Genomic DNA, 111,008 nt, shown 5'->3' on the forward strand with positions numbered 1-111,008 from the left:
ACCTCCGCCCGGTAGATGTTCCCCGGCCCCGCCACCACCGACTGATCCATCAACAGCACCGCGATCGGCGTCCGCGCACGACTCACACGCCGCCACGCCCCCCCCGGCGCGGCGGCCCCCCCGCGGGTTGGCCGCCGCGTCCGCATGCCCCGCCACACCCCCCGCGAACACCCGGCCCCATGGCTCCACCCCGCGCACCCCGATAGGCTCGACGATATGAGTGTTCGGCGGGTGATGGGCATCGAGACCGAGTACGGCATCTCCGTACCCGGGCAGCCAGGGGCCAACGCGATGGTGACCTCCTCCCAGGTCGTCAACGCCTACCTCGCGGCCTCCGCGGCACGAGCCCGCAGAGCCCGCTGGGACTTCGAAGAGGAGAACCCACTCCGCGACGCCCGCGGATTCGACCTCGCCCGCGAAGTCGCCGACCCCACCCAGCTCACCGACGAAGACCTCGGCCTCGCCAACGTCATCCTCACCAACGGCGCACGCCTCTACGTCGACCACGCCCACCCCGAATACTCCGCACCCGAATGCACCAACCCCCGCGACGCCGTCATCTGGGACAAGGCCGGAGAACGCGTCATGGCCGACGCCGCACAACGCGCCGCCATGGTCCCCGGCACCCACCCCATCCAGCTCTACAAGAACAACACCGACAACAAGGGCGCCTCCTACGGCTGCCATGAGAACTACCTCATGCGCCGCGAGACGCCCTTCGCCGACATCGTCCGCCACCTCACCCCGTTCTTCGTCTCCCGCCAGGTCGTCTGCGGCGCCGGCCGCGTCGGCATCGGCGTCGACGGCCGCGGCGACGGCTTCCAGATCAGCCAGCGCGCCGACTTCTTCGAAGTCGAAGTAGGCCTCGAAACCACCCTCAAACGCCCCATCATCAACACCCGCGACGAACCCCACGCCGACCCCGAGAAATACCGCCGCCTCCACGTCATCATCGGCGACGCCAACATGGCCGAGCTGTCCACCTACCTCAAGCTCGGCACCACCTCACTCGTCCTCGCCATGATCGAGGACGGCTTCCTCACCGTCGACCTGTCCGTCGACATGCCCGTCGCCGCGCTCCGCGCCGTCTCCCACGACCCGTCCTGCAAGCACCTGCTCACCCTCCGCGACGGCCGCAAGATGACCGCCGTCCAGCTCCAGATGGAGTACCTCGAGCAGTCCCGCAAGTACGTCGAGGACCGCTTCGGCTCCGACGTCGACGAGATGACCACCGACGTCCTCGACCGCTGGGAATCGGTCCTCCACCGCCTCGGCGACGACCCCATGCAGCTGTCCCGCGAACTCGACTGGGTCGCCAAGCTCGCCCTCCTCGAGGGCTACCGCACCCGCGACAACCTCGACTGGTCCCACTCCCGCCTGCAACTCGTCGACCTGCAGTACAGCGACGTCAGGCCCGACAAGGGCCTTTACAACCGGCTCGTGGACCGCGGCCGCATCGACCGCGTCATCACCGAGGCCCAGGTCGAAGCCGCCGTGGAGGACCCGCCCGAGGACACCCGAGCCTACTTCCGCGGCCGCTGCCTGCGCCAGTACGCCGAATCCGTCGCGGCCGCCTCCTGGGACTCGGTCATCTTCGACGTGCCGGGCCGTGAGTCCCTCCAGCGCGTCCCCACCCTGGAGCCCCTCCGCGGCACCAAGCAGCACGTAGGCCCCCTCCTGGACCGCTGCCGGACCGCGGCCGACCTCGTGGCCACCCTGACCGGCCAGAGCTGACACGCCCTTCTGAGCCCGGACGACGCATGAGCGCCGTCCGGGCTCATTCGCGCCCATTGGATAGTGTGGCTATCGAGCCCTATCGCCCCGCTGACCTGCACTGACAGGTGACGTCTCGGTTTCGTGACCGGTATGCCCGTTTCAGTGGCCGGTGGACGGGCGATAACCCGAGCAAGTCCCCGGCCCCCGGGTGCGGAGGCGGCGAAACGGGTTTCAAGATCCGCTAACCGCCGAAGATCGGGGATAGGGTCGGTAGGACCGGCAGAGCGGAGGTACGAGATGGCCACGAAGGACACCGGCGGTCAGAAGCAGACCCCCCGGCGCACGGAAGAGGTCGAAGAGACCGAGGCCACGACCACCGAGGACGTGCAGGAGCGCCAGGAGAAGCTCACCGACGACGTGGACACAATTCTCGACGAAATAGACGAAGTTCTCGAAGAGAACGCAGAGGATTTCATCCGTTCATACGTCCAAAAAGGCGGACAGTAATACCCAAATCGGACATATCGAGAAATCTGATGTTCGCGTTTCCCTCCGGGGTCACACGGAAATCTGAATAGCCTGCAAGGCATGGGCGAGGCCATTAAGGTCTCGCCCATGACTTCGAAAAGGTGTCCTGACTGTCATCAGGTCAAACCGGTCAAAGACTTCTCGAAGCGCAGGGCGTCTCCCGACGGCTTGGCGCCGTACTGCAGAGAGTGCTACGGCCTGCGTAATGCCGCCTCATATCGGAAAAGACAGGCAAGGCAGGGCAAAGAGGCGAGAGAGTACCGCAGGCATTCGGCCGTCCCGGACGGGATGAAATACTGCCCTCGCTGTCAGGAGATCAAGCCGTTCGATGAGTTCGGAAAGAACCGCTCCAACAAGTCCGGACTCACCGCCTATTGCCGCCCCTGCCACACGGCCACTGCTCTGGAGAACCGCCGTCGCAACCATGGGAGCGAGCGGAACTACCTCCTGAAGCTGCGCTATGGCCTCACCGAGGAGCAGGTGGAGCAGATGATCGCCGAGCAGGGCGGCATCTGCGTCATCTGTCTCCGCGCCGAAGCGAAGCACGTGGACCACGACCACATGACGGGGCTCGTCCGCCGTGTCCTGTGCTTCAAGTGCAACGGAGCGCTCGGCCAGTTCGAGGACGATCCGGAGCGCCTGCGGCTCGCGGCGGAATACCTGGAGCTGGAGGGCTCGCAAGCGCGGTGGCTGGAGCGCGAGACGGGTGCCCGGGTCTTCGGCGGTCCGGATCGGGTGCGTTCGGACCCGGGCTGGTGGACGAGGTCGGACTCGCTGGGATCGCCGAGGCACTACCACCTGCGCCAGAAGTACGGGATCAACGATGAGGACGCCGACTGGCTGCTGAAGATGCAGGTCGGCCTCTGCGCCGTCTGCTTCGATTTCCCGGCGAAGCACGTCGACCATGACCACAGGACAGGCGCGGTGCGCGGTATCGCGTGCCATGGCTGCAACACGGGCATGGGTCAGCTCCGCGATGACCCGATTGCCCTTCGCCGCGCGGCGGACTATCTGATGGGCGGTCTGGTCAGGACGGTTCCGGCCTCCACGGGCGGGACACGTCTGTCGTTCACCGTCCCCGACGCGGATCCCGTGAAGGTGCCGCCTGGCGGCTGGACGGCGCGTTGGGAGGCGGACGGGCGGCATCGTAAGGTGAACCCGGAGCTCGGGATCCTGCGCGTGGGGCCTGTCTGGGTGGAGTGACGGCGGGGATTGTGGTCAGGGTTCGCCGTGGGCGGACTCGGCGGGGGATCATGCGGCATGCGCGTGGGCGACCTTGAACAGTAGGGTCGTAGTCGTCCGCGCCGGTGGGGTTGTGAGGAGCCGGTGCCATGGTGGAGGGAAGGGAGTCGCGTGGCGTCCCACGAATCGCACACCGGGCGTCTGCCGGGGTTGTTCGCGAGCCCGGACATGTCGTCGTTCACGGAGTTCCTGGGGGCGTACTCGCCGGAGTCGCTGCCCGGCAGGCGGACGCCGCCGGCGTCGCGGGTGGGGGATGAGATCCCGCACGGGACGACGATCGTCGTGGTGAGTTTCCCCGGCGGGGTGGTGATGGCGGGGGACCGGCGGGCGACGGCGGGGAACGTGATCGCGCAGCGGGACATCGAGAAGGTGTTCCGGGCGGACGAGTTCTCGGCGATCGCGATCGCGGGGACGGCGGGCATCGGCATCGAGATGGTGCGGTTGTTCCAGGTGGAGCTGGAGCATTACGAGAAGCGTGAGGGCCGGACGCTGTCGGTGGAGGGCAAGGCGAATCGGCTGGCGACGATGGTGCGGCAGAACCTGGCGATGGCGATGCAGGGGCTGGCGGTGGTGCCGTTGTTCGCGGGTTATGACGAGGAGCGGGATGAGGGGCGGATCTTCTCGTACGACCCGGCGGGGGGCCGGTACGAGGAGCGGGATTTCCACTCGGTCGGCTCGGGGTCGGTGTTCGCGCGTGGGGCGCTGAAGAAGTTGTACCGGCCGGAGTTGTCGGCGGAGGACGCGGCGCTGGTGTGCGTGCAGGCGCTGTACGACGCGGCCGATGACGATTCGGCGACCGGTGGGCCCGATCTGACGCGCCGGATCTTCCCGGTGGTGGCGTCGGTGACGTCGGAGGGGTATCGCCGGCTGGGCGAGGACGAGGTGGGCGCGTTGGCGCAGGCCGTCGTCGATGGACGTTACGACTCGCCGGGCGGGCCGACCGCCCCGCTGCGATAGAAGGGATCCATACCGGTGTCCATGCCGTTCTACGTTTCGCCCGAACAGCAGATGAAGGACAAGGCGGACTATGCGCGTAAAGGGATCGCGCGTGGCCGCAGTGTCGTGGTGCTGCAGTATGACGACGGCATCTTGTTCGTGGCGGACAATCCGTCGCGGGCGCTGCACAAGATCAGTGAGATCTATGACCGGATCGCGTTCGCGGCGGTGGGGAAGTACAACGAGTTCGAGAATCTGCGGCTGGGCGGTGTGCGGTACGCCGACATCAACGGATATCAGTACGACCGCCGGGACGTGACGGCGCGGGGTCTGGCGAACGTGTACGCGCAGTCGCTGGGGACGATCTTCACGGAGACGAACAAGCCGTACGAGGTGGAGCTGGTCGTCGCGGAGGTGGGCGATGACGCGGAGACGGACCAGATCTACCGGCTGACGTTCGACGGGTCGGTGGCGGACGAGCACGGCTATGTGGCGATGGGCGGGCAGGCGGACGCGGTGGCGGAGTCGTTGAAGGACGGCTACCGGGAGGGTTCGTCGCTGGCGGGGGCGTTGCGGACGGCGGTGCGGGCGCTGGAGGCGCAGGACACGGACCGGCATCTGGAGGCGACGTCGCTGGAGGTCGCGGTGCTGGACCGCAATCGGGAGCATCGGCTGTTCAAGCGGCTGGCGGCGGCGCGGATCGGTGATCTGCTGTCGGCGGCGGATGAGGGGCCGTCGGGGGCGTCTTCGGGCGGGGAGGACGCAGGCGCGGACACCGGGTCGGGTGCGGACACGGGGTCGGGTTCGGCGGCGAAGCCGGCGAAGCGGGAGAAGGGCGCCGGGGGGGACGAGGACTGATTCGCAGGTCGGGGCGCCGCCGGGTGGCGGGGTTCCCGGCCGGGTGCGGGCCCGTCGTGGCGGGGTGGTGGTGGCCGCCCTTGCCGTGGCGGGCCTGTCGCGTGTGCGGCGGGGGTCGGTCCGGGGGAAACGGTGGGCTGGAGAGACTGCCAAGTGGGGGCTTGGCCGCATAGGGTCGTGGTGTGGACAGGCGCATCTTCGGGCTTGAGAACGAGTACGGCGTCACCTGTACCTTCCGGGGGCAGCGGCGGTTGTCACCGGACGAGGTGGCGCGCTATCTGTTCCGGAGGGTGGTGTCGTGGGGTCGTAGCAGCAACGTGTTCCTGCGTAATGGGGCGCGGCTCTACCTGGACGTGGGGAGTCACCCGGAGTATGCGACGCCGGAGTGCGACAGCGTCGTGGATCTGGTGACGCACGACAAGGCCGGTGAGCGGATTCTGGAGGGTTTGCTGGTCGATGCGGAGCGGCGGTTGCGCGAGGAGGGCATCGCCGGTGACATCTACCTTTTCAAGAACAACACGGATTCGGCGGGGAACTCGTACGGCTGCCATGAGAATTATCTGGTGGGGCGGCACGGGGAGTTCGGCCGGCTGGCGGATGTGCTGATTCCGTATCTGGTGACGAGGCAGATCATCTGTGGTGCGGGGAAGGTGCTGCAGACGCCGCGTGGGGCGGTGTACTGCGTGTCGCAGCGGGCGGAGCACATCTGGGAGGGCGTGTCGTCGGCGACGACGCGGTCGCGTCCGATCATCAATACGCGGGATGAGCCGCATGCGGACGCGGAGCGGTTCCGGCGCCTGCATGTGATCGTCGGGGACTCGAACATGAGTGAGACGACGATGCTGCTGAAGGTGGGCGCGACGGATCTGGTGCTGCGGATGATCGAGGCGGGCGTGGTGATGCGCGACCTGACGCTGGAGAATCCGATCCGGGCGATCCGTGAGGTCAGTCATGACATGACGGGGCGGCGGAAGGTGCGGCTGGCGAACGGCCGGGAGGCGAGTTCGCTGGAGATCCAGAAGGAGTATTACGGGAAGGCGCGCGATTTCGTGGACGCGCGTGGCGGGGACGCGACGGCGAAGCGGGTGCTGGAGCTGTGGGAGCGGACGCTGCGTGCGGTGGAGACGGGCGAGCTGGATCTGGTGGCGCGGGAGATCGACTGGGTGGCGAAGTATCAGCTGATCGAGCGGTATCGGCGGAAGTACGATCTGCCGTTGTCGTCGCCGCGTGTGGCGCAGCTGGATTTGACGTATCACGATGTGCATCGTGAGCGGGGGCTGTATTACCTGCTGGAGAAGCGGGGGGCGGTGGATCGGGTGACGCGGGATCTGGACATTTTCGAGGCGAAGTCGGTTCCGCCGCAGACGACGCGGGCGCGGCTGCGGGGTGAGTTCATCCGGAAGGCGCAGGAGAAGCGGCGTGATTTCACGGTGGACTGGGTGCATCTGAAGCTGAATGATCAGGCGCAGCGGACGGTGCTGTGCAAGGACCCGTTCCGGTCGGTGGATGAGCGGGTGGACAAGCTGATCGCCGGTATGTAGGGGTGGGTGCGACACGTGTGCGCCGGGGGCTACCGGCTGGTCACTTGGGCGGTAGGGTGAGCGCGCAGTAGCGCTCACCGCCCCTCGAAGGACCCCCGTATGCGTCGTCGTGTCCGGTTGTTGCCCGTGGTCGCCGTTCTTGTCGCGCCGTTGGTGCTGTCCGCGTGTTCGGGTGGCGGCTTGGACGTCACGGTGCGCGGGGATTTCGGGAAGCTGCCGGAGGTGGAGTTCCCGAAGGGCGAGCCGGGTGGGTCTCTGGCGGTGGAGACCCTCAAGGAGGGGGACGGCGCGGCGGCGCGCAAGGGTGATCTGGTGGTGGCCGACTATGTGGGCTACCGGTGGAGTGAGTCGGAGCGGAAGCTGCTGGCGAGCAGCTATTCGAAGGGGCGGCCGGGTGCGTTCCCGACGGGGCAGCTGGTGCCGGGGTTGACGAAGGCGTTGGAGGGGGCGCGTCCGGGTTCGCGTGTGGTGGCGCGGATTCCGCCGGAGGACGGCTTCGGTGAGAAGGGCGACCCGAAGCATCAGGTGGGCGGGGACGACACGCTGGTGTACGTGCTGGACGTGCGGGCGGTGTATCCGCGGACGGCGGGGCCGCGCGGGAAGGCGCAGGCGCCGCTGGACGATCCGGGGCTGCCGAGGGTGGGGGATGCGGCGGCGGGGCGTGCGCCGGCGGTGTCGATGCCGCGGGGTGCGGCGCCGAGGAAGCTGCAGGTGCGGACGCTGGTGCGGGGGGACGGCCCGGCGGTGCGGAAGGGGCAGCTGCTGGCGTTGCAGTACGCGGGGTATTTCTGGCGTGACGGGAAGGTGTTCAACTCGTCGTGGTCGGAGGGGCATCCGGCGGCGGTGACGATCGGGACCGGTCAGGTGATGAAGGGCTGGGACGAGGGTCTGGTCGGGCAGCGGGTGGGGAGCCGGGTGCTGTTGGTGGTGCCTCCGTCGCTGGGGTACGGGGAGAAGGGCCTGGCGCAGTTCGGGATCAAGGGGAGCGACACGCTGGTGTTCGTGGTGGATCTGCTGGGTGTGCATTGACGGTGGTGGTCGCTCCGTTCTAAGCGGAGTCCTCGTTGTTCTTAGAATGGCGGGGTGGAGGACATCGACGCGATCGCGTTGCTTCAGGATCCGGTGCGGCGGCGGCTGTACGAGTTCGTGGCGGTGCAGGGCCGTGAGGTGGGGCGGAACGAGGCGGCCGAGGCGGCGGGTGTGGCGCGGACGCTGGCGGCGTTCCATTTGGACAAGCTGGTGGACGCGGGGTTGCTGGAGGCGGGGAGCAGGCGGCTGACGGGGCGTTCGGGGCCGGGTGCGGGGCGTCCGGCGAAGGTGTACCGGCGGTCGGCGGGGGAGCGGGGCGTGTCGGTGCCGGCGCGTGATTACCGGACGGCGGCGGGTTTGCTGGCGGAGGCGGCGGAGGCGGCCGGGCTGGACGTCGAGGTGCGGGACGCGGCGCGGCGGCGTGGGCTGGCGTTGCGGGGGCCGGGCGGGCCGTGCGGGGGTTTGGGGGAGTTGGCGGAGGTTCTGTCGGCCCGTGGCTATGACCCGGTTGCGGATGAGGGCGGCGCGGTCCTGCGGATGCGCAATTGCCCGTTTCATGTGGTGGCGGAGGCGTTTCCGCCGTTGGTGTGCGGGATGAATCTGGCGTTGCTGGAGGGGCTTGTCGAGGGGTCTTCGCGGGTGCGTGTGCGGATGGATCCGCGTCCGGGCTGGTGTTGTGCGGTTGCCGAGACCCCTTCTAAAAACAATGAGCATTGACATAGAAGCGGGCACCGTGGTGGGGTGAGGCCCATGACCGAACACGCCCCCGCCCGCGCGCACCATCTCGCCCAGTTCAACGTCGCCGCGCTCCGCTTCCCCCTGGACGATCCGCGGATGGGGGACTTCGTCGCGATGCTCGAACCCGTCAACGCGCTCGCCGACGCGGCCCCCGGGTTCGTGTGGCGGCTGACGGAGGACGGCGAGCCCGACGCCACCGGGATGCGCCCCGCCGGCGACGACGTGATCGTCAATTTCTCGGTGTGGGAGTCGGCCGAGGCGCTGTGGGACTTCGTCTACCGCAGCGCGCACCTGGAGACGATGCGGCGCCGCCGGGAGTGGTTCCGGCGGCACGTGGACGCGCACGCCGTCCTGTGGTGGATACCCGCCGGCCGCGTCCCGACCGTCGAGGAGGCGCTGGAGCGCCTGGCCCTGCTCCGCGAGCGGGGCCCGTCCCCGGGCGCCTTCACCTTCGCCTCCGCCTACACCGCCGGGGAGGCCGCGGGCGCCGGGGAGGCGGCGGCCGTCTGAGGCGTCAGCCGAGGAGGGCGGCGGTGTGGCGGCCCGCGGCGGCGGCGGTGAGGAAGTAGGGCAGGTCCTCGTCGAGGCGGCGGCCCATGGTCGACAGCCGGACGCCCCAGTCCTTCTCGGCGGCGCTCAGGGTCTCGTGGAGGCCGTCGACGGGGACGGGGACGAGGCGGTGGCGGTCGCCGAGCGGCGCGGCGCCGGCGGCGACGCGGGCGCCGAAGGGGCCGCCGAGTTCGGGGACGGGGATGTCGGCGGCGGCGAGGGCGACGCGGCCGTACGCGGTGAGGGAGTGGTGGGAGACGCCGATGTGGCGTTCGCGCTTGTCGCCTTCGCTGACGCGCAGGGATCCGACGGGCCGGCCGCCGAGGACGGACGCGGCGTTGACGGCCTCGCCGGCCGTGACGCCCGAGAAGCCCCACCGGGTGCCCGTCCCCAGGTTCCCGGGGCCCTGCGCGAGGACGGCGGCGTCGGCGCCGAGGATGAGGCGGGCGGCGAGGAGGCCGGTGTGGACGGTGACGGCTTCGAGGTCGCCGCCGAAGGCCTGCCCGGCGGTGACGGTGGCGGCGAGGACGCCGGCGTCCTTGAGGCGGGCGATGGACATGGAGAACCAGGCCGGCAGCGCCCCGCCGTCCGGCATGACGTACACGACCCGTGCGGCGGGCCGGTCGGCGAGGAGCGCGGCGAGGATCGGCGGGAGCGCGGAGTGCAGGTCGGCGACGATGACGGGCATGCCGTCGAGCGAGTCGGCGTCGCGGAGGACGTCGTGGTGGGGGGAGTCCTGCTCGTCGGCGCCGAGGACGGTCGCCTGGAGGGGCGTGTAGCGGGCCTTGACGAGGTGGCCGGGGCCGGTCGGGTCGGGCGGGAGGCGGTCGGGGATCGCGACGACCATGGCGTAGCCGCCGGTGCCGAGGCCCATCGCCAAGGCCGTAGTGTTGAGCAGGACGGTGTCGCCGGGTTCGGGCCGGCCCACGAGGGCGGGATAGGCCAGGGCGCGGTGTGCGCCGTCGCCCCCGATCGAGACGTTCAGTTCGACCGCCCCGGGCCATTCGCGGCGGATGTCCTCAACTGTGCCTTTACGCCATCGGATCACACCGGGAAACGGTAGCGTCCTGAACGGCGGGACGCGGCCGTGGACGGCCGGACCCGCCGAGCGCGGCTCAGGGGTCGATGGAGCGAAGAGGTGGTGACGAAGTGTCGCGGCGCAAGACCGAGCGCCTGCTCAATCTGGTGGTCTGCCTGCTCGCCACCCGGCGCTATCTGACGGCCGAGCAGATCCGCCGTGCGGTGCCCGGGTATCCGGAATCGGGCGAGGCGTTCAAGCGGATGTTCGAGCGGGACAAGGAGGAGCTGCGTGAGCTCGGCGTCCCGCTGGAGGTGGGCAGCGACCGGCAGGGCGGCGGCGGTGAGGAGATCGGGTACCGGATCCCGCCGCAGGCCTACGAGCTCCCCGAGATCCATCTGACGCCGGACGAGGCGGCGGTGCTGGGGCTGGCGGCGCGGGTGTGGCAGCGGGCCAGCATGGCGGAGGCGGCGTCGGGGGCGCTTTTGAAGCTGCGCGCGGCCGGGGTGGAGACCGACGCGCCCGCGGCGGTGGGCATCGAGCCGCGGGTCGACACGCAGGACCCGGCGTTCCCGGCCCTGTGGGAGGCGGTGCGGGACGGGCGGCCGGTCGCGTTCGACTATCAGGGGATCGGGCGGACGTCGGTGGCGCGGCGGCATCTGGAGCCGTGGGGCGTGGTGAGCCGGCGGGGCCGCTGGTACGCGGTCGGGTTCGACCGGGACCGCGACGAGCAGCGGGTGTTCCGGCTGAGCCGCATCGTCGGGGACGTGGCGGCGGACGGGCCGGCCGGTTCGGTGACCGTCCCGGACGGGGTGGACGTGCGGCGCATCGCGTTCGACTGGGGCGATCCGGTGAGCGAGCCGCGCCCGGCGGCGGTGCTGCTGCGGGCGGGTGCGGCGCAGGGGCCGCGGCGGTGGGCCAGGGACGTGCGGCCCGCGAAGGACGGGCCCGGCGACGGGGAGTGGGACGAGGCGACCCTGTCGTTCCGCGACGCGGACCGGTTCGCGCCGTATCTGGCGCGGTTCGCGGGCGACGTGGTGGTGCTGGATCCGCCGGACCTGCGGGAGGCGGTGATCCAGCATCTGAAGTCGGTGCTGGCGGGGCAGCAGGGGGCGGCCGAGGCGGACGGGACGGTGAACGGCCGGTGACCGCGAAGGCGACCGGTAAGAGCACCCCGAAGGGGCCGGCGACGACGTCGACGGACCGGCTGGGGCGGCTGCTGGCGCTCGTCCCGTACGTGGTGAACCGCGACTCGGTGGCGCTCGGGGAGGCGGCCGCCGCGTTCGGGGTGACGGAGAAGCAGCTGATCGACGACCTGAACCTGCTGTGGTGCGTGGAGCTGCGGGCGCCCGATCCGTACTGCCCGATCGACCTGTCCTACGAGGGCGGGGAGATCACGGTGGCGGAGGCGGAGTCGATCGCGCGGCCGCTGCGGCTGAAGGTGGACGAGGCGTCGGCGCTGCTGGTGGCGCTGCGGATGCTGGCGGGCATCCCGGGCCTGGACGACCGGGACGCGCTCAGCCGGGTGATCGCCAAGCTGGAGAGCGCGGCGGGCGCGGCGGCGGCGGTGTCCAGCCAGGTCGCGGTGGAGGTGGACGCGTACGGCGGGTCCGCCGACCCCGCCCGCAGCGGCCTGGGCACGCTGCGGGACGCGATCGCGCGGGGACGCCGCGTGCACCTGACGTACTACGTCCCGGCGCGGGACGAGAACACCGAACGCGACGTGGACCCGATGCGGCTGCTGGTCGTGGAGGGCAACACGTACCTGGAGGGGTGGTGCCGGCGGGCGGAGGCGGTGCGGCTGTTCAAGCTGGACCGGATCGCCGACCTGGCGGTGCTGGACGTGCCGGCGAGCGTCCCGGACGACGCCGAGCCGATCGACGTGGACGCGGGGCTGTTCCGCCCGTCGCCGCAGGACGAGGCGGTGACGCTGGAGTTGACGCCGCGGGGCCGGTGGGTGGCCGACTACTACCCGTGCGAGAGCGTCGAGGAGCTGGGGGAGGGGCGGCTTCGGGTGGTGCTGCGCACCCCCGACACCCGGTGGGTGCGGGGCCTGGCGCTGCGGCTCGGCGACCAGGGCCGTGTCGTGTCGCCCGCGGGGCTGGCGTCGGGGATCCGCGAGGACGCGGTCCGGGCGCTGGCCCGCTACGGCATGGCGTGAGCGGATCGGCTACCGTGGCGGCGTGGCGTGGGTTGCGGTGTCGGTGTCGATGGGTTTCGTCGGCCTGGCCGTGCTCGCCTGGTGCGCGTTCAAGGTGTGGCTGGGCGTGCGGCGTTTCGGGCGTGAACTGGAGCGGACCAGGCGGCGGCTGGAGCCGAAACAGTCGGCGCTGCGCGATGAAGTCTCCCGGATGGAGGAAACGCGTGCGTCACAACCGCCCGAAGACGGCGTACGATCGTCCTGAGCACCCCTGCTGAAGAGGAACATCATGGCTGGACTTGGCACGACCGAGATTCTGATCATCCTGGCAGTCGTACTGCTGCTGTTCGGGTCGGCGAAGCTCCCGACGCTCGCGCGGTCGCTGGGCAAGTCGGCGCGGATCCTGAAGGCCGAGACAAAGGGCCTGCACGACGACGATGACGGCGACGATGACGGCAAGCCCGCGAAGGCCGCCGCGTCCGGGCAGTCCGGGCAGGAGGGGCAGGCTCCGAAGGACGAGGCGGCCGGTGACGGCCAGCGTCCCCGCGGCGCGCTCGGCGCCGGTGAGCCGATCCAGGGCGTGCCGGTTTCGGACCCAGGCCAGGTCCGCAGGGGCAGCTGACCTCCCTCCCGCGACCGCCGCCCGCCCCCGAGCCTGAATGCCGACGATGAAGCTGAGCAGGAGCGACACCGCCGCCCCCGACGGTCGCATGCCTCTCTTGGAGCATCTCCGTGAGCTGCGCAACCGGCTGATCAAGGCGATCCTGGGCCTCGTGCTCGGCGCGATCGTCGGGTGGATCCTTTTCGAGCCGATCTGGGACTTCCTCAAGCAGCCGTACACGCGGATCCCCGCCGAGCACTGCCTGGAAGGCAAGTGCGACCTGGTCGTCCACGGGATCTTCGACGGGTTCTTCGTCCGCCTGAAGGTCTCGCTGATGGTCGGGGCGGTGCTGTCGTCGCCGGTGTGGCTGTACCAGATCTGGGCGTTCGTCGCGCCGGGCCTGTACAACAAGGAGCGCCGCTGGACGTACACGTTCCTGGCGGCGGCGGTGCCGCTGTTCTGCCTCGGCGCCGCGCTGGCGTACCTGACGATGGACAAGGGCCTGCAGATCTTCATCGGGCTCGCGCCGGGCGACACGACCGTGCTGGTCGGCGTGCAGGACTATCTCGGCTACGCCCAGGCGATGCTGTTCATCTTCGGGCTGACGTTCGAGCTGCCGCTGTTCGTCGTGATGCTGAACCTCGTCGGCGTCCTCACCCACGCGCGGATCCGCAAGTCGCGGCGGCTGCTGATCTTCGGGGTGTTCGTGTTCGCCGCGATCGCCACCCCCAGCCAGGACCCGTTCACGATGCTGGCGCTGGCGCTGCCGACGATCGTGCTGTTCGAGGTCGCCGAGCTGATCGCGTTCCTGCACGACCGCCGCAAGGCCCGCGAACCCGACCCGTACGAGGGCCTGGCCGACGACGAGGTGTCCCCCCTGGACCTGGAGAAGATCGACGCGGAGCTGGAGGAGGGCGACCGCGCCCGCTGACCCGCCCGCCCGCCGGACCGCCCGCGGCGGGCTCGCCGCCGCCCGCGCGACCTGCCGGGGAACTGATTGGGAATCGGGGCGGTCGGAACCGTAGGCTCGAAGGCATGACCTCCCCCGACACGACGTCGGCCGGACACACCCCGGCCCAGCGGTACGCCGCCTACCGCAGGCGCACCGCGGGAAGCGGCCCGGCCCTGCTGGACTTCCGCACCCTGTACGACTTCGAGCTGGACCCGTTCCAGATCGAGGCGTGCCAGGCTCTGGAGGACGGCAGCGGCGTCCTGGTCGCCGCGCCCACCGGATCGGGAAAGACGGTGGTGGGGGAGTTCGCCGTCCACCTCGCCCTCACCGGCGGCGCCAAATGCTTCTACACCACGCCGATCAAGGCGCTGTCGAACCAGAAGTACGCCGACCTCGTCCGCCGGTACGGGCCCGAGAAGGTGGGGCTGCTCACCGGTGACAACAGCGTCAACGGCGAGGCGCCGATCGTCGTGATGACGACCGAGGTCCTGCGCAACATGCTGTACGCGGGGTCGCACACCCTCGCCGGGCTGGCGTTCGTCGTGATGGACGAGGTGCACTACCTCGCCGACCGGTTCCGCGGCGCCGTCTGGGAAGAGGTGATCATCCACGTTCCCGAGTCGGTGCGGATCGCGGCGCTGTCGGCGACCGTCAGCAACGCCGAGGAGTTCGGCGAATGGCTGCAGGAGGTGCGCGGCGACACGGCCGTGATCGTCGATGAGCACCGTCCCGTCCCGCTGTTCCAGCACATGCTCGTCGGCACCCGCCTGTACGACCTGTTCGTCGACACCGGCAAGGGCGGGGACCGGCAGGCCCGGCTGAACCCGCAGCTCACCCGCATGGCGGTGGAGGAGGTCCGCCGCGCCAAGGTCAACCAGGGGCGCCGCACCGGCCGGCGCCGCACGGCCCGCCCGCAGCGGTTCCGGCCCCCGGCGCGGCCCGACGTGATCGAGCGGCTGGAGCGCGCCGGGCTGCTCCCGGCGATCACGTTCATCTTCAGCCGCGCCGGCTGCGACGCCGCCGTCCTGCAGTGCCTGCACGCCGGGATCCGGCTCACCTCCAAGGAGGAGGCCGAGGAGATCCGCGCGCACGCCGAGCTGCGCACCGCCGACATCGCCGCGGAGGACCTGCGGATCCTCGGGTACGGCGATTTCCTCGCCGCCCTCGAACGCGGCGTCGCCGCCCACCACGCCGGGATGCTGCCGACGTTCAAGGAGATCGTCGAGGAGCTGTTCACCCGCGGGGTGATCAAGGCGGTGTTCGCGACGGAGACGCTCGCGCTCGGCATCAACATGCCCGCCCGCACCGTCGTGATCGAGAAGCTCGACAAGTGGAACGGCGAGGCGCACGTCGACCTCACGCCCGGCGAGTACACGCAGCTGACGGGCCGTGCCGGGCGCCGCGGCATCGACGTCGAAGGCCACGCCGTCGTGGTGTGGGGGCCGAGCGTGGAGCCCGCGTCGGTGGCGGGCCTCGCCGGCACCCGCACCTACCCGCTGAACTCCAGCTTCCGGCCGTCGTACAACATGGCCGTCAACCTCGTCGGCGCCGTCGGGATCGAACGCGCCCGCACGCTGCTGGAGGAGTCGTTCGCGCAGTTCCAGGCCGACCGCGCCGTCGTCGGCCTCGCCCGGCAGGTGCACAAGAACGAGGAGGCCCTCGCCGGGTACGCCGAGGCCGCCGAGTGCCACCTCGGCGACTTCATGGAGTACGCGGCGATGCGGCGCCGCCTGTCGGACCGTGAGGCCGAGCTGTCGCGGGAGCGGGCCGGTGCCCGCCGCGCCGAGGCCGCGAAGTCTCTGGAGCACCTGCGGCCCGGGGACGTCATCATCGTGCCGTCGGGGCGCCGCTCGGGCCTCGCCGTCGTCCTGGACCCCGGCGTCGGCCGCCGCTCCGACGGGCCCGCGCCCCTCGTGCTGACCGTGAACCGGTCGGTGCAGCGGCTGTCGATCCAGGACTTCCCGCGCGCCGTCGAGCCCGTCGAGCGGGTCCGCATCCCCAAGTCGTTCAGCCCCCGCAACCCGCAGGACCGCCGCGACCTGGCGTCGACGCTGCGCAACAAGGTCCCCGACGACGTGCGGGCCCGCAAGCGGTCCCGGGCCGACTCCGCCGCCGCCGACGACGCGGAGATCACCCGGCTGCGCGCGGAGCTGCGCCGCCACCCGGTGCACGGCTGCGACCAGCGGGAGGAGCACGCCCGGTGGGCCGAGCGGTACCACCGCCTCGACCGCGAGACCGAGCAGCTGCGCCGCCGCGTCGAGGGCCGCTCCCAGGTCATCGCGCGGACGTTCGACCGGGTCTGCGCCGTCCTGCAGCAGCTCGGGTACCTGGAGGGCGACTCGGTCACCGCGGAGGGCCGCCGCCTGGGCCGCATCTACAACGAGCTGGACCTGCTGACCGCCGAGAGCCTCCGCGAAGGGCTGTGGGAGAAGCTCGGCCACGCCGAGCTGGCCGCGTGCGTGTCCGCGCTGGTGTACGAGTCGCGCCAGCCCGACGACGCCGCGCCGCCCCGCACGCCCGCGGGCCCCGCGCAGGACGCCCTCGCGGCCATGGTGCGGCTGTGGGGCGTGCTGGAGGCCGTCGAGCACGACAACCGGGTGTCGTTCCTCCGCGAGCCCGACCTCGGGTTCGCGTGGACGGCGTACCGGTGGGCGAAGGGCGACGACCTCGACGAGGTCCTCCTCGAAAGCGACCTGACCGCGGGCGACTTCGTCCGCGCCGTCAAGCAGCTCCTGGACCTGCTCGGCCAGGTCGCCGACGCCGCCCCGCCGAACAGCCACATCCGCAAGACGGCCCGCCGCGCCATGGACGCCATGCGCCGCGGCGTCGTCGCCTACTCGTCGGTGGGGTGATCGGCGGGCGGCGCCAGGTCGGTGATCGCGCGGGCGGCGACCGCCGCCCGCCGCCCGCGGGACCGGCACGACGGCCACGAGCGCGACTCGCCCGACGACGCCGTGCACGAGCAGTGAGATGAGGAGCGCGATCTCCGCCGCGGCCGGCGCGATGCCCGCCCCGGCCGCGTACGACCAGGGCAGATCGGCGTAGCCGCCCGGCGTCGGCGGACCTCCGGGGCGTGGGTCAGGCGTGGACGCGGCCGCGGGAGCGGCGGGCCGACAGGGTGCGGTCGACGCGGTGGCTCGCGAGCTTGACCAGGAGCGGCTGGGGCGGGCGCCGCAGCGGGCCGGGGGTCAGGTGGTGCAGGCCGGTGGCGGTCCGCAGCAGCAGGCCCGCGGCGCGGCGCCGGTTGTGGGTCCACGGCAGGCCGTACCGCTCGCGCAGCGTCTCCGGGAGCAGCGCCGCGGTGAGCAGGCGGAACACGGCCATGGCGGGGGCCAGGGGGCGCAGCTTGCGGGGCCACAGGACGGCGGCGGCGACCTCGCGGGCGGTGTCGGTCACCTCCAGCCCGGCGAGCGTCTCGGCCATGTAGGCGCGGAACGCGGCCAGGTCGGCGGGCTGCGACTCCAGCGGGCAGCCGAGCACCTCGGCCACGACGCGGGACTGGCGGTAGTACTCCTCGGCCAGGTCGGGCTCGTCGTCGCCGGGCCGCATGACGTGCTCGTAGATGTGCAGGGCCGAGTCGATGAGGGTCGCGTTCACCCACAGCTGCAGGTCGGGGTCGTTGCCCGTGTAGCCCTCGCCCCGGACGGCGGTGTGGACGCCGCGGACCTTCGCGGCGATCCGCGCGACCTCCTCCGGCGTCCCGTAGGTGACGATCAGCAGGAAGTCCAGCGTGCCGAACAGGCGGGCGAGGGGACGGTCGGCGAAGTCGCTGTGCTCGGCGACGCCGCGGGCCACGCGCGGGTGCGCGAGCTGCATCAGCAGGGCGCGGCCGGCGCCGAGGCCGATGAGCGGCTCGGCGGCGAGGGCGCGCAGCACGTCCCGGTCGGCGAGCCGGGCGGCGAGGCGTTCCGGCGCGGGCGTCTGCGGTGTGGCGGGCACGGTGCCTCCCGGCGTGTCGGATCCTGCCCGGCCATCCTCGCCCAGCTATTGGCAAATGGTCAATAACCGTCCCGAGGTGGGCGGAGGTACCCAAAGTCGGGAAATCGTCACAACGGGTGGTGATCAGTGTCACAATCGGGGCGCCCGATCACCGTTGAGGGTCGTGGGACGAGCGAGAACATGGCGCCCACGTGATTCAGGAGAGAGGTTCCGACCGTGGCCATCCGTGACAAGATGCGCGCCAACGCGGCCCACGTCCTGCGGGAAGGCGAGAACGTCCAGGCGGTGTTCGGCGCCCAGACCACCAGCCAGTACTTCGCGCTGCTGTCCTACTGGATCATCATCTTCACCAACGCCTACCGGGTCGTCGTCGTCACCGACCAGCGCATCCTGGTGTGCCGGTCCGGCCGCATGCGCATGACGCCGGTCAACGAGGTCCTGCGCGAGCTGCCGCGCGACACCCGCATCGGGCCGCCGAGCGGCCTGTGGTGGCGCTGCGAGACGCTCGGCGAGCGCCTGTACGTCCACAAGCGGTTCCACAAGGACGTCAACGCCGCCGACGGCGTCACCGCGGCCTGACGGCACCGCCCGTGAGGCGGCCGCTGGCCGCGGCGTCGAGGGCGCCCGCGCGTCTCAGGACGTGCGGGCGTTCAGCGCGGCGACCTGCTCGCCGCTGAGGGCGACGCCCGCGCTCGCGACGTTCTCCTCCAGATGCGCCACCGTGGACGTGCCCGGGATCGGCAGCATCACCGGGGACCGCGCCAGCAGCCACGCCAGGCTGACCTGCGCCGGCGTGGCGCCGGTGTCGCGGGCGATCTCGTCCACCGGCCCGCCCGGCTCGGCCAGCCTGCCCGCCGCGATCGGGAACCACGGGATGAACCCCATGCCCTGCGCCTCGCAGTGCTCCAGGACGTCCTCGGACCCGCGGTCGGTCAGGTTGTAGCGGTTCTGCACCGTGACGATCTCCGCCGTGCGGCGGGCGTCCTCGATCTCCCGCACGCTCACCTCCGACAGCCCGATCGAGGCGATCTTGCCCTCGTCGCGCAGCGCCGCCAGCTCGCCGATCTGGTCGGCGAGCGGCACCTCCGGGTCGATCCGGTGGAGCTGGAACAGCCCGATCCGCTCCACGCCCAGGCGGCGCAGGCTCATCTCCACCTGCTGGCGCAGATAGGCGGGGCGGCCCAGCGTGTGCCACCGGTTCGGGCCCGTCCGCACGAAACCCGCCTTGGTCGCGATCAGCAGCTCGTCCGGATAGGGGTGCAGCGCCTCCCGGATGATCTCCTCGCTGTGGAACGGGCCGTAGGAGTCGGCGGTGTCGATGAAGTCCACCCCGAGTTCGACGGCGCGGCGCAGCACCCGCACCGCCTCCGCGCGGTCGCGCGGAGGCCCCCACACCCCCGGGCCGGTCAGGCGCATCGCGCCGTACCCGAGGCGGTGGACGGACCGGCCTGCGACGGTGAACTCGCCGGACGCGTGCGCCGGCGCGGAGGCGGGAAGCGACATGATCCCGACCCTACCGGTGGCCGGGCATGGTTCTCCCCGCTTGACACGGGAAACCCTGCCCTCCGGGACCATTTCCCCCTGCCAAAGTCGGAGGCGGATCCACCCCAGGGAGGAACCGCGTCCGGTGTCCGGGACGCTACCGTGATCCCGATCACGGTTTTCGTCAGTGAAACTTCCAGGATGTGTGCATGATCGAGGCGGAGAACCTCACCAAACGCTACGGCGACAAGACCGCCGTGGACGATCTTTCCTTCACCGTCGTCCCCGGCCGGGTGACCGGGTTCCTCGGCCCGAACGGCGCCGGGAAGTCGACCACCATGCGGCTGCTGCTCGGCCTGGACCGGCCCGACCGCGGCGACGCCCGGATCCACGGTGTCCACTACCCCGACCTGCCCGCCCCGCTGCGGTCCGTCGGCGCGCTGCTGGAGGCCAAGGCCGTCCACACCGGCCGCAGCGCCTACAACCACCTGCTGACCCTGGCCCAGACGCAGGGCATCGACAAGAAGCGCGTCGACGAGGTCATCGAGCTCGTCGGCCTCACCGGCGTCGCCCGCAAGCGCGCCGGCGGCTTCTCCCTCGGCATGGGGCAGCGGCTCGGCATCGCCGCCGCGCTCCTCGGCGACCCGGCGGTGCTGATCCTGGACGAGCCCGTCAACGGCCTCGACCCCGAGGGCATCGTCTGGATCCGCACGCTCATGCAGCGGCTCGCGTCCGAGGGGCGGACCGTGTTCGTCTCCAGCCACCTCATGAACGAGATGGCCGTCACCGCCGAGCACCTCATCGTCATCGGGCGCGGCAGGCTCATCGCCGACTGCTCCACCGAGGAGTTCGTCGAGCGCAGCACCGAGAAGATGGTGACCGTCCGCAGCCCCGACGCCGGGCGGCTCGCCGACGTCCTGGCCGCCGAGGGCGCCAAGGTGCGGCCCGACGGCGACACCCTGCTGACCGTCACCCACATGGAGGCGCCCCGCGTCGGTGAACTCGCCGCCGCCGAGGGCGCCGTCCTGCACGAGCTCACCCCCATGCGCGGCTCGCTGGAGGCCGCGTTCATGGAACTGACCCGCGAGAGCGTCGAGTACGGCGCGGCCGGCGCTCCCGCCCCCGGCGCGATCCCGCCCGGCGCCCCGCCCGCCGCCGGCCCCGCCGAGAAGGGAGAGGCCCGATGACCGCCGCCACCACCGAGCCCGCCGCGCAGCCCGCGGGCGGGCCGGCCGCGCACGAACGGCCCGGCTTCGCGCGGCTCCTGCTCGCCGAATGGACGAAGATCCGCACGGTCCGCTCCACCCTGTGGACGCTGATCCTGCTCGTCGTCGTCAGCGTCGGGTTCACCGCCCTGTTCGTCGGCCTCACCGTCGCGCAGTGGGACAACATGACCGCGGGCGACCGCGCCTCGGTCTCCGCGGACCCGGTCAGCTTCATCCTCGGCAGCGGGTTCTTCCTCGGCCAGCTGACCGTCTGCGTCCTCGGCGTCCTGGTGATCGCCTCGGAGTACTCCACCGGCATGATCCGCGCCAGCCTGCTGGCGGTGCCGAAGCGGCTGCCGATGCTGTGGGCCAAGGCCCTGGTGTTCGCCATGGTCGTCCTCGTCGTCGGCCTCGCGGTGTCGTTCGTGTCGTTCTTCATCGGCGCCGCGATCGCCGGCAGCAAGATCGAGGTGTCCCTCGGCGACGAGGGCGTGCTGCGCGCCGTCATCGGCGGCGGCCTCTACCTGGCGATGCTCGGGCTGTTCGCGCTGGCCGTCGGCGCGATCGTGCGGCACACCGCCGGCGGCATCACCGGCGTGATCGGTTTCGTGCTGGTGCTGGCGCCCCTCGCGTCGCTGCTGCCCGGCAAGATCGGCGATTACGTCTACTCCTACCTGCCCTCGGAGGCGGGTTACCTGATCACCAAGGCGCAGCAGGGTGAGAACGACCTGCTGACGCCCTGGCAGGGGTACGGCGTGTTCGCCCTCTGGACGTTCGCGCTCCTCGCCCTGGCCGCGTTCCTCCTCAAACGACGCGACGCCTGACCCCCGCCGTCCGAACGTCCCCGCGCCGCCGAACAGGCCGCGCGGGGACGTTTCGCCTTTTCGGGGCGGGATCCCACCTGGACCGTTGCATGGTGCAAAGATCCGCCGTACCCTCGTGTTAAGCAGATGCTTAAAGCAAGCGACCAAGCGACGGGGGAGAAGCATGCCGGACGACCGGGTTCCGACGCGGATCCGGCTGCTGGAGGCGGCCGTCGCGGTGATGGCCGAGAGCGGCTGGTCCGGGGTGACGTCGCGCGCCGTGGCGGAGCGGGCGCGGGCCAACAACGCGCTCGTGCACTACTACTTCGGGTCGGTGGACGCGCTGCGGAGGGCCGCGGTGATGCACGCCGTGGAGCTGGAGCTGGCGGGCCCCGTCGAGGCGATCCTCCAGAGGGAGGACGTGCTGGACGGCGTCGCGGACGCGGTCCGGTCCCTCATCGACCGCGGCCCCGGCACCGCCGGGCAGCGCGTGCTGGTGGAGGCCCTGATGCACGGCCTCCGCGACGACGAGTTGCGCGAGGAGAGCGAGCGGCAGATCCGGATGTTCCGGGAGCTGCTGTCGACCCGGCTCGCCGAGAACCGGGCGGCCGGCCTGCTGCGCGCCGACGCCGACCCCGAGGGCCTCGCCGTGGTGCTCGCCGCGCTGATCGACGGGCTGCTGCTGCACGTGCTGATCGACCCCCGGAGCGACGTGGTCGCGCCGATGACCGGGCTGCTGGCGCTCCTGCGCACCCCCGGCGCCCCCGGGGGCCAAGCGGACGAAGGGGACGACGATGACGCGTCATGACCACCGGCGGGCGACCGTCCGGGACGACGACGACGGCGGCCGTGCCGGCGCCCCGGCCGTGCTGCTGCGCGGAGCCGGCAAGACCTACGGCACGGGCCACGCCGAGGTGCGCGCGCTGCGCGAGGTGGACCTGGAGGTGCGGCACGGCGAGTTCACCGTGCTGCTCGGCCCGTCCGGCTCCGGCAAGACGACCCTGCTCAACCTCATCGGCGGGATCGAGCCCGCCACCGCCGGCGACGTCGTCGCGGGCGGCCGCGACCTGTCCGGCCTGGACGAGGACGCCCGCACCGCCTACCGCCGCGACACCGTCGGTTTCGTGTTCCAGTTCTTCAACCTCGTCCCGTCGCTGACCGCGCTGGAGAACGTCCGGCTCGTCGCCGAGCTCACCGGACGCGGCGACCGGGAGCGGTCCGCCGCCGCGCTGGAGGCCGTCGGGCTCGCCGGGCGCGGCGCCCACTTCCCGGCGCAGCTGTCGGGCGGCGAGCAGCAGCGCGTCGCGATCGCCCGCGCGATCGCCAAGGACCCCCGGCTGCTGCTGTGCGACGAGCCGACCGGCGCGCTGGACCTGGAGACCGGGCGCGGCGTCCTGCACGTCCTGCAGGACCTCAACCGGCAGGGCAGGACGGTCCTGGTCGTCACCCACAACGCCGCGATCGCCGCCATCGCGCACCGCGTCGTGCGGATGCGCTCCGGCCGCGTCGTCGAGGTGGCCACCACCGCGGAGCCCGCCACCGCCGACGAGGTGTCGTGGTGAGCACCCTCAACGTCAAGCTGCGCCGCGACCTGCGCCGCCGCCCCGCCCAGCTGGTGTCGGTGGTGGTGCTGGTGATGCTCGGCGTCGCGCTGTTCGGCGCGTCCTACGACGCCTACAAGAACCTGGACTCCGGGTACCAGGACCTGTTCGCCGAGTACCGGTTCGCGGACCTGACGCTGTCGGGCGGCGACACCGCCGCGATCGCGGAGGAGGCCGGGTCGCGGCCCGGCGTCGAGGCGGTCGCCGCCCGCACCGTCGCCGACGTGCCGATGCGGACGCCCGGCGGGAACACCCTCGTCGGCCGCGTCGTCGGCTTCCCCGCCGGATCGCAGCCGGACATCAACGAGGTCAAGGTGCTGCGGGGCCGGTACCTGGACCCCGCCGCCCCGTCCGGCGTCCTCGCCGACAGGCACATCGCCGAGGACGCCGGCCTGGAACCGGGCGCGACGGTGTCGGTGTGGGACGGGCGGGCCTGGCGGGACCTCGGCGTGCGCGGCACCGCGTCCTCGCCCGAGTACCTGTGGCCCGCCCCCAGCCGCCAGGACATCCTGCCCGCGCCCGGATCGTTCGGCGTCCTGTACGTCCCCGAGCCGCTCGCCCGCCGGATCGCCGGCACCGACACGCCCAACCAGGTGACCGTCTACTACACCGCCGCCGGACGCGACCGCGCCGCGCGGCTCGACGCCGCCCTCACCGCCGCCGCCCGGGAACACGGCGCCGGCGCCGCGATCACCCGCGCCGAGCAGCCCAGCAACGCCACCCTCGCCCAGGACATCAAGGGGTTCTCCCAGCTGGCCGTGATGTTCCCGCTGCTGTTCCTCGCCGCCGCCGGCGTCGCCGTCTACGTCGTGCTCACCCGCCGCGTGGCGCGCGACCGCGTCATCATCGGGACGCTGCGCGCCTGCGGGTTCCGCCGCCGCACGGTCGTGGCGCACTACCTGGCGACCGGCGTCGCGGCCGGGCTCGCCGGGGCCGTCCTCGGCGTCGCCGCGGGCCTGGCATTGGCCGGGTCGGTCACCCGCCTGTACGGCGACGCCATCGGGCTGCCCGAGACGACGGTGACCGTGCGCCCGACCACCATGCTCTTCGGGCTGGCGTTCGGGCTGGTCGCGGGCGCCTTCGCGGCGCTGGCGCCCGCGGTGTCGGCGGCCCGCGTCCCGCCCGCCGAGGCGATGCGCGGGACCGTCCCGTCCACCGGGGGAGCGGGCCTCATCGCCCGCCTGGAACGGTCCGTGCCCGCCGCCGGGCGGCTGCCCGCCGGGGCGTGGCTGGTGCTGCGCGGCCCGACCCGCCAGTTCCGCCGCACGTTGTACACCATGGCCGGCGTGGTCCTCGCGCTCGTGCTCATCCTCGTGTCCTGGGGGATGCTCGACTCCTCGCAGGCGACGGTGTCCCGGCAGTTCGACCAGGTCCAGCGGCAGGACGCCGAACTCACCCTCGGCCGTCCCGCCGGCGACGCCGCCCTCGCCGCGATCGCGCGGACGAGGGGCGTGCGGGCCGCCGAACCGTCCGTGCGCGTCCCCGTCACGATCACCGCCGGCGGCCGGGGCTACTCCACGACCGTCGTCGGGCTGCCCGCCGGCACGCGGATGCACCGGTTCCTCACCCCCGGCGGCGGCGAGCGGTCCCTGCCCGGCGGCGGCGCGCTGATCGGCGCGGCGCTGCGCGACGAGCTCGGCGTGGACGCCGGAGACCGCGTCGGGCTGCGCCTCGCCGGCGGCCGGACCGTCACCACGACCGTCGCCGGGTTCGTGGACGAGCCGCTCGGCACCTACGCCTACGCGACGCTGGACCAGGTCGCCGCGTGGGCGCCGTCCGCGCGGCCCGAGTCGGTGCTCGTCCGGTTCGAGCCGGGCGCCGACCGCGCCGCCGCCGAGCGCGCCCTGTCGGCCCGTCCCGGCGTCGTCGCCTACACCGACTCCCAGGCCCTCAAGAAGACCATGGACGAGTACATGAACCTGTTCTACGTGTTCGTCGCGGTCATGCTCGCCTTCGGCGGGCTGCTGGCCTTCACCGTCCTGTTCGCGACCCTGTCGGTGAACCTCGCCGAGCGCGGCACCGAACTGGCCACGCTGCGCGCCTCGGGCGTCGGCCGGCGGCGGCTGGCCCGCCTCGTCACCGCCGAGAACCTCCTCGTCGTGACGGCGGGCGCCGTCCCCGGCCTGATCATCGGGCGGGTCGCCGCCGGCGCGTTCCTCGGCGCGTTCGACAGCGACCTGATGGCCTTCCACACCGAGATCCGGCCCGCCACGTTCGCCTGGTCGGCGCTCGCCGTGATCGCGGTCGCCCACCTGGCCCAGCGGCCCGGCCTGCGCGGCCTGGCCCGCGTCGACCTGGGCGCGCTCGTCCGGGAGCGAACCGGCTGACGCGCACACGGCGGCGCCCGCACGCGGACCGTGCGGGCGCCGGGGCCGTCCGCTCAGGCGTACAGGCCGTTCAGCCAGGCCTGCCACGCCTCCTCCGCCTGCTCACGCCCGGCGTCGGCGTCGGCCGCGAACCGGTGCAGCGCGATCCCGACGGGCCCGCCCCACGCGTCGCGGCCGAAGAACCGGTACATGGCGTCGCCGGTGCGCAGGCCGATGAAGTGCTCGTTGCGGTAGTCGAGCACCGCGTCGGCCGGGCCGGCACCCGGCAGGTCCACGCGCAGCGTGTCGCCCTCGGCGGCGCCGTCCAGGCCCAGCGCACGGCCGACGGCCGCGAACGAGCCCTTCTTCGTGGACGCCTCGGGCCCCTGCACGTCGGTGAAGACGGCGGCGCGGCCCGGGAAGTGCGTCACGTACTGCCGCAGCGTGTGCATGTAGAAGTCGGTGTGCCGGTTGGCGCCGTCGTACTGGTTGTCCCAGTCGTCGGTGAAGATGCCGCTGTGCACGTAGCGGACCCAGGCCCGGCCGCCCTCGCGGGGCTCGATCAGCCTGTCGAGCACGTTGAGCGTCTGGGGCGCGCCCTCCATGCCCTCCGGCGCCTCCGCGCGGCTGGCGAGCCGGTGCGGCGGGTCCCAGGCGGTGATGACGCCGCCCTCCGCGGAGCCGCCCGGCCTGGGCTCGTACTCCATCGGCCACAGCCATCCGCCGGTGCCCGTGGTGAAGGCCTCCCACACCTGCTCGGGGGTCGCGCCGACCTCGAACTCGCGGACGATCTCGAATTCCTTGCCCATGACCATGCTCCTTCTGTGCCGTGCCTACGGATGATCGTTCTTCGGGTCTTCAGGTATTCAGGTCTGGATGGCGCCGGGTGCCTGCGGCGGCGGCACCGGGGACGGCTCCGCCGGGGCCGCCCCGGCACCGGGCTTCACCGACGGGTGGACGGCGATCACGATGCGGTGGCCGCGCCCGCCCTCGGCGTCCTCGTCGTGGTACTTGCGGATCAGGGCGCTCACGCCGGTGGTCAGCTCCTCGATGAACGCCGCCCGGTCGGCCGCCGAGGCGAACACGACCTCGCCGTCCAGCGCGTAGGTGGCCAGGCGCTTGTTGGCCCGCGCCGCCCCGCTGATCAGCGTTCCGACGTCGCGGACCAGCCGCGCGGCGAGCGCCAGCAGCCAGCGCGCCGACATCGCGTCGCGGTGCCGGTCCGGGTCGGGCTGCACGGAGGCGAGCGCGAGCGGGGAGATGACGTAGGACGCCGCCGTCGCCCGCATCAGCCGTTCGGTCATGTTGCCCTTGCGGCGCTCGCCGACCAGCTCGACCAGGCCGTGCCGCTCCAGCGCCTTGAGGTGGTAGTTGACCTTCTGGCGGGGGAGCCCCACCCGGGCGGCCAGCATCGTCGCCGACAGCGGCTCGGCCAGCTCCGCCAGGAGCCGGGCCCGCATCGGGTCCAGGGAGGCCGCCGCCGCCTCCGGGTCTTCGATCACCGTCACGTCCATCATGGGTCCATCATGGCCACCGACAAATAGTCTTGTCAAGACAGAATCTTTTGTCGGTATGTCCGTGGGTAGGGCAGGGGCATGACGGACGATCAGGGAGCACGCGACTGCGAGCCGAAGGCCCTCCGCGAATACGCGCTGATCGCCGACGGCGAGCGCGGCGTCCTGGTCGGCCCGCACGGCGAGTACGCGTGGATGTGCTTCCCGTCCTGGGAGTCGCCCCCGGCGTTCAGCGGGCTGCTCGGCGGCCCCGGCGGCTACCTCGCCCAGCCCGTGTCCCCCCGGTGGGTCTGGGGCGGCTACTACGAGGACCACGGGCTCATCTGGCACAGCCGGTGGGTGACCGGCGAGGGCGCCATGCTCGAATGCCGCGAGGCCCTGGCCCGCCCCGCCGGCCGGGACCGCGCCGTCATCCTGCGCAGGTGCCGGGCGGTGCGCGGCGCGTCCCGCGTCCGCGTCCTGCTGGACGTCCGCGCCGGGCCCGGCGCGCCCCGGATGCGGAACCTGCGCCACCACGACCCGGACTGGACGGCCCGCAGCGGCGGGACGTCCATCCGCTGGCACGGCGGGGACGAGGCCGTCGTGCGCGAGGGCGCCGACGGCGGACCGGTCCTCGCGCTCACCTTCGACCTCGCCGAGGGACAGTCCCGCGACCTGGTGCTCGAACTGACCGCCGGCGGCGCGGACCCCGCCGGCGGGCCGCTGGACGCCGCCGCGCTGTGGGCGGCCACCCAACGGGACTGGCGGGAGGCCGTCCCCGACTGCTCCGACACCATCGCGCCGCGCGACGCCCGCCTCGCCTACTCCGTCCTCACCGGCCTCACCAGCAGCGGCGGCGGGATGGCCGCCGCCGCGACCACCGCGCTGCCGGAACGCTCGAACGAGGGCCGCAACTTCGACTACCGCTACGCCTGGATCCGCGACCAGTGCTTCGCCGGGCGCGCCGTCGCCGTGCACGGCGGCCCGCCGCGCCTGCTGCGCAACGCCGCCGAGTTCGTCGCCGCCCGCATCGAGGCCGAAGGCGACCGGCTGAAACCCGCCTACACCGTCACCGGCGGCCCCGTCCCCGGCGAGCGCGGCGGCGACCTGCCGGGCTACCCGGGCGCCACCGCCGTGTTCGGGAACCAGGCCGGGGAGCAGTTCCAGCTCGACGCGCTGGGGGAGGCCCTGCTGCTCCTCGCCGTCGCCGCCGAGCGCGACGGCCCCGGCCCCGGCGCCGCCGGGGCCGCCCGCACCGCCGCCGGCGTGATCGCGCGCCGCTGGACCCGCCCGGGGGCCGGGATCTGGGAGACCCGCGACGACCTGTGGACGCATTCGCGCCTGACGTGCGTCGCCGGGCTCCGGGCGGCCGCGCGCACCCTGGCCGGCCCCGCCGAGGCCCGCTCCTGGAACTCCCTGGCCGACGCCGTCCTCGCCGAGACCGCGCGGACGGCGCTCACCCCCGGCGGGCGCTGGAAACGCACGCCCGGCGACGACCGCGTCGACGCCGCGCTGCTCATCCCGCCGCTGCGCGGTGCGCTGCCCGCCGACGACCCCCGCACCGTGGCGACGCTGCGGGCCGTCCGCGAGGACCTCGTCGAGGAGGGCTTCGTCTACCGCTACCGGGTCGGGGACCAGCCGCTCGGCGTCGCCGAGGGCGCCTTCACCCTGTGCGGCTTCTTCCTCGCCCTCGCCGAGCGGCGGCAGGGCGACACCGCCCGCGCCCTCACGACGTTCGAGCGGACCCGGTCCGGCTGCGCGACCAGCGGGCTGTTCTCCGAGGAGTACGACGTCAAGCAGCGCCAGCTGCGCGGCAACATCCCGCAGGCGTTCGTGCACGCCCTGCTGCTGGAATCCGCGTGCCGCCTCACCGGATGACCGCGGCGCGATTGAAGGGCCCGGCTCGGGTAAGCGTCCCGGCATGGCTGTTTCGGCGGAAGGCGCCAGGCACGGCGAGCGGACGGCGGCGGAGGCCGCGGCCCGCGGCGGGGACGCGTTCCGGCGCGCGCTCGCCGACCGGGTGGACGGCGAGATCCGGTTCGACCCCGGGTCCCGCGCCGTCTACGCCCACGACTCGTCCAACTACCAGCAGCCGCCCATCGGGGTGGTCGTGCCGAGGACGGTGGAGGCCGGCGGCGAGGCCGTCCGGGTCTGCGCCGAGCACGGCGTGCCCGTCCTGTCGCGCGGCGGCGGGACCAGCCTGGCCGGGCAGTGCGTCAACGACGCCGTCGTCATCGACTGGTCCAAGTACTGCCGCGCGCTGATCTCCGTCGACGCGGGCGCGCGCCGCGCCGTCGTGGAACCCGGCGCGTGCCTGGACGACCTGAACGACGAGCTGGCCGGGCACGGCCTGATGGTCGGGCCCAAACCGTCCACCCACGACACCTGCACCATCGGCGGGATGATCGGCAACAACGCGTGCGGCGCGTCGGCGCAGGCGTACGGGAAGATGGTCGACTCCGTCGTGCGGCTGGAGGTGCTGACCTACGACGGGCTGCGCATGTGGGTGGGGGAGACCTCCGACGAGGAGTACGAGCGCATCCTGGCGGAGGGCGGGCGCCGCGCCGAGATCTACCGGGCGCTGCGCGGGCTGCGCGACGACGGCATGGAGCTGATCCGCACCCGCTACCCCGACATCCCGCGCCGCGTGTCCGGCTACAACCTCGACTCGCTGCTGCCGGAGAAGAACTTCGACGTGGCCCGCGCCCTCGTCGGCTCGGAGTCCACGCTCGTCACCGTCCTGCGCGCCGAGGTCCGGCTGTTCCCCGTCCCTGAGCACCAGTCGCTCGCCGTTCTCGGCTACGACGACATCACCGCCGCCGGCGGCGCCGTGCCGCGCGCCCTGCCGTGGGAGCCGCTCGCCCTGGAGGGCATGGACGAAAGGCTTCTGCGGCTGGCCGAGCAGCACCACCTGGCCGGGCCGCGCGTCATCGAGAACATGCCCGACGGCGCGGGCTGGCTCATGGTCCTGTTCGGCGGCGACACCAAGGACGAGGCGGACGGCCGTGCCCGCGCCTTCATCGAGCACATGAAGGCCGGGCCGCGGCGGCCCCGCTGCACGTTCGTCGACGACCCCGATGAGGAGGAGCGGCTCTGGAAGGTCCGCGAGGCCGGGCTCGGCGCGACCGCCTACCCGCCCGGCCGGCCCGACACCCGCGAGGGCTGGGAGGACTCCGCCGTCCCGCCCGACGGGCTCGGCGACTACCTGCGGGACCTGCGGGCCCTCATCCAAGAGTTCGGCTACGGGCCCGTCTCCCTGTACGGGCACTTCGGGCAGGGCTGCGTGCACACCCGCATCCCGTTCGACCTGGAGGACGAGAAGGGCACCGGGAAGTACCGCAGGTTCATCGAGCGCGCCGCGCGGCTCGTCGTCTCCTACGGCGGGTCGCTGTCGGGCGAGCACGGCGACGGGCAGTCCCGCGCCGAGCTGCTGCCGCTCATGTTCGGCGACGACGTCGTCCGGCTGTTCGAACGGTTCAAGGCGATCTTCGACCCCGGGAACCGGATGAACCCCGGCAAGATCGTCCACCCGTACCGGCTGGACGACAACCTCGACCATCTCGCCTATGCCCCGTCCGAGCCCGGCACCCACTTCTCCTACCCCGACGACGACCACAGCTTCACGCACGCCGCGTCCCGCTGCGTCGGGATCGGCAAATGCCGGGCGTCGTCGGGCGGCGTGATGTGCCCGAGCTACCGGGCGACGGGCGAGGAGGAGCACTCGACCCGCGGGCGGGCCCGCATCCTGATGGAGATGATGCGCGGCATGCCCGGCGACACCGAGCCGAACCCGTCGGTTCCCGGCCCCGGCGGCGCGGCCGTCATCACCGACGGGTGGCGGTCCCGGGACGTCCTCGACGCCCTCGACCTGTGCCTGGCGTGCAAGGGATGCCGCAGCGACTGCCCCGTCAACGTGGACATGGCCACCTACAAGGCCGAGTTCCTCGCCCACCACTACGCCGGCCGCCTGCGCCCGGCCTCCCACTACACGATGGGCTGGCTGCCGCTGTGGGCCAGGATCGCCGCGTTCGCGCCGCGCGCCGCCAACACCGCCCTGCACCCGCCCGTCCTGGACGGGATCGCCAAGCGGCTCGCCGGCATCGACCCGCGCCGCGACATGCCGCGCTTCGCGCCCGAGCGGTTCACCGACTGGTTCAAGCGCCGCCCGGTGCGGCGCGAGGGGAAACGGGTCGTGCTGTGGCCCGACACCTTCACCGACAACTTCCACCCCCACATCGCCGAGGACGCCGTCCGCGTCCTGGAGGCGTCCGGCCACCGCGTCGAGGTCCCGCCCGTCGCGCTGTGCTGCGGGCTGACGTGGATCTCCACCGGGCAGCTCGGCGTCGCCGCCCGCGTGCTGCGCCGCACCGTCCGGGCCCTCGCGCCGCGGCTGCGCGACGGCGTCCCGGTGGTCGGGCTGGAACCCAGCTGCACCGCCGTGTTCCGCGCCGACGCGCCCGAGCTCATGGAGGGCGACGCCGACGAGGACGACGTCAAACGCCTCCGCGACCAGACCCGGACCCTCGCCGAACTCCTCGACGAGCACCAGGACGACGCCGGCGGCGTCTCGCCCGCCGCGTCCCACGGCGTCGTCGCCGGGCTGGACACCCCGCGCGTCCGCGCGATCGCCCAGCCGCACTGCCACCAGCACGCCATCATGGGGTTCGGCGCCGACGAGCGCGTCCTGTCCCGCGCCGGCGTGGACGTGGAGACCCTCGACGTCGGCTGCTGCGGCCTCGCCGGCAACTTCGGCTTCGAACGCGGCCACTACGAGGTGTCCACCGCCGTCGCGGAGCAGGGCGTCTGGCCCGCCGTCGAGGACGCCGGCCCCGGCACGGCCGTCCTCGCCGACGGGTTCTCCTGCCGGACGCAGATCGAGGCCGGCACCGCCGCCCGCCCCCGCCACCTCGCCGAGGTCCTCGCCGGCCTGCTGCCCGGGGAGCGGCGGTGACCGCCCGTGCACGTTGGCGCGCCGCGGCGGCGGCACTGTAGAAAGTCGTCATGAGCGAGCATGCCGATGAGGACGGCGTCGACGAGGTCACCTCGGCGATGCTGACCGCGTCCCGGCTCCTGGTGGCGATCTCCGTGCGCTCACTCGCCTCCGTCGAGGACGCCGTGACCCTGCCGCAGTTCCGGCTTCTCGTCGTGCTGTCCTCGCAGGGCCCGTCCAAGCTCGTCACGCTGGCCGGGCTGCTGGAGGTCAACCCCTCCACCGCGATGCGGATGGTGGACCGGCTCGCGTCGGCCGGGCTGGTGGACCGGCAGGCCAGCCCGCACAGCGGGCGCGAGGTCCGCATCCAGCTCACCGGCGCCGGCCGGGCCATCGTCGACGACGTCACCGCCCGCCGCCGCGCAGGCATCGCCGAGGTCGTCTCCCGCATGCCGCCCGGCCAGCGCCACGCCCTGGTCGCCGCGCTTCGCGCCTTCACCGAGGCCGGCGGCGAACCCCCCGTCCCCGCCCTGGTCCAGCTCGGCTGGACCTGACCCGGCCGCGCCGGCGACCGGCCGCCGGGATGAACCCCGCCGCCGCGGCGTGCGTACCGCTCAGGTGACGCTTCTCTCCTCGACCGGCTTGTCCCCGCGACAGAAAGGACGGCGGCGCATGCGAGGACCCCGACCGGCCACCGCCGCGGCGGCGTGCGTGCTGGCCGCGGCGCTGCTGGCGGGCGGCTGCGCCCCGATGGGCCGCCAGACGACCGACGGGGGCCTTCAGCCGGCCCGGCCCGCCGCCGGCGACGGCGAGACGGGCGGCGACGCCGGCCAGGGCGCCGCCGAGACCGATGGGGGGCTTCTCAGCGCGGCCGACCGCCTCCTCCTCGTGCAGCTCAGGCAGGCCGCGCTGTGGGAGATCCCGGTCGGCCGGGCCGCCGCGCGCCGCGGCTCCCAGGAGACCACGCGCACGAACCTGGGCCAGATCGCGACCCGGCACATCAGGTTCGACGAGGTCAACCGCCAGATGGCCGCCAAGCTGAACGTCCCGCTGCCGAACAGGCCGACCGCCACGCAGCAGAGCTGGATGTCGGAGATCACCGGGAAGTCCGGCACCGACTACGACAAGACCGTCGTGGCGCGGACACGGACGGCGCAGGGGCAGCTGTACACGCGGGCCGCCGAGGTCCGCGCCAGCACCCGCAACACCGTGATGCGCAAGTACGCGCAGCAGGTCCAGACCTTCCTCAACGGCCAGCTGAAGCGGCTGGAGAACACCGGCTTCGTCACCGTCGACACCCTGCCCGACCCGCCCGCCGTCACCGGCGCGCCCCCGCCCGGCAGCCCGAACCAGCGGCGGTCTCCCGCGCCCGCCGCGACCTCCGTGCTCCCCGGCGGCTGACACGCGCGGCCGCGTCTACGGGCCGAGTTCGGCCAGCAGCGCGGCCAGCGTCACGCCGAGGGGCGCGTCCATCGTGATCAGGGCCTGCTCGTCGCCCCTGGTCGCGCCCCGGTTGACGATCGCGACGGGGACGCCGTGCCGGGCCGCGTGCCGGACGAACCGGTACCCCGACAGCACCGTCAGCGACGACCCGAGCACCAGCAGCGCGCCCGCGCGCTCGGTCAGCGCGTAGCAGTCCCGGACGCGGGCCGGCGGCACGTTCTCCCCGAAGAAGATCACGTCGGGTTTGAGCGGGCCGCCGCACCGCTCGCAGTCCACCACGCGGAACGCCTCGATCTCCCCGTCGCCGAGGACGGCGTCGCCGTCGGGGTTGACCTGCGCGCCCGCGGCCGCCCGCGCGTCCCAGCCCGGGTTGGCGGCCCGCAGCCGCGCGTCCAGCCGCCCGCGCGGCGTCCGCCGGCCGCACGACAGGCACAGCACCCGGTCCAGCGCGCCGTGCAGCTCGACGACCCCGTCCGAGCCGGCGGCCTGCTGGAGCCCGTCGACGTTCTGCGTGATGATCGCCGAGACCAGTCCCCGACCCTGCAGCTCCGCCACCGCGCGGTGCCCGGCGTTGGGCCGGGCCGCGGCGATGTGCCGCCAGCCCCGCCGCCGACCCGGTGAACTCCTGGTAGGTCATCGGCTCGGCCCGCCGCCGTAGCCCTGTCTCGCCCCGGTAGTCCGGAATGCCCGACTCGGTCGACAGGCCGGCGCCGCTCAGCACCACCACCTCGCCGTCCGAGACGAGATCGGCCAGCATCCGCAGCCGCGTCCCCTCCCCGCCGGCCGGGCTCTCCGCAACGCTCGTCACCCCTCCATCGTGCACGACCGGGGCGGGTGAGCGACGAGGTACCCGGTACGCCGGGTCAGCCGCCGTCGCCGCGTTCCGGGTTCTCGAGCTGGAAGAAGTTGCTCTGCGACCCGTCCTTCTTGTGCTCCTGGTACAGGAAGTTCAGCTCGCGCTCGTCGAAGGTGCGGAACCAGTCGTCCCAGGAGATGTGCTCCAGGTTCTCCCCGCCGTAGCCGGGGAAGTCGAACAGCAGCCTGCCCGGCCGGCCCTCGTACTCGCTGCCGGGCACCGTCGACGGCTCGGCCCCGCGTTCCTCGGCCCACCGGCGGATGACCTCGTGGTCGGTGGTGACCAGGCTCCGGCCGGGGCGCTCCTCGTGCTCCCGGGGAGAGGTCACCTCCTGCCGGTACCGGTGCTCGCCCTGGACCGGATGGTGTGACTCGCCCATCACGTACCCCCCAAGTTCGGATGTTCCGAGTGTCGGGTCCCTCCTACCCGTCCATCCGGCCCCTAACGGCGCGCCGCCGGAGCCGCGCCGCGGCGGGTCCCGCGATGGCCGGGACGCCGCCCGCCCCCGAAGGTCAGGATCAGCCCGGCCACAATGATCGGCAGACCGGCCCCGACGCCGGCCAGGGGGGCGATGGTCTCCAGCAGCCGTATCTGCGCGGCGCCGTCGTCGGACTTGGCGCGCAGATCCTCGCGCGAATCCGGCGTCATCCGCAGGTTCAGGTCCGCCACCACGAGACTGCCGGGCCCCTCCTTGGGCCGCAGCGTCGACACCACGTGCCGCTGCTGGTCGATCGGGGCGCCGGTCCTCGGGTCGACCCAGAACGTGGCGTCCAGCCGGGAGTAGCGGTCCGCCTCGACGGGGGGATCGCCCTCGGGACGCCCGAACAGCCCCGGGGGCAGGGCGGGCACCTCGCCGGCGACCTTGGTCTCCGGGACGTGCTGGACGTACCGGTAGGTGACCAGCCCGTCGACGCGCTCCTCGCCGTCGAAGGTGACCGGCCAGGCGCGGAGGGTCGCGGTGTCGAACAGCTCCAGGCCCCGCTTGCGGACCTCCAGCGGCCAGGACAGCCCGATGCCGTCCAGCCGGACGTCCGTGTCACCCAGCACCGCGGAGCCGCAGCAGTTCTTCAGCTGCCCGGTGGTGCGGTCGAAGGGGAAACGCGCCTTCTGGATCTCGATCGTGTTGCCGCGCCCCACGTCCTGGACGATCGTGCCGCTGTCCCAGACGGCGACGTCGTCACTCGCCGCCTTCACGTCGCCCCGGACCGTGTTGGTCGCCACCACCGTGGCGCCGGTGCGCACCGTGACCGACGCGGCGTCGAGGTAAGTGGCGTTGTCGGCCTTCAGCCGGGTCACCTGGTAGATGTCGGTCGGCGCACCGATCAGCGTGGGGCCGACGTAGAAGTGTACGAGGACACCGGCGGCCAGCAGGAACGTGCCAAGCCCGATGAACGAAACGCCGATGATCCTTCGCACTGCCGCCTCCGGATATGCCCTTGGATCTCTGATTTCGGATACTTTTTCATCTTTTGGATCCTCTCGTGCCACCTTCACGAAAGGAACGGGTCAGGTGCACGAGCCGGCGAAGTCTGTGCGGCCGCCCAGTCTCCGGCGCGTGACCGGCGTGAGGGGCAGTTAACGTGCGAGTGACGTCCGGGATCCCTGCGGGAAATACGGGCCGCCGAGTATCGGGCCCATGGAAGCCGACAGTGAACCGGACAAGAGGCTGGTCGTGGCGGGCCACGGTCCCGCCTCGCACCGCCTGGTGGAGGCCCTGCGCGAGCGCGACACCGCCGGCGCGTGGGCGATCACCGTCATCGGCGAGGAGACGCGCCCGGCCTACGACCGCGTCGCGCTGACGGCGCACCTGGAGGGAGCCGACCTCGCCTACCCCCCGCACGGCGGCGAGGTCACGGTCGTCACCGGGGAGCGGGTCACCGCGATCGACCGCGGCGCACGGACCGTCACCACGTCCGCGGGACGCGTCGCCGCCTACGACGCGCTGGTCCTGGCCACCGGTTCGGCGCCGTTCGTCCCGCCGGTCGAGGGCCGCGACCTGCCGGGCGTGTTCGTCTACCGCACCATCGACGACCTGGACGCGATCCGCGAGTACGCGCGCGGGCGGACGACCGGCGCGGTCGTCGGCGGCGGCCTGCTCGGCCTGGAGGCGGCCCGCGCGATCCAGGGCCTCGGGCTGCGCAGCGGCGTCGTCGAGGTGGCGCCGTGGCTGATGCCGCGCCAGCTCGACGAGGGCGGCGGCGCGATGCTGCGCCGCCACATCGAGGGACTCGGCATGGCCGTCCACGCGGGCGTCCCCATGCGTGCGCTGGAGGCGGGGGAGGACGGCGCGGTCCGCCGGATCGCGCTCACGGACGGGTCGGTCATCGACGCCGAGGTCGTCGTGTTCTCCGCCGGTATCCGCCCGCGCGACGAACTGGCCCGCGGCTGCGGCCTCCCGGTGGGGGAGCGCGGCGGGATCGTCGTGGACGCCTCGTGCCGCACGGAGGACCCGGCCGTGTGGGCGATCGGCGAATGCGCCCTCGTCGACGGCGCCGTGTACGGGCTGGTCGGGCCGTGTTTCTCCATGGCCGAGGTCGTCGCCGACCGGCTGCTGCCGGACGCCGGCACCGCCGTGTTCGCGGGCGCCGACACGTCGACCAAGCTCAAGCTCATGGGTGTGGACGTCGCCAGCTTCGGCGACCCGTTCGCCGGCCCTGAGGGCGCGCTCGGCGTCACCTACACCGACCCCGTCGCCGGCGTCTACAAGAAGCTGGTCGTCAGCGACGACGCGCGGACCCTCCTCGGCGGCGTCCTCGTCGGCGACGCCGAATCGTACGGGACGCTGCGCGCCTACGTCGGCGGGACCCTGCCGGGCGCACCCGAGCAGATGCTGTTCGGCGGAACCGAGACGTCGGGCGGCGACCTGCCCGGCGCGACCGTCATCTGCTCCTGCAACAACGTCACCGCCGAGGGCATCCGCTGTGCGATCTCGGAGCAGTCCCTCACCGACGTGCCGGGCGTCAAGTCCAGCACCAGGGCCGGGACCAGCTGCGGGAGCTGCGTCCCGCTGGTCAAGCGGATCCTGGACGCCGAGCTGACCGCCGCCGGGATCGAGGTCAGCAAGGCCCTCTGCGAGCATTTCGGCTACAGCCGCGCCGAGCTGTTCGACATCGTCCGCGGCGGGCAGGTCACCAGCTTCACCCAGCTCGTCCAGGAACACGGGACGGGCCGGGGCTGCGACATCTGCAAGCCCGCCGTCGCCTCCATCCTGGCCAGCCTCGGCAACGGCCACATCCTGGAGGGCGAGCAGGCGGCGCTGCAGGACACCAACGACCACTTCCTCGCCAACCTGCAGAAGAACGGCACGTACTCGGTGGTGCCGCGTGTCCCCGGCGGCGAGATCACGCCCGAGAAGCTCATCGTGATCGGCGAGGTCGCCCGCGACTTCGGCCTCTACACGAAGATCACCGGCGGGCAGCGGATCGACCTGTTCGGCGCCCGCGTCGAGCAGCTCCCCGACATCTGGCGGCGGCTCGTCGACGCCGGATTCGAGTCCGGGCACGCCTACGGCAAGGCGCTGCGGACCGTGAAGTCGTGCGTCGGGTCCACCTGGTGCCGCTACGGCGTGCAGGACTCGGCCGCCATGGCGATCCGCCTCGAACTGCGCTACCGGGGACTGCGCGCCCCGCACAAGCTGAAGTCGGCCGTGTCCGGGTGCGCCCGCGAATGCGCCGAGGCGCAGAGCAAGGACTTCGGCGTCATCGCCACCGAGAACGGCTGGAACCTCTACCTCGCCGGGAACGGCGGCATGCGGCCCAGGCACGCCGACCTGTTCGCCACCGACCTCACCGACGACGAGCTCATCACCTACATCGACCGGTTCCTGATGTTCTACATCCGCACCGCCGACCGGCTGCAGCGCACCGCGACCTGGCTGGAGTCCCTCGACGGCGGCCTGGACTACCTCCGGGAGGTCATCGTGGACGACCGGCTCGGCATCTGCGCCGACCTCGACGCCGCCATGGCACGCCACGTCGGGACCTACTCCGACGAATGGCGCGACACCCTCGACGATCCCGACCGGCTGCGCCGGTTCGTCTCGTTCGTCAACGCCCCGAAGACCCCCGACCCGAGCATCGCGTTCGAGGTCGAGCGCGACCAGATCAAGCCGCTCCCGCTGGAGGTGAAGCGATGAGCCGCGGAGGTGAGGCGCGTCCCGGGGAGAAGGCCGGCATCGTCGTCGTCGGCAACGGCATGGCCGGGTCGCGGTTCGTGGGCGAGCTGCGCGCCCGCGACCGCCGCACGCCCGTGACGGTGTTCGGCGCGGAGCCCCAGGCCCCCTACAACCGGGTGCTGCTGTCGAACGTCCTCGCCGGGATGACGCGGCCCGACCACATCGGCCTCGTCGACGCCGCCTGGTACGCCTCGCACGGGGTGGACGCCAGGCTCGGCGTCGAGGTCACCCGCGTCGACCGGGCGGCGAAGACCGTCCACGCCGCGGACGGGACCGTCACCCCGTACGAGACCCTGGTCCTCGCGACGGGCAGCACCGCGTTCGTCCCGCCGATGCCCGGCCTGCGGGACGGGCTGCCGCAGGGCGCGCTGGTGTTCCGCACCCTGGACGACTGCCGCCGCATCTCCGAGCTGGCCGACTCGGCGCGCCGCGCGGTCGTCGTCGGCGGCGGGCTCCTCGGCATCGAGGCCGCCCGCGGGCTGATGGGCCGCGGCCTGGACGTGACCGTCCTGCACCTGGCCGGGCACCTCATGGAACGCCAGCTCGACCCCGCCGCCGGGAAGGTCCTCGCCCGGACCCTCGCGACCCTGGGCATCGGCACGCGCATGCAGGCCGACGTCGCCGCCCTGCGCACCGACGGCGGCGCGGTCACCGGCGTCGAGCTGGCCCTGCCCGGCGGCGGGACGGAGGTCATCGGCACCGACCTGGTCATCCTGTCGTGCGGCGTCCGCCCCGAGGTCGCCCTCGCCCGCGACGCGGGCCTCGCCATCGGCCGCGCCGTGATCGTCGACGACGAGCTCCGGTCGGTCACCGACCCGTCCGTCCGCGCCATCGGGGAGTGCTCCGAGCACCGCGACGAGGTGTACGGCCTGGTCGCGCCCGCGTGGGAGCAGGCGGGCGTGCTCGCCGTGCTGCTCGCCGGCACCGACCCCGCGGCGCGGTTCACCGGCGCCCGGCAGATCACCCGCCTCAAGGCCGCCGGGATCGAGCTGGCCTCGATGGGCGAGACGCACTTCGGCGACGATGACGACGACGTCGAGGTCGTCCGGTTCACCGACGCCGCGCGCGGCACCTACAAGAAGGCGATCATCCGGGACGGGCGGCTGATCGGCGCGATCCTGATCGGCGAGACCTCCGCGGCCGGGACGCTCACCCAGCTCTACGACCGCGCCGCGCCGCTGCCCGCCGAGCGGCTCGGCCTGCTGTTCCCCGGCCTCGGCGACGCGGCCGAAGCGGGATCGCCCCTGCGCATGCCGGACGCGGCGACCGTCTGCCAGTGCAACGACGTCAGCAAGGGACAGATCCGCGCGTGCTGGCAGGCCGGCGCCCGCACCGCCGGCGACGTCGCGCGCGAGACGAGGGCGGGCACCGGCTGCGGAGGCTGCCGAGGCGCGCTGGAGGGCATCGTGGCCTGGCTGGAGGGCCAGGAGTCCGCGGACGTCGCCTGAACCGCGGCGGGTAGGCTCCGCCGCATGGCCGTCTACGCGCTGGGAGACCAGGTACCCGACATCCATCCGTCCGCGTACGTCCACCCGGGGGCGACCGTCATCGGGTCGGTGACCCTGGGGGAGGAGGCCACCGTCTGGCCGGGCGCCGTCCTGCGCGGCGACTACGGCGCCATCGGCGTCGGCGCCCGCACGTCCGTCCAGGACGGCACCGTCGTGCACACCACGGCGCCGTGGCCGACCGTCATCGGCGCGGACTGCGTGATCGGCCACAACGTCCACCTGGAGGGCTGCGTCATCGAGGACCGCTGCCTCATCGGCTCCGGATCGGTCGTGCTCAACCGCGCGCGCGTCGGGACCCGGGGCGTCGTGGGCGCCGGGGCCGTCCTGACCGAGGACGGCGTCGTCCCGCCCGAGCACACCGCCCTCGGCGTCCCCGCACGCGCCAGGCGCGGCGGCATCGACGAGCGGTGGTACAAGGAGGCGGTCGCCATGTACGTCGCCAACGGCCACCGCTACGCCGCCGAGCTCACGCGGATCCGGCCCTGAGACGGGAGGCGTTCATGCTCGACGGACGTCCGCTCGTCGACGCGCACGTGCACGCCGCCCGGCTGCCGACCCTGCCCCCGGCCTGGCGGCAGTGGGCCGACGAGTTCGGCTCCGCCCACCCGTGGCAGGACCTCTACGACGCCGACGGCACCCTCGTCCCCGAGAGGGTCGACGCATACTTCGAGCAGGAGGGCGTCGACATCGCGCTCCTGCTGTGCGAGTACAGCCCCAAGACGACCGGCACGCAGCCCATCGAGGACCTGACGCCGCTGCTGAAGCACAACCCGCGCCGCTTCAAGCCGGTCGCCAACGTCAACCCGCACCTGCACTACCCGATCGGCGCCGAGGTCGAACGGCAGCTCCGTTTCGGCGCCGCCGCGCTGAAGCGCGCCCTCCACGTCTACAAGGGCCTGTCCGTTTAGCCCATCCCTGCAGGAAAGGACGATGCCATGACCGATGCGGGCCCCTTCACCGACGACGTCGTGAGTCAGATCATGCGGCACATGAACGAGGACCACGCGGCCGACTGCCTCACGATCTGCCGGGCGCTGGCCGGGCGGCCCGGCGCGACCGCGGCCCGGATGACCGGGATGGACGCCGACGGCATCGACTTCGCCGTCAGCGACGGCGGCGCCGAGCACCCCGTCCGGATCCCGTTCCGCGAGCGCCTCACCGAGCGCCCCCAGGTGCGGCACGAGGTCGTCCGCATGACCGAGGAGGCCCGCGCCGCGCTGAGCACGTGACTGGACGTTCCCGACGCCCTGTCGGTAAAGTAGCCGACGTCCCGTCGGGAAACATCACCGCAACACCTTCCCGGGCGACTTAGGTAAGGCTACCCTAAGTCCCGGACGAAGGAGGAGCCGGATGGACAGAGCTCGAACAGACGGTGCCCGGAACGGCAGTGCCCGGAACGACGGCGCCGCGGCGGGCGAGGCGTTCTCGGCGCGGCTGCGGGCCGCCACGTGGAGCGACCACGGTGACAACGAGACCTCCGCCTACATGAGCGCGCTCGTCGAGGGCCGTCTCGGCCGCGACGAGTACGCGGTCCTGGTGGCGCAGCTGCACCCCGTGTACGAGCTGCTGGAGGCCGCCGCCGACCGGATGGCGCCCGACCCGGTCGCCGGCCCGTTCGACCTTCCCGGCCTGCGCCGCCGCGACGCCCTGGAGGCGGACCTGGCCTTCTTCTACGGCCCCCGATGGCGCGCCCGCATCGAGCCCGGCGCGACCACCGCGCGCTACTGCGACCGGCTCCGCGAGGTGTGCTTCGGCTGGCCGGGCGGCTTCGTCGCCCACCACTACACCCGCTACATGGGCGACCTGTCCGGCGGCCAGTACATCGGGCTCCAGGTCCGCAAGACCCTCGACCTGTCCGCCGGCGACGACGGCGTCCGCTTCTACCGCTTCCCCGGCAAGCCCAAGGCGTACAAGGACCGCTACCGCGGCCTCCTGGACGCCGCGCCCTGGGACGCCGCCGAGCAGGACCGCGTCATCGACGAGGTCAAGACCGCCTACCGGCTCAACGCCGCCGTCACCGAGGAACTCGGCGAGAGCCTGCGCCCCACCGCCGCCTGACGCGGGAAACCGCCGTCCGCCGGGATTCGGACAGGCCGAAAAGGAAGACGCGGTTTGCGCGCCCGGTGCGCGGACATCTGGTGGGAGCGAGAGATGCCCCCGACCCACTGGAAGGCCCCCCATGCTCGCGATCGCCGCCGCGGCCGTCTTCGCCCTGGCCCTGCTGTTCGACCTGGCCGACATCTCCTCGGACGCCGTCAACAACGGGACGCTGACCCTGCTCGGCCTGCTGCTGATCGCGCTCCACTTCGCCGGCATCGGGACGAGCACGAACTGGCGCCCGCGCCGCCGCGCCCGCACCCGCCGCCGCTGACCGCCCGGGTGAGACCGGCCGGCCGGTCAGGCGGGGCGGTCAGGCGGCACGGGAGAAACGGACGTGGCGCCGCGCCGGGTCCGCCTCCTCCAGCCGCACCTTGACCTGCTCGCCGAGCGGCAGCCCGCCGCCGTCGCAGCGGCCGAACACCGGCGGCGTCACCAGCTGGACGCGCCCTCCGGAACGGTCGGCGCTCACGTCCACCACCACCGCGTCGAAGACCTCCCCGACGTGGTCGCGCAGCAGCAGCGCCTCGACGAGGTCGACGCAGGCGTGGTCGACGTCCGCGGCGCGGCGCAGCGCCCGCTGCATCACCTCCGGCAGCTCCGGCAGCGCCTCGCGCACCCACCCGGGGACGGGACGCCCCGCCGCCAGCGCCAGGCACACCTCGGTCGCGTGCCGGTCGGCCAGCCGCCGGATCGGCGCGGTCACGTGCGCGTACGGGGCGGCGACCGCGGCGTGCGCCGCCTGCTCCGGCGGCGTCCCGTCGAACGCGGTGTAGCCTGCGCCGCGCATCAGCCCCGCCGCGTCGTGCAGGAACGCGGCGTGCCGGGGCAGGGACGGGTCGAGCGCGCGGACGATGTCGCCGTAGGAGGAGTCGCCGGGCCAGGCGACGCCGAGGGCGCGGGCGGCCAGCCGCAGCCGCGCGACGGCCTCGGCGGGCGCGGGCGGCATGGTGCGCAGCAGCCCGACGCCGCCGTCCAGCATCATCCGCGCCGCCGCCCGCCCGGTCAGCAGCGAGATCTGCGCGTTCCACGCCTCGGTCGCGAGGTCGCCGCGCAGCTTCAGCGCCCATCCGCCGTTCGCGTGCACGACCTCCTGCTCGGGCAGGGGGAGGCTGACGCCGCCGCGCGCGGCCTCCGCCGCGATGAGCCGCTCGCCGATCTCGCCGAGCAGCGCGATGCGGGGGTCGCCGTCGTCGTGCCGGGCGCCCGCGTAGTCGAGCCGGTCGTGGCTGCGGACGACGGCGCGGCGGACGTCCACATCGGTGATCCGGCCGGTGTCGTCGACGTCGATCGTCCACGCCACGGCCGGGCGGTCCCGGCCCGGCAGCAGGCTCGCGGTGCCCTCCGACAGGCGGCGCGGATGCAGCGGCGCGTTGGCGTCGGGCAGGTAGAGCGTGACGCCGCGTGCGCGCGCCTCGGCGTCGAGCGCGCCGCCCGGCCGGACGAACCCGGCCATGTCGGCGATGGCGTACCGGACCCGGTGCCCGGACCCGCGCCGTTCCAGGTGCATGGCCTGGTCGAGGTCGAGGGAGCCGGGCGGGTCGAGGGTGAAGAAGGGGACGCCGCGCAGGTCGGCGCGGCCGTCCTCGGGCGCCGCGGGCCCGGCGGCCTCCGCGAGGACGGCCGGCGGGAACGGGCCGGGCACCGAGTACTCGGCGCGGACCCGGTCGAGCCCGGCCCGGACCTCGGCGTCGGCCTCGGCGGTACGCAGTCGCAGCGGTCGGCGCGGCACAGCATCGAGGGTACGGGACGGACCCCGCCGCCCCACAAAAAATCTACAATGTAAAGGCATCGGGCGGTGCGGCTACTCCGACCGCCGCGCGAACGCCCGCAGCCCCGGCGGATCCACCACGGTGATCTTCCGCCGCCCGGTGCGGACCAGGCCCTCGCCACGCAGCGTGCCGAGCGCCCGCGCGACCGTCTCGCGCGAGGAGTCCATCCAGCTGCCGAGTTCCTCCTGGGACAGCGGCGGGCCGATCACGACGCCGCCGGAGGCGTCCGGCGGGACCTGCCGCGCCGACCGCTCCGCCAGGTCGGACAGCAGGATCGCCAGCCGCCGCGCGCCCTGCGCGGACACGTGCGCCTGCAGCCGGCGGTCGGCGTCGTCGAGCCGGCCCACGAACGTGCCGCTGACCAGCAGCCACACGCCGGGATGGGCGTCCAGGAAGCCGGTGAACCGGGAGGCGGGCACGACCAGCCCCAGCAGCGGGCCGAGCGCGGTCACCGTCGCCGACCGTTCCCGGCGGCCGAGCACCGCGCTCTCGCACACCAGGTCGCCGGGCCCGCGCACGGCGAGCACCACCTCGCGGCCGTCCTCGCTGGCGGAGGTCACCTTCGCCCAGCCGGACTCGATGACGATGAGGTGATCGGAATCGTCGCCCTGGTAGCACAGCGGCATCCTCGGCTGGTACCTGCGCGGCCGCGAGACCCCGCGGAGCGCCGCGCGCGCCGCGGGGTCCAGGGCGTCCCAGAACGCGGCGCCGGGGCCGGCGGCCGGGCCGCCGTGCGCCGTGGTCCTCCGTGTCAGCGGATGCTCGCTCACGGGTGTGCGTCTCCGGTTCCGGCGGGCGGGTGAACCGGTACCCACGGCAGTTGGGGGGAGTGGGGCGGTGAGGCCCAGTGCCGCGGGTACCGGTCGCTCATGTGCCCATGAGAACCCATCACCGTTGTGGATGCTGCACGCGCGAGAACGCCCTGTCTGCGTCATCTGACACTTTTGGGGAAATTTGCAGCGACGATCGGCGGCCGGGGCGCGGCTAGCGGGCCAGGGCGTTCAGCAGGCGGTTGACGGGGCCGGTGAGGTTCCAGCGGTCGGCCAGCTCGATGAGCGCCTCGGGGTCGCGCGCCCCGGCGGGGAGCCGGTCGTCCAGCGCCGCCAGCTCGGGCGCGTCGATGTCGGTGACGACCCTGACGACCGTCTCGGCGGCCGTCAGGTAGTCGCGTGCGGCCTCCATCCGGCGCCGCGCGCCCGCCGGGAACCCCGCGTCGGTGCCGGAGTCCAGCGCGGCGAGGATCTCCTCGACCGAGCCGAACCGGGTGACCAGCGCGGCGGCGGTCTTGTCGCCGACGCCCGGGACGCCGGGCAGGCCGTCGCTGGGGTCGCCGCGCAGCGTCGCGTAGTCGCCGTAGCCGCGGCCCGGGATGCCGTACTTGGCCGCGATCTCCTTCTCGCCCATCACCTGCAGGTTCCTGATGCCGCGCGCCGTGTACAGGACGGCGACCGGGGCCCGGTCGTCCACGAGCTGGAACAGGTCGCGGTCCCCGGTCACGATGTCGACCGGGCCGTCCGCCGCGCCCCGCACCGCCAGGGTCCCGATGACGTCGTCGGCCTCGTACCCGGGGACGCCCGCGCGCGCCAGCCCGAACGCGTCCAGCACCGCGTCGATGAGGGGCAGCTGCGCCTCCAGCGCGTCGGGCGTCTGGTCGCCGCCGTCCTCGGCCACCCGGTGCGCCTTGTAGGACGGCAGCGCCTCGACGCGGAACGCGGGCCGCCAGTCGGCGTCCATGCAGCACACGAGGCGGTCCGGCGACCGGTCCTGGACGAGCCGCGCGATCATGTCGATGAGCCCGCGCACGGCGTTCACCGGCGTGCCGTCGGGCGCGGTGACCGACTCGGGGACCCCGAAGAAGGCGCGGAAGTACAACGACGGCGTGTCCAGCAGCATCAGCCCGCTCATGGGCCACATGTTCCCACGCCGGTCGGGGCGGCGGCGCGCGGACGCGCCTCTGGGATCCTGGTACCGGCCACTGGAGGGATCGGAGAAGGGAGACGGGTGTGACGACGGAGTTGTATCCGCGCGAGAGGCTCGGCCTGGTGCGGGACGCGGCGGCGAAGGCGGGACTCGGGGCGGTGCTGCTGACGCCCGGCCCGGACCTGCGCTACGTCACCGGGTACGACGCCAAGGAGCTGGAGCGGCTCACCTGCCTGGTGGTCCCGGCCGGAGGCGAGGCGTTCCTGGTCGTCCCGCGGCTGGAGCTGCCCGCGGCGCGGGAGTCGCCGGCCGGTTCCCTCGGCGTCGAGCTGGTGCCGTGGGACGAGACCGCCGACCCGTACGCGCTGGTCGCCGGGCGCCTGCCCGGGGACGTGCGGACGGTGGGCGTGGCCGACCGGATGTGGGCGGTCATGGCGCTGCGGTTCCGCGCCGCGCTGCCGGGCGCCGAGCAGGTCGCGGCCGGGGGAGTGCTGCGGGAGCTGCGGATGCGCAAGAGCGCCGCCGAGGTCGCGGCGCTGCGCGAGGCGGGCGCGGCGATCGACCGCGTGCACCGCCGGGTGCCCGGTCTCCTGAAGGCGGGCCGCACCGAACGCGAGGTCGCCCGCGACATCGCCGACGCGATCACCGCCGAGGGGCACGCGCGCGTCGACTTCGTCATCGTCGGGTCCGGCCCGAACGGGGCGAACCCGCACGCCGAGCCGTCGGACCGGGTGATCGGGCCCGGCGAGCCGGTGGTGGTCGACATCGGCGGGACGATGCCGAGCGGCTACTGCTCGGACTCGACCCGCAACTACTGCGTGGGGGAGCCGCCCGCCGAGTACCGGGAGTACTACGCGGTGCTGGAGGAGGCGCAGCGCGCGTCGTGCGAGGCCGTCCGTCCCGGGGCGACGCCCGAGGCGGTGGACGCCGCCGGGCGCGACGTCATCGCGGCGGCCGGGCACGGCGAGCACTTCTTCCACCGCACCGGGCACGGCATCGGGCTGGAGTCGCACGAGGACCCCTACATCGTCGCGGGCAACCTGGAGCCGCTGGAGCCGGGCATGGCGTTCTCGATCGAGCCTGGCATCTACCCCGGGCCGCACGGCGCCCGCATCGAGGACATCGTGGTGTGCACCGAGGACGGCTACGAGCCGATGAACGTCACCGGGCGCGGTCTGGTGATCGTGGACTGACCGCCTGGGCGCGGGCGCCGGCGCGGGTCGTCCGCCATGTACCACCTTCATTGTTACGCGGGGGTAAGTCATGTTCCTTCCGCATTGCGGGACCGGTCCCGCCGTGCTGGACGAATCCGTGCCGTAAAGAAGAGGAGACGCCGTGGCAGAGGTCGATCTGACCAGCGTCGGGAAGGTCTATCCCGACGGCACGCGGGCCGTGACCGACCTGAACCTCCACATCGCCGACGGGGAGTTCCTGGTCCTGGTCGGCCCATCGGGCTGCGGAAAGACGACCGCGCTGCGGATGGTCGCCGGCCTGGAGGACATCTCCGAGGGCGAGGTCACGATCGGCGGCCGGGTCGTGAACCGGGTGCCGGCACGGGACCGCGACGTCGCGATGGTGTTCCAGAGCTACGCCCTCTACCCGCACCTGTCGGTCCGCGACAACATCGGGTTCGGGCTGTCGCTGCGCAAGCTGCCGAAGGCCGAGATCAGGGAGCGGGTCGACCGCGCCGCCGAGACCCTCGGCCTCACCGAGCACCTGTCCCGCAAGCCGCGCAACCTGTCGGGCGGGCAGCGGCAGCGCGTCGCGATGGGCCGCGCGATCGTCCGCGAGCCGCAGGCGTTCCTGATGGACGAGCCGCTGTCCAACCTGGACGCCAAGCTCCGCGTCCAGATGCGCGCCGAGATCGCCAGGATCCAGCGCGACCTGGAGGTCACCACCATCTACGTCACCCACGACCAGACCGAGGCGATGACGCTCGGCGACCGGGTCGCGGTGATGAAGAAGGGCGAACTGCAGCAGGTCGCACCGCCCCAGGAGCTCTACGACAGGCCGGCGAACCTGTTCGTCGCCGGGTTCATCGGCTCACCCGCCATGAACCTGCTGCGGGGCACGCTGACCGGGGACGCGGACAACCCGCGCCTGGAGATCGGCGATACGACCCTGACGCTTCCGGCCCGGGTGCTGACCGAGCGCCCGGCCCTGGCGTCGCACCTCGGGGCCGACGTCGCCGTCGGAATCCGCCCCGAGGACATGGAGGACTCCGAGCTCGTGGAGACCCGGGAGGGATCCACGCTGACCTCCACCGCGGACCTGGTGGAGGCGATGGGCTCGGACGTGCTCGTCCACTTCGCGATCGAGGCGTCCCAGGTCGTCACCGAGGACACCAAGGAGCTCGCCCGCGACGCGGGCACCGACGTGCTGGGGAAGCTGGAGGCCCCGCGCACGGACCTGGTCGCGCGGTTCAGCCCGCGCACCCGCGTGAAGGTCGGCGACCCGGTGACGATCCGAGTCGACACCGGTCGCCTGCACTTCTTCGATATCGAGTCCGGCGCGTCGATCTGGGGATCGGACGACGCCGGGTCGTCCAGGGAGGATGAAGGATGAGGGTCAGCTTCGCTCGTGGGGGGACGACCCCCCACACCCCCCGGCCCGGCTCCGCCGGTTTCGGAAGGCGTGTGATGGGAGCCGCCGTAGCGGCGGGACTGCTCCTGTCATCGGCCGCCGCGTGCGGCGGCGACGACGGCGGCGGCGACGGGTCGACGCCCGCCGGCGGCGGGGAGCTCAAGGGCACCACGATCGAGGTCGCGGCCAAGTGGACCGGCCCGGAGGAAGAGAACTTCCGCAAGGTGCTGCAGGCGTTCGAGAAGAAGACCGGGGCGAAGGTCAACTACGCCTCCACCGGTGAGAACACCGACGCGTTCCTCGGCCCGCGCATCTCGGCCGGGAACCCGCCGGACGTGGCGGTCCTGCCGCAGCCGGGCCTGATGCGCCAGTACGCCGAGAAGGGTTCGCTCAAGCCCCTCGGGGCGGACGTGGTGGCGGAGATCGAGAAGAACTTCGCGCCGTACTGGAAGGAGCTCGGCTCCGCCGACGGCAAGGCCTACGGCGTGATGATCAAGGCCGCCTACAAGTCGATCCTGTGGTACCGGCCGCAGTCGTTCTCCGACGCGGGCGTGCAGCCGCCGGCGACGTGGGACGAGCTGGTGAAGAGCTCGACCACCCTGCAGAACTCGGGCACCACGCCGTTCACGCTGGCCGCCGGGCCGCAGGACTCCTGGACGCTGACCGACTGGTTCGAGAACGTCTACCTCTCGCAGGCCGGGCCGGAGAACTACGACAAGCTGGCCAAGCACGAGATCAAGTGGACCGACCCGACGGTCGGCAAGGCGCTGGAGACGCTCGCGCAGATCTGGGGCAAGCCCGACTTCCTCAACGGCGGTGTCGCGACCGCGACCAAGACCAAGTTCGACGAGTCGGTCACCCAGGTGTTCGGCCAGGAGAAGGCCGCCATGGTCTACGGCGGCGACTTCGCCGCCGCCAACATCGCCACCACCGAGGCCAAGGTCGGCACCGACGCCAAGGTGTTCGCCTTCCCCAAGGCCGGCGACACCGCCCCGGCGATCCTCGGCGGCGACACCGCCGTCGCGCTGAAGGACGGCAAGGGCGCGCAGGAGCTGATGAAGTTCCTCGCCTCACCCGAGGCCGGCAAGGTCTGGGCCGGGCTCGGCGGCTACCTGACGCCCAACAAGAACGTCCCGCCGGACGCCTACTCCGACCCGATCGCCAAGGAGCTGATCGCCCAGCTGCAGCAGGCCGGCGAGGCCGCCCGCTACGACATGTCCGACCTCGCGCCCGCCGCGTTCGGCGCGACCCCCGGCGCCGGCGAGTGGGAGGCGCTGCGCCAGTTCGTGGAGAACCCGACGGACGTCAAGGGCACCCAGGACAAGCTGGAGGCCGAGGCGGCCGAGGCGTACAAGTAGGGAACCCTGCATGAAGGCTCCGAAAGATGAGGGGGTGCCGCCGGCCGTGACGGCCGGCGGCGCCGCCGCCGTCGCCGAACCCGCCCCCGCCCCGCCCCGCGAGCGCCGGGGACGCGAGCGGCTGACCCCGCCGTCGTGGCTGGCCCTGACGTTCCTGCTGCCGGCGCTGGTGCTGCTCGGGTTCCTCGTGGTCTACCCGATCGTCTATTCGGTGATCCGCAGTGTGTTCGACGCCTCGGGCGACACGTTCGTCGGCGCGGACAACTACACCGGGGTCTTCCAGGGGCGCGAGAACCTCATCGCGGTCCGCAACACCGCCATCTGGGTCGTGGTGGCGCCGACCGTGGTGACCATCGTCGGGCTGCTGTTCGCCGTCCTCACCGAGCGGATCCGGTGGTCGACGATGTTCAAGCTCGTGGTGTTCATGCCGATGGCGATCTCGTTCCTCGCCTCCGGCGTGATCTTCCGGCTGGTGTACCAGCAGGACCCCGACAAGGGCGTGGCGAACGCCGCGATGGTCGCGATCCACGACACGTTCGCGAAGGAGACGAGCTACCCGGGCGCCGGGCCCCGCGGCGGCGACCAGCCGGTCCGCGCGGAGGCCGGCGGCGTGGTCACGGTCGACTCCTACACCGCCGGGCAGAGCGCGCTCGTCCCCCTGGTGAAGGTCAAGCCGGAGTACGTGCCGGAGGACGCCGAGCCGGCCGCGCAGCCGCCGCCCGCCAGGCCGGGGCAGCTGAGCGGGACGGTGTGGTTCGACTTCACCAAGGGCGGCGGCGGGCAGCCGAACGCCCCCAACGCGGGCGAGAGCGGGCTGCCCGGCGTCCAGGTCGAGGCGGTGCGGGACGGGAAGGTGGTCGCCACCGCCACCACCGGCGCCGACGGCACGTTCACGATGACGAAGGTGCCCGACGGCTCGTACACGATCCGGCTGCCCGCCGACAACTTCACCGCCGCCTACCGGGGCGCGGAGTGGCTCGGCGGCACCCTGATCACACCAGCGATCATCGGGTCGTACCTGTGGGTGTGGGCCGGGTTCGCGATGGTGCTGATCGCCGCCGGGCTCGCCGCCATCCCCCGCGACGCGCTGGAGGCCGCCCGCGTGGACGGCGCCACCGAATGGCAGGTGTTCCGGCGGGTGACGATCCCGCTGCTGGCGCCCGTCCTGATGGTGGTGCTGGTGACGCTGACCATCAACGTGCTGAAGGTGTTCGACCTGGTGTACATCATCGGCGGCGGCGATCCGAACGCCAGCGTGCTGGCGCTGGAGATGTGGATCGAGTCGTTCGGCGGCGGCAACAACCAGGGCGCCGGCAGCGCCATCGCCGTGCTGCTGTTCGTGCTGGTGGCGCCCGCCATGCTGTTCAACGTCCGGCGAATTCGGCAGGAGCGCAAATGAGCACCGCGGAGAAGGCCGCCCAGGTGCCGTCCGAGGCCGGCGGCGAGAACGGCGCGGCGGGGGCGCCGCGGCGGGGCGTGGCCGCCCGCGTCGTCGGCCGCGTCGGCGGCGGCGCGGCGCAGGCGGTGCTGGTCCTGATCGCGCTGTTCTGGCTGGTGCCGACGCTCGGGCTGCTGGTGGCGTCGCTGCGCTCCAACGAGGACAACGCCGCCGGCGGCTGGTGGAACGTGTTGACCGAGCCGACGCAGCTGACCGTCGAGTCGTACTCGGCGCTGCTGGACAAGGCCGACTTCGTCGACTCGTTCTGGAACACCGTGCTGATCACCGTCCCGGCGACGCTGCTGGTGGTGGCGATCGCCTCGCTGGCGGCCTACGCGTTCGCGTGGATGGAGTTCCCCGGGCGCGACTGGCTGTTCCTGGTGGTGGTGGCATTGCTGGTGGTGCCCGTCCAGGTGGCGCTGATCCCGGTCGCCAAGCTGTACGGGAACATCGAGTTCGGCGGGTTCCAGATGTTCGGGTCCGTCACCGGCGTGGTGCTGTTCCACGTCGCGTTCGGGCTGCCGTTCGCGATCTTCCTGCTGCGCAACTTCTTCGCGGCGATCCCCCGGGACCTCCTCGAGGCGGCGCGGATGGACGGCGGCTCGGAGTGGACGATCTTCCGGCGGGTGATCTTCCCGCTGGGCGGCCCGGCGATCGCCTCGCTCGGCATCTTCCAGTTCCTGTGGGTGTGGAACGACCTGCTGGTCGCGCTGGTGTTCGCCGACACCGAGGCGCAGCCGATGACCAAGTGGCTGCAGTCGCAGATGCGGCAGTTCACCGGCAACATCGACGTCCTGGCGCCCGGCGCGTTCCTGTCGCTGATCGTCCCGCTGGCGGTGTTCTTCGCCTTCCAGCGCTACTTCGTGCAGGGAGTGCTCGCCGGCTCGGTGAAGTGAGGACGGTCCGCCGAAGACCCCGGAAAGGGACGGTGCCCACGGCCTGCGCAGGCCGTGGGCACCGTCGTTCGGCGGGGGACGGTCAGCCGGACTTGCGCAGGGACGCCCCGTCCTGCGCGCCGTGCCGGAGGGCGGCGTCCGGGTGCCCGACGGCCAGGCCGCTGGACGGGTCGAAGAAGTGCAGCCGGCGGGTGTCGACGGCGAGGTCCACGTGCTGCCCCGGGCGCACGTGCGAGCGGGAGTTGACCCGGGCCGTCCACAGCGCCTTGTTGTCGATCAGCGGGATCGTCATGTCCTCCTCGCCTTCGGCGGCGTCGGAGGCCAGGTCGGCGGTGTCCTTGTGCTCGACCGGCGGGGCGTCGATGGCGAAGATGACGTTGATCTCGCTGCCCAGCTCCTCGGTGACGCTGCTGCGGACCGCCATCGGCGCCCACTCGGGCTTGGCGTGCGCGGCGTCCTCGAAGTCCGACGGGCGGATGCCGAGGACGATCTGGCGGCCGAGGTAGTTCTGCAGGCCCGGCCGGTCGCCGAGCACCGAGGCCGGGACGGGCAGCGTGTACCCGGCGAAGGAGACCTGGGCGCCGCCGTCGCCGGAGGTCAGCTCGGCGGTGACGAAGTTCATCGCGGGGGAGCCGATGAAGCCCGCCACGAACAGGTTGACCGGGTTGTCGAACAGCCGCTGCGGGGTGTCGACCTGCTGCAGCTGGCCGTCGCGCAGCACGCAGACGCGCGAGCCGAGCGTCATGGCCTCGACCTGGTCGTGGGTGACGTACACGGTGGTGACGCCGAGGCGCTCGTGCAGCTGGCTGAGCGAGGCGCGCATGGACACGCGGAGCTTGGCGTCCAGGTTGGACAGCGGCTCGTCCATCAGGAACGCCTGCGGCTGGCGGACGATCGCGCGGCCCATGGCGACGCGCTGCCGCTGGCCGCCCGACAGCGCGGCCGGCTTGCGCGCCAGGTACTGCTCCAGGCCGAGCATCTTGGCGGCCTCGCGGACCTTCTGCTTGATCTCCGCCTTCGGCGTGCCGCGCAGCTTGAGGCCGAACGCCAGGTTCTGCTCGACGGTCATGTGCGGGTAGAGGGCGTAGTTCTGGAAGACCATCGCGATGTCGCGGTCCTTGGGCGCGAGGTCGTTGACGACCTGCTCGCCGATGGAGATCTTCCCGCCGGTGATCTCCTCCAGGCCGGCGATCATCCGCAGCGCGGTGGACTTGCCGCAGCCGGACGGGCCGACCAGCACCATGAACTCGCCGTCGCGGATCTCCAGGTCGAGGGCGTCCACGGCTTTGACGCCGCCGGAGTACACCTTGTCGACCCGGTCCAGAACGATCTTTGCCATCGGAACCCCTTCATGGAAACGTTTCCATTAGCCCCTGACGAACAGGGATTATGTCGCACTTACCGGAGTAAACCCCATGGAATCGTTTCCAGGGGAGAGACGTTCATGAGATGGTGATCGAAAACCCCGGGCGGAAGGGCGGTGACCGGATGACGCCGCGGCCGGCGACGATCAAGGACGTGGCGGCGTCGGCGGGCGTCGGCATCGCCACGGTGTCACGGGTGTTCTCCGGCACCGGGTCGGTCAGCACCGCCACCCGCGAGCGCGTCCTGGCCGCGGCCCGCGACCTGGACTACCGCCCGAGCGCGCTCGGCCGCGGCCTCAAGCTGCGCCGCAGCGGCGGCATCGGCCTGATCGTCCCCGACGTCACCGACCCGTTCTGCGCCGAGCTGATCGCCGGCGTGCTCGCCTGCGCCCGCACCCTCGGCGAGCACGTCATCGTGGACGCCGCGCACGGCGACCCGTCCCGCGAGGCCGAGATCGTCGAACGGCTCGTCGGGCAGCGCGTCGACGGCGTCATCGCGATGCCCGCCGGGACCGAGGCCGACTGGCGCGGCGCCGCCCGCGTGTGCTCCAGCGTCGTGTTCGCGGGCCGCGTCCCGCCGGGGCTGCCCGAGATCCCCGCCGTCCTCGCCGACGACGCCGGCGGCGTGCGGTCGGTCACCGAGTACCTGACCGGGCTCGGGCACCGCCGCATCGGCTTCCTCGGCGCCGCCCCCGGCAGCCCGTCGCGCGTGCGGGAGGACGCGTTCCGCACCACCCTCGCCCAGCTCGGCGTGCAGGTGGAGGAGGACCTGGTCGTCGCCGCCCGCCCCGCCAGCGACGCCGCCTACGCGGCCGCCGCCGGGCTGCTGCAGCGCCGCGACGACGTCACCGCCGTCCTCGCCGCCGGGCACCTGCTCGGCGAGGCCGCCGTCCTGGTGGCCCGCGAACTGGACCTGCGGGTGCCCGCCGACGTGTCGATCGCGATGGTCGACGACGTCGCGTGGGCGGAGCTGTGCGACCCGCCGCTCACCGCCGTCGCCCGCCCCGGCCACGACATCGGTTACCGCGCCTGCGAGATGCTGCTGCGCGAGCCCGCCCGCCGGGGCAGGGGAGGGCCCGTCCTGCTGCCGACCGAACTCGTCGTCCGCGGCAGCTGCGGTCCCCTGCGCACCGCGCGCCGTTAGGGCCCGCGCGGCCGGCCGCCGCGGAAAAGGGTCCCGGAAACCGGCCCGGGCACGCTAGATTTCCCGCGTGGAGGAGATCGATCGTCAGATCATGGCCCTGCTGGCCGACGACGGGCGGATGAGTTTCACCGACCTGGCGAAGGAGACCGGCCTGTCGGTGTCGGCCGTGCATCAGCGCGTGCGGCGGCTGCAGAAGCGCGGGGTCATCACCGGGTTCGCGGCGCAGCTGGACAGCCGCCAGATCGGGCTGCCGCTGACCGCGTTCATCTCGATCAAGCCGATCGATCCGGCCGCCCCCGACGACGCGCCCGACCGGCTCGCCCATCTGCAGGCGATCGAGGCGTGCCATTCGGTGGCGGGGGAGGAGAGCTACATCCTCAAGGTGCGGGTCGGGTCGCCGAACGAGCTGGAGGACCTGCTGCAGAGGATCCGCGCCGCCGCGAACGTCGCGACGCGCACGACGGTCGTCCTCAGCACCCCCTGGGAGTCGCGCCGCCCGCCGCTCTGACCCGCCGGCCGCCAGGCCGGACCTTACAGCGTCAAGGGCGGCGGAAGGTCGTCCGGAGGATTTCGTGGGCGGCGGGCGGGGCGGACATGTGGTCCAAGGCGAGGAGGGCTGCGCCGAGGAGCGGAGGGTCGCCGGGGACCAGGAGGCGGGCCTGCGGAGCGAGCGCCGCGTAGCGTTCGGCGACGGCGTCCATGAGAAGCGGGCGGCGGGCGGCCAGGACGCCGCCGCCGAGGACCACGTCGGCGGGCGTGTCGAGCAGATCCAGGCGGCGGAGGGCGACCGAGCCGAGGATCGCGATCTCGTCGGCGAGCCGGGACACGACCCCGCGGGCCACGTCGTCGCCTGCCTCGGCGATGTCGAGGACGACCGGCGCGAGGCCGGTGAGGCGGCCCTCGTCGAACTCGCCGGTGTGAATCCCGAGACCGGCGTCGATGGCCCGGCCCACACCGAAGTGGGCGGCGACCGCGGCGGTCAGCGCCGTGCGAGGGCCGCGGCCGTCCTCGCCGCGGATGCCGTGCCACAGCGCCGCGCGGCCCAGTTCGGATCCGCCGCCCCAGTCGCCGGTGTGGGCGCCGAGCGAGGGGAAGCGGGCCGTGCGCCCGTCCGGGGCGACGCCGGCGCAGTTGATGCCCGCGCCGCAGACGACGGCGACGCCCCAGCCCCCGGTGACGGCGCTGCGCAGCAGCGCGAACGTGTCGTTGCCCACGGTCACGCTCGGGGCGGCGCCCCGGGTGAGCAGCAGTTTCTCCAGACGTTCCTCCTCGCCGGGCAAGTCCACGTTGGCCATGTAGGCGGCGAGGTGGACGACGTCGCCGGGATCGGCGCCGGCGTCGCGCAGCACGGCGCCGATGGTCTCCGACAGGACGTCGAGCGCGGCGTCGAGCCCGGCCGCCCGCGGGCGGAACCCCCCGCCTCGCGCGGTGGCGAGCAGTTCCCCTCCGGCCCCGACGACGGCCGCGTCGGTCTTGCTGTTGCCGCCGTCGACGGCGACCAGCACGCCCTCGAGAGCCCCCATCACACGGCCCACGGGAGGTGGGCGCGGTTGGCGGCGACCAGGTCGCGCGCGAGGCGGTCCGCCACGTCCGCCTGGCCGATGAGGGGGTGCGCGAGCAGCGCGGCGGCGACCCGGCCGACGCCGCCGCGCAGCGCCGCGTCCAGCGCCAGCTCCTCGTAGGCCGCCACGTGCGCGATCAGACCGGCGAACAGCGGCTCGACGGGCGGGACGGGCAGCGGAACCGGCCCGGACGCGGCGATCCGCGCCGGCACCTCGATGACGGCGCGGTCGTCCAGGAAGGGCAGCGTGCCGTGGTTGCGGACGTTGACGACCTGCGCGTCGCCGCGGTCGCCCAGCAGGGACGCGACGAGCTGCACGGCGGCCTCGGAGTAGAAGGCGCCGCCGCGTTCGTCCAGCCGGGCGGGCCTGGTGTCGAGGGCGGGGTCGGCGTACCCGGCCAGGAGGTCGCGTTCGAGCGCGGCGACGTGCTCGGCCCGCGACGGCGCGCCGCGCTGTTCCTCGACCACCCGGTCGTGCTCGTAGAAGTACCGCAGGTAGTACGACGGGACGGCGCCGAGACCGCGGACGAGGGAGGCGGGGAGACCGGCGATCGCGGCGAGCTCGTCCGGGTACCGGTCGAGCAGGCCGGGCAGGACGTCCTGCCCGTCCAGCCGCACCGACCGCACCCAGGTGAGGTGGTTGAGCCCGGCGTGGCCCAGGCTCACCCGGCCGGGCGGGACGCCGAGGAGGGCGGCGACGCGGCGCTGGACCCCGATCGCGACGTTGCACAGCCCGACCGCGCGGTGACCGGCGTCCAGCAGGGCGCGGGTGACGATCCCGACGGGGTTGGTGAAGTCCACGATCCACGCGCCCGGCGCGCGGGCGGCCACGCGGGCGGCGATGTCCAGCACGACGGGGACGGTGCGCAGCGCCTTGGCCAGCCCGCCCGCGCCGGTGGTCTCCTGCCCGACGCGGCCGCGGGACAGCGGGAGGGTCTCGTCCACGTGCCGGGCCGCCTGGCCGCCGACCCGCAGCTGCAGCAGCACGATCGTCGCGCCCGTCACCGCCGCGTCGAGGTCGCCCGTGGTCACCACCTTCGCGGGATGGCCGGCGCGGGCGAGCATCCGCGCGGCGAGCCCCCCGACGACCTCCAGCCGCGCGGCGTCCGGGTCGGCGAGTACCAGCTCCGACACCGCCGGCGACCCGTGCGCCCGCGCGAGCCCGTCGACCAGTTCCGGGGTGTAGGTCGAGCCACCCCCGATGACAGTCAGCTTCAACCCTTCACTCCCGTCAACGTGACGCCCTGGACGAAGACCCGCTGGGCGAGGAAGAACACGACCAGCACCGGCAGGATCGTCAGCAGCGTCGCGGCCATGGTGAGATTCCACTCCACATGGTGCGCCGCGCGGAACGTCGCGACGCCGATGGCGAGCGTCCAGTGGTCCGGGTCGGCGTACACGAGCGGCCGGAAGTAGTCGTTCCAGCAGTAGAAGAACTGGAACAGCGCGACCGCGGCCAGCGCCGGCTTCGCCATCGGCAGGACGACCCGCAGCATCGTGCGCAGCTCGCCGCAGCCGTCCACCCGGGCGGCGTCGGCGTACTCGCGGGGGATCGTCACGAGGAACTGGCGCAGCAGGAAGATGGAGAACGCGTCCCCGAACAGCTGCGGGACGATCAGCGGCCACAGCGTGCCGGTCAGGCCGAGCCGGGCCCACACGATGTACAGCGGCACCATGGTGACCTGCGGCGGCAGCATCATCGCCGAGATCACCACGACCAGCGCGAGCCTGCGGCCGCGGAAACGGAACCGGGCCAGCGCGTACGCCACCGGGACGCTCGACACCAGCATGAACACCGTGGACAGGGTCGCGTAGACGGTGCTGTTGACCGTCCAGCGGACCATGTCGCCGCTGAACACCTCGGCGAAGTTCGCCGGGTGCCAGCCGCGCGGCCACAGGTCGCCGCCGAGCGCCTGCCGGTCGGACATCACGGCGGTCAGCGCCATGAACGCCAGCGGGGCGAGGAACATCACGGCGATGGCGACGGCGGTGGCGTGCACGGCGATCCACAGCAGCATCCGCCGCGACCGGCTTCCCGCGGTCACCGGGCCTCCTCGCCGGCGAAGGCGTCGAACCGGCGGAGCAGGAACAGGGTGAACACCATGGCGGTGGCGAACATGACCAGCGCCAGCACGCAGGCGTAGCCCATGTTGAACTGCCGGAAGCCCTGGTCGTACAGCCATTGCGGGAACGTCAGCGTGGAGCCGTCCGGGTAGCCGGGCGCGTAGTGGGTGCCGGGCAGGTCGGCGCGGCCCGAGGCGACCTTGCCGGCCACCATCGGCTGGGTGAAGTACTGCAGCGTCTCGATGACCCCGGTGACGGCGCAGAACGCCAGCACGGGGGAGACGGTCGGCAGCGTGATGTGCCGGAACCGGGCCCAGGCGCCGGCGCCGTCGATGGCGGCGGCCTCGTACAGCGACCGCGGCACGTGCAGCAGCGCCGCCAGCATGATGATCATCACGTCGCCGGCGGCCCACAGGCCGAGCAGGGTCAGGCCGGGCTTGGCCCAGGCCGCCTCGTTGAAGAAGTCGGGCAGCGCGACCCCGAGCCGGTCGCCGATCGTGTGGAAGGGGCCGGTGCCGGGGTTCATCAGGAACACGAACGCGACCGTGGCCGACACCGGCGGGATCAGGTACGGCAGGTACAGGATCGAGCGCAGCACGCCGCCGCCGCGTCTGATGTGGGTGAGGAGCTGGGCGACGCCCAGGCCGAACAGCACCCGCAGCGGGACGAGCACCGCCACCAGCCACAGCGTGTTCCGCATCGCCGTCCAGGCTTCGCCGTCGCGCAGGAGGTAGGTGTAGTTGTCCAGCCCGGCGTACTCCAGCGTGAACAGGTTGTAGCGGGTGAAGGAGAAGTAGACGGTGGCGGCCAGCGGGTAGGCGAAGAACAGCCCGAACCCGGCCAGCCAGGGGGACAGGAACGCCAGGACCCGGAGCCGGCGGCGGCGGCGCGCCCGCGCCGCCGCCGTCCCGGTCCGCGCCCCGCGGAAGGGGACGCGCAGTGAGCCGGGGGCCACGGGTCAGCCGCCGGCGAGCTTCAGGGCGTCGTCGACCTCGCCGTCGAGATTTTTCAGCGCCCGGTCGAGGTCGCCGACCCTCCCGGGCTCCCACCGCTCCTGGACGAACTTCTGGAACCGCACGATGTAGTCGTTGCCGTTGGGCGTCGGCGGCGTCGTGGAGCTGGCCGGGTGCCCGAAGACGTCGAGGAACGTCCGGAACTGCGGCGGCAGCCTCAGGTCCGGTGACGACAGCGCCGGGATCGTGGACGGCACGTTCCCCAGCGCGTTCGCGAACGTGACCAGCGCGGCGGTGTCGGTGGTGAGGTAGCGGACGAACTCCCAGGCGGCCCGCCCGTGCTCGGCGCCGCGCGGGATCCCGATGACGGTGCCGGTGATGAACCCGCCGCCGTAGGCGGACGCGCGGCCGTCGGCGACGGGGGCGGGCGCGGTGCCGTAGTCCAGCCCGGGAGCCTCCTCCTGGATGAACTTGGTCCGCCACTCACCGTCGATGGCCATCGCGACCTTCCCCTTCTGGAAGGGGTTGGACGACTCGAACTCCTGGCCCATCGAGCGCAGGAACGTCTTGACGTTGTCGTAGCCGTACCAGTCGATGAGGCTCTTGTTCCATTCGAGGTACGCCTTGAAGGCGGGGTCTCGGGAGAAGTTCGCCTTGCCGTCGCCGGTCAGCCACGTCACGCCGAACTGCGGGGCGAGGTGCTGGGCCTGATGCTCGTAGTACTGGACGGACGGCATGAACCCGGCGACCTCGATCGTCCGGTCCGGGTCGCGGACGGTGAGCTTCTTGGCCAGCGCGGTCAGCTCGCTCATCGTCCTGGGCGGCCGCTCGCCCTTCATGAGGTCCTTGTTGTAGTAGAGGCCGTAGGCGTCGGCCAGCAGCGGCATCGCGCACCGGGTGCCCTTGTACTGGGTGTACTTCTGCACCGCCTGGGGGAACTGGTCCATGTCCAGCTTGGACTCGGCGATGTGGGGCGCGAGGTTCTGCCAGGCGCCGCTGCGGCACCATTGCCCGACGCTGTCGGTGCTGAAGGACGACACCACGTCGGGCGGGTTCCCGCCGCGGATGGCGTTGGTGATGCGCTCGTCGGTCTGGCCCTTGACGAGCTTGACGGTGATGTTGGGGCGGCTCTTGCGGAAGCCGGCGACGGCGTCCTCGAAGGCCTTCACCTCGTGCGGGGCGCTCCAGCCGTGCCAGACCTCGATGGTCTGCCTCTCGTCGGCGTCCGGCCCCGTGCCGGTCTGGTCGCCGCCCGCGGTGCAGGCGGCCGTGAGGCCGAGCCCGGTGGCCGCCAGGGCCACCGCGAAACGGCGCTTTGTGGTGGTGGGCACTCCGGTTCTCCTTCGGGGGGAGCGGATGGATTCCGGGTGTCAGGGGACGTCGGCGGAGAAGATCTCGTCGCGGGTCTCCCGGAGCGCCTGCTGGAGCGCCCCGGCGAGGACGGGGTTGCCCTGGACGGTGCTGAGCCGCACCTCGGGCCGCGGGATCGTCAGGCTGTGCAGGTGCTGTTCGACGCGTGCGCGGAGCGGTTCACCTCCGGCGCGCAGGACGTCGCCGGTGAGGACGACGAGGGCGGGGTCGAGGACGGCGACGACCGTGGCGAGGGTCGCGCCGAGGCGGGTCGCCAGTTCGGTGAGGGCCCGTTCCGCCCGCGCCCCCGCGTCCGCGGGCGTGCGCCGCCCGGCCGTCCCGGCCGTCCCGACGTCGGCGGCCGCGCGGCCGAGGGCGGTGGCGGCGTCCCGCCCCCGGAAGCCGTGCTCGCGCATCAGCCTCAGGACGGCCGCGCCGCCGGTGAGGCTGTGCACGCCGCCGGTGCGGGTGCGGCGCACGTCCCGCATCAGCGGCGCGCCGGCCGCGGGCATGTAGCCGATCTCGCCGGCGCCGCCGGTGGCGCCCCGGTGCAGCGCGCCGTTCAGCACGACGGCCATGCCGACGCCGTCGGCGACCCACAGCAGCACGAAGTCGCCGCCGCCGGCGGCCTGCCCGCCGGCCCGCTCGGCCAGCGCGGCGAGGTTGACGTCGTTCTCGATCGCGACGCGCACGCCGAGGCCGGCGCTCAGCGCCGCGGCCGGGTCCGGGATGTGCCAGCCGGGGATGTGCGAGGCGTATCCGAGCCTGCCGGTCGCGGGGTCGACCGCGCCCTGGATGCCGATGACGGCGCGGTCGAGGGCGCCGCGGGGAGAACCGGGACGCGGGAGCCCCGCGGCCGCGGTGGCGCCGTCGAGCGCCGCGGCCATGCGGGCGACCACGTCGACGCCGGTGCGCCCGGGGGTCGGCAGCGTGTGCTCGCCGATGACCGTCCCGGTGAGGTCGGCGACGCTGACCCGGATCCGGGCGGGCGTGACGTCGGCGCCCGCGACGTGCGCGGCGGCGCCGTTGATCCGGTACAGCTCGGCGGTGCGGCCGGGCAGCCCCTCCCGGATCCCGTCCCGGACGACGAGCCCGGCCTCCTCCAGCCGCGCGAGCAGCTGCGAGGCGGTGGGCTTGGAGATGCCGGTGAGGCGGGAGATCTGCGGCCGGGTCAGCGGCCCCCGGTCGAGCAGCGCCCTCAGCGCGGCGCGTTCGTTGATGACCCGCAGGAGGCCGGGCGTGCCCGGGACGGACGTGGTCACGGCGGCCTCCTAGTTAAGAAAGTTTCCTAACTAGGAAGAAAAAGTAAGGACTCTTTACCGATACGTCAAGAGACCCCGGGCGTCGTGTTCAGGGGGCGGTGGCGATGAAGCTGGAGTTGCCGAAGCCGACCTCGTCGCCGGGCCGGACGCGGGCCGGGCCGGTCAGCCGCCACCCGTTGAGGCGGGTGCCGTTCATCGACCCGAGATCGGAGATCATCCAGCCCTCCTCGGCCCGGTAGATCTCGGCGTGGAACCGGGAGACGGTCAGGTCGGTGAGGACGAACTGGCAGCCGGGGGCGCGGCCGACCACGATGCGCTTGAGGTCGCCGGGCGGCAGCATGAACCGCGGCAGCCGCGGCGCCCGCCAGGCCGCCTCCACCCGCGCCGTCACCTGTGACACCGAGGAGATGATGCCGGTCAGCCGGCGGACGACGCGGCCGGGCGGCGGCAGGTCGTGCACGACCTCGGCCAGCTCGGCCCGGTTGCGGGCCTGGAGCACCTGGTCGACGCGGCGCTCGAACGTCTCGTTCGACATCCGGCCCTCGGCCACGCGGTCGCTGAGGACCCGCAGAGCCCGGTCCCGTTCCATGTCGGACGCTCTCACCGGGAATGAGGGCTGACCGTCCATAGCTGTGAGTATCCAGTCCCCATCGTCGGCTTGTCCAGAAAGGACTTCGGCAGGGGACGGGCGATCGCCCTCACCCGCCCCCCGCCTTTTCGACGGCGAACCGCCCGCAAAAGTTCGCGGTGACGTCAGATGTCCACGATCGCCGGCCGGGTCAGGAGGACAGGAGGTCGCGGGCGATGTGGGTGATCTGGATCTCGTCGGTGCCGGCGTAGATCTGGAACGACTTGGCGTCGCGGGCGAGTTGCTCGACGCGGTACTCGCTCATGTAGCCGTTGCCCCCGAACAGCTGCACGGCCTCCTGCGCGACCTCGCTGGCGGCCTGCGCGGAGTAGAGCTTCATCGCCGACGCCTCCGCGAGGGTGGGGGTGCGGCCGGCGCGCTGCATCTCGATGTGCCGGAACACCAGGTTCTGGACGTTGAGCCGCGCGACCTCCATCTTCGCCAGCTTCAGCTGGATGAGCTGGAAGTCGCCGATCCGCTGCCCCCACAGCTCGCGGGTCTTGGCGTACTCGACCGACAGCTTCAGGCACTCCTCGATGACGCCGAGCGCCATCGCCGTGACGCCGGCGCGCTCGGTGACGAAGTTCTGCCTGGCGGAGTCCTTGCCGCTGCCGGAGCCGGACGACAGGAGCCGGTCGGCGCCCGCGCGGACGTCGTTGAGGAACAGCTCGCCGGTGGGGGAGGAGTGCAGCCCCATCTTGCGCAGCGGCCCGCTCTGGTCCAGGCCCTCCATGCCCCGGTCCAGAACGAAGGTGAGGATCTCGCGGTCGCGGGGTTCGCGCCCGTCGTCCAGCTTGCAGTAGAAGACGATCGTGTCCGCGTAGGGTCCGTTGGTGATGAAGGTCTTGCCGCCGTTGAGGACGTACTCGTCGCCGGCCTTCCTCGCGGTCGCCTGCATGCCGCCGAACGCGTCGGATCCGGAGCCGGGCTCGGTGATGGCCCAGGCGCCGACCTTCTCCAGGGTGAGCAGGTCCAGGGCCCAGCGCTCGCGCTGCTCGGGCGTCCCCCGCTTCATGATCGTCCCGGCGGCGAGGCCGAAGCTGACGCCCATCGCCGAGACCAGGCCGGGGGCGACCTTGCACAGCTCGATGACCGGCAGCATGGACATCGCCGGGTTGCCGCCGCCGGGCCGTTCCCCGTCCTCGCCGCCCGCCTCGTCCCCCGGTTCCCTCTCCTGGCGGGCGCGGAAGGACGCGCGGGCCATCTCGTCCATGCCGAACGTCTTGTAGAGGCCGCGGAGCAGGTCGTACGGCGGTAGGTCGCCCGAATCCAGCGCGTCCAGGTTCGGCCGGACCTCGGCGTCGATCCAGCCGCGCACCGCGTCCCGGATCATCAGGTCTTCGTCGGACCACTCGATCATGCTCGTCTCGCCTTCCTGCCGGGTACCGACCCATCCAAGCAGAACGCGCAAGCGAGCGCTTACTCGGGTGGCGGCGGAGGCGTCACCCGCCGAGGCGCACCACGTCGGCGATGACGCCGCCGTCCTCGGTCAGCCGGGCGGGGGACGGGCTGTCGTAGACCACCAGGACGCCGACCCCCGGGGCGTCGGGCTCGTCCAGGACGGCGATGCCCTCGGCGTGGTCGTCGCCGTCGCCGTAGGGCAGGTCGCCGAGCGGCTCCAGGTCCGCGGCCGTGACGATCTCGGGCGCGTCGGCCTTGGCCGCGCCCCGCCACCGCACGACCCGCACCGGCCCGTCCAGGTCCATGCTCGGCCCGGTGAGGACGAGCAGGTCGTCGCCGTGCGGGCACAGGTCCCGGATGCCGAGGCCGCCGAGGTCCATGAAATGGGTGCGGTAGAGCGCGCCGTCGTCCCCGACGGGGAGCGGCAGCAGCTTCTGCGGGTCCTTCGGGTCGGTGCCGGGGCGGATCTCGATGAGGACGGCCCAGCCGCGCAGGACCGGCCCGCGCAGGCCGATGTAGAGGCGGTCGCCGTGGGCGGCGACGCCCTCGATGTCGATGCCGTTGTCCTTGCTCGGGATCGACAGGAACGGCGCCAGGTGCGGGTCGTCCGCCAGCAGGTCGGTGATGGAGTCCTTGCGCAGGCCGAGCACGGCGGCGGTGCGGTCCCCGTCCTCGCGGACGACCTCGGGCAGCCCGTCGCCGCCGGTGACCAGGGGGAGGCGGACCAGGATGTAGCGGTTGTCCTCGCGCACGACGGTGGCCAGCCGCTTGCGGGACTTGGCGTCGCTCTGCCCCGGCTTGATCTTCTTGCGCTTGAGGCTGTGCGACCCGATCGCCCACAGCCAGCCGTTGCCGCGGGCCAGGCCCTCGATGTCGGCCTCCTCGTCGGGGCCGGCCGGCAGCGCGACGAGGTCGGCGAGGTTCACGGTGGCGTGCCCGCCGTAGCCCGTGACGCGCCCGTCCTCGCCGACGACGGCCGTGAGCCGCTCGATGGTGGCCGTCTCGTCGCCCGCCACCCAGAGGCAGCGGCCGTCCTGGCGCACGGCGGAAAGGTTGGTGTGCGTCTCGGCTTCGCGGCTCTGCTCGGCGAAGCGCAGCGTGACCCGGCGTTCGACATCCATTCGGAGATGCTCCCATAAGGGCGAGGTCAGACGGGCACTTGGAACGGTCCGGAAGCGGCCGTCAGGCGTCCCAGAGGACGTCCAGGCGCGTCGGCTTGCGGAACACGAGGCCGTGCGGCCGTGCGGGACGGGACGGGTCGAGCCGCAGTCCCGGAAGCCGGTCCAGCAGCTCGGTGAGGGCCGTCCGGGCCTCCAGGCGGGCCAGATGGGCGCCGAAGCAGAAGTGCGGGCCGTGCGCGAACGACAGGTGCTCGGCGGCGTTGTCCCGCCGCACGTCGAAGCGGTCCGGGGCGGGGAACACGTCCGGGTCGCGGTTGGCCCCGGCGATCGACACCCGCACGAGGTCGCCCGCGCGCACGGGCGTCCCGCCGAGTTCGGTGTCGCGGGCGGCGTAGCGGTCCACGACCGACGCCGACGGCTCCAGCCGCAGCGACTCCTCCATCGCGGCGGGCAGCAGCCCCCGGTCGTCCAGGACGAGCCTGAGCTGGTCGGGATGGCCGAGCAGGTGCAGGACGGCGTTGGCGATCATGCCTTCGGTGGTGTCGATGCCGCCGAACATCAGGATCGCCGCGTTCGCGACGACCTCGGCGGTGTCCAAGGGGCGGGGCCCGGCCGGCGGCGCCTCGTCGCGCGCGGCCTCGGCGAGCAGCGACCCGGGACGCGACGCGGTGATCGCCTCCTCGACGGCCGCGCCGAGCAGCCGGTACGCCTCGTCCGCGCGCGCCGGGGCGGTGCCGCCCGCGGTGATGGCGGACACGGCCTCGACGAACGCGCCGTACCAGGACCGGACGGTCGCGGCGTCCACCCCGTCCAGGCCCAGCGCCTCGGTGACGACGGCGACGGCCAGCGGCCCGGCCAGGTCGCGGCGCAGCTCGGCGCGGCCCGCGGGCGCGAGGCCGCCGACGAGCCGGCCGGCCTCGGCCTCGACGAACGCGGTGAACCGCTCGCGGGTCCGGGCGGGCCGGAAGGGGCGCGCGAACGCGTCGCGGTGGCGGGTGTGGGCGGGGCCGTCCAGCGACAGCATGCTCGGGCCGACGACCTGGGCGGTGGAGAAGCGCGGGTCGTCGACGGTGAAGGCGGCGGCGTCGCGCATCACCCGCAGCGCGAGGTCGCGGGAGGTCACCAGCCAGCCGTCCAGCGCCGGGAGCCAGGAGACGGGCTCGCGCGCCCGCAGCCGCGCGAGATGCGGATGCGGGTCGTCCTCCAGGTCGGCGGCGGTGATGGCCGCGCCGGCGGGGAACCGGGCGATCGGGTCGGATGTCATCCGCACGAGGATAGGCCGTCCCATATCTGATCTACAACGTAAAGGCGCCGGGCGGTCGCCGCGGGCCATCACGCGGCCCTGGACTGCTCCCGCCACCACTCCCGCCCCCGCTCCGGCAGCGTGTAGATCGGATCGTGGTACTCGTACCGCCTGGTCAGCGCGTCGGGGTCGGACATCTCCAGCCCGGTGCGGTAGTTCTTCGTCCAGTAGGAGACCCCGCGCTCGCGGTCGTAGCCGGCGAGCTGGTGCACCCAGCGCTTGCCGACGTAGGGGACGTCGCACACGATCCGGGGGGTGGCGAAGCCGGGCAGGTAGCCCATGATGGCGTGCTGGAGCTCCTGCGCCTCCCAGACCGCGAGCCGCCAGTGCTCGCTGTAGGGGATCATGTCGCACATGTAGAGGTAGTACGGCATGATGCCGGCCTCGTCGAGCAGCGCGAACGACAGGTCGAGGAGCGCGGCGGGGGAGTCGTTGACCCCGCGCAGCAGCACGCCCTGGTTGCGGACGTCGCGGATGCCGGTGTCGAGCATCGCGCGGGCGGCCTTCGCGACGAGGGGCGTCACCGACTGGGCGGCGTTGACGTGGGTGTGGATCGCGATCTGGGCGCCGCGTTCGTGCGCCTTGGCGGCGAGCCGTTCCATCCCGGCGCGGACGTCGTCCTGCAGCCAGTGCTGCGGCAGGCCCATGAGCGCCTTGCTGGCCAGGCGGATGTCGCGGATGTTGTCGATGTCCAGCAGCGAGTCGACGAACGACTCCAGCCTCGCCCACGGCATGTTGGCGACGTCGCCGCCGGAGACGACGACGTCGCGGACGCCGGGGGTGCGGCGCAGGTAGTCGAGCATGGCGCCGAGCCGGTCCGGCGGCTTGATCGTGAACTTGTGCTTGTCGACGTTCGGGGTGGAGTTGCCGACCAGGTCCATGCGGGTGCAGTGGCCGCAGTACTGCGGGCACGTCGGCAGCAGCTCGGCGAGGACCTTGGTGGGGTAGCGGTGGGTGAGGCCCTCGACGGCCCACATCTCGGCCTCGTGCAGCGAGTCGCGGGCGGCGTAAGGGTGGGACGGCCAGTCGGTGCGGCGGTCGCTGAAGACGGGGAGCATGTAGCGCCGGACCGGGTCGGCGTGGAACGCCTCGGTGGAGGAGGAGTCCATCGTGTTGAGCATCTGCGGCGGCAGCAGCATCGACATCGTCGCGCGCTCGGCCTGGTCGCGTTCCAGATCGGCGTAGAACGACTCGTCCAGCAGGTCGCCCATGACCTGGCGGAGCTGCCGCAGGTTCTTCACGCAGTGGGCGCGCTGCCACTGCGCCGACTCCCATTCGTCCCGCGTGACGTCGCGCCAGCCAGGCAGGCGCCGCCAGTCGGGCTCCACCAGGGGCCGCCGCCGGTAGGCGTACGGCTGGCGTGCGGTCTCTTCGGAAAGGACGGCCGCGTCCTGGTCCGGGTGCAGGGCAGTGGTCATCGTCGACCGCCTCCTCGCCTCATTGATCGCATAAAAATCTTGTATAGGGCCGACGTTACGGGAAGACTTCCGTTAGAACCAGTGGTACCCGCTATATCTTGCGTAAGACCATCCGGGCTCAGGGAGAGGACGGGACGACGATGAGCGACGGCGGCGGCACCGGCACGGCGGTGGGGCTGCACCGGGTGCTGGAGCCCGCGGGCGTGCTGCCCCAGGCCGCGCGGCGGCTGGACGCCGACCCGCGGATCCGGCCGGACGAGGTCCGCATCGGCGTCGAGCGACTCAACCTGGACGCCGCGTCCTACCGGCAGCTGCACACCGCGCACGGCGGCGACCCGGACGCGATCCGCGCCGAGGTGCTGCGGATCGTCGGCGAGCGCGGCAAGATGCACAACCCCGCGACCGGGTCGGGCGGCATGCTCGTCGGCGTCGTCGAGGAGGCCGGCCCGGAGTCGCCGCTCGGGCTGCGCCCCGGCGACCGCGTCGCCACGCTCGTGTCGCTGACCCTCACCCCGCTGTCGATCACCGACGGCCTCGCCCGCTGGGACGGGCTGTCGGAGCAGGTCCCCGCGCGGGGGCACGCCATCCTGTTCGCCCGGTCGATCGCCGCGGTGCTGCCGGACGACCTGCCCGTCCCGCTGGCCCTCGCCGTCATGGACGTGTGCGGCGCCCCGGCCCTCACCCACCGCGTCGTCGCATCCCGCGACGGCGCCCCCGCCGTGGCGGTGCTCGGCGCGGCCGGCAAGAGCGGCTCGCTGTCGCTGGCCGCGGCCCGCCGCGCCGGCGCGTCCCGGGTGATCGGCCTCGTGCCGACCGCCGCGGAGGAGGAGCGGCTGGCCGCCACCGGCCTCGCCGACGCCGTCGTCCGCGCCGACGCCCGCGACCCCGTCGCCGTCGCCGCGGCGATCGAGGGCGCGCACGGCGGCCCCGCCGACGTCACCGTCGTCTGCGTGGACGTGCCGGGCTGCGAGCACGGCGCGATCCTGGCGACCGCGCCCGGCGGTACCGTCGTGTTCTTCTCGATGGCGACGTCGTTCCCGGCCGCCGCGCTCGGCGCCGAGGGTCTCGCCGCCGACGTCACGATGCTCATCGGGAACGGCTACGTCCCCGGGCACGCCGAGACCGCGCTGGACCTGGTCCGATCCGAACCGGCGGTTCGCGCGCTGTTCACCGCCAGGACGGGGCGCGATTCGGCACAATGACCGGGAAAGCCCCGGCAGCGGCGGGGATCACCCGATCATCGAGGGAGAGCCGAGCATGGCGAGCATCACCGAGGACCTGCGCGGGCGGGACCCCAAGGAGCGTCAGGCGCAGATCGTCGACGTCCTGGTCGACGCGTTCTCGGACCTCATGGAGCGCAGCCCCGCCGAGTTCCGCCGCCGCTTCCGCAAGATGGCGTCCGACCCGTTCGCGTTCTACCGCGGCAGCGCCTGCCTGTTCTACGCCGACATCGTCCACGACGGCGACCCGTGGGCCGATGAGCGCACCGGCCGCGTGTGGATCCAGGGCGACCTGCACGCGCAGAACTTCGGCACCTACATGAACGACGACGGCGTGTTCGTCTTCGACGTCAACGACTACGACGAGGCCTACGTCGGCCACTTCACCTGGGACGTCAAGCGGCTCGTCGCGAGCCTGGCGCTGCTGGCGTGGCAGAAGGCGATCTCCGACGCCGACATCCGCCGGCTGATCGAGACCTACGTGCGCGCCTACGTCGACCAGGTCCGCAGGTTCGCCGCGCACGAGGGCGACGAGAAGTTCGCGCTGACGCTCGACACCACCGGCGGGTACATCCGGGACGTGCTGGTCGCCGCGATGGGCGGCACCCGGATCGGCCTGCTGGAGGGCATGACCGAGGTCGACGGGCCCGACCGCAGGTTCCGCGACCGCGCCGGCGTCCGCCGCCTGGACGACGCCGAGCACGCCAAGGTCGAGGCGGCCTACCGGGAGTACCTGACGACCATCCCGGCCGACAAGCGCTTCGGGAGCCTCACCTACCAGGTCAAGGACATCGTCGGCGCGTCCGGGTTCGGCATCGGCTCCGCGGGGCTGTCGGCCTACAACATCCTGGTGGAGGGCAACACCCAGGCGCTGGAGAACGACGTCATCCTGTCGATGAAGCAGGGCAACGTCGCCGCCCCCAGCCGTGTCGTCGACGACGCCCGCATCCGCGAGTACTTCCGCCACCACGGGCACCGCACCGCGGTGTCGCGCCGCGCGCTGCAGGCCAACAGCGACCCGTGGCTCGGCCACACCCAGATCGACGGCGTCGGCTACGTCGTCCAGGAACTGTCCCCCTACGAGGAGGACCTGGACTGGGGCGGCCTGACCGAGCCGGAGGAGATGCTGTCGGTCCTGGACGACCTGGGCCGCGCCACCGCCAAGGTCCACTGCGTGTCCGACACCGACTCCGACCACTCCCTGGTCGGCTTCCAGGTCGAGGACGCCATCCACGCGGTGATCGGCACCGACGAGTCCGCGTTCGTCGAGGCCATGATCGCGTTCGGCACCCAGTACGCCGAGATCGTCCGCGACGACCACAAGTACTTCGTGGACGCCTTCCGCAACCACCAGATCCCCGGCCTGTAGAGCGGGGGCCGCCCGGTCAGGCCTGCCCGCCCGGTTCAGGGAGGTCCGGGCGGATCAGCAGGAGGGCGATGTCGTCGTGGCCCTGCTGGTCCTCCAGCAGTGCCAGGACGCCGTCGGCGGTCTCCTCCAGGCTCGCGGACCGGGAGGCGACCAGCGCGGACGCCAGCCGGGCGATGCCCTCGTCCACGTTGCGCATCCGGCTCTCGACCAGGCCGTCGGTGTAGAGGGCGAGGGTGGCGCCCGGCGGGATCGCCGCGGGCGCCTGCCCGTACACGGGCGGGTGCGCCTCGTCCGACACCCCGAGCGGCAGCCCGTCCGGGACGGGGAAGTGCCGCGCCGTCCCGTCGGGCAGGGCCAGCAGCGGCGGCGGATGGCCGGCGCACGCCAGCTCGCAGCGCAGCGTCGCCGGGTCGCAGACCAGGCACAGGCAGGTGGCGAACTGCGCGGCGTCCAGGCCCTGCGCGATCTGGTCCAGCCGCTCCAGCACCTCGCCGGGCGGGAACTCGCAGCCCGCCAGGGTGTGCGCGGCGACCCGCAGCTGCCCCATCGCCGCGGCGGCGGTGACGCCGTGGCCGACCGAGTCGCCGATCACCACGGCGATCCTGTCGCCGGGCAGCGGCACTACGTCGTACCAGTCGCCGCCGACGCCGCTGCGGGCCGGCAGGTAGCGGTGCGCGATCTGCAGGCCGGGCGGGACGGCGACGGCGGCGGGCAGCAGCCCGGCCTTCAGCGCCGTCGCGGTGCTGTGCTCGCGCCGGTACTGGCAGGCGTTGTCGATGCACGTCGCGGCGCGTGCGGCGAGCTCGGCGGCCAGCGCGGCGTCGGCGGAGGCGAACGGCAGCCGGCCGCGTTTGCGGCTGAACACCGCGAACCCGAGCGTGCGCCCCCGCGCGACCAGCGGCACCGCCAGCAGCGACACGTGGTCGAGGAGCCCGTCGATGATGCGGCCGGTGCGGTGGGCGAGGGTGTCCTGGACGGCGTCGCCGCCGAACTCGACCATGCGGCCGGTCGCCAGGCAGCGGGCGTAGGGGGTGGACGGCGGGTAGACGATGACCTCGTTGACGGGGAACTCGCGGGACCAGCCGCGGGGGTCGTCGTCGGCGAAGGACACCGCCAGGCGCCGCACGACCGCCGATCCGTCGGCCTCCGCGGCGGGCCGGTCGTCGTCGGCGAGGAGCCGTTCCAGGACGTAGATGGCGCCGGCGTCGGCGAACCGGGGGACGGTGACGGCGACGACCTCGCGGGCGGTGCGGTGCAGGTCCAGGGTGGAGCCGATGCGGCGGCCCGCCTCGCTCAGCAGCTCCAGCCCGCCCGCCCACGGCGGCGCCACGGTCAGCGCGACGGCGGTGCCGCCGTCGGCGCCGGTCATCGGGTCGCAGGAGGCCGACAGGCCCGCGTCCGACAGCGGCAGCACGCCGCACCACGGCCGGCCCTCCGCGGTGAGCTTGAGCGCGGCGGTCAGCGGCTCGGCGGCGGCGGGCCTTCCGAGCAGGTCGGTGAGCATCGCGCCGAGCGCCTCGCCGGCGGTGCGGCCGAACAGGCGCGCGGCGCCCTCGCCCCATCCGGTGATCCGGCCGTCGGGGGTCAGCAGGACGGTCACCGGGGTCGCGGGTTGTTCGGGCATCGGTCCTTCACTGTCCCGTTTGTCGGGGCCGCCGGCCGGTACCCGCGTTACGCTGATTCCGCCGCGGACGGCACCCCTCGGTCAAGGGAGAGACACGCATGGACCCCGAGTGGATACCACCCGAAGTCGACAGTCAGAGACCAAGCGTCGCACGGGTGTACGACTTCCTGCTCGGCGGTGACCACAATTTCGCCTCAGATCGTGATCTCGCGACGGGGCTGCTGCGGGTCGAACCGCAGGCGCGGGAGCTCGCGCAGGCGAACCGTGCGTTCCTGCGCCGCGCGGTCCGCGCGATCGCCGAATCGGGCGTCGACCAGTTCGTCGACATCGGGTCGGGCATCCCCACCCAGGGCAACGTGCACGAGGTCGCCCAGGGCGTCAACCCGGACGCTCGCGTGGTCTACGTCGACAACGACGACGTCGCGGTGGCGCACAGCCGCACGATCCTGGCGGGCAACGACCGCGCGGAGGTGATCCAGGCCGACATGCGCCGTCCCCGCGAGATCCTCGCCGACGACGGCGTGACCGCCCTGATCGACTTCACCCGGCCGGTGGCGTTCCTCCTGGTCGCGGCGCTGCACCTGGTCAAGCCGGAGGAGGACCCCGCCTCGATCGTCGCCGCGCTGCGCGACGCGGGCGTCCCCGGCAGCCATCTGGTGATCTCCCATCTGACCCATGAGGCGGAGCCGGGCAAGACCGCGGCGATCGGCAAGCTGTACGACCGCGCGACGTCCCCGGCCGTGGCCCGCTCGCACGCTGAGATCCTGCGGTTCTTCGACGGCTGGGAGCTGCTCGACCCGGGTCTGGTGTACGTGCCGGTGTGGCGTCCGGACGGCGAGGTCGACGACAAGCCCGAGCGGTTCCTCATGTTCGGCGGCGTCGGCCGCAGGTGACGCGCGTCAGCGGGCGAACGCGATGGCGGTGCCCGCGCTGACCACGACCGCGATGACCACCAGGACCAGCGAGGTGCTCAGCGGATCGCGGCGCTCGGCCGGTTCGTGCGCCTTCACCGCGCGCGGGGCCACGGGCTCCTCGCTCGGCGGGGCCTGCTCCGGTGCCGCCTGCTCCGGCGGGGCCGGCCGGGTGCGCGGCGGCGGCGCGGGAGCGGGCGGCGCCATCGCCGCGGGCGCCGGGCGGGGCTCGGAGGGCGGCGCCTCCGGGGCCGGTGTCCCGGGCGTTGACGGCTCGGTGGGCGGTTCCGGCGGCGGCTCGGGCGGTTCCGGCGGTGTTCCGGTCGGCGGCGGCGCCGGCGGCGCCGGCGTGGGCGGCGGCGTGCTCGATGGTGCGCAGCCGCCGGCGGCGGGCCCGGCGTCCACCCCGATCTCCACCTCGATGCACACGCTGACCTGGGGCGTCGGGGACGGGTCGGCGAGCGCGCAGGGCGGGAAGGCGAACACGCCGGCGAGGGCGGCGGGCAGGACCAGGCGGCGGCGCACGCTCAGCCACCTCCCGCGATGCGCTGCAGTTCGGCCCGCAGGCCGGTGAACGCCTCCGGGCCGACGGCCAGGGCCCCGTCGAACACGTGCGAGATGTCGATGGTCAGGTACGTGCCGGCGGCCAGCAGCGCGGCCATCAGCGACAGCGGCACCAGCGTCATGCCGCGCGGCCGGGCGCCCGACAGGAACGGCAGCAGCACGACCGCGGCGCCGGTCACGACGGTGACGGCGAGCAGCCCGGCCGGCGGCGCCGACCGCGCGTCCATGGCCCGCTGCCGGCGGGCCGCGGAGATCTCCCCGAGATGCGCGAGCACGGCGGCGCGGGCGTCCTTGAGCTCGTCGGTGCCGGCCTCGACCGCGATGACGTCGCGGCGCAGGCCGTCCAGTTCCGCCCAGCCGCGGGGGCTGAGCCGTCCGTTCTTCATGAGCCTCCATTCGGGGCCGCGGACGAGGTCGACGTACTCGCGCAGCTTCCGCTGGACGTGCCGGGCGTCCGCCTCGGGCAGCCGCGTCGCGGCCCAGGACGCCTCGGCGATCGCCTGGCTCTCGGTGTAGGTGTTGGAGCGCGCGGCGTCCGAGGACGTCCACGGCACGACGATGGCGATGGCGAACGCCAGCAGGAAGAGGGCGGACAGCATGGCCCCGGCGTGCGAGGTGGTGGGGCCGTCGGGGTCGGGGTCGTCGACGGCCCGGCGCGTCCGCCGGACCAGCCGGCTCGCGACGATCACCACGGCGACCGCGGAGCCCGCGGCCGCACAGTGAACGATCATGTCCCTCCCGGAGAGCCGTCCGCCGTCACCGCCGGTGAGTGTAGTTTTACGGATCGTCGCCACCGGTGGGTTCCGTTTGGGTCTCACCTGGAGGTGAGATGACCGCCCGGCCAGGGAAGATGAGCCTGTGCACCGGAGGCGGCCCGAGGGAGATGTACTGCCAGTTCTTGTGAAATACGGTGTTCATGCCGGAAGATCTCCGGTAGATGACCCGGTATGAAGGACGATTGTTGGAACCGGCCTGAGAGGGGCGGCTGCGTGAGGGGAGACGGCAATGGCGCCGCAGGGAAAGCTGGACCTCGACCCGGAGGTGGTGCGCACCGCCCGGCGGCTGGCCGCCCGGGCCGCCGAGCCCATCATCGACATGGCGCGCTCCCACACCACCGTCTCGGTTGAGCGCGCCCTGCTGCGGCTGGCCGGCCTCACCGGCGCCGACGACGGGGGACGCCCCTGGGCCAACCACCTCGCCGACGCCGTCCGCGACCAGGTCGGCCTGGAGCACGGCGTGGCCCTCCCGGTCTGGGACGCGCTGCTCAACGGCCCGCACGGCACCCTCGGCGACCTCGCTCAGGCCGCCGCGCGGGGCCGCGTGTCGTTCCGGCTTCCGTCGGGGACCGACGCCGCGCACGCCCGCGAGGCCGCCGGGGAGGCCGCCCGCGGCGGGATCGCCCGCGTCGACCGGCGCCGCGCCGAACGCGACCGGCTGCTGGCCGAACTGCCGCCGCCCGACGCGGCCGACCCGCCGAGGCCGCTGGTCTACCTGATCGTCGCGACCGGCGACATCTACGAGGACATCCCCCAGGCGCAGGCCGCCGCGCGCGAGGGCGCCGACGTCGTCGCGGTCATCCGCTCCACCGGCCAGTCGCTGCTGGACTTCGTCCCCGAGGGCGCCACCCGCGAGGGCTACGCCGGCACCTACGCGACCCGCGAGAACTTCCGGCTCATGCGGTCCGCGCTGGACGAGGTGTCCCGCGAGCTCGGCCGGTACGTGCGGCTGACGAACTACGCGTCCGGGCTGTGCATGCCGGAGATCGCGACGCTCGCCGGGCTGGAGCGCCTGGACATGATGCTGAACGACTGCATGTACGGGATCATCTTCCGCGACATCAACCCCCGCCGGACGTTCATCGACCAGCGCTTCTCCCGGCAGATCCACGCCCGCGCCGGCATCGTCATCAACACCGGCGAGGACAACTACCTCACCACCGCCGACGCCGTCGACGCCGCGCACACCGTGATCGTCAGCCAGCTGCTGAACGAGCGGTTCGGGCACGAGGCGGGCCTCGGCGACGCCCAGCTCGGCCTCGGCCACGCCTTCGAGATCAACCCGGCGATCTCCGAGTCGTTCCGGCTGGAGCTCGCGCACGCCCAGCTCGTCCGGGAGCTGTTCCCCGGCGCGCCGCTGAAGTACATGCCGCCGACCAAGCACATGACCGGCAACATCTTCGCCGGGTACCTGCTGGACGCCTTCTTCAACCTCGCCGGCGTGATGACCGGGCAGTCGATCATCCTGATCGGGATGATGACCGAGGGTATCCACACCCCCTGGCTGTCGGACCGCGACCTCGCGCTGGAGAACGTCCGCTACGTCCGCGACGCCTGCGGCGGCCTCGCCGAGGACTTCATGCCGCGCCCGGACGGCATGCTCGTCCAGCGCGCCAGGCGGGTCCTGTCGGAGTCGGTGGAGCTGCTGGAGCGCGTCAGCGACGACGGCCTGCTCACCGCGATCGCCGAGGGCACCTTCGGCGTCACCCGCCGCCCGCCCGACGGCGGCAAGGGCCTGGACGGCGTCGTCGCCCGCGCCGACGGCTACGTCAACCCCGCGATCGAGATCCTCGACTCCGAGGACCCGCACGCCGCCCGCCCCGCCGCCGACACAGCCGGACAGGAGGTGCCCGCATGACCGTCGAGAGCCCCGGAACCGGCGCGCAGGCCCCGGTCGAGCCCGCCGACACCCGCCAGGTGATCCGCCCCTACGGCGACACCACCGGCGACGGCATGGTGCAGATGTCGTTCACGCTCCCGGTCCCGGCCGGCAAACGCGCCGACGCCGCCGCGCTGCAGCTCGCCGGGAAGATGGGCCTGGAACCGGCCAGCGTCGTGCACGCCAAGCCGATGGGGCCCGACTTCACCTTCTTCATCGTGTACGGGAAGGTCGGGCACCTCGTCGACTACGCCTCCATCCCCGTCCCCGAGGAACGCGCCTACCCGCTGCTGACCGCCCAGGAGGCGAACCTGGCGATCCGCGGCGCGCTGAACCGGCGGCTGGTGGTCGTCGGAGCCTGCATCGGCACCGACGCCCACACCGTCGGCATCGACGCGATCCTCAACGTCAAGGGCTTCGCGGGGGAGAAGGGCCTGGAGTACTACCGCGAGATCCAGGTGGTCAACATGGGCGCCCAGGTCACCGTCGCCGAGCTGGTCGAGCGAGCCAAGGCCGAGGACGCCGACGCGGTCCTGGTGTCGCAGGTCGTCACCCAGCGCAACGCGCACCTGCACAACACCAAGCAGATGGCCGCCGCGTTCCACGCCGAGTACCCCACCGCCGTCGCCGGCGGCATGGGACGGCCGCTGCTGGTCGTCGGCGGTCCCAGGTTCGACACCGTCACCGAGGCCGACCTGGGCGTCGACCGGATCTTCGGCAGGGGCACCACGCCCGCCGAGGTCGCCAGCTACCTTGTGCACGCCCTGCTCCCCGGCGAGAGCCCGGCGGGGGACGACGATCCGGAGGACGAGTCATGAGCGACCCGCGCGAGGGACTGACGGTCACGCACCGCCGCTACATCCCCTACTCCCACGCCCACTACGCGGGCGACCTGGTCGACGGCGCCTACGTCCTCGGGCTGTTCGGGGACGCGGCGACGGAGCTGTGCATCCGCGCCGACGGCGACGAGGGACTGTTCGCCTCCTACTCCGACGTGCAGTTCCGCGCCCCGGTCAGGGCGGGCGACGTCCTGGAGACCACCGCCGTCCTGGCCCGCGCCGGCACCCGCAGCCGCGTCATGGACTTCGAGGCCCGCGTGGTGTGCCGGGGCCGCCCGGACAAGGGGGGGTCGGCCGCCGAGGTCCTGCCCGACCCGATCGTCGCGGTGACCGCCACCGGAACCGTCGTCGTCGCCCCGCCCGGCCCGTGAAACCGGGCGCCCCCGCCGCCCGCCGCGCCCGGGATCGTCGATCTTCCGCAGGGAAAACGCACACCACGCGATCATGGTGCTGAGCTGGGAGAACATGGAGTCGCCGCAGAACATGCGGCGGTTGACAAGGTGGCTGAAGCCGGTAGTTTTGCTGCAGTCCAGCACGGGACTCACCGATCGGCCGCCCGAGGCGCCGCCGGGCACCGCGCCACGACGGGGACGGGGGATCACGCGAGTGGTCGACGCCGCGCCCGCCCGAGCCAGCGCGGTGATCCGGAGCCGTGCCCGGGCGGAGCCGCCCGATCGCGCGGGGGGTTGGACCCGGGAAGGGCCCGGACATCCAGTAGAAAACGGAGGCTCGTTCTCACCGCCTGTGGGACGACTCCGGCCCGACGGGTGTCACGGGCCCTCTTCCGTGTGCGCGCCCCCCTTCCGTGTGCGCGCCGTCGTTCCCGCTGCGGGCCGTGGTCGCCGTGACGGCCGGAGCCCGGTAGCGTTCCCGGGAGGGAACGAGGGAACGAGGTGGGGACGTGGCCCAGGAGACCCTCCCGGATCGGTCACCGGCCAGGAGCACGGGCACCGGCACGGGCACGGGCACGGCGGGTGAACCGGGCGCCGGGACGCGCCCGGGCTGGGCGTCCCGCCTGAGCGACGGCCTGCGCCGCGGCGGCCGCGCGGGCTGGCCCCGCACGCTGCTGGCCGTGGCCGCCGGGCTGATCATGTGGCTCGCCTTCCCGCCCGCCGACCTGACGCCGCTGGCCCCCGCCGGGGTCGCGCTGCTCACCCTCGCGCTGCGCGGCCTGACCGCCCGCACCGCCGCCTGGCTCGGCTTCGTCGGCGGCGCCGCGTTCTTCGTCCCCGTCCTGGAGGGCATCGGCCAGATCGGCCCGGACGCGTGGATCGTGCTCGCCCTCGTCCAGGCCCTGTACTTCCTGCCGCTCGGCGCCGGCATCGCCATGGTCGCGCGGCTTCCCGGCTGGCCGGTGTGGACGGCCGCGCTGTGGATCGGCGAAGAGCTGATCCGCGGCCACGTCCCCTTCGGCGGTTTCCCGTGGGCGCGGCTCGCCTTCAGCCAGACCGCCACGCCGCTGACGCCCTACGCCTCCCTGGGCGGTGCGCCCCTGGTCACGTTCCTGACCGCCCTGATCGGCGGGCTGCTCGCCTACGCTGCCGTCGCCGCCCACCGCGCCTACCGCGCCCGCGCCGCCCGCACCGCACTCCCGGACGAGGACTCCGGCGGAGACGGCACGGGCGGCGGCGGTGAGCAGGCGCCCGGGACGCGCGCGAGATGGCGTCCCCTGGTGCCCGTCGCCGCCGCCCTCGCCGCGATCGCGGCCGTCGTCGGGGGCGGGACGCTGATCCCCACGCCCACGGCCGGGCGGCCCGTGACCGTCGCCGTCGTCCAGGGCAACGTGCCGCGCCTCGGCCTGGACTTCCTCGGCCAGCGCAAGGCCGTCCTGAACAACCACGTCGAGGCCACCCACGAGCTGGCCGCGAGGGTCCGCGCCGGGAAGGTCCCCAAGCCCGAACTGGTGGTGTGGCCGGAGAACGCCAGCGACCTGGACCCCTACACCGAGCCGGAGGCCTACACCGCCATCGACGCCGCGGTGAAGGACGTCGGCGTCCCCGTCCTGGTCGGCGCCCTCACCGACACCCCCGACGGCGAGAAGGTCGAGAACCGCGGCATCGTCTGGGACCCGAAGACCGGGCCCGGCGACTACTACGTCAAACGGCACCCCGTCCCGTTCGGGGAGTACCTCCCGTTCCGCGACGTCCTCACCAAGCTCATCACCCGGTTCGAGCGGATCCCGCGCGACTTCGCCAAGGGCACCCGGTCCGGCGTGATGCGGCTCGGGCCGGTCACCATCGGCGACGTCATCTGCTTCGAGGTGGCCTACGACAAGGAGGTCCGCGACGTGGCGCGCGGGAACCTCCTGGTCGTGCAGACCAACAACGCCACCTACGGCAGGACGAGCCTGCCGCCGCAGCAGATCGCGATGTCGCGGCTGCGCGCGGTGGAACATGGCCGTACGATCTTGGTTGCCGCGACCAGCGGGATCAGCGCGATCGTCGCCCCGGACGGGCGGATGATCGACAGGTCCCGCGAGTTCGTCCCCGACATCCAGGTCGAGACCGTCCCGGCGCGGACGGCCACCACGCTGTCGGACCGGCTGGGCGCCGCGCCCGAGTGGATGCTCGCGGCGCTCGGGCTCGGTGCGATCTTCGCGGCGGCATGGACGGCGGCGCGCGAGAACGAGGGGAACTGACACCGATGGAGATCCCAGCCGACCTCGGCCGGGTGCTCGTGATCATCCCGACCTATAACGAGCGGGACAACATCGAGGGCATCGCCGGGCGGGTGCGCGAGGCGGCCCCGCCGGTGGACGTCCTGGTGGTCGACGACGCCAGCCCCGACGGCACCGGCGAGGTCGCCGACGCCATGGCCGGCGAGGACGAGCAGATCAGCGTGCTGCACCGCGAGGGCAAGGACGGCCTCGGCCCGGCCTACATCGCCGGGTTCCGGTGGGCCGCCGAGCACGGCTACGACGTCATGGTCGAGATGGACGCCGACGGCTCCCACCAGCCCGAGGAACTGCCGCGGCTGCTGGCGGCCCTGGCGGACGCCGACCTGGTCATCGGGGCCCGCTGGGTACCGGGCGGCGAGGTGCGCAACTGGCCCAAGCGGCGCGAGGCGCTGTCGCGGGGCGCCAACACCTACGCGCGGCTGATGCTCGGCATCCCGCTGCACGACGCCACCGGCGGCTACCGCGCGTTCCGCGCCGCGACGCTGGAGAAGATCGGGCTGGAGGACGTCGACTCGCGCGGCTACTGCTTCCAGATCGACCTGGCGCTGCGGGCGCTGCGGCAGGGGCTGCGGGTCGTGGAGGTGCCCATCACGTTCGTCGAGCGGGTCCACGGCACCAGCAAGATGAACCGGGACGTCATGGCCGAGGCGGCGCTGCGCATCACCCAGTGGGGCATGTCCGACCGCGCCGGCAGGCTGCGCCCGCCCCGCTGAATCCCGCGCCGGCGGGTAACGAACGGGGGCGGTGCCGCGTTGTACGGGATGAGGCTTTCGACGACCCCGAAGATGGAGCCATGCTGCCGCTGCTGATCGTCCTGGCGTTCCTGCTGGTGCCGGTCCTGGAGATCTACGTCCTGATCCAGGTCGGCGAGGTGATCGGTGCCTGGCCGATGGCCGGGCTGCTGGCCGCCGAGGTCGCCCTCGGCGCGTGGATCATCAGGCGGGAGGGCCGCCGCGCCTGGGGCGCCCTGTACGACACCGTCCGCAGCGGCGTCCTGCGGGACCGCGAACTCGGCGACGCCGTGCTGGTCATGGCCGGCGGGGTGCTGATCCTGCTGCCCGGGCTCGTCACCGACGTGCTCGGCGCCGCGCTGGTGCTGCCGTTCACCCGGCCGCTGCTCAAGCGGGCGCTGTCGGCGTTCGCGATGCGGCGGATGCGGGCGGCCGAGGCGCGCGGGGTGAGGTTCCCGCCGCCCGGCGCCGGCGGCCCCGGATTCGATCCCTTCGGCGGGCGGCCGGAGCCCGGACGGGTGGAGACCCCGCCCGGGCCCGTGGTCCGCGGCGAGGTCGTCCACGACGACGACACGACCTCCCGGACCTGACGCCCCGCACCCCGGCCTCTCAGGCATCCCGCCCTGCCTCTCAGGCGTCCCGCCGGGCGAACAGGACACCGCCCGCCAGCATCGCCGCCGCCGCGTACCCGGCCAGGACGCCCATGCCCGCCCACGGCCCGATCGGCAGCCGGTCCAGGTCGCGCGTCGACTGGACGGCCAGGCCCGCCGACATCGGCGCGAGCCTATCCAGCCGCTCCTGCCACCGCGCGTCCCCGATGAGCTGCGTGATGATCGGGACGATCCACAGCAGCGCCAGCACGGCCGTGACGGCCGCCGCCTGCTCCCGCACCGCCGTGCCCACCCCGAGCGCCAGCAGCGCCACCAGCACCAGATACAGGACGGTCCCGGCCGCGGCGCGGGCCGTTGGCCCGTCCGTCAGCGACAGCGGCGGGTAGCCGTTGGCGGCGGTGAACCCGTTGCCGGGCAGGATGCCCCGCCCCGCCGCCAGCGACGCCAGCACCCCGGCCGTCCCCGCGGCGGCGACGGCGGCGGCGACGACGGCGGCCTTGGCGGCCAGGACCGTGCCGCGTCGCGGGACCGCCGCCAGCGTCGCGGCGATCGTCCCGGTGGCGTACTCGCCGCCGACGGCCAGCACGCCCAGCACGATCGCGGCGACCTGCCCGAGCTGGACGCCCGACAGCGACAGCTTGGGCAGGTCCTCCCGGCAGCCGGCGGGGCTCGGGCAGTGGGCGGTGTCGACCGCGGCGGTCACCGCCGCGCCGACCGCCAGGGTGATCCCCGCCAGGGCCGGCAGCAGCCACATCGTGCTCGGCAGCGTCCGCAGCTTCGTCCATTCCGCATGCAGCGCACGCACGGCCTCGCTCATGGCGCGCTCCCCGCAGGGGGACGACCGCCCACGGCCCCCGGTTCGCTCCGCTCAAGCGTTCTCGCTGTGGGGGGACGACCCCCCACGCCCCCCGGTTCGCTCCGCTCAAGCGTTCTCGCTGTGGGGGGACGACCCCCCACGCCCCCCGGTTCGCTCCGCTCAAGCATCGCGCCGCCTGACCAGCCACGCCGCGGCCGCCAGCGCCACCACCGTGTAGGCGCACAGCACCCCGAACCCGGCCCACGGGCCGATCGCCCGGTCGAACCGCGTCACCGTCTGCTGGATCGCGAACCCCGCCGACGGCGTCAGCCGCTCCAGCCACCGCGCCGCCGACAGCGGCAGCCCCGTCGCCACGATCTGCGGCAGGAGCAACAGCAGCAGCACCACCGTGATCGCCGGGGCGCTGCGGCGCACGATCACCCCGGCCGCCACGCCGAACACCGCGATCACCCCGAGCAGCGCCGCCGTGCCGAGCACCGCCCGCAGCACGGCCGCGTCCCACAGCGGCGGCGGCGCCAGCCCGTTCGAGCGCATCAGCGGCCCGGCCAGAAGCATCGACCCGAACGCGGCGGCCAGACCCGCCGCCAGCGACACCAGCCCCGCCACGACCGCCTTCGCGGCCAGCACCCGGCCGCGCCGCGGCGCCGCGGCGAACGTCGTGCGCACCATCCCGCGCCGGTACTCGGCCGTCACGAACAGCACCGCCAGCGCGACGATCGCCGTCTGGCCGATGAGGACGCCGGTGAGGGTGATCCGGGTGAGGTCGTCGGCGAACAGGTTGGGCCCGATGTCGCCGTACCCCGACAGCGTGAACGTCCCCCCCGACCGGGTGCGGCCATCGGACCCCGGGTCGGCGGTGCCGCCGGGCGCGCGCCGGTCCCGCCACGCCGCCCCCGGCTGCACCGGGGACACCGACACGTGGTCGAACGTCGCCCTGGTGTCGGCGGGCTCCCCGGACACGTCCTCGCCGCCGAACTGCCGCCGCACCTCGACCCTGTCCGGGGCGGCGACGACCATGCCCGCCAGCGCCGGTGACGGCAGCCCCTCCAGCCGCACCGACCCGACGCGGCGCCAGTCGCGGCCGTCCGGGGACTCGTGGCCGGTCACCGTCGCCCCGGACCGGGTCAGCCTGAGCCAGCGCGGCGCGGTGCCCGTCCCCCCGCCGGCGCCGCCCTCCCGGTAGCCGGTCTGCAGCCGGACGCCGTGCCCCGGCGTCACCACCAGCGCCGCGTACGGGGCGCCGCGTTCGGCGCTGCCCCGGATCATCAGCCCGGCCTTCGCCCACGGCCCGCCGCCCTCCTGGGAGGTGACGCGGGCGACGACGGCGCCGTCCCCGGCCAGCGGGCGGTAGGTGAAGTGCCCCTGGTCGAAGATCGCCGCCCGGGCCGGGTCGGAGGTCCCCTCCCCGGTGCCGCTCGACGCGCTCCCCGCGGCCGTCAGCAGCGCGACGAGCACCGTCAGCGCGACCGACGCCACAAGGGTCAGCACCCACCGCGGGACGGTCCTGAGCTTGGTCCACTCGGCCAGCAGCAGCCGGCCGAACCCGTCGCGGGCCCGCGCCTGGACCGTGCTGCGGTACGACGCCGGCGCGGTCACCGGGCCTCCTGCCCGGCCACGGCCTGGAACTCCACCGCGTCCCTGGTCAGCTCCATGTACGCCTCCTCCAGCGTCGCGCGGTGCTCGGAGATCCCGGTGAACGCCACCCCCGCGCCGGTGAGCAGCTCGATGATCCGCTCCGCGGGCGGTCCCGCGACGGTCACCGTGTCCCGGCCCGTCGCCGCGACGGTGGCGCCCGCCCGCGCCAGGACCGTCATGGCCTCCTGCCGCTCGGCGGTGCGGACCTCGACCCGCCCGCCGGACGCGGCCGCCAGCAGGTCCGCGACGCTGGTGTCGGCGATCACGCGGCCCCGCCCGACCACCACCAGATGGTCGGCGCCGCCCTCCAGCTCGCTCATCAGATGGCTCGACACCAGCACCGCCCGGCCCTCGGCGGCCAGCGACCGCAGCAGCCCCCGGATCCAGGTGATGCCCTCCGGGTCGAGCCCGTTGACCGGCTCGTCGAACATCAGCACCGGCGGGTCGCCGAGCAGCGCCGCCGCGATCCCGAGCCGCTGCCGCATGCCGAGCGAGAACCCGCCCGCCCGCCGCCGCGCCGCGCTCGCCAGCCCCGCCAGCTCGATCACCTCGTCGACGCGGCGGCCCGGCAGGCCGTTGGCGTGGGCGAGCCACCGAAGATGGTCGCGGGCGCGGCGCGCCGGATGCACCGCCGACGCGTCCAGCATCGCCCCGAGGCGGCACAGCGGCGTCCGCAGCGACCGGTACGGTTTCCCGCCGACCAGCGCCGTTCCCGCGTCGGGCCGGTCCAGGCCCATGATCACCCGCATGGTGGTGGACTTGCCGGCGCCGTTCGGGCCGACGAACCCGGTGACCTGCCCCGGACCGACCGTGAACGACATGTCGTCCACGGCGAGCGTCGGCCCGTACCGTTTGCGCAGGCCCCGCACTTCGATGGTTGCTTCCATGCTCCGGGAGGCTACGGACCGCGGCGGCCCGCGGTCGTCACGCCGGGGAGCCGTTCGCGGCGGTCGGCGGCGGGGGACCCGGCGTCCCCCTGGGGAGGGACGCCGCCGCGCCGCCGTTCACGCCACAATGGCGTCCGTGGGGCGGAGCGGGGAAGGGGCCGGGCGCCGGCCGCGCCTGCCGGGGCGGTGGCCGGTGGCGGGCGCCTGCCTGGCCGCGGCCGGGGCCGCCGAGGCCGTGTACCGCGCGCACGGATCCGGGGCCGTGCTGTCCCTGGCGATCCTCGTGGACGTGGCCGCGACGCTCCCGCTCGTCCTGGCCCGCGACCGCATCACCGCCGCCGCCGTCGCGGTCACCGCCGCGGCCGCCGCCGCCTGCGTGCTGCACGGAGGCGTCGCCGTCGCCGCCCTGGCCGCGCTGGTCACCGCCTGGACCGTGCTCGTCCGCCGCGTGATCGCGCGGCGCCGCGCCGGCGCCGCCGCGCTGGCCGCCTCCCGCCGCGCGTTCGAGGACACGCTCCTGGAGCACACCGCGCGCGGCGAACGCGCCCGCATCGCCCGTGAACTCCACGACGTCGTCGCCCACCACATCTCGATGATCTCCGTCCAGGCCGAGACCGCCCGCCTCGCCGTGCCCGGCATGCCCGACGAGGGCGCCAAGCGGCTGCTGGCCATCGGCGACACCGCCCGGACCGCCCTCACCGAGATGCGGCGGCTGCTCGGCGTGCTGCGCGAGGACGCCGGCGCCGAACCCACCCGCCTGCCCCAGCCCGGCCTGCGGCAGCTCCTCGACCTCGTCGACGAGACCCGCGACTCCGGCGCCGCCGGAGTCCGGCTGATCCTGCGCGGCGGCGTCGCCGCCCTCGACCCCGGGCTGGAACTGGCCGCGTACCGGATCGTCCAGGAGGCCCTCACCAACGCCCGCAGGCACGCCCCCGGAGCCGCCGTCGACGTGGAGATCGAGTACACGGCGGGGGGCCTGCGCGTCAGCGTCCGCGACAACGGGCCCGGGCCCGCGCCCGGTGCCGTCCCCGCCGGTCACGGGGTGCTCGGCATGCGCGAGCGCGCCGCCGCCGTCGGCGGCGACCTGCGCGCCGGCCCCGGCCCGGTCGGCGGGTTCCTGGTGGAGGCGACGCTCCCCGCCGCGGAGACGCCATGACCGATGAGAACGCCGCGATCGTCCGGGTCGCCGTGGCCGACGACCAGGAGGTCGCCCGCGCCGGGTTCGGCGCCCTGCTGGGCACCCAGCCCGACCTGGACGTCGTCGCCACCGCCGCCGACGGCGCCGCCGCGGTCCGCGCCTGCCGCGAGCACCGGCCCGACGTCGTGCTGATGGACGTGCGGATGCCCGTCATGGACGGCATCGAGGCCACCCGCCGCATCACCGCCGAACCCGGCGCCCCCCGGGTGCTGATCCTCACCACGTTCGACCTCGACGAGCACGTCTACGACGCGCTGGTCGCCGGCGCGAGCGGCTTCCTGCTGAAGGACGTCACCGCGGAGCGGCTGTTCGACGCCGTCCGGGTCGTCGCCGGCGGCGAGGCGCTGCTCGCGCCGGCCGTCACCCGCCGCCTCATCGGCGAGTTCGCCCGCCTGCGCCCCCGCCCCCCGTCCGGGGCGCCGGACGTCCTGGACGCCCTGACGCCCCGCGAGACCGACGTGCTGCGCCTGGTCGCCGAGGGCCTCGCCAACGCCGAGATCGCCGCCCGCCTCGTCGTGGGGGAGGAGACGGTCAAGACCCACGTCAGCCGCATTCTGCGCAAGCTGGGGCTCCGCGACCGCGCCCAGGCCGTCGTCACCGCCTACGAGAGCGGCCTCGTCCTGCCCCGGACGGGCCGCTGACGCGCCGGGCGCCCGGACATGGGACGGGCCCGTACCGGCGACCGGTACGGGCCCGTCCCACTCGAAAAATCAGATGCTCACGCTGACTTCCTGCGCCCCGCCCGCAGGATCTCCAGTCGCTCCGCCAGAACCTCCTCCAGGTCCTCGACCGTTCTGCGTTCCATGAGCATGTCCCAGTGGGTGCGCGGCGGCTTGCCCTTCTTGCTTTGGGGCAGTTCCCCGTCGACCCGCAGGGCCGTGGCGCCGCAGTTGCGGCATTCCCAGGTCATCGGCACCTCGGCCTCGGCTGCGAGCGTCACGGTGAACCGGTGGCCCTTGGTGCAGGTGTAGTCCACCTCTTGCCGAGGGGCTAGATCGGTGTTGCGATCGTTCTCGTAGCTGGTCGCTCCGAGTCGGGTGCCGCGAAGTGCGCGCTCGGCCATCGTCACGTGCCTCCCAGACGGCTTGCGGTCTTGCCCTGACCAACGCTGAATACCACCACAAGATTCCCGCACCCAGCGTGATCCAACCCTGCTGTTTCCGGCCGCACCGGGCCGCCGGGGAGGAACGTTCCGCCCGGACGCTAGTTACGGGACGTGAGCACCTCGTCGATCAGCCCGTAGTCCTTGGCCTCGGCGGCGCTGAAGAACCGCGCGCGGTCCAGGTCGCGGCGCACGGTCTCGGGCGTCCGACCCGTCGCCTCCGCCACGATCGCCTCGGTCTGCTCCCGCAGCCGCAGCACCTCGCGGGCCTGGATGTCCAGGTCGGTGGTGTAGCCGCGCGACACCTCGATCGCCGGCTCGTGCAGCAGGATCCGCGCGCCGGTCAGCGCCGCCCGCCGGCCCGGCGAGCCCGCCGCCAGCAGGACCGCCGCCGCCGACCCGGCCTGCCCCACGCAGGTCGTCTCGATCGGCGGCGCGACGTAGCGCATCGTGTCGCAGATCGCCAGCATCGCCGTCAGCGACCCGCCCGGCGAGTTGATGTACAGGGCGATGGGACGGTCGGCGTCCATGCCCTCCAGTGCCAGCAGCTGCGCCGTGACGTCGTTGGCGCTGACGTCGTCCACCGGCGCGCCGAGGAACACGATGCGGTCCTCGAACAGCTTGTTGTAGGGATCGGTGTCCTTGCGGCCGTAGGTCGTCTGCTCCTCGAACTGGGGGACGAGGTAGCGCTTCTCCGCGCGTGTCATGTGCCCACCCGGTCGGTGCTGTCGATGACATGGTCGACGAAACCATAGTCGCGCGCCTCCTCCGCCGTGAACCACGCGTCCCGGTCCCCGTCGGCCTCGATCTGCTCCAGAGTCTGCCCGGTGTGGAACGCCGTCAGCTCCGCCAGGGTCCGCTTGAGGTACAGCGACTGCTCCGCCTGGATCTTGATGTCGGACGCGGTGCCGCCGATCCCGCCGTGCGGCTGGTGCATCATCACCCGCGAGTGCCGCAGCGCGTACCGTTTGCCCGCCGTCCCGGCGCACAGCAGCGTCTGCCCCATGGAGGCGGCCATGCCCATCGCGACCGTGGATATGTCGTTCGGGACGAACCGCATCATGTCGTAGATCGCCATCCCGGCGTCGACGACGCCGCCGGGCGAGTTGATGTAGATCGTGATGTCGCGCTGCGCGTCGTGCGCCGCGAGCAGCAGCAGCTGCGCGTTGACCCGGTTGGCGACCTTGTCGTCGATCTCGGTGCCGAGGAACACGATCCGCTGCGCCAGCAGCCGCTCGTACAATTGCGCGTCCATCAGCTGGGGCAGCTCCGCGACACTGGCCCGAGACCTTCCCACATACGTCTCCGCCCGCCGGGGCAGGTCGTTCTCCGGGGCGTCGAACATGCGTCCCTCCTCTTGATCATCTGTACATAGCGTACGCTGTGTACGTATGCGGAGCGTACATCCGCGCGGCACGGAGGACCAGGAAAGTTCGCTATACGATGAACAACGTGGAAAAGCCGGTGACGGAGGCACGCAAGGAGTTCGCCGATCTGGTGAACCGCGTCGCCTACACGGGAGAGCGCGTGGCGCTGACCCGCCGCGGGAAGATCATGGCCGCCCTCGTGTCGGCGGAAGACCTCGAGCTGCTGGAGAGCCTGCGCGCCGGGCGGCTCGACTTCACCCAGACCGGCCCGGCGGCACCGCCGGAGGACCGTCCCCAGCACGGCCCGCTGCGGATCGCCGCGGAGTACCGTCCGGGCGGTCCGCCGCGCCCGCCCGGTTTCGGCCGGTGACCGGGCGGCTTCGGGCGCCGGGCCCCGGAACGCGCGTCAGTCCGTGGCGGCGGTGGAGTCCGTCCAGAGGCCGCGCGCCTTCATGATGCGGCGGAGGGCGATGATCTCGTCGGTCATGATGCCGTCGATGCCGAGGTCCAGGAGGTGTTCCATCGCGGCGGGGTCGTTGACCGTCCAGGCGTGGACCTGCAGGCCCAGTTCGTGGGCGCGGGCGATGAACGACTCGGTGACGAACGGGACGGGCCCCAGGCCGTAGGGGACCTGGGCGCAGGCGACGCCGGTGGCGGCGAGCCGGATGAGCTTGGCGGCGGGGCCGCCGTAGGACTTGGCGCGCAGGGCCATCACGCCGCGCGGGTCGAGGGCGGTGCACACGTCGCGGTCGGTGAACAGGGGGAGGCGGGCGCGCATCTGCGCCAGCCGGCGGGTGGAGAAGGACGTGATGCACACCCGGTGCCAGGCGTTCGCGCGGTGCAGCGTCGCCGCGAGGGGGCCGATGACGGGGGCGTCCTTCAGATCGATGTTGACGCGCGCGTCGGGGAAGGCGCCGAAGATCTCCTCCAGGCGGGGGATGGGCTCGGTGCCGCCGATGCGGGCCTTGGCGACCTCGGCGTAGGGGAGCCTGGCGATGGTGCCCGTGCGGTCGGTCACGCGATCGAGGGTGCGGTCGTGGAAGGCGACGACGACGCCGTCCGCGGTGGCGTGGGCGTCGGTCTCCAGGTAGCGGTAGCCGAGGTCGACGGCGCGCTGGAACGCGGCCAGGGAGTTCTCGGGGCGGCCGTCCGCGCCGCCCCGGTGGGCGAAGGGGATGGGCCCGGGGTGATCGAGGAATTCGTACGAGCGGCGCACTCATCCGATTATGGCGGACCGCGCGCTCCGGCTGGACCTTACTACGTAAAGGCAGGGGGCCGGACTGCCGGTGCTAGCGTCGCCACGGCAGTCGATCAGCAAGGAGCACACGCGCATGGCGGACGTGAACGACTACCGGGCGACGTTCGAGCTCGTCGACGCCGACGGTGACGGGTACATCTCGACCGACGAGCTGAAGAACCTCATGACCGCGCTGGGCGAGGAGGTCACCGGCACACGCGCGGTGGAGGTGGTCGTGGCCGCCGACGCGAACCGGGACGGGAAGATCTCCCTGGAGGAGTTCGCCGCCCTGATGGAGCGGACCGCCCGCCCGGACTGACCGCGCGCCCGCGGACGGCCGGGACTGGCCGGGGCGGAGCTCGACGCCACCGGTCGTTTCAGACCCGGCCGCCGACGCGGCGCAAAGGCGCCCATCCGCCAACCCCCACCGGAGGGGCGCCTTCAGCGTGTCGGAAACGTCCTTCAGGGCCGGGTCAGGCCCGCGGGATGGCGTCCAAGGCGCCGACGCTGCGGGACCTGGAGGACCGGCGGCAGACCGCGACGCTGCTGGCCACGGTCCGGCACCTGGAGACCTCGTCCATCGATGACGCCCTGGACGTGCTGGACCTGCTGGTCACCTCGAACCTGCTGGCGCGGGCCGAGCGGGAGGGCAAGGCCGAGCAGCTGCGGACGCTGCCGAAGCTGCGCAGTGCGGCGCGTCAGGTGGCCTCGGCGATGGAGGTGGTGATGGGCACGCCGCAGGCCACCGAGGACCGGCTGGTGTCGCTGGCGGAGGTGTGGAACGCGATCGAGGAGGTCGTGCCGCGCGAGAAGCTGGCGGCCGCGGTGGAGACGATCGCGGCGTTCATCCCGCAGACCGATGACGACGCGGCCGCCGCGTGGCGGGCCGAGCTGGTCAAGCGCTACCGGACCGTGCAGCACTTCATCGAGCTGCTGCTGGAGGTCATCGACTTCCGGGCGGTGGAGGCCGGGCAACAGGTGCTGGCCATGGTCCGCACCGCCGCGGCGATGGCCAAGGCCCGCCGCAAGTACGACCGCGGCGACGTCGCCGCGCACGAGGAACTGATCACCGGGTCGTGGCGGCCGCTGGTGTTCGCCAACCCCGACCTGCCCGCCGGGCAGGTCGACAAGGCCGCGTTCGTGCTGTGCGCGGTGATGCACCTGCACCAGGCGGTGCGCCGCCGGGACGTGTTCGCCGCCGGCGCCGACCGATGGAGCGACCCGCGGGCCCGGCTGCTGGAAGGCCCGCGGTGGGAAGCGGCGCGGCCGCGGGTGCTGGCGGCGCTGGAGCTGGAGACCGAACCCGCCGGGCACCTGGCCGAGCTCGCCTCCGCGCTGGAAGGCGCCTACACCCGCGTGCTCGACGGGCTCGGCGGCAACACCGCCGTCCAGTTCGTGGGCGGACGCCTGCAGATCGAGAAGCTCGGGCCGGCCGCCGAGCCGCCGCTGATGAAGGAGTTCCGCGTCCTGGTGGACGGGATGCTGCCCCGCCTGGACTTCCCCGAGCTGCTGCTGGAGGTGTTCGACCGCACCGGCCTGCCCGCCGACTTCACCCACATCTCCGGCGCCGACTCCCCGATGGAGGACTTCGCGGTCAGCCTGTGCGGGCTGATCGTCGCCGAAGCCTGCAACGTCGGCCTGGTCCCGATCGAGAAGCCAACGTCCCGGCGCTGACCCGGGCCCGGCTGCAGCAGGTCGACCAGGGCTATCTGCGCGCGGAGACGATCTCGGCGGCCAACGCCCGGCTGATCGCCGCCCAAGACGACATCGACATCGTCGCCACCTGGGGCGGCGGGCAGATCGCCTCGGCCGACGGGCTGCGGTTCGTGGTCCCGGTCGCCAACCTCCACACCGGTCACAACCCGGTCTACTTCGGCCGCCAGCGCGGAGCGACCTGGCTGAACGTGGTAAACGATCAGGTGATGGGCATCGGCGGCCTGGTCGTCCCGGGCACCCTGCGGGACTCCCTGTTCATCCTGGACGCCATCCACACCATCGACGGCGGCCCGCGCCCCGAGATGGTCATCACCGACACCGCCTCCTACAGCGACATCGTCTTCGGTCTCTTCGCAATCTGCGGATACCAGTTCTCCCCGCGCATCGCCGACCTGGCCGACACCCGGCTATGGCGGACCAACACCCGAGCCACCTACGGCCCGCCGACGGGTTCCCCGCCACCGACGAGATGTGCGCCCGGCTCTCGCCGATCTGCTACGACCACATCAACTTCCTGGCCGCTACGCCTTCACCCGCGCCGAGCTCGACGCCGGTCTCCGCCCCTTCCACGACCCCGCCCAGGAGTCATAGAGCGGCGGCCGGAACAGGGTGGGGCGCTCTGCGCGGGATTGCCTACTTCTTTCGAGGGATCGACGGGTCTTCCACCAGGTCCAGATAGGAGTTCCACAGGTGTGCCAGGGCGGCTCCGATCCCGCCTTGGCGCTGGTGCTGGCGCAGACGCTGGTCTCCCAGATCGCCCTCGTGCTCGTACAGGCGGTTCAGATGCCGGGTGGCCTCGGCGGCCGCCGCCTGGGAGTCGGGGAGCACCGTGAAGATGACCAGGGCCTTCATCGCGCTGAGGATCACCTCGGCCTTCGCCAACTCGCTCTCTTTGAGCAGGAGGGTGTCTCACAACTCGGTGATCTCGTCGTATCGCCGGGCCGGGGGCCGATGAGCGCATCCATTTCCTCGGGATCGAGGTAGGTGAACCGCTTGCCCGCAGTACTCATGGGCCCTCCTCCCCACCCTCGTGGGCTACGGCTGCTGCTCTTGCTGCCTGGCGTCGGTGAGGGTCTTGTGGACGACGCCGACGGAGACGCCCACGTCGGCGGCGATGGTGCGGATGGATTGGCCGCGCTTGCGGCGGTCCAGGATGGCAGCGCGTTTGTCGGCGTCAACGACGGGCCGCCGGCCGCCGACGCGTCCGCGTCTGCGGGCGGCTTCCAGGCCGTTGTTGGTCTTGCGGACGATGTCGCGGCGGCGGTCCTCGGCCAGGGCGAGGGCCAAGTCGAGGATGAGGGAGCGTTCGGTGTGCTCTCCGGCCGCGATACCGTCCAGGACCTTGACGGCGATGCCGCGCTGGAACAGGTCGTTGAGGACGATCAGTCCTTCTAGGAGGTTGCGGCCGAGGCGATCGACCTCCTGGACGGTGAGCATGTCGCCGTCGCGGATGTGGGACAGCGCCTCCAGGAGGGCGGGCCGGTCGTCGCTGTTCAGCTTGCCGCTGATCTTCTCCTCGAAGACCTTCCAGCAGATGGGGTCGAGGGCGTCGTGTTGCCGTTGGGTGTTCTGCTTGTCGGTGCTGACCCGGACCAGACCGATGAGCGCCACGACGACCGCCTTCCGTTCATCAAACGTGCTGCGCGAGGTAGATGAACCCTAGCGGACACAACCGGAAAATGAACGGCCAAATGAACGCTCGAATCGGACTCGCAGTACATCTGGCGCGGCCCAGGTGCGTGTCCGGCGAGCGTTCGTCAAACGCTCGTTAGACGAACGCCCGGACGGGCCGCCGTCCGTACCGCGCTGGCCGACCTACTGCCCGACCCATCGGCACGGCAGACGGCGGTAACACTCCGCAGCCAGCGATCACCAGCGGCCTACTTTGCGGCTCGCCGTGGCTTCGGGAGTTCTAGTCCATAACGGCCGCCACCTCAGCCACAAGACTGGCGGGCAGTCATCGAGACGACTTGACCGACCGCTCGCCTACCTGGCGGCCGGGGACACGTTCGGAAGAAGGACGTCGGCCAGACGGCCCGGTGGCGTCCGCAGGACGGATGAAAACATGACGCAAGATGTCAGGTTTTAAAGCGATCATGGTTCACCGGTCGGCGCCGATGGGGGGCGTGGATCGAGCCCTACGGATGGACAAGGACCGCAATGCGCGAAACGCGAGAAGATCTCAAAGAGCTGCAGGCCCTGCTGGACGCCTCTCTGTCCCGCTCCACCTCGCACCTCCGTTCGATCATCAACACCGAGAGCACACTGACCGCAGAGCAGCTCACCGGGGTCCTCACCGGCATGTGCACCCTGGCCCTGTCCACCGTGACGGCGAAGGGCGAACCGCGGATCAGCGGCGTGGACGGGCACTTCCTGCACGGCAAGTGGCACTTCGGCACGGCGCGCGGTGCCGCCAAGGCCCGCCACCTGGCCGCCCGCCCGGCCGTCAGCGCCGCGCACATGCGTGGTGAGGACCTGGGTGTGTTCACGCACGGCACGGTGGAGATCCTCAACCCCCAGCACGGCGAGCCGGCCGCGGACTGGCCGGACCTGCTCGCCTACCTCAAGGACTTCTACGGCGGCGACTCCTTCGACTTCGACTGGGACAACGACGTGGTCTACTACCGGCTGCATCCGCACTGGATGAGCGTCTACGCCCCCGATATCGCCAAGCTAACTGCGGTGTCCCGGTCCTGATCCGCAGCACGGGCCGTATCGGGACGGCCACGTGCTGGCTGACAGATCTGGTGAAGCGGCCGCTCGGCGCCATTGGTGACGAGCGGCCGTCGCGTAGTGGCGTGATCGGTTTGTTCGGCATGGGTGGGGGCCTGGCCGCCCATGTCCTGCTGCGTTGCGAGGGGGTGGACGAAGGTTGACTGTATTCGTACGGGACGTCGCGAGTATGGGGCGCGAGACCATCGACGTGGTGGGGGCTCGTACCAACAATCTGCGGGACGTGTCGGTGAGCATCCCCAAGGGGCGGCTCGTCGCCTTCACCGGAGTGAGCGGCAGCGGCAAGACCTCGCTGGCCATCGACACTCTGCACAACGAGGCCCAACTGCGGTATCTGGAGGGACTTTCGCCGTTCGTGCGGCAGTACATCACCCAGCGCAATCGGCCGAAGGTCGACCGCGTCCTGGGACTCGGCGCGACGCTCGCGGTCGACCAGCGCCGCCTGAACCGCAACCCCCGCTCCACGGTCGCGACGATCACCGGCATCGACGGGCACCTGGGGCTGCTGTACTCGCGCCTTCCGGGGATCGGCGCGGCCCCGGCGGCGGAGAGCGGGGACGGGCACCTGACGGTCGCTCACTTCGACCGCAATACACCAGAAGGGAGCTGCGTGGACTGCCACGGGGTGGGCGGTCGCTGGCAGGCGCAGGAGGACCTGGTCATCACCCGCCCGGAGCTTCCGCTCTTCGAGGGCGCCTCGCCCTGGTACGCGAAGTGGCGGTCGGGGGAGCACGCGTTCGTGCCGGCGCTCGCCGAGAAGCGGGGCGTGGACCTCGGCCGGCCGTGGCAGTCGCTGCCTGAGGAGTTCCGTCACTGCGTGCTGTACGGCACGGGTGAGGAGAAGGTCGAGGCGACCGTCGACATGCCGAACAAGAATGAGACGGCCCTGATGACCTACACCTCGAGCCAGCCGCTGCGGGGCGCGCTCGCCGAGGTGAAGCGGGTGTTCGTGAACGCCCAGACCTCCAGCGCCAAGCAGCGCTACCTGCCGTACATGCGCAAGCAGCCCTGCGGCACCTGCGGCGGCAGCGGGTACGACCAGGTGGCCCGGTCCATCCGGCTCGGCGGGCTGACCTACCCCGACCTGCTCGCGGTGGAAGTACGGGAGGTACGCGACTGGGCGAAGCGCGTGGCGGACGACCTGGACGCCCGGCAGCGCGAGGTGGGTGAGCCGCTGCTGCAGGACCTGGGCCGCAGGCTCGGAATCCTTGACCGGCTCGGCCTGGCCCATCTCCAGCTGTCCCGGAGCGCGGCGACACTGTCGGGCGGTGAGCTGCAGCGGACCCGGCTCGCCGCGCAGCTCAGCACCGAGCTGAGCGGCATCGTCTTCGTCCTGGACGAGCCCGGGACCGGGCTGCATCCGGCGGACAAGGCGCACCTGCTCGACATCGCCCTGGAGCTGCGCGAGGCCGGCAACACGGTGCTCCTGGTCGAGCACGACCCTGAGCTGATCGCCCGGGCCGACTGGGTGATCGATATGGGGCCCGGCGCGGGCCGCCTCGGCGGTGAGGTCCTGGTGTCGGGGCCTCCCGCCGCCGCGGCCGCCCACCCGAAGTCGCTGACCGGGCGCTATCTGGCCGGTGAGGGGCCGCGGCTGCGCCGGACCCGCCGCCCGGCCGGGGATGACACCGGCTGGGTGGAACTGCACGGCCTGCGTGCGCACAACGTGACCGCGGACCTGGTGCGTTTCCCCGCCGGTCGGCTCACCTGCCTGACCGGGGTGAGCGGCAGCGGCAAGAGCAGCCTGCTCGGCGCGCTCGGGGCGAGCGTGGAGGCCGCCCTGAACGGGACCGCGACCGACACGGTGCGGGAGGTGACCGGCCTCGAGGGGTTCGGCTGGGTCGCCGTCGCCGATCAGGAACCGCTCGGGCGAACGCCGCGGTCCAACCCGGCTACCTACAGCAAGGCGTTCGACATCGTCCGCAAGCTGTTCGCCGAGACCGACGTGGCGCGCGGGCGCGGAGTCAACGCCTCCTGGTTCAGCTTCAACACCGCGGATGGCGGCCGCTGCGAGACCTGCACCGGTTACGGCCGCAAGCTGGTCGACATGCACTTTCTGCCGGATGTGTGGGTGGTCTGCGACGCGTGCGAGGGCCGACGTTACAAGCCAGAGGCATTGGAGATCAGGTATCAGGGGTTGGCCATCGATCAGGTGCTGGAGCTGACCGTCGCCGAGGCCGTAGAGCGGTTCTCCGAGCCCCGGCAGCTCGCGGAGACCCTGGGAGCCTTGAACCAGGTCGGGCTTGGCTATCTCCAACTCGGCCAGAGCGCCACAGAGTTGTCCGGCGGCGAGGCGCAGCGGCTGAAGCTGGCGTCCGCAATCCAGCGCGGTGCCGCGAGCCGCAAGGCGGGCCTCGTCGTTCTCGACGAGCCCGTCTCAGGCCTGCACCCGTCTGACATCCAGCGTGTGGTGGACGCGCTCGATGTGTTGCTCGACTCGGGCAACACCGTCGTCGTGGCCGAACATGACATCCCCGTCGCTGCGTCCGCGGACTGGGTGATCGACCTGGGGCCGGGAGCCGGCCCGGACGGGGGCACGGTGGTCGCGGAGGGCACCCCGGACACCGTCGCGACGACGGACACCCCGACCGCCGGTTTCTTCCGCCGGTACGCGGCGGGCCTGCCGCTCCTGGAGGTACGGGAAAACGCGCGCTGCTGAAAGGCCAGAGCGCGTCTTGCGTCACGTCCTGCGCTTGTTCCCCAAGGGCACTCCTGGCCCGAAGGCAACTGGAGATTCCTATCGGACCTCCGAGAACTCCACTAACGGCGGTTTCCGTTCCGATTCACTCCGAGCCCCGTACCGCTCCAGCTCACGGTAGATCCGGTGGGTCTGGCGCAGCAGATCCTCGTAGGTCGCCGCAGCCGAGTCCGGTGTCTCGTTCATGGCTCCCACGGTGCCACCCTCTGTTCCGCAACGCTGGTACCGCCAAAATCCGGTCCGATCCTCCTTGCTGGCCGGTCAGGCGGCGCGTCGCCGGAGTTTGAGGGCGTTGTCGGTGCGCGTCATGACGCGTCCGTCCGGGGCGGTCTGGACGCGTTCGTGCTCGCCGCTGCGCAGCACCTCCCAGTCGCCGTCCGGGAGTCGCAGGGACTTCAGTACCTCGTCGGCGCTGGGCAGGTGCACATCGGGGTGGGCGTCGGGGTCCCATGGCGGTGGGCCGGCGTGCCCGACGATGAGCAGCGTCCCGCCGGGTGCCACGGCCGCCGCGGCGGCGGCGAGGATCTCCTCGCGCGGCATGCCCTCCTCGGGGGAGTGCAGGAACTGGGCGGAGACCAGGTCGTAGGTCCCCTCGGGGAACGACGCGCCGAGGTCGTGGCGGCGCCAGCCGACGCGGTCGGCGACGCCGGCTTCCTCGGCGTGGCGGGCGGCGCGTTCGAGCGCGACGCGGGAGATGTCGGCGGCGGTGACGCGCCAGCCCCGCCGCGCGAGCCAGATGGCGTCGGCGCCTTCGCCGCATCCCAGGTCCAGTGCGGTGCCGGGCTCCAGCCCGGTGATCTCCTCCACGAGGACGGTGTTGGGTTCGCCGCTCCACAGGTGGTCGTGCTCGGCGTATCGGGTGTCCCAGAATTCTTCGCCGGTTGTGTGGTCCATGGTCCGATGATGCGTCGTCACCGCGCCTTTCGGCGAAGCGTGTTGCCGTTCCGGCAAACCGGGCAGGAGGACCGGGGCGAGGACGGCCGGTACCGCGGCGAGGGCGCGTGGTTCCTACGCGTATATGAGGAACTGCACGGGGGGTGATAGCGCCTGGGGCGCGGGCGATGCGCGAAGGAGGGTCAGCGGCCCACGCGTTACACGGTGAGGTGCCGTTCCAGGCCGTCGAGGAGCGCTTGGAGCCCGAACTCGAAACTCTGGTCGGGGGCGGCGGCATAGTCGTCCGCTGCCGGGGTTCGCAGGCGTGCTCGCAGGCGCGGGTAGCCCATCGCGATCTGCTGGGCACTGTTCATGGCGTCGTGGAACTGCTCGCCGGTGAGCTTGCGGCTCAGTGAGGCGGTCGCGGCGGTGCCGGCGGCGTTGCCGAGCACGTAGGTGAACACGGCGGCGGTGGCCCGGTCGGCCTGGTCCCCGGTGAAGCCGGCGGTCTCGTAGACGGCCAGGTGGTGGTCGTCGTGGCGGGCCTTGCTCTGCCCGTAGACCAGGTGCGCGGCGAGCACCTGCACCAGCCACGGGTGCCGCGTGAACATCGCGTACAGGTCGGTGGCCATGGCAGTGGCCGCGGTGCGCCAGCCGGCCGCCTCCAGGTCGGGCAGCGTGAGCTCGCCCCAGACCCGGTCGGTGGCGAGCAGGACGAGGTTGTCCTTGTTGGTGACGTGCCAGTACATCGCCGTGGCAGCGGCGTTGAGCCGTTTGCCCAGAGCGCGCATGTTCAGGCCTTCCAGACCCTCGGCGTCCATGAGGTCGATGGCGGCGCGAACGATCTGGTCTCGGGTGAGGGTGTCGCGTGGCATGTGCCCACGGTACGGACTCGGTTTAACTTAGTTCAAGGCAGGACTTGTACTTAGTTCAATTCGCGTCTAGAGTCAGGCCCGTCAGACAGTTGAACTAAGTGCAAGACCGCTGGGAGAGGACACCCGCCATGAACACCGTCGCCGCCGTCATGCAGCTGCTCGTCGCCGTCGCCTTCGTCAGCATCCCGGTGGTCCGCCACCGCTTCGGCCCCGCCGCCGAGGCCGCCGCGGTGGCCGAGCTGCGCCGCCAGAACGTCCGCCCCGAGGTTCTGGAAGAGAACAAGCTCCGCTTCGACGCCGGCGGCCACGAGACCGCCGCCCCCGCCGCCGTCGCCGCGGTGATGGTCGCGACCGCGGTGCTCAACCTCTCCGGCGCCGGCCTGGCCCAGCCGCTGACCTGGGTCTTCTCCTCACTGGTCCTGCTGCTGAACGCCGGGATCGTCTACAGCAACCTCACCGCGGCCAAGTCCGTCCAGGCCGCCTTCCGCCGCAAGGGAGACCCTGAGCTGGCCCGTGTCAGGGTCGCCCCCTTCCTCAAGGCCGCCGAGGACGCCTTCCCCGCCTGGGTCCGCGCCCAGACCTACATCCGCAACACCGTGGTCTTCGCCGGCTCCGCCATCGCCCTGGCGGCCGTCTCCCTTGCCTGACCACCGCGCGGGGTCAGGTGCTCCACTCGCGGCGGCGGGCCTCGGCGAGGGCGACGGCGGCGGCGACGGCGACGTTGAGGGAGCCGACGCGTCCGATCTGGGGGATGTAGGTGACGGCGTCGGCGGCGGCGAGGAGGGCGGGGGAGCAGCCATGGTCCTCACCGCCGACGGCGAGGCAGACGTCGCCGCCGAGGGGAGCCTCGTGCAGGGGGAGGGCGTCGGTGGTGAGTTCGACGGCGATGAGGCGCAGGCCCTCCTTGCGGACGGCCGCGGCGGCCTCGGCGGCGGTGCCGGCGTGTTCCCAGGGGACGAGGCGTTCGGTGCCGAGGGCGGTCTTGGCGACGTTGCGGTGGGTGGGGGGCGTGGTGTTGCCGGCGAGCCAGAGGTGTTCGACGCCGAACACGGCGGCGCTGCGGACGATGGAGCCGACGTTGAACGGCTGGGTGACCGATTCGACCAGGAGCCCGAGGCGGGCGCCGGTGCGGCGGCGCCAGTCGCGGTTGAGGCGTTTGACGTCGGTGGGGCGCAGCTGCCTGCGCTCCTGCGCGGGGCCGGGGGTGGTCATGGGGTGGGGTCCTCCGTGCGGGGTGCGACGCGCAGGACGCGGTAGGCGGACCGGGAGGCGATCCGTTCGGTGGGGAAGCCCTGGCCGTTGAGCCACCGCTGGAGGGAGTCGGAGCCGAGGTGCTTCTGGACGACGAGGTGGGCGCGGCCGGCGGGGGTGAGGCGGGGGAGCCAGGTGAGGAGGAGGTCGTGCAGGGCGGCCTTGCCGATGCGGATCGGGGGGTTGGACCAGATCGCGGTGAAGCGGAGGCCGGGGTCGATCTCGTCCACCAGGCTGAACCTTACGTTGTCAAGGCCGGCGGCTCGGGCATTGCTCTCAGCGAGAGTGAGGGCTCGCTGATTGACATCTACTCCCCAAACCCTCGCCTGGGGCGAACGCTTCGCCAGGGTGAGGGCGATGGGGCCGTACCCGCAGCCGAGGTCGAGGAGGTCACCGGCCTGTGGAGGGGCGGGGACGGTTTCGAGGAGGACGCGGGTGCCGGGGTCGACGCGGTCGGGGGAGAACATGCCGCTGTCGGTGTCGAGGCGCAGATGCAGGTCCGGCAGGACGAGGTCGACGGAACGGCGGCGGCTCGCGGCGTCCGGCCGTTCGGCGAAGTAGTGTTCCCCCACGTCGGCCGACCGTATCAGCGTCCGGAGGGTACCGGCGCCGGGGCGGGCCGTCAGGGCAGGCGGGAGAACCAGGCCAGCGAGGCGCCCGCGGCGGAGAGCGCGAACAGCAGGGCGATGCCTGTGTAGCGGGCGGCGACGTCGCGGTGCTCGATCTTGAAGCCGAGGGAGCTGCCGATGTTGGTGTAGACGTCGCGGAGCTGGTCGGCGTCGGCGGCCTCGTAGGCCTTGCCCTCGGTGCTGTCGGCGAGGGCGCGCAGGGTCTCCTTGTTGACCGAGACGCTGGTGGTCTCGCCCTCGATGTCGACGGTGCCGTAGGGGGTGCCGAAGGCGATGGTGGAGACGGGGATCTGGGCGACGCGGCTGGCGTCGATGGCCTCCTGGACGGTGCGTCCGGTGGTGTTGTCGCCGTCGGACAGCAGGACGATGTGGGCGGGCGGCGGGTCCTGGCGGGCTTCGGCGTCGAAGGACCGGACGGCCTGCAGGGAGGTGAAGACGGCTTCGCCGATGGCGGTGCGCTTGGCGAGGACGAGCTGGTCGATGGAGGCGATGGCGGCGCGGCGGTCGGCGGACGGCGCGGCGACGAGGTTGGCGCTGCCGGCGAAGGCGACGACGCCGACGTTGAAGCGGCCGGGGAGTTCGCCGATGAACGTCTTGGCGGCGACCTTGGCGGCGTCGAAGCGGCTGGGCGGGACGTCCCTGGCCATCATGGACAGGGAGACGTCGACGGCGACCATGATGGTGGCGCGGTCGCGGGGGACTTTGACGGAGTCGGCGGGGCGCGCGAACCCGACCATCATGAGGGCGATCATGACGAGGAAGAGGGTGGCGGCGACGTGCCGGCGCCAGCCGGGTCGTTTGGGGGCGACCTGGGACAGCAGCGCGAGGTTGGTGAAGCGGACGGCGTAGGTGCGGCGGCGGATCTGCAGCAGCGTGTAGGCGGCGGCGAGGAGCGGCAGGAGGGCCAGCAGCCACAGGCGTTCGGGTGACAGGAAGGTCATGGGCGCGCTCCCGCGGTGGTGACGGTCCGGCCTGCGGCGCGGCGCTGGCGGAGGGCGAAGCGGGCGATGTCGGTGATCCAGTCGCGGTCGGTGCGCAGGACGAGGTGGTGGGCGCCGCTGCGGCGCAGTGCGTCGCGGGTGCGGTCGCGTTGTGCGGCGGCCGCGGCGGCGTACTGCTCGCGGACGCGGCGGTTCAGGACGATCTCGTGTGCGGTTCCGGTCTCGGGGTCGGTCATCTCGACGAGGCCGACGTCGGGGAGGTCGAGTTCGCGGGGGTCGATGATCTCGATGGCGAGGACCTGGTGGCGTGCGGCGAGGCGGCGCAGGGGGCGTTCCCAGTCGGGCCGGCCGTGGCGGTCGGCGGGGTCGGCGGGGTCGAGGCCGGGGGTGGGGTCGCCGCCGTCGGGGGCGAGGAAGTCGGAGATGACGACGCGGAGGCCGCGGCGGGTCTGGCCGCGGTCGAGGGAGGTGACGGCGGCGGCGAGGTCGTGGGGGGTGGCGGCGGTGCGGGCCGTGCCGGGGCGGCCTGTGCCGGTGCGGGGGGCGCCGTCGTGGACGGATTGGGAGTCCAGGGCGGCTTGGAGGAGGGCGTACATGGCGGCTTTGCCGGTGCGGGCGGGCCAGCGGCGCATGCCGTCGGCGTGCAGGAGGTAGGCGCCCGCGCGGTCGCCGAGTCGGACGGTGAGGAAGCCGACGGCGGCGAGGGCGGCGACGGCGAGGTCGCGTTTGATCATGGTGCCGGTGCCGAAGTCCATGCTGGGGGTGAGGTCGACCAGGACCCAGGCTTCGAGTTCGTGGTCGGCGATGAGGTCGCGGACGTGGGGGCTGGTGGTGCGGGCGGTGACGGCCCAGTCCATGTGGCGGACGTCGTCTTCGCCGGGCTGGTAGAGGCGGGCTTCGGCGAGTTCGGTGCCGGGGCCGGGGAGCAGGCCGAGGTGTTCGCCGTTGAGGAGGCCGTCGAGGCGGCGGGTGACCTGGAGCTGGAGGCGGCGCAGGGTGCGTTCGGGGGCGAGGTGGGCGAGTTTGCCGCTGCGCCGGCGCCGGGCCGGGTGGAGCTCGTCCCTTGATGGATGGTGGGCGGTCATGCGGTGGTCACCGCCGCTGCTCCGTGGTTCCACACGACGCGGGGCGGGGGGACGGCGGTGATGATCTGGGCGATGACCTCGGCGGTGTCGACGCCGTCGGCGAGGGCGTCGAAGGTGAGGACGAGGCGGTGGGACATGACGTCGCGGGCGACGGCGCGGACGTCGTCGGGCAGGACGTAGTCGCGTCCGGACAGCAGGGCGAGGGCGCGGGCGGCGGAGGCGATGCCGAGGGTGGCGCGGGGGCTGGCGCCGATGTCGATGACGCCGCGCAGGTCGGGCAGGCGGTACTGCTCGGGTTCGCGGGTGGCCATGACGAGCCGGACGATGTAGTCGGCGATGAGTTCGTGGACGGCGACTTCTTCGGCGGCGCGCTGGAGTCCGGCGAGGCGTGCGGTGTCGAGGATCCGGGTGGCTTCGGGTGGGTCGACGCTCATCCGCTGGAGGATTTGGAGTTCTTCGTGTGCGGCGGGGTGGTGGACGTCGATCTTCATGAGGAAGCGGTCGCGCTGGGCTTCGGGGAGGGGGTAGACGCCTTCGGATTCGATGGGGTTCTGGGTGGCCAGGACGATGAAGGGGGTGGGGAGGGGGTAGGTGTTGCCGCCGAGGGAGACCTGGTGTTCGGCCATGACCTCCAGGAGGGCGGACTGGACTTTGGCGGGGGCGCGGTTGATCTCGTCGGCGAGGACGAAGTTGACGAAGACGGGGCCGAGTTCGACGTCGAACTGTTCGGTGGAGGGGTGGTAGATGCGGGTGCCGACGATGTCGGAGGGGACGAGGTCGGGGGTGAACTGGAGGCGGGCGAAGGTGCCGCCGACGACTTGGGCGAGGGTGCCGACGGCGAGGGTCTTGGCGACGCCGGGGACGCCTTCGATGAGGCAGTGGCCGCGGGCGAGGAGGGCGACGATCATGCGTTCGACCATGTGGTCCTGGCCGACGATGACTTTTTTGACCTCGGCGAGGGTGTTCTGCAGGAGGGCCGCGGCCTCGTCGACGTCGGTGGCGGCGATGGTCATTGTGGGTTTCCCTCACTAGTCCCTGTGGTGCCGGGCTCGGCGCCTTTACGACCCTACGCGATCACTTGTACCCGTTCGTTGGGGATACGTGCGCGTTGCCGGTGATCGGTTCGGGGGTCGGGGCCGGGGGGTGACGCGGGCTGTGCTGGGTCGTTGCCTGAGCCGATGGTAGGGCGTGGTTGTTAGTGTTGCGGCCATGTCGAGGCCGTTGCCCCCGGGTGATCCTGCTCAGCTGGGGCCGTTCCGCTTGTCTGCGCGTTTGTCGGAGTCCGCCGCCGGGATCGTGTTCCTGGGGGTGGACGGTGAGGGGCGGCGCGCGAGTGTGGCGGTGCTGAATCGGGGTGCCGCGGGGGATGCGGCGGCGCGGGACCGGTTCCGTGCGGCGATCAATGCGGCGGTGCCGGGCCGGGGGCCGGGGCGTGCGGGTGGGCCGGTGGTGGGTCCGGGTGATCCGGCGCCGGTGGTGGCGGCGCAGCCGGATGGGCCGGCGCCGTGGGTGGCGACGTTGTACGAGGCGGATCGTGCGGGGGCGGAGCGGTTTCTGGAGCCGGTGGTGTTCCAGGGGTCGGGTCGGGCGTGGTGGGGCGGGCGTCGGCGTGGGCCGCAGTTTCAGCCGTATTGGCTGGGGTCGGGGGAGCCGGCGTTGGCGCGTCCGGGTCCGCCGCCGGGTGCGGGTCCGGTGCCGGTGGGGGAGCGGGCGCCGGAGCGGAGTCTGGTGGCGGTGGTCGTGGTGCTGGCGGCGGCGTTGCTGGTGCTGGTGTTGCTGATGGGTGTGCTGTTCGCTTGTCAGCCGGAGGTTCGGGAGCCGCCGCCTCCGCCGCCGGAGCCGACGCCGACGTTCGAGCGGCCTTCGCCGTCGCGGACGCCGACGTCGCCTTCTCCGTCGCCTTCTCCGTCGTCTCCGGTGCCGACGCCGACGCCGTCGGGTACGGGTGGCGGTGATGGCGCGCCGCTGTAGCTGAGCGCGGCGCTGTGGCCGGACTCGGCGCGGGAGGGGCGTTGCTCGGCGGGTGCGCGGCGGTCAGCATGGGGTGATGCTGGAGACTCTGGTGGCGTTCGTGGGTGCGGCGGTGCTGATCGCGATGGCGCCCGGCCCGAGCACGGTCGTGATCATGCGTCAGTCGATGCGGTCGGGGCGGCGTGGCGGGCTGGCGACGGTGCTGGGGAATGAGGCGGGGGTGCTGGTGTGGGGGGTGGCGGCGGCGGTGGGGTTGTCGGCGCTGCTGGCGGCGTCGCAGCTGGCCTATGACGGGTTGCGGGTCGTGGGGGCGGTGGTGCTGGTGTGGTTCGGGGTGCGTGCGCTGTGGCATGCGCGGCGGGGCGGGCCGGCGGCGGTGGAGCCGGTGGAGCGGGGTGGGGGCGGGTTGTCGTGGTGGCGTTGTTTCCGGTTGGGGTTGGTGACGAATTTCGCGAATCCGAAGGCGGGGGTGTTCGCGGTGTCGTTCCTTCCGCAGTTCGTGCCGGCGGGGTGGCCGGTGCCTGTGGTGCTGGTGGTGCTGGCGGTGTTGTGGGCGTTGATCGATCTGGCCTGGTACACGGTGGTGGTGTGGATGGTGGGGGCGGCGCGGCGGCTGCTGGGGCGTGCGGGGGTGCGGCGGCGGCTGGAGCAGGTGTCGGGTGTGGTGCTGGTGGCGCTGGGGGTGCGGCTGGCGGCCGAGGCCCGCTGAAGCGGGCGTGCCGATTTGGCACATTTTCATGATCACTTCTGGGGTGGCCGGTCGTAGCCTGGGGCGATGACGGCTCTGGATGACTTCGCCGACCGGTATGTGGACGAGTTCGCCGCGTTGGATCCGTGTCTGGCGGCGATGATGGGGATCTCGGGGCAGGACGGGCGGCTGACCGACTACGGCCCGGACGGGGTGGCGGCGCGGGCGGATCTGGCGCGGCGGGCGCTGGTGGAGCTGGAGCGGACGCCGGTCGGGGGTGACCGCGGGCGGGTGGCGGCGGCGGTGCTGCGGGAGCGTCTGCGGGTGGACGCGGCGTTGGGCGAGGCGGGTGTGCGGGACGGTGTCCTGGACACGATCGACGGGCCGGTGCAGCGGATCAGGACGGCGGTGGAGCTGCTGGATCGGGGTGCGGAGACCGACTGGGAGGCGGTCTGCGGGCGGGTCGGGGCCGTCGCGGGCGCGCTGGGCGGGTTGCGGGTGACGCTGGTGGAGGCGTGCCGGGCGGGGCGGTCGGCGGCGCTGCGGCAGATCGTCCGCAATGCGCGTGAGTGCCGGGAGGTTCCGGCGTATCTGGCGGGTCTGGCGGCGCGGTACAGGGAGGGGCCGTTGCGGGGCGGGCTGGACGCGGCGGTGGCGTCGGCGTCGGCGGCGCTGGTGGAGTTCGCGTCGTTTCTGACGGGTGAGCTGGCGGCGCGTGCGCCGGTGCGGGACGCGCTGGGCGCCGACCGGTACCGGCTGGGGGTGCGGGATTTCCTCGGGACGGATCTGGATCTGGAGGAGACGTACGCGTGGGGGTGGGAGGAGCTGGCGCGGATCGAGTCGGAGATGGCGGACGCGGCGGAGCGGATCCTGCCGGGTGAGCCGCTGGCGGCGGTGCTGGCGGCGCTGGACGCCGACCCGGCGTACCGGGTCGCGGGGGCGGAGGCGTTCGTGGCGTGGATTCAGGAGCTGGCCGACCGCGCGATCGGGGACCTGGACGGGGTGCATTTCGATGTTCCGGGGCCGTTGCGGCGGATCGAGTGCCGGGTGCCGCCGGTGGAGTCTGGTGTCTACTATCTGGCGCCGGCGGAGGACCTGTCGCGTCCGGGGACGGTGTGGTGGACGGTGCGTGACCGGTCCGCCGACGTCGTGACGTGGACTGTTCCGGCGACGATGTTCCATGAGGGTGCGCCGGGTCATCATCTGCAGCTGGGCGTCACGACGCTGAACCCGGGTTTGAACCGGTTCCAGCGGGTGGCGGGGGAGTTGCATCCGGGGCACTGCGAGGGGTGGGGGCTGTACGCGGAGCGGCTGATGGACGAGCTGGGGCATTACCGGGATCCGGCGTATCGGCTGGGGATGCTGGCGGGCGGGCAGCAGTTCCGGGCCGCGCGGGTGATCCTGGACATCGGGATGCATCTGGAGTTGGAGATTCCGCGGGGGGCCGGTTTCCATGAGGGGGAGCGGTGGACGCCGGAGCTGGGGTTGGAGTTCCTGCGGGCCCACATGGGTCCCGAGGCCGGTGCGCCGGCGGCGTTCGAGATCGACCGGTATCTGGGGCGGCCGGGGCAGGCGATCGCCTACAAGGTGGGCGAGCGGATCTGGCTGGAGGCGCGGGAGGCGGCGCGGCGCCGCGAGGGTGCGGCGTTCGATTTGAAGGAGTTCCACCGCAGGGCTCTTGATCTGGGTCCGATGGGCTTGGATCTGCTGCGGGCCGAGCTGGCGCGGCCCTGACCGGCCGGGCCCGGGTGCGGACGGCAGTCCGGGCGCCTGGGCGAGCTTCACCACCGCGCTGCGGCCGTGCACGGTCAGCCGCGGGTCCGGGTCCGGGGGTGTGTGGGAGGGATGCGGGGGTCAGGGTGGGCTGACGGGCGCGGTGTAGGTGTCCATGCCGGTCTCGCGCAGCCACCGGCCGCCGTTGCGGCTTTGCGCGGCCGCCGCCTCGTCCACGCCCGTGTCTCCGCTCGTGTCCCCGCTCGTGTCCCCGCCTGGCTCGCCCATGTCCGCCGTGGTGTCCGCGGGCGGGGCGTCCGGCTCCGGTGGCGTGTCGGCGGCGCTGCCGACGTGGCAGGCCTTCTCATCGCCGGGTTCGATGATCTGCTTGTCGTAGTCGGGGGGCCAGCGCAGCAGTATCCGGCGGCCGCAGGTGGGGCAGGCCCATTCCTCGTGCCCGGATTGTTCGGCCCGGACCATCCGCATCTCGTGCGTCCTGTACACGATGGGGCCTCCTCGACCGTGGGCGGGTTCCGGTTACCGGGTTCTGCCTAGGGTGATTGCCCACGTCAAGCCGGTTAAACGGTTCAGGCAAGCGTCTTTAAGGTCTGCGTCACGATATTTGTGTGCCGTCCGGAACCACGGTTGGTCGGCGGAGGGCGCGGCCGACGGCGGCGCCGATCTCGGCGACGGCCTCGGCGGGCCGGCGGGCGAACGCGCCCCAGCCGAGGAACCCGTGGTCCAGGCCCGTCCCGGCGATGAGGGTCACCGGGACGCCGGCGCCGGTCAGCCGCGCGGCGTGCCGTTCGGCCTGGGGGCGCAGCCGGTCGTGCTCGGCGGTCGCGATGATCGCGGGGGGCAGGCCGCGCGGGTCGGGTTCCAGCAGCGGCGACACGTCCGGGCGGGCCGGGTCGGTGCCGCGCAGGTAGGCGCGCAGGGCGCGGCCGACGCCGGAGGGCGGGAAGACCAGCCCGTCGGGGTCGGGCGGCTGCGGGGGGTCGCGGCGCAGGTCCAGCGCGGGGTACAGGAGGACCTGCAGGACGGGCCGCGCGGGGCCGGGGGCGCGCAGCCGCCCGGCCGCGGCGGCGGCGATCTGGCCGCCGGCGCTGTCGCCGGCCACGCCGACCCGCGCGGGGTCCAGGCCGAGGCCCGCGGCGTTGGCGGCGACCCAGCCGACGGCGGCGACCGCGTCGTCCGGCGCGGCCGGGAACGGGTCCTCGGGCGGGCGCCGGTGATCGACCGACACCCACGCGACGCCGCTGGCGGCCGCCAGCGCCCGCACGACCGGGTCGTAGGAGTCGACGTCGCCCAGCACCCACCCGCCGCCGTGGAAGAACACCAGCGCCGGTGCCGGGCCGGTGGACGCGGGGCGGTAGAGCCGCGCGGGCAGCGGTCCCGCCGGGCCGTCCAGGGCCAGGTCCTTCACCGTCTCCACCGGGGGGCGCGGGGACCGGGCCAGGTCGGCGGCGTGCTCGCGGCGTGCGTCCTCGACGCTGCGGCCCGGCGCGGGGGGCTCGGCCAGGCGGCGGCGCATGAACGCCAGGTACTCCGGATCGCGGCCCATCGGTCCCTCCCGCGGCAGAGCCTACGGCCCCGTCCGGCCCGCGGACGAGCCTGTCCGGGGCCGGGCCGGTGGGGTTCAGGCGGCGGGCGGGTGCCAGCGGTAGAGCATGTCGGCCTGCCGCAGGATCGCGGTGGGGCCGAGGCGCCCGGCCAGCCGCATCAGGCCGTCGCGGGCCGCGACCGGCGCGGCGCCCGACAGGGCGGTCAGGCGCGCGATGCGGTGGGAGCGGCGCATCACCGCGGTGGTGCGGGGCAGCCGCGCGGCGCTGTAGGCGGGCAGGCCGCCGCCGCCGGTGACCTCGTGCGCCAGGACGACCGCGTCCTCGATGGCCTGGCAGGCGCCCTGCCCGAGGTTGGGCGTCATGGGGTGCGCGGCGTCGCCCAGCAGCGCGACGCCGCCGCGGTGGAAGGCGGTCAGCGGCGCGGGCAGGTCGTAGATGTCGTTGCGGAGCAGCGCGCCGGGGGAGACGGCGTCCAGGAGCGCGGGGATCGGGTCGTGCCAGCCGGTGAACAGGCGCCGCAGTTCGGTGCGTTCGTCGGCGGCGCGGGCTCCCTGGGCGGCGCGGGCGGTGGCGTAGAAGTAGGTGCGGCCGCCGGCCAGCGGCATCGTCCCGAAGACCCGCCCGCGGCCCCATGTCTCGGCGGGGGTGACGCCGGGCACCGGTGCGCCGGTGATGCCGCGCCAGGCGGTCAGGCCGGTGTGGCGGACGGGCCGGTGGCCGGGGAACAGGGTGTCGCGGACGCCGGAGCGGACGCCGTCGGCGGCGACGACCAGGTCGGCGTGGTGTTCGGCGCCGCCGGCGGTGACGGTGCCGGCGGGCGACACCGAGGTGACGGCCGAGCCGAGGTGCAGGGCGCCGCCGGGCAGGCGCGCGGCGAGGACGTCGACGAGGGCCGAGCGCAGGAGGACGACGGTGGGGTCGCCGTAGCGGGCGGCGGCGGCCTCGGCGGAGGTGCGGCTGAGCCAGGTGCCGTCGGCGCGGCGGACGCCGCCGTCGCCCTGCATGGCGGCCAGGTCCCGGACGGCGTCGCCGGCGCCGATGGTGTCCAGGGCGCGCAGGGCGTTGGGCCCGATCGCCAGGCCCGACCCGGTGGGTTCCAGGGAGGGGGCGCGTTCGTGCAGGTCCACGTCCCAGCCCCGGCCGTGGAGGGCCGCGGCGGCGGTCAGGCCGCCGATCCCTCCGCCGATCACGATCGCGTGCGGCATCGCTCACTCCTCGGTGACTACATCCGTAGTGGCGATACTACGCCCGTAGTGTGAGCAGGTAGGATCCGGGGGTGACCTCACCGCGCGCCAGGCTGGTCGCCGACACCGCCATCGCCCTGCTCGCCGAACGCGGCATGCGGGGCCTGACCCACCGCGCCGTCGACGCGGCCGCCGGGCTGCCGCCCGGGTCGGCGTCCAACCTGGCCCGCACCCGCGCGGCGCTGCTGGAGCTGACCCTGACCCGCCTCACCGAACTGGAACGCGGCCAGTTCGCGGACCTGGACGGGACGGACGGCGCGTCCCCCGGCGCGTCCCGGGACGCGCTCGCCGACGGGCTGGCCCGCGTCCTGCACGCCCAGCTGACCGGCGACCGGCGCCGCGCCACCCTCGCCCGCTACGAGCTGGCGCTGGAGGCCACCCGGCGCCCGGAGCTGCGCGTCATCTACGACGAGGCCGGACGCGGGTTCCGCCGCGCCGCGTGCGCGCTGATGGCCGCGGCCGGGTCGCCCGACCCCGCCGCGCACGGCCCGCGGCTCGTCGCGTTCGCCGAGGGGCTGATGTTCGACGCGATCGCCGGCGCCGGCCCCGAACCCGGGCCGGGCGAGCTGCGCGCCGCCGTCGCCGGATACCTCGCCGGTGTCCAGCCCCGCGCCCGGCCGGACACCGCCCCCGCCCGCCGAGCCCCCCGGAAGGGGCCTCAGAAGGGGCCTCGGAGGGGGCCTCGGAGGGGGCCTCAGAAGGGGTAGGTGGCGATCTCGCCGCGGACCGTGACCCACTGCGTCTCGGTGAACGCCTCGATGTTGGCGTCCGGGCCGCCGAACCGCGACCCGTTGCCCGACGCCGCGACCCCGCCGAACGGCACGACCGGCTCGTCGTTGACCGTCTGGTCGTTGATGTGCACCAGCCCCGTCGGGATCGCGTCGGCGATCTTCATCGCCTCCCCGACGTCGCCGAGGACGCCCAGCGACAGCCCGTACTCGGTCGCCGACGCCAGCTCGACCGCCTCCTCGGCCGTGGAGAACGGCACCACCGGCGCGACCGGCCCGAACACCTCCTGCGCGTAGGCGGGCATGTCCGGCGTCACCTCGTCCAGGACCGTCGGGCGGTAGAACAGGCCCTCGGCGGTGCCGCCCGCCGCCAGCCGCGCGCCCGCCGCGACCGTGTCCTTCACCAGGTCGTCGATGCGCGACAGCTGCCCCTCGTCGATGACCGGGCCGAGCGCGACCTGCCCGCCCGCCGGGTCCCCGACCGGGAGCTTGTCGGCCTTGTCGGCCAGCGCCGCCACGTACTCGGCGTGCAGGCTCTCGTGCACCAGATGACGGCCGGCCGTCATGCAGATCTGCCCCTGGTGCAGGAACGCGCCCCACGCGCCCGCCGACACCGCGTCGGGCACGTGCGCGCCCGGCAGGACGATCAGCGCGTTGTTGCCGCCGAGCTCCAGGTGCGCGCGCTTGAGCAGCCGCCCGCACACCTCCCCGATCGCGCGTCCGGCGGCGGTGGAGCCGGTGAACGACACCACCCGCACCTCCGGCGCCGCCACCACCGCCTCCCCGGCCTCGCGGCCGCCCGGCAGCAGATGCAGCAGCCCCTCCGGCAGGCCCGCCTCCTGGAGGATCCGCGCGATCGCCACGCCGCCGCACACCGCGGTGCGCGGGTCCGGCTTGAGCAGCACCGCGTTGCCGAGCGCCAGCGCCGGCGCCACCGACCGCATCGCCAGGATCAGCGGGAAGTTGAACGGCGCGATCACGGTGACGACCCCGGCGGGACGGCGCCGCGCCAGGCTCCACCGCGGCTGCGCCGACGGCAGCACCAGCCCCTGCGGATGCGAGGCCAGCGCCGCCGCCTCGTAGCACAGGCTCGCCGCGAAATGCGTCTCCAGCTGCGCCTTCGGCGGGATCGACCCGGCCTCCCGCACGATCCAGTCCTGGACGCCGGCGGCGTGCTCCTCGAACAGGCGGCCCGCCCGCCGCAGCACCGCCGCACGCTCCTCGTAGGTGCGGGCCGCCCAGTCGCGCTGCGCCGCCGCGGCCGACCGCGCCGCCCGCGCCGCGTCCGCGGCGCCGGCCCGCCCCAGCGTGCCGAGCGTGCCGCCGGTCGCGGGCTCGGTGACGTCGTAGACGCCGCCGTCCGCGGCGACCCAGCCGCCGTCGAAGATCTTCCCGGTCCACACGCCGGGATCGAGCAACGTCATCGTTCCTCCTCGTTCGGGTGCGCGCGCCGGGGCCCCGCCAGGCGCGGGTCCCCACCCGTCCACCCTCCCCGCACACGCCGCCCCCGGGAACATCACCTTTCCGTTCACCGGAACCATCGCCCGCTGGAAAACCCGTTGCGGCCGCCGGCGCCGCCCGGCAGTCTGATTCGTGCGGACGCCGGAACGCCCGGCCCGGGAACGAGAAAGGG

Annotated in this window: 106 protein-coding genes and 1 pseudogene; 61 read left to right on the top strand and 46 right to left on the bottom strand. The window is 73.0% G+C overall.

The window, feature by feature from the left end:
- The first annotated feature begins 216 nt into the window (after nucleotides 1-216).
- From dop to ACTWPP_RS32575, 9 genes are all read left to right on the top strand, one after another.
- Entirely contained in the window at nucleotides 217-1,734 is a 1,518-nt protein-coding gene (gene dop / locus ACTWPP_RS32535) for a depupylase/deamidase Dop (RefSeq protein WP_443108217.1), read from the top strand.
- 279 nt (nucleotides 1,735-2,013) lie between these two features.
- Nucleotides 2,014-2,223 carry a ubiquitin-like protein Pup gene (locus ACTWPP_RS32540; RefSeq protein WP_131884412.1) on the top strand — a complete coding sequence of 70 codons (210 nt, stop codon included), beginning with the start codon at nucleotides 2,014-2,016 and terminating at the stop codon, nucleotides 2,221-2,223.
- A gap of 81 nt (nucleotides 2,224-2,304) precedes the next feature.
- Entirely contained in the window at nucleotides 2,305-3,447 is a 1,143-nt protein-coding gene (locus ACTWPP_RS32545) for an endonuclease VII domain-containing protein (RefSeq protein ID WP_443108218.1), read from the top strand.
- A 207-nt stretch (nucleotides 3,448-3,654) separates the two neighbouring features.
- Nucleotides 3,655-4,443, top strand: coding sequence for a proteasome subunit beta (gene prcB / locus ACTWPP_RS32550; protein ID WP_443108443.1), 789 nt, complete (start codon nucleotides 3,655-3,657; stop codon nucleotides 4,441-4,443).
- A gap of 21 nt (nucleotides 4,444-4,464) precedes the next feature.
- Entirely contained in the window at nucleotides 4,465-5,280 is an 816-nt protein-coding gene (prcA, locus tag ACTWPP_RS32555; RefSeq protein WP_443108219.1) for a proteasome subunit alpha, read from the top strand.
- Between the two features lie 182 nt (nucleotides 5,281-5,462).
- On the top strand, nucleotides 5,463-6,821 hold the full coding sequence (gene pafA / locus ACTWPP_RS32560) for a Pup--protein ligase (protein ID WP_358466927.1): 1,359 nt from the start codon (nucleotides 5,463-5,465) through the stop codon (nucleotides 6,819-6,821).
- Nucleotides 6,822-6,920: 99 nt separating this feature from the next.
- Entirely contained in the window at nucleotides 6,921-7,850 is a 930-nt protein-coding gene (locus ACTWPP_RS32565) for an FKBP-type peptidyl-prolyl cis-trans isomerase (RefSeq protein WP_443108220.1), read from the top strand.
- Between the two features lie 54 nt (nucleotides 7,851-7,904).
- On the top strand, nucleotides 7,905-8,567 hold the full coding sequence (locus ACTWPP_RS32570) for a helix-turn-helix transcriptional regulator (protein WP_443108221.1): 663 nt from the start codon (nucleotides 7,905-7,907) through the stop codon (nucleotides 8,565-8,567).
- A 33-nt stretch (nucleotides 8,568-8,600) separates the two neighbouring features.
- Nucleotides 8,601-9,098 carry a DUF3291 domain-containing protein gene (locus ACTWPP_RS32575; RefSeq protein ID WP_443108222.1) on the top strand — a complete coding sequence of 166 codons (498 nt, stop codon included), beginning with the start codon at nucleotides 8,601-8,603 and terminating at the stop codon, nucleotides 9,096-9,098.
- Nucleotides 9,099-9,102: 4 nt separating this feature from the next.
- Here the strand turns inward: ACTWPP_RS32575 and ACTWPP_RS32580 are convergent, their stop codons facing one another.
- Entirely contained in the window at nucleotides 9,103-10,185 is a 1,083-nt protein-coding gene (locus ACTWPP_RS32580) for a DUF3866 family protein (protein ID WP_443108223.1), read from the bottom strand.
- Between the two features lie 101 nt (nucleotides 10,186-10,286).
- Between ACTWPP_RS32580 and ACTWPP_RS32585 the strand changes: the two genes are divergently transcribed.
- From ACTWPP_RS32585 to ACTWPP_RS32610, 6 genes are all read left to right on the top strand, one after another.
- The gene (locus ACTWPP_RS32585) at nucleotides 10,287-11,303 is read left to right on the top strand and encodes a helix-turn-helix transcriptional regulator (protein ID WP_443108224.1); all 1,017 of its coding nucleotides are present in this window, start codon (nucleotides 10,287-10,289) and stop codon (nucleotides 11,301-11,303) included.
- Nucleotides 11,300-12,316, top strand: a complete 1,017-nt coding sequence (locus ACTWPP_RS32590; protein WP_443108225.1) for a helix-turn-helix transcriptional regulator — start codon at nucleotides 11,300-11,302, stop codon at nucleotides 12,314-12,316. Before ACTWPP_RS32585 ends, ACTWPP_RS32590 begins: the two co-directional genes overlap by 4 nt.
- A 22-nt stretch (nucleotides 12,317-12,338) precedes the next feature.
- Entirely contained in the window at nucleotides 12,339-12,560 is a 222-nt protein-coding gene (locus ACTWPP_RS32595) for a hypothetical protein (RefSeq protein WP_443108226.1), read from the top strand.
- A 24-nt stretch (nucleotides 12,561-12,584) separates the two neighbouring features.
- Entirely contained in the window at nucleotides 12,585-12,917 is a 333-nt protein-coding gene (gene tatA / locus ACTWPP_RS32600; RefSeq protein WP_443108227.1) for a Sec-independent protein translocase subunit TatA, read from the top strand.
- A 46-nt stretch (nucleotides 12,918-12,963) separates the two neighbouring features.
- Nucleotides 12,964-13,827, top strand: a complete 864-nt coding sequence (gene tatC, locus ACTWPP_RS32605) for a twin-arginine translocase subunit TatC (RefSeq protein ID WP_443108228.1) — start codon at nucleotides 12,964-12,966, stop codon at nucleotides 13,825-13,827.
- Nucleotides 13,828-13,931: 104 nt separating this feature from the next.
- Nucleotides 13,932-16,700, top strand: coding sequence for a DEAD/DEAH box helicase (locus ACTWPP_RS32610; protein WP_443108229.1), 2,769 nt, complete (start codon nucleotides 13,932-13,934; stop codon nucleotides 16,698-16,700).
- A 226-nt stretch (nucleotides 16,701-16,926) separates the two neighbouring features.
- Here the strand turns inward: ACTWPP_RS32610 and ACTWPP_RS32615 are convergent, their stop codons facing one another.
- Entirely contained in the window at nucleotides 16,927-17,787 is an 861-nt protein-coding gene (locus tag ACTWPP_RS32615; RefSeq protein ID WP_443108230.1) for an oxygenase MpaB family protein, read from the bottom strand.
- Between the two features lie 216 nt (nucleotides 17,788-18,003).
- On the opposite strand from ACTWPP_RS32615, the gene ACTWPP_RS32620 reads away from it, so the two are divergent.
- Nucleotides 18,004-18,366, top strand: coding sequence for a hypothetical protein (locus tag ACTWPP_RS32620; RefSeq protein WP_443108231.1), 363 nt, complete (start codon nucleotides 18,004-18,006; stop codon nucleotides 18,364-18,366).
- A gap of 54 nt (nucleotides 18,367-18,420) precedes the next feature.
- Here the strand turns inward: ACTWPP_RS32620 and ACTWPP_RS32625 are convergent, their stop codons facing one another.
- Complete coding sequence (locus ACTWPP_RS32625) at nucleotides 18,421-19,290, bottom strand: aldo/keto reductase (RefSeq protein WP_443108232.1); 870 nt, start codon at nucleotides 19,288-19,290, stop codon at nucleotides 18,421-18,423.
- Nucleotides 19,291-19,478: 188 nt separating this feature from the next.
- Here ACTWPP_RS32625 and ACTWPP_RS32630 point away from each other — a divergent pair, with 188 nt between their 5' ends.
- The 5 genes from ACTWPP_RS32630 to ACTWPP_RS32650 all read left to right on the top strand — a co-directional run bounded on the left by ACTWPP_RS32630 (nucleotide 19,479) and on the right by ACTWPP_RS32650 (nucleotide 25,205).
- Entirely contained in the window at nucleotides 19,479-20,456 is a 978-nt protein-coding gene (locus tag ACTWPP_RS32630) for an ABC transporter ATP-binding protein (protein ID WP_443108233.1), read from the top strand.
- Nucleotides 20,453-21,298 carry an ABC transporter permease subunit gene (locus ACTWPP_RS32635; RefSeq protein ID WP_443108234.1) on the top strand — a complete coding sequence of 282 codons (846 nt, stop codon included), beginning with the start codon at nucleotides 20,453-20,455 and terminating at the stop codon, nucleotides 21,296-21,298. The genes ACTWPP_RS32630 and ACTWPP_RS32635 overlap by 4 nt, the downstream gene beginning before the upstream one ends.
- A gap of 163 nt (nucleotides 21,299-21,461) precedes the next feature.
- A complete protein-coding gene (locus tag ACTWPP_RS32640; protein WP_443108235.1) occupies nucleotides 21,462-22,085 on the top strand; it encodes a TetR/AcrR family transcriptional regulator in 624 nt (207 codons plus the stop codon).
- Entirely contained in the window at nucleotides 22,072-22,839 is a 768-nt protein-coding gene (locus ACTWPP_RS32645; RefSeq protein ID WP_443108236.1) for an ABC transporter ATP-binding protein, read from the top strand. The genes ACTWPP_RS32640 and ACTWPP_RS32645 overlap by 14 nt, the downstream gene beginning before the upstream one ends.
- Nucleotides 22,836-25,205 carry an ABC transporter permease gene (locus ACTWPP_RS32650; protein WP_443108237.1) on the top strand — a complete coding sequence of 790 codons (2,370 nt, stop codon included), beginning with the start codon at nucleotides 22,836-22,838 and terminating at the stop codon, nucleotides 25,203-25,205. The genes ACTWPP_RS32645 and ACTWPP_RS32650 overlap by 4 nt, the downstream gene beginning before the upstream one ends.
- Before the next feature lie 53 nt (nucleotides 25,206-25,258).
- On the opposite strand, the gene ACTWPP_RS32655 is transcribed toward ACTWPP_RS32650, so the two are convergent.
- Together ACTWPP_RS32655 and ACTWPP_RS32660 are read right to left on the bottom strand one after the other, a co-directional pair.
- Nucleotides 25,259-25,993: an SRPBCC family protein gene (locus ACTWPP_RS32655; RefSeq protein ID WP_443108238.1), complete on the bottom strand. Its 735-nt coding sequence runs from the start codon at nucleotides 25,991-25,993 to the stop codon at nucleotides 25,259-25,261.
- A 57-nt stretch (nucleotides 25,994-26,050) separates the two neighbouring features.
- Nucleotides 26,051-26,701, bottom strand: coding sequence for an ArsR/SmtB family transcription factor (locus ACTWPP_RS32660; protein ID WP_443108239.1), 651 nt, complete (start codon nucleotides 26,699-26,701; stop codon nucleotides 26,051-26,053).
- Nucleotides 26,702-26,779: 78 nt separating this feature from the next.
- Here ACTWPP_RS32660 and ACTWPP_RS32665 point away from each other — a divergent pair, with 78 nt between their 5' ends.
- The 4 genes from ACTWPP_RS32665 (at nucleotide 26,780) to ACTWPP_RS32680 (ending at nucleotide 33,008) form a co-directional block, all read left to right on the top strand.
- A complete protein-coding gene (locus tag ACTWPP_RS32665; protein ID WP_443108240.1) occupies nucleotides 26,780-28,555 on the top strand; it encodes a glycoside hydrolase family 15 protein in 1,776 nt (591 codons plus the stop codon).
- Between the two features lie 43 nt (nucleotides 28,556-28,598).
- Complete coding sequence (locus ACTWPP_RS32670; RefSeq protein ID WP_443108241.1) at nucleotides 28,599-31,628, top strand: FAD-binding and (Fe-S)-binding domain-containing protein; 3,030 nt, start codon at nucleotides 28,599-28,601, stop codon at nucleotides 31,626-31,628.
- Between the two features lie 50 nt (nucleotides 31,629-31,678).
- Nucleotides 31,679-32,161 (top strand): MarR family winged helix-turn-helix transcriptional regulator, encoded by a 483-nt coding sequence (locus tag ACTWPP_RS32675; RefSeq protein ID WP_443108242.1) that lies wholly within the window; start codon nucleotides 31,679-31,681, stop codon nucleotides 32,159-32,161.
- A gap of 118 nt (nucleotides 32,162-32,279) precedes the next feature.
- Entirely contained in the window at nucleotides 32,280-33,008 is a 729-nt protein-coding gene (locus tag ACTWPP_RS32680) for a DUF4142 domain-containing protein (RefSeq protein WP_443108243.1), read from the top strand.
- Between the two features lie 15 nt (nucleotides 33,009-33,023).
- Here the strand turns inward: ACTWPP_RS32680 and ACTWPP_RS32685 are convergent, their stop codons facing one another.
- The 3 genes from ACTWPP_RS32685 to ACTWPP_RS32695 form a co-directional block, all read right to left on the bottom strand.
- On the bottom strand, nucleotides 33,024-33,605 hold the full coding sequence (locus ACTWPP_RS32685; RefSeq protein WP_443108244.1) for a Sir2 family NAD-dependent protein deacetylase: 582 nt from the start codon (nucleotides 33,603-33,605) through the stop codon (nucleotides 33,024-33,026).
- A 308-nt stretch (nucleotides 33,606-33,913) separates the two neighbouring features.
- Nucleotides 33,914-34,285 (bottom strand): hypothetical protein, encoded by a 372-nt coding sequence (locus ACTWPP_RS32690; protein WP_443108245.1) that lies wholly within the window; start codon nucleotides 34,283-34,285, stop codon nucleotides 33,914-33,916.
- Between the two features lie 62 nt (nucleotides 34,286-34,347).
- Complete coding sequence (locus tag ACTWPP_RS32695; RefSeq protein WP_443108246.1) at nucleotides 34,348-35,322, bottom strand: DUF3068 domain-containing protein; 975 nt, start codon at nucleotides 35,320-35,322, stop codon at nucleotides 34,348-34,350.
- 220 nt (nucleotides 35,323-35,542) lie between these two features.
- Here ACTWPP_RS32695 and nirB point away from each other — a divergent pair, with 220 nt between their 5' ends.
- The 7 genes from nirB to ACTWPP_RS32730 all read left to right on the top strand — a co-directional run bounded on the left by nirB (nucleotide 35,543) and on the right by ACTWPP_RS32730 (nucleotide 41,959).
- Entirely contained in the window at nucleotides 35,543-38,041 is a 2,499-nt protein-coding gene (nirB, locus tag ACTWPP_RS32700) for a nitrite reductase large subunit NirB (protein WP_443108247.1), read from the top strand.
- Nucleotides 38,038-39,528 (top strand): FAD-dependent oxidoreductase, encoded by a 1,491-nt coding sequence (locus ACTWPP_RS32705; RefSeq protein WP_443108248.1) that lies wholly within the window; start codon nucleotides 38,038-38,040, stop codon nucleotides 39,526-39,528. Before nirB ends, ACTWPP_RS32705 begins: the two co-directional genes overlap by 4 nt.
- A 24-nt stretch (nucleotides 39,529-39,552) precedes the next feature.
- A complete protein-coding gene (locus ACTWPP_RS32710) occupies nucleotides 39,553-40,074 on the top strand; it encodes a gamma carbonic anhydrase family protein (protein ID WP_443108249.1) in 522 nt (173 codons plus the stop codon).
- A gap of 14 nt (nucleotides 40,075-40,088) precedes the next feature.
- Nucleotides 40,089-40,496: a hypothetical protein gene (locus ACTWPP_RS32715; protein WP_443108250.1), complete on the top strand. Its 408-nt coding sequence runs from the start codon at nucleotides 40,089-40,091 to the stop codon at nucleotides 40,494-40,496.
- Nucleotides 40,497-40,523: 27 nt separating this feature from the next.
- Complete coding sequence (locus ACTWPP_RS32720) at nucleotides 40,524-40,817, top strand: DUF2470 domain-containing protein (protein WP_443108251.1); 294 nt, start codon at nucleotides 40,524-40,526, stop codon at nucleotides 40,815-40,817.
- A gap of 121 nt (nucleotides 40,818-40,938) precedes the next feature.
- Nucleotides 40,939-41,646: a biliverdin-producing heme oxygenase gene (locus ACTWPP_RS32725; RefSeq protein WP_443108252.1), complete on the top strand. Its 708-nt coding sequence runs from the start codon at nucleotides 40,939-40,941 to the stop codon at nucleotides 41,644-41,646.
- Between the two features lie 121 nt (nucleotides 41,647-41,767).
- Entirely contained in the window at nucleotides 41,768-41,959 is a 192-nt protein-coding gene (locus ACTWPP_RS32730) for a hypothetical protein (protein WP_443108253.1), read from the top strand.
- Between the two features lie 39 nt (nucleotides 41,960-41,998).
- Here the strand turns inward: ACTWPP_RS32730 and ACTWPP_RS32735 are convergent, their stop codons facing one another.
- The 3 genes from ACTWPP_RS32735 to ACTWPP_RS32745 form a co-directional block, all read right to left on the bottom strand.
- Nucleotides 41,999-43,417 (bottom strand): RNB domain-containing ribonuclease, encoded by a 1,419-nt coding sequence (locus ACTWPP_RS32735; RefSeq protein WP_443108254.1) that lies wholly within the window; start codon nucleotides 43,415-43,417, stop codon nucleotides 41,999-42,001.
- Between the two features lie 72 nt (nucleotides 43,418-43,489).
- Nucleotides 43,490-44,227, bottom strand: coding sequence for a Crp/Fnr family transcriptional regulator (locus ACTWPP_RS32740; RefSeq protein WP_443108255.1), 738 nt, complete (start codon nucleotides 44,225-44,227; stop codon nucleotides 43,490-43,492).
- A gap of 214 nt (nucleotides 44,228-44,441) precedes the next feature.
- Nucleotides 44,442-45,362: a 5'-3' exonuclease gene (locus ACTWPP_RS32745; protein ID WP_443108256.1), complete on the bottom strand. Its 921-nt coding sequence runs from the start codon at nucleotides 45,360-45,362 to the stop codon at nucleotides 44,442-44,444.
- Between the two features lie 98 nt (nucleotides 45,363-45,460).
- Between ACTWPP_RS32745 and ACTWPP_RS32750 the strand changes: the two genes are divergently transcribed.
- The 5 genes from ACTWPP_RS32750 to ACTWPP_RS32770 all read left to right on the top strand — a co-directional run bounded on the left by ACTWPP_RS32750 (nucleotide 45,461) and on the right by ACTWPP_RS32770 (nucleotide 51,652).
- A complete protein-coding gene (locus ACTWPP_RS32750) occupies nucleotides 45,461-46,570 on the top strand; it encodes a M24 family metallopeptidase (protein WP_443108257.1) in 1,110 nt (369 codons plus the stop codon).
- Between the two features lie 142 nt (nucleotides 46,571-46,712).
- Complete coding sequence (locus tag ACTWPP_RS32755; protein WP_443108258.1) at nucleotides 46,713-47,942, top strand: ABC transporter ATP-binding protein; 1,230 nt, start codon at nucleotides 46,713-46,715, stop codon at nucleotides 47,940-47,942.
- Between the two features lie 74 nt (nucleotides 47,943-48,016).
- Nucleotides 48,017-49,318, top strand: coding sequence for an ABC transporter substrate-binding protein (locus ACTWPP_RS32760; RefSeq protein WP_443108259.1), 1,302 nt, complete (start codon nucleotides 48,017-48,019; stop codon nucleotides 49,316-49,318).
- A gap of 10 nt (nucleotides 49,319-49,328) precedes the next feature.
- Nucleotides 49,329-50,717, top strand: coding sequence for an ABC transporter permease subunit (locus tag ACTWPP_RS32765; protein WP_443108260.1), 1,389 nt, complete (start codon nucleotides 49,329-49,331; stop codon nucleotides 50,715-50,717).
- A complete protein-coding gene (locus tag ACTWPP_RS32770) occupies nucleotides 50,714-51,652 on the top strand; it encodes a carbohydrate ABC transporter permease (protein WP_443108261.1) in 939 nt (312 codons plus the stop codon). The genes ACTWPP_RS32765 and ACTWPP_RS32770 overlap by 4 nt, the downstream gene beginning before the upstream one ends.
- 82 nt (nucleotides 51,653-51,734) lie before the next feature.
- Here the strand turns inward: ACTWPP_RS32770 and ACTWPP_RS32775 are convergent, their stop codons facing one another.
- Nucleotides 51,735-52,991, bottom strand: coding sequence for an ABC transporter ATP-binding protein (locus ACTWPP_RS32775; protein WP_443108262.1), 1,257 nt, complete (start codon nucleotides 52,989-52,991; stop codon nucleotides 51,735-51,737).
- 110 nt (nucleotides 52,992-53,101) lie between these two features.
- Between ACTWPP_RS32775 and ACTWPP_RS32780 the strand changes: the two genes are divergently transcribed.
- The gene (locus ACTWPP_RS32780; protein WP_443108263.1) at nucleotides 53,102-54,160 is read left to right on the top strand and encodes a LacI family DNA-binding transcriptional regulator; all 1,059 of its coding nucleotides are present in this window, start codon (nucleotides 53,102-53,104) and stop codon (nucleotides 54,158-54,160) included.
- 67 nt (nucleotides 54,161-54,227) lie between these two features.
- Complete coding sequence (locus ACTWPP_RS32785) at nucleotides 54,228-54,668, top strand: Lrp/AsnC family transcriptional regulator (protein WP_443108264.1); 441 nt, start codon at nucleotides 54,228-54,230, stop codon at nucleotides 54,666-54,668.
- A gap of 31 nt (nucleotides 54,669-54,699) precedes the next feature.
- Here the strand turns inward: ACTWPP_RS32785 and ACTWPP_RS32790 are convergent, their stop codons facing one another.
- The 11 genes from ACTWPP_RS32790 to ACTWPP_RS32840 all read right to left on the bottom strand — a co-directional run bounded on the left by ACTWPP_RS32790 (nucleotide 54,700) and on the right by ACTWPP_RS32840 (nucleotide 67,221).
- Nucleotides 54,700-55,683, bottom strand: a complete 984-nt coding sequence (locus ACTWPP_RS32790) for an N-acetylglucosamine kinase (RefSeq protein WP_443108265.1) — start codon at nucleotides 55,681-55,683, stop codon at nucleotides 54,700-54,702.
- Nucleotides 55,683-56,939 (bottom strand): 6-phospho-beta-glucosidase, encoded by a 1,257-nt coding sequence (locus tag ACTWPP_RS32795; RefSeq protein ID WP_443108266.1) that lies wholly within the window; start codon nucleotides 56,937-56,939, stop codon nucleotides 55,683-55,685. Before ACTWPP_RS32795 ends, ACTWPP_RS32790 begins: the two co-directional genes overlap by 1 nt.
- Entirely contained in the window at nucleotides 56,936-57,766 is an 831-nt protein-coding gene (locus ACTWPP_RS32800) for a carbohydrate ABC transporter permease (RefSeq protein ID WP_443108267.1), read from the bottom strand. Before ACTWPP_RS32800 ends, ACTWPP_RS32795 begins: the two co-directional genes overlap by 4 nt.
- The gene (locus ACTWPP_RS32805; RefSeq protein WP_443108268.1) at nucleotides 57,763-58,740 is read right to left on the bottom strand and encodes a carbohydrate ABC transporter permease; all 978 of its coding nucleotides are present in this window, start codon (nucleotides 58,738-58,740) and stop codon (nucleotides 57,763-57,765) included. The genes ACTWPP_RS32800 and ACTWPP_RS32805 overlap by 4 nt, the downstream gene beginning before the upstream one ends.
- Before the next feature lie 3 nt (nucleotides 58,741-58,743).
- Nucleotides 58,744-60,069: an ABC transporter substrate-binding protein gene (locus ACTWPP_RS32810; protein ID WP_443108269.1), complete on the bottom strand. Its 1,326-nt coding sequence runs from the start codon at nucleotides 60,067-60,069 to the stop codon at nucleotides 58,744-58,746.
- A 39-nt stretch (nucleotides 60,070-60,108) separates the two neighbouring features.
- Nucleotides 60,109-61,350: an ROK family transcriptional regulator gene (locus ACTWPP_RS32815; protein WP_443108270.1), complete on the bottom strand. Its 1,242-nt coding sequence runs from the start codon at nucleotides 61,348-61,350 to the stop codon at nucleotides 60,109-60,111.
- Between the two features lie 88 nt (nucleotides 61,351-61,438).
- The gene (locus ACTWPP_RS32820; protein ID WP_443108271.1) at nucleotides 61,439-61,978 is read right to left on the bottom strand and encodes an FHA domain-containing protein; all 540 of its coding nucleotides are present in this window, start codon (nucleotides 61,976-61,978) and stop codon (nucleotides 61,439-61,441) included.
- 151 nt (nucleotides 61,979-62,129) lie between these two features.
- Complete coding sequence (locus ACTWPP_RS32825; protein WP_443108272.1) at nucleotides 62,130-63,338, bottom strand: acyl-CoA dehydrogenase family protein; 1,209 nt, start codon at nucleotides 63,336-63,338, stop codon at nucleotides 62,130-62,132.
- A gap of 82 nt (nucleotides 63,339-63,420) precedes the next feature.
- A complete protein-coding gene (locus tag ACTWPP_RS32830; RefSeq protein WP_443108273.1) occupies nucleotides 63,421-64,500 on the bottom strand; it encodes a DUF3616 domain-containing protein in 1,080 nt (359 codons plus the stop codon).
- 61 nt (nucleotides 64,501-64,561) lie between these two features.
- On the bottom strand, nucleotides 64,562-65,764 hold the full coding sequence (locus ACTWPP_RS32835) for a cytochrome P450 (RefSeq protein WP_443108274.1): 1,203 nt from the start codon (nucleotides 65,762-65,764) through the stop codon (nucleotides 64,562-64,564).
- A 68-nt stretch (nucleotides 65,765-65,832) separates the two neighbouring features.
- Nucleotides 65,833-67,221, bottom strand: a complete 1,389-nt coding sequence (locus ACTWPP_RS32840; RefSeq protein WP_443108275.1) for a KamA family radical SAM protein — start codon at nucleotides 67,219-67,221, stop codon at nucleotides 65,833-65,835.
- 98 nt (nucleotides 67,222-67,319) lie between these two features.
- Here ACTWPP_RS32840 and ACTWPP_RS32845 point away from each other — a divergent pair, with 98 nt between their 5' ends.
- Nucleotides 67,320-68,423, top strand: coding sequence for an L-erythro-3,5-diaminohexanoate dehydrogenase (locus ACTWPP_RS32845; protein ID WP_443108276.1), 1,104 nt, complete (start codon nucleotides 67,320-67,322; stop codon nucleotides 68,421-68,423).
- 55 nt (nucleotides 68,424-68,478) lie between these two features.
- A complete protein-coding gene (locus tag ACTWPP_RS32850) occupies nucleotides 68,479-69,810 on the top strand; it encodes a DUF2252 domain-containing protein (protein ID WP_443108277.1) in 1,332 nt (443 codons plus the stop codon).
- A 16-nt stretch (nucleotides 69,811-69,826) separates the two neighbouring features.
- Here ACTWPP_RS32850 and ACTWPP_RS32855 read toward each other — a convergent pair whose 3' ends face one another.
- On the bottom strand, nucleotides 69,827-71,434 hold the full coding sequence (locus ACTWPP_RS32855) for a SpoIIE family protein phosphatase (RefSeq protein ID WP_443108278.1): 1,608 nt from the start codon (nucleotides 71,432-71,434) through the stop codon (nucleotides 69,827-69,829).
- Nucleotides 71,435-71,532: 98 nt separating this feature from the next.
- On the opposite strand from ACTWPP_RS32855, the gene ACTWPP_RS32860 reads away from it, so the two are divergent.
- The gene (locus ACTWPP_RS32860; RefSeq protein WP_443108279.1) at nucleotides 71,533-72,327 is read left to right on the top strand and encodes an SAM-dependent methyltransferase; all 795 of its coding nucleotides are present in this window, start codon (nucleotides 71,533-71,535) and stop codon (nucleotides 72,325-72,327) included.
- A gap of 6 nt (nucleotides 72,328-72,333) precedes the next feature.
- Here ACTWPP_RS32860 and ACTWPP_RS32865 read toward each other — a convergent pair whose 3' ends face one another.
- Both ACTWPP_RS32865 and ACTWPP_RS32870 read right to left on the bottom strand, forming a co-directional pair.
- A complete protein-coding gene (locus ACTWPP_RS32865) occupies nucleotides 72,334-72,870 on the bottom strand; it encodes a hypothetical protein (RefSeq protein ID WP_443108280.1) in 537 nt (178 codons plus the stop codon).
- Between the two features lie 2 nt (nucleotides 72,871-72,872).
- Nucleotides 72,873-73,640 (bottom strand): bestrophin-like domain, encoded by a 768-nt coding sequence (locus ACTWPP_RS32870; protein WP_443108281.1) that lies wholly within the window; start codon nucleotides 73,638-73,640, stop codon nucleotides 72,873-72,875.
- Between the two features lie 274 nt (nucleotides 73,641-73,914).
- Here ACTWPP_RS32870 and ACTWPP_RS32875 point away from each other — a divergent pair, with 274 nt between their 5' ends.
- From ACTWPP_RS32875 to ACTWPP_RS32900, 6 genes are all read left to right on the top strand, one after another.
- A complete protein-coding gene (locus ACTWPP_RS32875; RefSeq protein ID WP_443108282.1) occupies nucleotides 73,915-75,543 on the top strand; it encodes a lysine 5,6-aminomutase subunit alpha TIM-barrel domain-containing protein in 1,629 nt (542 codons plus the stop codon).
- A complete protein-coding gene (locus ACTWPP_RS32880) occupies nucleotides 75,540-76,382 on the top strand; it encodes an OAM dimerization domain-containing protein (protein WP_443108283.1) in 843 nt (280 codons plus the stop codon). The genes ACTWPP_RS32875 and ACTWPP_RS32880 overlap by 4 nt, the downstream gene beginning before the upstream one ends.
- Complete coding sequence (locus ACTWPP_RS32885; protein WP_443108284.1) at nucleotides 76,379-76,774, top strand: hotdog fold domain-containing protein; 396 nt, start codon at nucleotides 76,379-76,381, stop codon at nucleotides 76,772-76,774. The genes ACTWPP_RS32880 and ACTWPP_RS32885 overlap by 4 nt, the downstream gene beginning before the upstream one ends.
- A gap of 530 nt (nucleotides 76,775-77,304) precedes the next feature.
- Nucleotides 77,305-79,041 (top strand): apolipoprotein N-acyltransferase, encoded by a 1,737-nt coding sequence (gene lnt / locus ACTWPP_RS32890; RefSeq protein WP_443108285.1) that lies wholly within the window; start codon nucleotides 77,305-77,307, stop codon nucleotides 79,039-79,041.
- A gap of 5 nt (nucleotides 79,042-79,046) precedes the next feature.
- Nucleotides 79,047-79,793 carry a polyprenol monophosphomannose synthase gene (locus tag ACTWPP_RS32895; protein WP_443108286.1) on the top strand — a complete coding sequence of 249 codons (747 nt, stop codon included), beginning with the start codon at nucleotides 79,047-79,049 and terminating at the stop codon, nucleotides 79,791-79,793.
- An 80-nt stretch (nucleotides 79,794-79,873) separates the two neighbouring features.
- Nucleotides 79,874-80,401 (top strand): FxsA family protein, encoded by a 528-nt coding sequence (locus tag ACTWPP_RS32900; protein WP_443108287.1) that lies wholly within the window; start codon nucleotides 79,874-79,876, stop codon nucleotides 80,399-80,401.
- Between the two features lie 40 nt (nucleotides 80,402-80,441).
- Here the strand turns inward: ACTWPP_RS32900 and ACTWPP_RS32905 are convergent, their stop codons facing one another.
- The 3 genes from ACTWPP_RS32905 to ACTWPP_RS32915 form a co-directional block, all read right to left on the bottom strand.
- Nucleotides 80,442-81,239 (bottom strand): ABC transporter permease subunit, encoded by a 798-nt coding sequence (locus tag ACTWPP_RS32905; RefSeq protein WP_443108288.1) that lies wholly within the window; start codon nucleotides 81,237-81,239, stop codon nucleotides 80,442-80,444.
- A 159-nt stretch (nucleotides 81,240-81,398) separates the two neighbouring features.
- Nucleotides 81,399-82,835, bottom strand: coding sequence for an ABC transporter permease subunit (locus ACTWPP_RS32910; RefSeq protein WP_443108289.1), 1,437 nt, complete (start codon nucleotides 82,833-82,835; stop codon nucleotides 81,399-81,401).
- Nucleotides 82,832-83,761 carry an ABC transporter ATP-binding protein gene (locus ACTWPP_RS32915; protein WP_443108290.1) on the bottom strand — a complete coding sequence of 310 codons (930 nt, stop codon included), beginning with the start codon at nucleotides 83,759-83,761 and terminating at the stop codon, nucleotides 82,832-82,834. Before ACTWPP_RS32915 ends, ACTWPP_RS32910 begins: the two co-directional genes overlap by 4 nt.
- Before the next feature lie 136 nt (nucleotides 83,762-83,897).
- Here ACTWPP_RS32915 and ACTWPP_RS32920 point away from each other — a divergent pair, with 136 nt between their 5' ends.
- On the top strand, nucleotides 83,898-84,917 hold the full coding sequence (locus ACTWPP_RS32920) for a sensor histidine kinase (RefSeq protein ID WP_443108291.1): 1,020 nt from the start codon (nucleotides 83,898-83,900) through the stop codon (nucleotides 84,915-84,917).
- Nucleotides 84,914-85,600 carry a response regulator gene (locus ACTWPP_RS32925; protein WP_443108292.1) on the top strand — a complete coding sequence of 229 codons (687 nt, stop codon included), beginning with the start codon at nucleotides 84,914-84,916 and terminating at the stop codon, nucleotides 85,598-85,600. The genes ACTWPP_RS32920 and ACTWPP_RS32925 overlap by 4 nt, the downstream gene beginning before the upstream one ends.
- Before the next feature lie 77 nt (nucleotides 85,601-85,677).
- On the opposite strand, the gene ACTWPP_RS32930 is transcribed toward ACTWPP_RS32925, so the two are convergent.
- From ACTWPP_RS32930 to ACTWPP_RS32940, 3 genes are all read right to left on the bottom strand, one after another.
- Entirely contained in the window at nucleotides 85,678-86,022 is a 345-nt protein-coding gene (locus tag ACTWPP_RS32930) for an RNA polymerase-binding protein RbpA (protein ID WP_443108444.1), read from the bottom strand.
- A gap of 140 nt (nucleotides 86,023-86,162) precedes the next feature.
- Complete coding sequence (locus ACTWPP_RS32935; RefSeq protein WP_443108293.1) at nucleotides 86,163-86,768, bottom strand: ATP-dependent Clp protease proteolytic subunit; 606 nt, start codon at nucleotides 86,766-86,768, stop codon at nucleotides 86,163-86,165.
- Entirely contained in the window at nucleotides 86,765-87,316 is a 552-nt protein-coding gene (locus tag ACTWPP_RS32940) for a ClpP family protease (protein ID WP_443108445.1), read from the bottom strand. The genes ACTWPP_RS32935 and ACTWPP_RS32940 overlap by 4 nt, the downstream gene beginning before the upstream one ends.
- Before the next feature lie 188 nt (nucleotides 87,317-87,504).
- Between ACTWPP_RS32940 and ACTWPP_RS32945 the strand changes: the two genes are divergently transcribed.
- Nucleotides 87,505-87,798, top strand: coding sequence for a type II toxin-antitoxin system Phd/YefM family antitoxin (locus tag ACTWPP_RS32945; protein ID WP_443108294.1), 294 nt, complete (start codon nucleotides 87,505-87,507; stop codon nucleotides 87,796-87,798).
- A gap of 36 nt (nucleotides 87,799-87,834) precedes the next feature.
- On the opposite strand, the gene ACTWPP_RS32950 is transcribed toward ACTWPP_RS32945, so the two are convergent.
- Complete coding sequence (locus ACTWPP_RS32950; RefSeq protein WP_443108295.1) at nucleotides 87,835-88,644, bottom strand: glycerophosphodiester phosphodiesterase; 810 nt, start codon at nucleotides 88,642-88,644, stop codon at nucleotides 87,835-87,837.
- 115 nt (nucleotides 88,645-88,759) lie between these two features.
- Between ACTWPP_RS32950 and ACTWPP_RS32955 the strand changes: the two genes are divergently transcribed.
- The 3 genes and pseudogenes from ACTWPP_RS32955 to ACTWPP_RS32965 form a co-directional block, all read left to right on the top strand.
- On the top strand, nucleotides 88,760-88,984 hold the full coding sequence (locus ACTWPP_RS32955) for an EF-hand domain-containing protein (RefSeq protein WP_443108296.1): 225 nt from the start codon (nucleotides 88,760-88,762) through the stop codon (nucleotides 88,982-88,984).
- 167 nt (nucleotides 88,985-89,151) lie between these two features.
- Nucleotides 89,152-90,339, top strand: coding sequence for a hypothetical protein (locus ACTWPP_RS32960; protein ID WP_443108297.1), 1,188 nt, complete (start codon nucleotides 89,152-89,154; stop codon nucleotides 90,337-90,339).
- Nucleotides 90,267-90,761: pseudogene (locus ACTWPP_RS32965) on the top strand (Tn3 family transposase); the annotation flags it as partial. The gene ACTWPP_RS32960 and the pseudogene ACTWPP_RS32965, both read left to right, overlap by 73 nt.
- A 253-nt stretch (nucleotides 90,762-91,014) precedes the next feature.
- Here ACTWPP_RS32965 and ACTWPP_RS32970 read toward each other — a convergent pair.
- Both ACTWPP_RS32970 and ACTWPP_RS32975 read right to left on the bottom strand, forming a co-directional pair.
- Nucleotides 91,015-91,263, bottom strand: a complete 249-nt coding sequence (locus ACTWPP_RS32970; protein ID WP_443108448.1) for a hypothetical protein — start codon at nucleotides 91,261-91,263, stop codon at nucleotides 91,015-91,017.
- 153 nt (nucleotides 91,264-91,416) lie between these two features.
- A complete protein-coding gene (locus ACTWPP_RS32975; RefSeq protein ID WP_443108298.1) occupies nucleotides 91,417-91,992 on the bottom strand; it encodes a recombinase family protein in 576 nt (191 codons plus the stop codon).
- Between the two features lie 549 nt (nucleotides 91,993-92,541).
- On the opposite strand from ACTWPP_RS32975, the gene ACTWPP_RS32980 reads away from it, so the two are divergent.
- Nucleotides 92,542-93,078, top strand: coding sequence for a pyridoxamine 5'-phosphate oxidase family protein (locus ACTWPP_RS32980; RefSeq protein WP_443108299.1), 537 nt, complete (start codon nucleotides 92,542-92,544; stop codon nucleotides 93,076-93,078).
- 205 nt (nucleotides 93,079-93,283) lie between these two features.
- Entirely contained in the window at nucleotides 93,284-95,773 is a 2,490-nt protein-coding gene (locus tag ACTWPP_RS32985) for an excinuclease ABC subunit UvrA (protein WP_443108300.1), read from the top strand.
- Nucleotides 95,774-96,073: 300 nt separating this feature from the next.
- On the opposite strand, the gene ACTWPP_RS32990 is transcribed toward ACTWPP_RS32985, so the two are convergent.
- Both ACTWPP_RS32990 and ACTWPP_RS32995 read right to left on the bottom strand, forming a co-directional pair.
- Complete coding sequence (locus ACTWPP_RS32990) at nucleotides 96,074-96,706, bottom strand: SAM-dependent methyltransferase (RefSeq protein WP_443108301.1); 633 nt, start codon at nucleotides 96,704-96,706, stop codon at nucleotides 96,074-96,076.
- A gap of 197 nt (nucleotides 96,707-96,903) precedes the next feature.
- Entirely contained in the window at nucleotides 96,904-97,560 is a 657-nt protein-coding gene (locus tag ACTWPP_RS32995; RefSeq protein ID WP_443108302.1) for a TetR/AcrR family transcriptional regulator, read from the bottom strand.
- A gap of 128 nt (nucleotides 97,561-97,688) precedes the next feature.
- On the opposite strand from ACTWPP_RS32995, the gene ACTWPP_RS33000 reads away from it, so the two are divergent.
- Nucleotides 97,689-98,207: a hypothetical protein gene (locus ACTWPP_RS33000; protein WP_443108303.1), complete on the top strand. Its 519-nt coding sequence runs from the start codon at nucleotides 97,689-97,691 to the stop codon at nucleotides 98,205-98,207.
- Nucleotides 98,208-98,220: 13 nt separating this feature from the next.
- Here the strand turns inward: ACTWPP_RS33000 and ACTWPP_RS33005 are convergent, their stop codons facing one another.
- The 5 genes from ACTWPP_RS33005 to ACTWPP_RS33025 are packed head-to-tail and all read right to left on the bottom strand — an operon-like array spanning nucleotide 98,221 to nucleotide 102,479.
- Nucleotides 98,221-98,772 carry a TrmH family RNA methyltransferase gene (locus tag ACTWPP_RS33005; protein ID WP_443108304.1) on the bottom strand — a complete coding sequence of 184 codons (552 nt, stop codon included), beginning with the start codon at nucleotides 98,770-98,772 and terminating at the stop codon, nucleotides 98,221-98,223.
- Nucleotides 98,769-99,383 (bottom strand): class I SAM-dependent methyltransferase, encoded by a 615-nt coding sequence (locus ACTWPP_RS33010; RefSeq protein WP_443108305.1) that lies wholly within the window; start codon nucleotides 99,381-99,383, stop codon nucleotides 98,769-98,771. Before ACTWPP_RS33010 ends, ACTWPP_RS33005 begins: the two co-directional genes overlap by 4 nt.
- A gap of 50 nt (nucleotides 99,384-99,433) precedes the next feature.
- Nucleotides 99,434-100,381, bottom strand: coding sequence for a VWA domain-containing protein (locus ACTWPP_RS33015; protein WP_443108306.1), 948 nt, complete (start codon nucleotides 100,379-100,381; stop codon nucleotides 99,434-99,436).
- Nucleotides 100,378-101,466, bottom strand: coding sequence for a DUF58 domain-containing protein (locus ACTWPP_RS33020; protein ID WP_443108307.1), 1,089 nt, complete (start codon nucleotides 101,464-101,466; stop codon nucleotides 100,378-100,380). The genes ACTWPP_RS33015 and ACTWPP_RS33020 overlap by 4 nt, the downstream gene beginning before the upstream one ends.
- Nucleotides 101,463-102,479 carry an AAA family ATPase gene (locus tag ACTWPP_RS33025; RefSeq protein WP_443108308.1) on the bottom strand — a complete coding sequence of 339 codons (1,017 nt, stop codon included), beginning with the start codon at nucleotides 102,477-102,479 and terminating at the stop codon, nucleotides 101,463-101,465. Before ACTWPP_RS33025 ends, ACTWPP_RS33020 begins: the two co-directional genes overlap by 4 nt.
- A 783-nt stretch (nucleotides 102,480-103,262) precedes the next feature.
- Here ACTWPP_RS33025 and ACTWPP_RS33030 point away from each other — a divergent pair.
- From ACTWPP_RS33030 to ACTWPP_RS33040, 3 genes are all read left to right on the top strand, one after another.
- Nucleotides 103,263-103,421, top strand: coding sequence for a hypothetical protein (locus tag ACTWPP_RS33030; RefSeq protein ID WP_443108309.1), 159 nt, complete (start codon nucleotides 103,263-103,265; stop codon nucleotides 103,419-103,421).
- Between the two features lie 92 nt (nucleotides 103,422-103,513).
- Nucleotides 103,514-104,146 (top strand): LysE family translocator, encoded by a 633-nt coding sequence (locus ACTWPP_RS33035; protein ID WP_443108310.1) that lies wholly within the window; start codon nucleotides 103,514-103,516, stop codon nucleotides 104,144-104,146.
- 66 nt (nucleotides 104,147-104,212) lie between these two features.
- Nucleotides 104,213-105,859 (top strand): DUF885 domain-containing protein, encoded by a 1,647-nt coding sequence (locus ACTWPP_RS33040; RefSeq protein WP_443108311.1) that lies wholly within the window; start codon nucleotides 104,213-104,215, stop codon nucleotides 105,857-105,859.
- 120 nt (nucleotides 105,860-105,979) lie between these two features.
- Here the strand turns inward: ACTWPP_RS33040 and ACTWPP_RS33045 are convergent, their stop codons facing one another.
- From ACTWPP_RS33045 to ACTWPP_RS33055, 3 genes are all read right to left on the bottom strand, one after another.
- The gene (locus ACTWPP_RS33045) at nucleotides 105,980-106,342 is read right to left on the bottom strand and encodes a hypothetical protein (protein ID WP_443108312.1); all 363 of its coding nucleotides are present in this window, start codon (nucleotides 106,340-106,342) and stop codon (nucleotides 105,980-105,982) included.
- 109 nt (nucleotides 106,343-106,451) lie between these two features.
- Nucleotides 106,452-107,402 (bottom strand): alpha/beta hydrolase, encoded by a 951-nt coding sequence (locus tag ACTWPP_RS33050; RefSeq protein WP_443108313.1) that lies wholly within the window; start codon nucleotides 107,400-107,402, stop codon nucleotides 106,452-106,454.
- A gap of 75 nt (nucleotides 107,403-107,477) precedes the next feature.
- On the bottom strand, nucleotides 107,478-108,608 hold the full coding sequence (locus tag ACTWPP_RS33055) for an FAD-dependent monooxygenase (RefSeq protein ID WP_443108314.1): 1,131 nt from the start codon (nucleotides 108,606-108,608) through the stop codon (nucleotides 107,478-107,480).
- A gap of 71 nt (nucleotides 108,609-108,679) precedes the next feature.
- Between ACTWPP_RS33055 and ACTWPP_RS33060 the strand changes: the two genes are divergently transcribed.
- Nucleotides 108,680-109,354, top strand: a complete 675-nt coding sequence (locus ACTWPP_RS33060) for a TetR/AcrR family transcriptional regulator (RefSeq protein ID WP_443108315.1) — start codon at nucleotides 108,680-108,682, stop codon at nucleotides 109,352-109,354.
- On the opposite strand, the gene ACTWPP_RS33065 is transcribed toward ACTWPP_RS33060, so the two are convergent.
- On the bottom strand, nucleotides 109,342-110,799 hold the full coding sequence (locus tag ACTWPP_RS33065; RefSeq protein WP_443108316.1) for a benzaldehyde dehydrogenase: 1,458 nt from the start codon (nucleotides 110,797-110,799) through the stop codon (nucleotides 109,342-109,344). The two genes, ACTWPP_RS33060 and ACTWPP_RS33065, sit on opposite strands and share 13 nt — an antisense overlap.
- Nucleotides 110,800-111,008: the final 209 nt, after the last annotated feature.

The sequence above is a fragment of the Actinomadura sp. 3N407 genome, from assembly GCF_052245875.1.
Lineage (GTDB): Bacteria > Actinomycetota > Actinomycetes > Streptosporangiales > Streptosporangiaceae > Spirillospora.

What these genes read in the sequence shown, in the direction of transcription:
- dop (WP_443108217.1), top strand. Translation starts at nt 217, where the DNA reads ATGAGTGTTCGGCGGGTGATGGGCATCGAGACCGAGTACGGCATCTCC.
- ACTWPP_RS32540 (WP_131884412.1), top strand. Translation starts at nt 2,014, where the DNA reads ATGGCCACGAAGGACACCGGCGGTCAGAAGCAGACCCCCCGGCGCACG.
- ACTWPP_RS32545 (WP_443108218.1), top strand. Translation starts at nt 2,305, where the DNA reads ATGGGCGAGGCCATTAAGGTCTCGCCCATGACTTCGAAAAGGTGTCCT.
- prcB (WP_443108443.1), top strand. Translation starts at nt 3,655, where the DNA reads ATGTCGTCGTTCACGGAGTTCCTGGGGGCGTACTCGCCGGAGTCGCTG.
- prcA (WP_443108219.1), top strand. Translation starts at nt 4,465, where the DNA reads ATGCCGTTCTACGTTTCGCCCGAACAGCAGATGAAGGACAAGGCGGAC.
- ACTWPP_RS32565 (WP_443108220.1), top strand. Translation starts at nt 6,921, where the DNA reads ATGCGTCGTCGTGTCCGGTTGTTGCCCGTGGTCGCCGTTCTTGTCGCG.
- ACTWPP_RS32575 (WP_443108222.1), top strand. Translation starts at nt 8,601, where the DNA reads ATGACCGAACACGCCCCCGCCCGCGCGCACCATCTCGCCCAGTTCAAC.
- tatA (WP_443108227.1), top strand. Translation starts at nt 12,585, where the DNA reads ATGGCTGGACTTGGCACGACCGAGATTCTGATCATCCTGGCAGTCGTA.
- tatC (WP_443108228.1), top strand. Translation starts at nt 12,964, where the DNA reads ATGAAGCTGAGCAGGAGCGACACCGCCGCCCCCGACGGTCGCATGCCT.
- ACTWPP_RS32610 (WP_443108229.1), top strand. Translation starts at nt 13,932, where the DNA reads ATGACCTCCCCCGACACGACGTCGGCCGGACACACCCCGGCCCAGCGG.
- ACTWPP_RS32625 (WP_443108232.1), bottom strand. Translation starts at nt 19,290, where the DNA reads ATGTCGCTTCCCGCCTCCGCGCCGGCGCACGCGTCCGGCGAGTTCACC.
- ACTWPP_RS32630 (WP_443108233.1), top strand. Translation starts at nt 19,479, where the DNA reads ATGATCGAGGCGGAGAACCTCACCAAACGCTACGGCGACAAGACCGCC.
- ACTWPP_RS32635 (WP_443108234.1), top strand. Translation starts at nt 20,453, where the DNA reads ATGACCGCCGCCACCACCGAGCCCGCCGCGCAGCCCGCGGGCGGGCCG.
- ACTWPP_RS32640 (WP_443108235.1), top strand. Translation starts at nt 21,462, where the DNA reads ATGCCGGACGACCGGGTTCCGACGCGGATCCGGCTGCTGGAGGCGGCC.
- ACTWPP_RS32645 (WP_443108236.1), top strand. Translation starts at nt 22,072, where the DNA reads ATGACGCGTCATGACCACCGGCGGGCGACCGTCCGGGACGACGACGAC.
- ACTWPP_RS32655 (WP_443108238.1), bottom strand. Translation starts at nt 25,993, where the DNA reads ATGGGCAAGGAATTCGAGATCGTCCGCGAGTTCGAGGTCGGCGCGACC.
- ACTWPP_RS32660 (WP_443108239.1), bottom strand. Translation starts at nt 26,701, where the DNA reads ATGATGGACGTGACGGTGATCGAAGACCCGGAGGCGGCGGCGGCCTCC.
- ACTWPP_RS32665 (WP_443108240.1), top strand. Translation starts at nt 26,780, where the DNA reads ATGACGGACGATCAGGGAGCACGCGACTGCGAGCCGAAGGCCCTCCGC.
- ACTWPP_RS32670 (WP_443108241.1), top strand. Translation starts at nt 28,599, where the DNA reads ATGGCTGTTTCGGCGGAAGGCGCCAGGCACGGCGAGCGGACGGCGGCG.
- ACTWPP_RS32675 (WP_443108242.1), top strand. Translation starts at nt 31,679, where the DNA reads ATGAGCGAGCATGCCGATGAGGACGGCGTCGACGAGGTCACCTCGGCG.
- ACTWPP_RS32680 (WP_443108243.1), top strand. Translation starts at nt 32,280, where the DNA reads ATGCGAGGACCCCGACCGGCCACCGCCGCGGCGGCGTGCGTGCTGGCC.
- ACTWPP_RS32690 (WP_443108245.1), bottom strand. Translation starts at nt 34,285, where the DNA reads ATGGGCGAGTCACACCATCCGGTCCAGGGCGAGCACCGGTACCGGCAG.
- nirB (WP_443108247.1), top strand. Translation starts at nt 35,543, where the DNA reads ATGGAAGCCGACAGTGAACCGGACAAGAGGCTGGTCGTGGCGGGCCAC.
- ACTWPP_RS32705 (WP_443108248.1), top strand. Translation starts at nt 38,038, where the DNA reads ATGAGCCGCGGAGGTGAGGCGCGTCCCGGGGAGAAGGCCGGCATCGTC.
- ACTWPP_RS32710 (WP_443108249.1), top strand. Translation starts at nt 39,553, where the DNA reads ATGGCCGTCTACGCGCTGGGAGACCAGGTACCCGACATCCATCCGTCC.
- ACTWPP_RS32715 (WP_443108250.1), top strand. Translation starts at nt 40,089, where the DNA reads ATGCTCGACGGACGTCCGCTCGTCGACGCGCACGTGCACGCCGCCCGG.
- ACTWPP_RS32720 (WP_443108251.1), top strand. Translation starts at nt 40,524, where the DNA reads ATGACCGATGCGGGCCCCTTCACCGACGACGTCGTGAGTCAGATCATG.
- ACTWPP_RS32725 (WP_443108252.1), top strand. Translation starts at nt 40,939, where the DNA reads ATGGACAGAGCTCGAACAGACGGTGCCCGGAACGGCAGTGCCCGGAAC.
- ACTWPP_RS32730 (WP_443108253.1), top strand. Translation starts at nt 41,768, where the DNA reads ATGCTCGCGATCGCCGCCGCGGCCGTCTTCGCCCTGGCCCTGCTGTTC.
- ACTWPP_RS32745 (WP_443108256.1), bottom strand. Translation starts at nt 45,362, where the DNA reads ATGAGCGGGCTGATGCTGCTGGACACGCCGTCGTTGTACTTCCGCGCC.
- ACTWPP_RS32760 (WP_443108259.1), top strand. Translation starts at nt 48,017, where the DNA reads ATGGGAGCCGCCGTAGCGGCGGGACTGCTCCTGTCATCGGCCGCCGCG.
- ACTWPP_RS32765 (WP_443108260.1), top strand. Translation starts at nt 49,329, where the DNA reads ATGAAGGCTCCGAAAGATGAGGGGGTGCCGCCGGCCGTGACGGCCGGC.
- ACTWPP_RS32770 (WP_443108261.1), top strand. Translation starts at nt 50,714, where the DNA reads ATGAGCACCGCGGAGAAGGCCGCCCAGGTGCCGTCCGAGGCCGGCGGC.
- ACTWPP_RS32775 (WP_443108262.1), bottom strand. Translation starts at nt 52,991, where the DNA reads ATGGCAAAGATCGTTCTGGACCGGGTCGACAAGGTGTACTCCGGCGGC.
- ACTWPP_RS32780 (WP_443108263.1), top strand. Translation starts at nt 53,102, where the DNA reads ATGGTGATCGAAAACCCCGGGCGGAAGGGCGGTGACCGGATGACGCCG.
- ACTWPP_RS32790 (WP_443108265.1), bottom strand. Translation starts at nt 55,683, where the DNA reads ATGGGGGCTCTCGAGGGCGTGCTGGTCGCCGTCGACGGCGGCAACAGC.
- ACTWPP_RS32820 (WP_443108271.1), bottom strand. Translation starts at nt 61,978, where the DNA reads ATGGACGGTCAGCCCTCATTCCCGGTGAGAGCGTCCGACATGGAACGG.
- ACTWPP_RS32825 (WP_443108272.1), bottom strand. Translation starts at nt 63,338, where the DNA reads ATGATCGAGTGGTCCGACGAAGACCTGATGATCCGGGACGCGGTGCGC.
- ACTWPP_RS32830 (WP_443108273.1), bottom strand. Translation starts at nt 64,500, where the DNA reads ATGGATGTCGAACGCCGGGTCACGCTGCGCTTCGCCGAGCAGAGCCGC.
- ACTWPP_RS32835 (WP_443108274.1), bottom strand. Translation starts at nt 65,764, where the DNA reads ATGACATCCGACCCGATCGCCCGGTTCCCCGCCGGCGCGGCCATCACC.
- ACTWPP_RS32840 (WP_443108275.1), bottom strand. Translation starts at nt 67,221, where the DNA reads ATGACCACTGCCCTGCACCCGGACCAGGACGCGGCCGTCCTTTCCGAA.
- ACTWPP_RS32850 (WP_443108277.1), top strand. Translation starts at nt 68,479, where the DNA reads ATGGCGAGCATCACCGAGGACCTGCGCGGGCGGGACCCCAAGGAGCGT.
- ACTWPP_RS32855 (WP_443108278.1), bottom strand. Translation starts at nt 71,434, where the DNA reads ATGCCCGAACAACCCGCGACCCCGGTGACCGTCCTGCTGACCCCCGAC.
- ACTWPP_RS32860 (WP_443108279.1), top strand. Translation starts at nt 71,533, where the DNA reads ATGGACCCCGAGTGGATACCACCCGAAGTCGACAGTCAGAGACCAAGC.
- ACTWPP_RS32870 (WP_443108281.1), bottom strand. Translation starts at nt 73,640, where the DNA reads ATGATCGTTCACTGTGCGGCCGCGGGCTCCGCGGTCGCCGTGGTGATC.
- ACTWPP_RS32875 (WP_443108282.1), top strand. Translation starts at nt 73,915, where the DNA reads ATGGCGCCGCAGGGAAAGCTGGACCTCGACCCGGAGGTGGTGCGCACC.
- ACTWPP_RS32880 (WP_443108283.1), top strand. Translation starts at nt 75,540, where the DNA reads ATGACCGTCGAGAGCCCCGGAACCGGCGCGCAGGCCCCGGTCGAGCCC.
- ACTWPP_RS32885 (WP_443108284.1), top strand. Translation starts at nt 76,379, where the DNA reads ATGAGCGACCCGCGCGAGGGACTGACGGTCACGCACCGCCGCTACATC.
- ACTWPP_RS32895 (WP_443108286.1), top strand. Translation starts at nt 79,047, where the DNA reads ATGGAGATCCCAGCCGACCTCGGCCGGGTGCTCGTGATCATCCCGACC.
- ACTWPP_RS32900 (WP_443108287.1), top strand. Translation starts at nt 79,874, where the DNA reads ATGCTGCCGCTGCTGATCGTCCTGGCGTTCCTGCTGGTGCCGGTCCTG.
- ACTWPP_RS32905 (WP_443108288.1), bottom strand. Translation starts at nt 81,239, where the DNA reads ATGAGCGAGGCCGTGCGTGCGCTGCATGCGGAATGGACGAAGCTGCGG.
- ACTWPP_RS32915 (WP_443108290.1), bottom strand. Translation starts at nt 83,761, where the DNA reads ATGGAAGCAACCATCGAAGTGCGGGGCCTGCGCAAACGGTACGGGCCG.
- ACTWPP_RS32925 (WP_443108292.1), top strand. Translation starts at nt 84,914, where the DNA reads ATGACCGATGAGAACGCCGCGATCGTCCGGGTCGCCGTGGCCGACGAC.
- ACTWPP_RS32930 (WP_443108444.1), bottom strand. Translation starts at nt 86,022, where the DNA reads ATGGCCGAGCGCGCACTTCGCGGCACCCGACTCGGAGCGACCAGCTAC.
- ACTWPP_RS32935 (WP_443108293.1), bottom strand. Translation starts at nt 86,768, where the DNA reads ATGACACGCGCGGAGAAGCGCTACCTCGTCCCCCAGTTCGAGGAGCAG.
- ACTWPP_RS32940 (WP_443108445.1), bottom strand. Translation starts at nt 87,316, where the DNA reads ATGGACGCGCAATTGTACGAGCGGCTGCTGGCGCAGCGGATCGTGTTC.
- ACTWPP_RS32945 (WP_443108294.1), top strand. Translation starts at nt 87,505, where the DNA reads ATGAACAACGTGGAAAAGCCGGTGACGGAGGCACGCAAGGAGTTCGCC.
- ACTWPP_RS32955 (WP_443108296.1), top strand. Translation starts at nt 88,760, where the DNA reads ATGGCGGACGTGAACGACTACCGGGCGACGTTCGAGCTCGTCGACGCC.
- ACTWPP_RS32960 (WP_443108297.1), top strand. Translation starts at nt 89,152, where the DNA reads ATGGCGTCCAAGGCGCCGACGCTGCGGGACCTGGAGGACCGGCGGCAG.
- ACTWPP_RS32980 (WP_443108299.1), top strand. Translation starts at nt 92,542, where the DNA reads ATGCGCGAAACGCGAGAAGATCTCAAAGAGCTGCAGGCCCTGCTGGAC.
- ACTWPP_RS32985 (WP_443108300.1), top strand. Translation starts at nt 93,284, where the DNA reads ATGGGGCGCGAGACCATCGACGTGGTGGGGGCTCGTACCAACAATCTG.
- ACTWPP_RS32990 (WP_443108301.1), bottom strand. Translation starts at nt 96,706, where the DNA reads ATGGACCACACAACCGGCGAAGAATTCTGGGACACCCGATACGCCGAG.
- ACTWPP_RS32995 (WP_443108302.1), bottom strand. Translation starts at nt 97,560, where the DNA reads ATGCCACGCGACACCCTCACCCGAGACCAGATCGTTCGCGCCGCCATC.
- ACTWPP_RS33000 (WP_443108303.1), top strand. Translation starts at nt 97,689, where the DNA reads ATGAACACCGTCGCCGCCGTCATGCAGCTGCTCGTCGCCGTCGCCTTC.
- ACTWPP_RS33005 (WP_443108304.1), bottom strand. Translation starts at nt 98,772, where the DNA reads ATGACCACCCCCGGCCCCGCGCAGGAGCGCAGGCAGCTGCGCCCCACC.
- ACTWPP_RS33015 (WP_443108306.1), bottom strand. Translation starts at nt 100,381, where the DNA reads ATGACCTTCCTGTCACCCGAACGCCTGTGGCTGCTGGCCCTCCTGCCG.
- ACTWPP_RS33020 (WP_443108307.1), bottom strand. Translation starts at nt 101,466, where the DNA reads ATGACCGCCCACCATCCATCAAGGGACGAGCTCCACCCGGCCCGGCGC.
- ACTWPP_RS33025 (WP_443108308.1), bottom strand. Translation starts at nt 102,479, where the DNA reads ATGACCATCGCCGCCACCGACGTCGACGAGGCCGCGGCCCTCCTGCAG.
- ACTWPP_RS33035 (WP_443108310.1), top strand. Translation starts at nt 103,514, where the DNA reads ATGCTGGAGACTCTGGTGGCGTTCGTGGGTGCGGCGGTGCTGATCGCG.
- ACTWPP_RS33040 (WP_443108311.1), top strand. Translation starts at nt 104,213, where the DNA reads ATGACGGCTCTGGATGACTTCGCCGACCGGTATGTGGACGAGTTCGCC.
- ACTWPP_RS33050 (WP_443108313.1), bottom strand. Translation starts at nt 107,402, where the DNA reads ATGGGCCGCGATCCGGAGTACCTGGCGTTCATGCGCCGCCGCCTGGCC.
- ACTWPP_RS33055 (WP_443108314.1), bottom strand. Translation starts at nt 108,608, where the DNA reads ATGCCGCACGCGATCGTGATCGGCGGAGGGATCGGCGGCCTGACCGCC.
- ACTWPP_RS33065 (WP_443108316.1), bottom strand. Translation starts at nt 110,799, where the DNA reads ATGACGTTGCTCGATCCCGGCGTGTGGACCGGGAAGATCTTCGACGGC.